The following is a 109047-nucleotide window of genomic DNA, read 5'->3' as shown; positions in this document are numbered from 1 at the left end:
GTACCTGATTGTGACCCTGCGTGATGTCGCCAACCGCGTAGACGCCGTCGGCGGTCGTCGCCCCGTGGTCGTCGACGATGACCGTCCCGTCGTCGTTGAGCTCACAGCCGAGATCGGTCGCCAATCCGGTGTTGTAATCCGACCCATACATGGCGAATCCGCCGCGGTACTCTCGGGTGGTGCCATCCTCGAAGGTGAAGCTTTCGAGCCAACCGTCGTCGCCGCGCGTCAGGCTCTCAATGTCCTCGTGGATCACATCAACCGGGTGGCCATCGACGAGCTGCTGGGTTTCCTCGCTCCATTCGATCTCGTCGCCCCGCGTCAAGATATCAACCTCGTCGGTGAAGTTGAGCATGATCATCGCCACGTGGGCCGTCGCCTCGCCGGTGCCCATCACGTACACCGATTCGTCGATAAACATGTAGGCGTCACAGTGCAGACAGTAATGCAGCCCCTTGCCGGTTCGCGGCAGCGGCGGCTCAGGTCGCTCATCTGAAAAGCCCATCCCGAGCACGACGCGGTCAGCCACAACATCGGTACTGTTGCCACTGAGATGGAACCGGCCGTTATCGTCGCGTTCGATCTCGGTCACTAGATCGCGAACGACGTCGCCACCGTAGTTTTGTACCTGTTCGGTGGCGGTCTGCAGAAACTCGTTGCCCGAGATCTCCTCGGGAACCCCGATGACGTTGTGCGTATCTAGCATCATCGCCGCCCGGCCGCCGCCGCGGTCGATGACAACCGTGTCGTGGCTCAATCGCGTCGTGTACAGCGCGGCCGAGAGCCCGGCTGGCCCGCCCCCGATCACCGCAACCTCATACTCGTCGGCCTCGGCTTCAGGATCGACACCGTCCGTTGTACTCATGTATACCCATCTTGTACCCCCAGTCATATAACTCCGCACCAGTCGTGCGACCAGCCTACAATACCGATTCAACAGGCCAGTCCGGTGTCGCGTCGCCGTCGGTGGTTGTCACGATCGCATAACAGTTCCCACTAGAGACGGTCACTGTGAGGGGCTCGATCGCGTCGACGGCGTTCAGCGCCGCCCGAAACGCGTCGGGACCGTAGATATGATAGTAGCGATCGACTGTCTCGCCGCCGGGCAGCGTCCACTCGACCGTCGTGTCAAAACTCCTCTCGGCGTCAAAGCGGTCATGGGCAGTGCTCCATGCTGAGACGAGCGCGAGGCCCCCGGACGCAACAGGCGACCGAGTTCAGCGAGGCTCTGTCGGCGGGTCGCCTCCGGTCGGAGGTGATGCAGCGTGGCAACATAGACAATCTGGTCGAACGTCGCGTCGGCAAAGGGCAGCGTGGCCGCGTCACCTTGCACGAGCCCGGCAGCAAATCCGTGATCACGTTGGCGTGTCGCCGCCGTCGACAGCAGCCCGCGGCTCACATCGACACCGATGGCATCGGCACCGTGCTCGGCCAGGAGTTCGGTGTGGCGACCGTTGCCACAGCCGAGATCAAGTGCGCGACCAAGCCCCTCGTTGTCGGCGATCGTCGTCACGAACGACTCAACCTCGGGCCATGCGTAGGCTCGCGTCGATGCGAAGTGGTCGGCGATGCGGTCGTAGACAGCCTGAACGCTCCCGGCCGCGCGATCGGGGGTGTCGGCTGGTGGCGACGATTCCGGCTCCTCGCTCATACGTGTGATTCTGCGACCGCGAATAAAACCATCTTGCATCCGCGGATGATGTCGACTGTCGAGAGCGACAGCTATTCGTCGGGAAAGAACCGGCCGTGAAAGCCGAATGGTTCGACGTGCGGCAGAGCGACCCGCGCCTGCAGCGTGAGCGTCTCACCGTCAAAGACGAGCAGACTGGTCTGTTCTCGCGGCACATCGAGTGCGGTCGCCACCACGACACCGTCGTCGACCCCGTCGCCGCTGGGGCGTTGTATCGGGATCGGCTCTTCAAGATACACCGACTCCTCCCACCACTCTTGTGCCGTGCCATCGTCGCAGTCGACTTTCACCAGCCCGGTGGCCCCATCGCGGTCGGTGGCTTGGCCGTAGGCGTAGCGGTGGCGACGACCGACTGTGCCCCGCGGGACACGCGGCAGTTCCATCCCGCCAGTATACAGCCGTGTCCGATCGATGTCGTCGGTCGCTGGATCGATCCGGTATCGCAGAAGCCGGCCATCCGGCACGTCGGGGAACCCCTCGCCGTCGAGTTCGGCCATCGAGAGCGCGCCGACGATGTCGCTGTCGGGAAACTCAATGAGATCAAGGACGATCTCGTCGCCGTCCCGGAAGGCGTTGACGTGATGGAAACAGAACGTCGCCTCGAAGGTTGGCTCGGCCGCCACCTCGCCACTCTCGCGGTCGACAACGAGCAGCCGGGTCGGCTGCTCAGGTTCCCACCCCAACATGTCGATCGCGCCCTCCGAAAACGGATTCAATGCTCGCCACACCGATAGCGTGAGCGGTGATTCGACCAGCAGGACGTGGCGGTCGGTCACACTGCAGTCGTGGATGTACGCTGGGCCGCGAGCGTCGATCGAGGTGATCAGCTCCCGCCGCCGGCTGTCGCGTGGAATCCGGTAGAGATGATACTGCGGTTGGATGCCAAACTGGGTCGCAAAGCCGATCAGCTCCTCGTGGTGGGGGTCGTCAACGAGATGGGCCGCGGTGATGTGCTCCGTGAGGTCGTCGTCAAAAGTGAACTCGCCGCGGGTGGCAAGGGTTTCGGGATCGAACGCAACCCGGCGCGGGGCCTCGGTGAGCGCGACATACTCGTCGTCGATCTGGGCGACATGAACGTTGGCGTTGTCGGTTGGCTCCGGCAGGCCAAACGATCGGAGTGTATCGAGCACGCGTCGCCAGCCGCGGGTGTCGGTGCCGAACTGGCCGGTCAGTCGGCCGGCCTCGGCGTCGGCATATGCGTCGCTGCGGAGGAACCGATTCGAGTATCGTACCCCGCCATCGTCGAAGGCATAGCGACGCAGCATCGCAGGCCGTCAAACCAGTGGTTGACGCGCTCCTCGCCGACACGGAAGCGACCGGGCCCGTTGCGGATGAGCGTTCCCGAGAGCCACGCCGGGATCGTCCCCTCAACGGGCGGACGGTAGTCGTCGTACTCGGTCGTGGCTGACTGAAAGCCGAGTGGGGTCGATTCGGCCACACCGCCTGTTCGGCGGGCCAGCGATATCAACCCTTGGCGAGTCCGCTGCTCCACGCAGCGACGACGCGCTCACCACGGCTTACACCACAGCAAGGACGACGATCGACAGATACAGTTGGCCGATCCCGGCAGCGATCATCACCACAGCCGCCCCGCGTTTGAGCCAGCCGGTGTAGCGGCCGGCTGCCCGCCACGACTCGATGCCCGCGCTGGTGAGCAGTGTCACACCGACAAGCGGGGCAGCGAGCCCGACAGCATACCCACCGAGGACGACCCCCGCCTGGAAGTCTGGCAGTATGAGTGCCTGGGAGATGACGCCGAAAAACACCGGCACGACACAGCCGGCGGCCGCAACCGCATAGACGGCCCCAAATCCTGCAAACCCGAGCAGCGAGTCAGGACGAGCGGGTAACTCGATCGGTTGGCTCGGTGTCACACCGAACAGGATCACAACACCGAACACGACTAACGCGACCCCAGCCAGCGGTTCGAACAGCGGCAACACAGTCGTCACCTGTTGGCCGACACGCAAGGCGAGCCCGCCGATCACGCCGACCGCAAGCAGCGCGCCAGCGGCCGCCGCGATCGCCGACACGATCGCCGGTGTCGACTCGTCGCTGTTGTGGACGTAGTAGCCCACGTAACCCGGCAGCAGCGGAAACGCACACGGCGAAAAGAAGGTCGTCACACCAGCCCCGCCGGCGAAGGCCAGCGTGCCGAGAAACGCCGACTGTGTCATGTCGACTCCGAAATCGCGGCAAGCTGTGTCCGCAGCGATGCCACATCGAACTGCCCGCTGTCCGTCCACTGAATCGCCCCGGTTGCGTCGACGACAGCGAGCGACGGGATGCTGCTGGCACCGATCGCCTCCAATATCGCACCGTCTCGATCGATCCCGACCGGCCACGCCCCGCCGTGGGTGTTCCACCACCGTCGCAGTTCATCCGTCGGCGTGCCGCGCCCGATGAGTTCGTTCGTCACAGAAACAAAGGCGACAGCCTCGTCAAATTCGGCGTGGAGCTCCGCCAGCTTCGGGAACTGCTCCTTGCAGGGATCACACCAGGTCGCAAAACAGTCGATCAGGGTCGGTGCGTCGGCGACCGGCAGCGTGGTTTCGCCGGCTGTCGACCCCGTGGCGTCGATTGTCTCGACGGTGATCGGAAACTCGTCTCCACGGCTGGTGTCGTTGCCGCGAACGACCCAGAGGCTCCCACCGGTGAGTCCGATGCCAGCAAGCCCAGTCAACACCTGTCGTCGATTCATGGATGCTCTGGTGTGGGAGACGAATCAGCGACGCGCTCGCCTTACCGTACAATCGCCTCCTACGGGCAGCGACTCAAAGAGTGATCTGGTGGGGTTCTCGAAGCAGTCAGTGGCAACACAGCCACAGCGGCGTTGGCGACAGCGCGCGAATAGTCATCATGGAGCTTCAGGAACAACACAGTCCCGCCGCTGACAACTTATTCGAAGTCCCAGAGCCCAATCCGTTCTTGCTGTGCGGTGGCTTCGGTCGTCGCAAACGAATCTCGAAGCCGGAACTCACTCTCGTAGAGCCGTGCGTAGCCGCCTGACAGCAGCAGCGAATTAAAATTCTCGCCGTCAACATAGATGTAGGCCAGTAGGCGACCGTAGCCGCCACGCCGATCCGACTCAGGGTCGACGACGAGCCGGACTTCCGTGCCGGCCAGCTTTCGCTCAGCGAACTCGGTTGCGTTCCCACCCCACGAAACGAGGTGGTCTCGGCCGGCTTCGGTGTCAGGAATCCCCTCGAACTCCGTCGGCGAAACCGTGTTTGGTGGCGTTTCCGGCGTGTCGACGCCAAGGAGCCGAACCGTCTCGGTCGTGCCATTTGCGTAGCGAATCTCAACGGTGTCGCCGTCGATGACGCGGGTAACCGTGACGTTCCATGAGGGCCCCTCGGCGGTCGCAACAGGCTCGGTCGTCGGCTCGGCATCCGGCGTCGGCAGCGGGGCGATCCCGCTACAGCCGGCGAGAGCGACCACGGCGATGATGGCAAGGATAGAGACAACGCGGCGATGCTGCATATCGGACGCTCGGCCGGCAGCGACAAGAAACGAGTGGTAGCCGATGGTCAGTTCCGACCGAGCAGGAGGTACAACACGAGCCCCAACAGCGGGGCAAGAAAGACAACAACCGCCCACAGGAACGCCGGCTGTTCGCTGTTGTCGTTCGCGTCGGAGTACGTCCAGATGATCATTGCAACGTGGACTGCGAGAAACAGCAGCGACATCAACAGTCCGAGGATAGCGATGGAGGGCATGACAGCCATATCTGCGATGTGTCGAATCAAATGTGTTGTGATTTTTCTCCCAGCAAGACCGCCGGTGGCGGTTCGTCACCCGTTTCGTGCTGGGTGGCCTCGGTTCCGTCAATGTAGCTTGGTCGCGGTGTCGGGGGCGAAACGTCCATGGGTCGCCGTCGACTACGGGAGAAGCACCACCCGAGATGAGCGACATTACCGCCTGTGACGCCCATGGCTACTTCGACGCCGAGACGTGTCCCGCCTGCGGAGCGACCGGAACCCACGTCCTCGATGGATCGACTCGACAACGGGTATCGAAATTCCTCAGTGGCGCGTTGCGGCATTTCCCTGACGATGCCGGTCTCGATCTCGACGACGCTGGCTGGACTTCGCTCAACACTATCGTCGACCGCGCCAGCGAGAAGTACGGCATCGACCGCGAGGCGGTCATCGGGATCATTCAAACCGACCCAAAGGGTCGCTTCGAGGTCGACGACGACCGGGTGCGGGCAGCCTACGGCCACTCGATCACCGTCGACCTGGATGCTGGCGGTACACCGGTTCCAGACACACTGTACCACGGCACCTCACCAGACGCGCTGGCATCGATCCGCGAATCGGGCCTCAAACCGATGAATCGACAGTACGTCCACCTCAGCGACTCGGTCGGCGACGCGCACGACGTCGGGAGCCGGCATGCGGCCGATCCTGTGATCCTCCGAATCGACGCCGCGGCGATGCAAGCTGATGCCCACACGATCACGAAACGCGGGCGGGCCGTCTATACGACAGCCCACGTCCCGCCGGCGTATCTCTCACAGATCGAATAGGCACAATCGCTCGCTGTCGACTGACGGCAGCGTCGATTACGATGACGCTGTGGTGTCGTCGGTTGCGTCGGTGTCGTCGTCAGCATCGCCGTCTGTGTCAGTGTCTGCGTCACCGTCATCAGTCTCAACCGGCGTGAGTCGCACCTGTTTGATGCGAGCGCCGTCGATCTCCGTCACCTCGATCCGGTAGCCACCCGCCGTGACCGTCTCGCCAACGCTGGGCGAACCGCCGAGCCGACCGAGGGTGAGGCCGCCCATCGTCCCGTAGCTCGTCTCGAAGTCCGCATCAAGCGCGTCGCTTGCCTGCTGGACTGAACACGCGCCGTCAACGAGATAACCGCCGTCATCCTCGCGAATCGTGGGTTCCGGCGTCCGGGCGTCGAAGGCGTCTTGAAGGTCGCCAACAACAATCTCGATCATATCCTCGACGGTGACGATCCCCTCCAGCGTCCCCCACTCATCGATGACGACCGCGAGTTGGTGGTGTTCGTCCTGCAGCAGCGACAGGAGATCGGCAATCGGCATCGTTTCCGGCACCAGCGGGAGGTCGCGGGCCATCTCGCCGGCCGTGAGCTCGTTGGTGTCCTCGGCTGTCGCCTCCAAGAGATCCTTCGTGTCGATGTAGCCGACGACCGTCTCCTCGTCGTCGGTGTCGTCGATGACCGGATAGCGGGTGTGGCCGTGGTCGATCACCAGCGAGCGCGCGTCCGCAAATGACAGCTCGGCTGGGACGGTGACGACGTTCGGACGTGGTACCATCACATCGCGGGCGGTGATATCGTCGAGTTCGAACACGCGTTCGATCATTTCGACCTCCTCGCCGCCGACGGTTCCGGCACTACCGGCGCGGGCGAGTACCATCCGAATCTCCTCCTCGGAGAGTGTTTCCTCAGTTTCGGAGGCCGGCGGGACACCCAACAGCCCGGTGAACCAGTTGGCCGCACCGTTGAAGACGACCAGTCCGGGGTAGAACACGTAGTAGAAGAGCTTCATCGGCGGCGCGATCAGGAGCGCGATCTTTTCGGCTTCGGCGATCGCGAACGTCTTCGGAGCCAACTCACCGAAGACGACGTGGAGGAACGTGACGACGCTGAACCCGATCCCGACGGAAACGAGATGCAGCGTGCCCGCCGGCAACACCGGTGCCAAAACGGGTTCGAGCAGCGCGGCGACCGCAGGCTCACCGATCCACCCCAGGCTGAGGGACGCGACGGTGATTCCCAACTGCGTTGCCGCGAGGTAGTCATCGAGGTTGCCGACCGCTTCTTGAAGCGTTCCTGCGCCTGGCCGTCCTTCGTCGACCATTTGGTCGACTGACGTCGAGCGAATACGGACGAGTGCGAACTCAGAGGCAACGAAAAAGCCGTTGAGCCCGACCAAGAACAGTGCCGCAACAAGTCGGCCCACCGACAACGCGAGGGTGGTCATTCTGTGCCTCCGGCTGCGCCGCGACGGGCTACATTCAGTCGGTGTCGAAAACGGACGGATCGTGACCGCCGTCGGAACACTCGATGAGGGCCAATAGACATGGCTCCGAGTTTTCGACGTGCCTACAAAGTGCTGGTGCTTGGCAGACCGATGTCAGTTGTGGCGGTGATCGGCCGAACTCACACCATCGGTTCGCTAATTTCCGCAACTCCGTCGCTTCGCTCAATCGTGTCGGAAATCGCCTGAACTCGTTTCACTTGTTCACTGACGTTCGGTGCTCCATCACTTCGTTCAGTCATGTCTGAAATCGCGCGAACTCACTGCGTTCGCTCGCTGACTTTAGACACTCCTTCGTTCCACTCAGTCGTGTCTAAAGCACCGCATCCCGGTGAAGACCATCGCCATCCCGTGTTCGTCGGCGGCCTCGATTACGTCCTCGTCGTTGACAGAGCCACCCGGCTGGATCACGGCGTCAATGCCGGCCTCGGCGGCGGCATCGATCCCGTCCGGGAACGGGAAGAACGCGTCGGAGGCCATGACAGCTCCCTCAGCCGTTTTCCCTTCGGCGTCGCGCTCAGACTTCTTCGCAGCGAGTTCGACGGCGTCGACACGGGAGACCTGCCCGACGCCGAGACCGACTGTTTCGGTGCCGGTGGCGAAGGCGATCCCGTTGGATTTGACGTGTTTGAGCGTCTGCCACGCAAATGACATCGTTTCGAGCTCCTCATCTGTCGGCTCACGCTCGGTGACGACCTCAAACTCTTCGGGGTCAGGCGAGGCGAGATCACGCTCTTGGACGAGTCGCCCACCGACAATCGGTTTCTCGGTCATCGTCTCCGTGATCTCGCCGAGCTCGCCCACGTCGAGAATTCGGAGGTTATCTTTCTCGGTCAGCACGTCGAGGGCAGCCTCGGTGTACCCCGGCGCGATGACGACTTCCTTGAACGAGTCGACGACCTGCTCGGCGGTTTCGGCGTCACACTCGCGGTTGAGCGCGACGACGCCGCCGAAGGCGCTTTTCGGGTCGGTGCGGAGCGCCTTGTCGTAGGCGTCGGCCAGCGAGTCCGCGACCGCACAACCTGCGGGGTTGGTGTGTTTGATCACGGCGGCGGCGGGCTCGTCGAACTCCTTGATGAGGTTGAGCGCGCCGTCGGCGTCGTTGTAGTTGTTGTACGAGAGGTCTTTCGCGCCCTCGTTGAGTTGCGGCGCGGAGACGACATTGGCCTCCTCACAGGTGCCGTCGGCGTACACCGCCCCGTCCTGATGGGGATTTTCGCCGTAGCGTAGGGTGTCAGCGAGATCATCGGCGACGAGGCGTCGCTGTGGGAAGTCGCCGCCAGTGTCGCCGTCGATTGCGACGGTTTCTGCCTCATGGTCGACGGTGACGCGATCCTCAGCGAACCAACGGACGGCCCGCGGGTAGGCGGTGAACTCGCCGTCGTAGAGCACGCGCTCTTTGAGGTCGTCGGTGTCGTCGCCCTCATAGACCGGGACGGCCTCTTGGGTGACGATTGGGCCCGCGTCGACTTCCTCGGTGACGACGTGGACGGTACAGCCGGTCATCCGCACGCCGGCGTCAAGCACCTGCTCGTGGGCGTCCATGCCGGGGAACGCCGGCAGCAACGAGGGATGGACGTTGAGTGTCGTCGGCACGTTGTCGATGAACTCGTCGGTCAGAATCCGCATATAGCCGTCGAGACAGACGAGGTCGAAATCGTAGCTCGCTAACGTTTCGACGATCCGGGCCTCGTGTGCTTCGCGGGATTCGCCGTCCTCGCGGGCGACGACTTCGGTCGGAATCCCACGCTCGGCGGCCCCCTCAACGACAGGCGCGCCGTCCTCGTTTGTCACGACGATAGCCAGCTCCGCGCCGCCCGGCGCGCGGTCGGCGATATGCAGCAGATTTCGGCCGCGATTGCTCGCTAAGCCGGCGATTTTCACCATACCGGTGGGTGCCCGGGCGACCGAAAAACAGTTGCGGTCGGCCGCCGGGGCCGTTCGCCAGCGGCTCACAGGCGGGCCTACAGCCATCGACATGCTTTTGCAACTGCCACGGGCACCGTCGGCTATGACCGATCTCTCGCGTAGTGACCCGCTGGCGGCGGTCTCGCCGCTCGATGGGCGGTACAGTCGCCGGACGGCACCCCTCTCGCCGTACGCCAGTGAATCCGGGCTCATGCGGGCTCGCGTCCGTGTCGAAGCCGAGTACCTGATCGCACTGGCCGACGTTGACGCCGTCGACCTTGATCTCTCAGCAGACGAGCAGGCAGCGATCCGCGCGACCTACGAGGATTTCGATAGCGACGACGCCGAGTTGATCAAACAGCTCGAAGTCGACGGCGCGGCGGGCTACAGCGCGACCAACCACGACGTGAAAGCCGTCGAGTACTTCCTCCGCGTTCGGCTGGACGAATCCGCTGCTGTCAGCGACGCCGAACGGCTCTATCCATGGCTGCACTTCGGACTAACCAGCGAGGACGTGAACAACCTCGCCCAGCGGCTGTTGGTAAAACCCGCTGTCGAGGATGTCTTGCTACCCGAACTCCGCGAGATCCGGGACGCGCTGACTGAGCTTGCTCACGAGCACCGCGACCTCTCGATGTTGGCGCGGACGCACGGCCAGCCGGCGACGCCGACGACGTTCGGCAAGGAGATGGCCGTCTACGCCGCCCGACTCGGGAAGACGATGGCTCGGCTCACACACGCCAGCGACGATCTCGCGGGCAAACTCGCCGGAGCCTCGGGAACCTACGCCGCCCACCACGCAGCGTTCCCAGGGGTCGATTGGCAGGCGTTTTCCGAATCCTTTGTTACCGACCTCGGACTCGATCACACTGCGTTGACAACGCAGGTCAACCCCTGTGACGACTTGGCCGCGCTGTTCGACGCGGCCCGCGGCGTCAACAACGTCCTCATCGATCTCGATCAGGACATGTGGCTCTACATCTCGGATCGCTACCTCGGCCAGCGGACGGTCGACGGGGAAACCGGGTCGTCGACGATGCCACACAAGGTGAACCCGATCGACTTCGAGAACAGCGAGGGCAACCTCTCGAAGGCGAACTCGGATCTCACCTTCCTCGCCGACTACGTCACCACCTCGCGGCTCCAGCGTGACCTCTCGGATTCGACCGTTAAGCGCAACATCGGCGCGGCCTTCGGCCACTGCCTGATCGCCTACGGCAAGACGCAGGCCGGCCTCGGCAAGGTCGTCCCCAACGAACAGGTGATGACTGATGACCTCGAATCGACGCCCGAGATCATCGGCGAGGCCGTCCAGACGATCCTCCGCCGGGAGGGCGACACCGACGCCTACGAGCGCGTCAAGGAACTCACGCGCGGCAAGCAGGTCACGATGGATGATTTCTACGATCTCTTCGAATCACTCGATGTCGACGAGTCGGTTCGGGAGGAATTGCTTGCGTTGACGCCGACCGGCTACACTGGCGTCGCTGGGGATCTTGCCGACAGCACGGAGTAAGAAGCGAGCGCGCTGCAGTCAGGGACTATGCGCGTGGGCGACGACGACAGAGGAGTCCGCATCCTGTTGGACATCTGTCGAGGTCGAGCCGAAGACAAACCGCTCTGGGGCCGACCGTCGGCGCGCCCATCACTGTCAGATCATAGTACTCCGACTGCTCGATGATCGCATCGGCCGCCGACTCAGCTTCATAGAGCCAGGTGTCGACGTTCTCAAACTCGCCCAGCGCGGTTGCCGCCGTGGCAAGGATCTGTTCGCCGCGCTCGCGGCTCGCCGCGCCCTCAGTTTCGACCACGTGGAAGAGATCGATCGCCGCGTCGGTGGCGGCGGCGATCGCGCGAGCGGTTTCGACCGCCAACTGGCTGTGACGGCCACCGGCGATCGGCACGAGGATCGACGCCAGCGTTTCGACATCGCCGCGGTCGTCGACGGTGAGCACATCTGTCCGGTCAGCCAGTCGCTCGGCGGCAGTACCGCGGAGGCCCGACAGCAGCGACGGCCCCGGGTCACGTTCCACCACCAGCGCCGAAGGATCACGTCGATCAACCGCGGGTTCAACGTCGTTCGGCGCGGCGATAGCGGTGGCCGACTGGCTGTATGCGTCGCGGTGATCCGGCGGCAGTTGGATCTCGCCAGCCGGTGTTGCGGTGGTCGACTCCGCGAGAAGCAACTCTGTATCCCGCACGGTCGCCATGGCGTGGCCTACCATCGCGCCACGCCGTGCGGCTGTCTCGTCGCTGATGTGGCCGACGAGACACGGCCCGTGGCCCTCTCTCGGTGTCGACACGGCATCGTTGACCGCGATCATACCCTGCAGTGACGCCTACTCAGATATAAATTCCAGTGACCCTTTACGAGAAATGATGGTTTACTAATAGAATTCAGGGGTTGCATACAGCCCAACAAAGTCACGTATTTGTGTAAAATAACGCATTATAAATAGCCATTCACGCAATGAGTTGTCTGTTACAGCCACGTACTCACGTAGGGGCCATCCTGTGTGTAGCCCAGCTTCTCGCGGTAGTACTGCCGAACGCCGATCCCGGAGATCACACTGAGTTTGCTGAAGCCAGCATCAGCCGCAAGCTCCTCGGCTGTTTCGAGCAGCCGGCGACCGTAGCCGCGGTGTTGCCAGTCAGCCTCCCCAGCGGCCTCGCCGATGCCAGCCTCGCTGCCGTAGACGTGGAGTTCGCGGACGATTGCCGCGTCCTGTAGCTCACGTCGCACCGGATCGTTCGGGAACCGCAGGCGACAGAAGCCGATCAGGAGGTCTTGTTCGGTATCCTCGTAGCTGATGAAGTGCTCGGTGCCGCCGCAGGCCTCGTAGGTCAGTACGTCGCGCTCGATAGCCTCGGCGTTGGGTTCGGCGTCGTTCATGCCGACCTCGCGCGCGCGGATATCTCGGCACTCGATGCCATTGTCGTCGGCGTACCGTTGGGCCAACTGTCGGAGGTTCGACTTCCAGACGCCGGCATCGATGAAGTCCGCGGGGATGTCCCGCTGGACGCGCTGGAGGCGGGTGTACTTCGGGATCATCCCCATGATCTCGCCGATGAGTTCGGCGGCCTCCTCGTTTTGCAGCGGTTCGTACTCGCCGCGTCGCCACATGTCGTAGGTGAGTGTATCGCGGACGACAATGGTGGGATAGATCTTGAGATAATCCGGCTTGTAATCCGGATTCGAGAACAACTGTCGGAAATCCTCCAGACACATCTCCTTGGTCATGCCGGGCTGGCCCGGCATCATGTGGAAGCCGACTTTGAACCCTGAATCCCGCAGCCGGCGGTTGGCGTCGATAGAGGCCTGATTGCCGTGACCGCGGTGCATCTCACGATTGATTCGCTCGTAGGTCGTCTGGACGCCGACCTCAACTTTCGTCCCGCCGAGGTCGAGCATCCGGTCGATCTGCTCGGGATCACACCAGTCGGGTTTGGTCTCGAAGGTGGTGCCGATGTTGCGGATCTCGTTGGTCTCGTTTTCGGCGATCACGTCTTCGAGGTATTCAAACTCGTACTCCTCGGGGGCTTGGGCGAAGCTTTCGCCTTCGGCCGCGGCGGGTTCGCTATCGAGGTCGTAGTCGTTCAGGGCCTGCAAGGCGCGCTTGACGAACCACTCTTGGTAGTCGTGACTCCGAGCAGTCATCGTCCCGCCCATCAGGATGAGTTCGACTTTGTCGACCGGGTGGCCGATTGTCCGCAGTTGGTGGAGCCGCAGCGTGACCTGTCCGTAGGGGTCGTAGTCGTTCTGTTCCCCGCGAGCAGCGGCGGGCTCATGGCCGGTGTAGCTCTGTGAGGAATCGAACTCGCTGGCCGGGCCGCCGGGACAGTAGAGACACTTCCCGTGGGGGCACATATGCGGGGAGGTCATGATCGCCACCGGCGAGACGCCGGAGGCCGTCCGCACCGGCTTGCGCTTGACGACGGCCTTGACTGTATCGCGGTGTTCCTGCGGCGCGTACGCCAGTAGCTCGGTGTTTTTCGGGACTTTCGGCGCGGAATACTCCGAGCAAACATCGAGTTTCGCGGATTCGAGGTCGTCGCGCTCGATCTCGCCGTCGATGATCCGAGCGACGAGTTCCTCGCAGGCCCGCTGGAACGCGGCGGACTCACCGGCAGCCTCGCCGTCGGCGGATTCAGAACTCACGGTGACACCTCCGGTCGAGCGGGTTGCATTACCTCTTGGTGGTTGCGTTCCGCGGTTAAGCGTGTCGCTCGGTGATCTCGTCGTTCCTCTCGGTACCGCACGGCTATTCGGCAGTCTCCTCAGCCGCCTGCTTAATCACGAACACCGGGACTTCGGCTTTGTCGACGACGCGCTCGGAAACACTCCCGAGCGAGCGGAGTTTTTCGCGTGGTGTCTTGCCATCAGTACCGATAACGATCACGTCGATGTTCTCTTCGTTGGATTCTTTGACGATTTCCTTGTCTGGCGTGCCGCGCCGGACGGTCGTCTCGACATCAAGCCCCTCCTCGGCGGCTGCGTCGGCGACCTCCTCGACAGCGGCTTCGGCGTCGGCGGTAAGTTCGGCGTCGACGCCGTCGCGGTCGTCGTCGCCAGCGGCCTGTACCGAGCGGATATCGACGACCGAGAGGGCGCGCACGGTTGCGTCGTTGTCGGCGGCCAGCGTCAGGGCGTGCGGGAGCGTTCGCTGAATCGTCTCGCTGCCGTCGGTCGGCACCAGAATAGTCTCGTACATGCCTACTGCTACGGTGGGTGGCCGCTTAATTTCACCCCTTCAGTGGGGTGTCGTCGACCGAGAGTTAGGAGCAATTCAGCTGAATTTGCTGCGGCCGGCACTCCCCGAGACCTCGGCGAGGTCGGCGTACACGTCGGCGATGCGGTCGCGGATCTGTCGGCCGGCAACACGCGGGTCGAAACGATCCTTATTCGGGGCCCACTCCACATCGTTGAAGAATGTATTGCGGTGATCTTCGACGCCCTCAGGCGGAACGATCTCGTCGGTCTCCTCCCGATAGAGATCGAAGGCGGTGCGGGTGTACTCGTATTGATAGCGGGTGTCCTTGTTGACCTTACAGATGCCGTGAGTCAGCATCTCCTGCAGTTGGTCTGGCTGGACGCCCGACGAGCCATGCAGGACGAGCGGCGTATCGAGGCCGTGATCGCGCAGGGCAGTGCGGATCTCCTCGGTCAGGTCAGGTTTGAGTTCGAGGTCTTTCCCCTTCGCGACGCCGTGTTGGGTGCCGACTGAGATCGCCAGCAGGTCACAGCCTGTGCGGTCGACAAACTCGACGGCCTGCTCGGGATCGGTATAGAAGGCGTTCTCGGAGACGATCTCGTCTTCGACACCTTTGATCTTCCCGAGTTCGGCCTCGACGAGGATGTCGGCGTCGGCATCGTCGATCATCTCGACGACCTGTTTGCTCCGGGCGACGTTCTCCTCAAACTCCTCGTGGGAGGCGTCGATCATGATCGAGGAGGGGATCTCTAGTTCGACCTGTCGTTGAATTGTATCGAGGTCGGTTTGGTGATCCATGTTGAGGAAGACGCCGATATCGTACTGGGCGGCGATGCGTTCGATGTAGTTGCCCATGACGCGCAGGCCCGCGATCGGATCGCCGTTGCCGGCGAAGGTACAAGCGCCGTTGCTCATCTGCAGTAGGAGATCGGAGTCGACGCTGGCCGCGCCCTGAATCAGCCCGATCATCGTGTTTGGCTCGGCGATGTTGCTTGCGATTAGTCCAAACCCAGAGTCAAGTGCATCATCGTAGACCGATGCCAGTTCAGTGCCACCATAGAAGGTCATGTCTACGCTGTTCTGCAGGGAGTGAAATAAATCCCGCCGTCATTTGTCGCTCAGCCGGTGGGGATGGCCTACAAAAATATAAATGAATCACTGGCTTACAGTACAGCATGACAATCACTCGTGACGACGACGTACTCGGTGGTGAGCCCCGGATACAGGGGACGCGGATCGGAGTGCGCCACATTGCGACACGAGTGATCGAAGGCGGCAGCTCACCGGCTCTTGTGGCCGATCAGTTTGATCTCTCACTGGCAGCGGTTTATGCGGCGCTCTCCTATTACTACGAACATATAACGGAGATGCGTGCGTTCGAAGCCAGCAACGATGCGGCTTTCGACCGCGTTCGTGACACATCGCTGAAACCGAAGGAACCGATTCAGTGACTGAGGCTCAGCTCTTGCTTGACGAGCACGTCGGTCGCGTGCTTGAACGATTACTTCGGGAGCGTGGACACGAGGTGAGACAGGCCAAAGACGAGTTCGGCGAGTACACCGACGATGCCGCACTTTTTGAGTGGTGTGCAACCAACGGCGTTGTCCTGATAACGAACAACGCGAAGGATTTCGAACCACTTGCCAGCGAGCAGCCACATGCTGGGATCCTACTCTACTACGATCAGAGCCTTCCGGCAACCGATCCTGAGGGACTTGCACAAACGATTGACGAAGTGTTCACACAGTACGGAATGGCTGGCGTCGAGAACGAACTCATCGATCTCGGCGAGTGGTACGACTGGCTCAGCAAGTGAAATATCGCCCGGAACACTAACGCCCAACCTCATCCTATGGCGGCGTGCCTCGTTGGTCGGGAAACCCTCGTGCCGGGCGGCTGTCGTTACGGCCGACAGCGGGCCGTCTGTCCCGTGCCTGGGTTCGCCGGACTGTCATCGCTCCCGAAATAGGATAGCTCGGCCGGGGACTTGTGGCACGTGTCAGAACGTCGGTGCGCGCGTGGCTTACACCTTCCGCTGCCGTCGGACGCGGACATGACGGATTTTCGAAAGCCGAAACACAGTTACGACTCCCTCCCACAGCACCTGCTGTGCCGCGTTCGCCCTCCACACCGACGCAGTGGCTCGGTCTCCTTGCGATCGTCGTCGGCAACCTCCTTCCGTTGGTCGGCGTCGCCGTCTGGGAGTGGAGCCTCGCGTCACTACTCGTCGTCTACTGGCTCGAAGCCCTCACAACCGCGCTGTTGGCTGCGGTCAAGGCCCTCTTTGCGAAACAGGGCTCTCCAGAGCTCCCCGGGGTGCAACGACTGCCTGATCTGCGCGCCAAGCGCGGCGGGCTGCAGCCACGGGCTGGCTGGCCGCCGATCTATCCCCGAAACGTCCCGTTTGCGGTCTCAATACTGAGCGTCTGGGCTATGACGGTGCTGCCGGTGAGTCTGCTTGCCTGGTTTTCACTTGATCTCGATCCGACGCTGTCGGGTGGACTCCTCGTCGCCCTTGCCGCCCTCGTCGCCTCGCATCTCGCGGATTTTCGGGTCGACTACATCGGTGCCGAGCGGTACACCGATGTCTCAGCGCGGGAGCTGACCCGCACGCCGGCCCAGCAGGTGTTGGTGCTGCTCTGCGTGCTCCCATTTACGATGGGCGAGGCGGCAAGTGGGGTCGGCCTGTTGGGCGGCATTGTCCTTGCGAAGACGACCGCTGAGGCCTATCGCTTCTACGTCGACCACATGGGTCAGCCGCTGGTCGGTATCACTGACTGGCTGAAAGAGAGCGCGCTGATCGAGACTGAGCCGCTCCAAGAGCCGCCGCCGGAACTTCCGTTGCCGGAGGCCCCGGTCGACGGCCGTGTCGAGACTGACACCACAGCGGTCGTCCTCGGCAGTGTTACGAACGTCATGCTGGGACTGGTTAGCCGCGGCGGCGTGCTGTTGGCAGCGCTGCTCGCGTTTGGCATCACCATCGGTTCCCCGCTGATCGTCGGGCTCGGCGCCGCCGCCCTGCTTGCGATTGTCGCGGTCGCCGTGCTGAGTCGATGGCTGCGGTTCGGCACCGTCGAGTATCAGCGACGCGCCCATGAGATCGTTGCCTACGATCGCCTACTGGCCGAGCCGCAGTGGATCGCTCCCGTCTATGGTGGCGACATCGAGGTGCAGAACGCGATCCCCGACCGGCTGCTCGGAACGGGAACGCTGTCGCTGTCGACGACCGACGACGACCGTGAGACAGTCACGCTCGGGCCGGTTTCGGATCTCGATGCCGCCGTCGACGAGCTTGGACTCCCGGTCTCACAACCGCGTCGCCCCGAGACGGAGTACAGCGTCGTCGCTGCCGCCGGTGGCTTGCTGGTCATCTTCGCTGTGCTCCCGGTTGGCTTGCTCACTATGGGCGATCTCGACAGCGGAACTGCCGTTGCGGTGCTCGTGATCGCCGGGCCAGTGTTCCTGCCACTGCTCGGGATACTGCTGTGGGCAACGTTGGCACGGATTTGAGCACACCCGAGATGTGGTACTGAAAACGCGCGTTTGAGCCTTCACCGTGTATATATGCTGCCTCAATCAAGAAGTCGGTGACATGAAGCTTGAGGAGTTTACCGCATCGAACGCACCGAAACCTGGCGGCGACGGCTTCCAACTGGAGAACCCGAAGCTGCTCGATATCGCCGTTGAGGACACCGTAATGGTCAAAGCTGGCTCGATGGTCGCCTACACCGGCGAGTTCACCTTCACCGGCAAATCCTCCGCGGAGGGTGGGATCACCGGCTTCGTCAAGGAGGCAGTCTCCAATGAAGGGACGCCGATTATGGAAGCCGAAGGGTCGGGACATCTCTACGTCGCCGAACAGGAAAAGAAGATACAGGTGCTGAAGCTGGACGCCGATGACTCGATCTCGGTCAACGGCAACGATATTCTCGCCTTCGAATCCCACGTCGATTACGAGATCAACACGGTCGGGGGCTCTCAGAGGCCATCGCCGGCGGGCTGACAAACGTCTACCTCAGCGGCCCGGGCACGGTCGCGCTGACGACCCACGGCGAGCCGCTGGTCGCGACCCCGCCGATCACGACCGATCCCGATGCGACCGTCGCATGGAGTACGAATCTCTCGCCGTCGATCAGCACAAACAAAACCATCGAGATCGGTCAACAGTCCGGCGAGTCATTCCAGATGGCGTTTACCGGCAACGAGGGCTTTGTCGTCGTCCAACCGTACGAGGAAGGCGGCCAGCGAGCACAGCAGTAACGAGAGCCAGCTATCGACGCCGGCTTTTGGGTTGCGCTGCGACAACACCCCGAGCGTCGGGGAATCCGACCGACTTATGTAGGTGAACCCGTTTCCCACGGCAATGACAGTCTCTGTCGGTATCCTCGGTGCAACGGGCGCGGTCGGACAGCGATTCATTCAACTGCTCGATGGCCATCCAACCTTTGAGATCGACGCGCTGACCGCCAGCGAGTCGAGTGCGGGCAAACCGTATCGGGAAGCCGCCAAATGGCGCGCAAACACCCCGATCCCCCGGGATGTCGCCGAGATCGAGGTCGGCAAAACGCATCCGGACGCTGTTGGCGACGATATCGACCTTCTGTTTTCCTCGTTGCCCTCTGGCGTCGCCAGCGAGGTCGAACCCAAATTCCTCGAAGCAGGCTACGTGGTCTCCTCGAACTCCTCGAACGATCGTATGGCGGAGGACGTGCCACTGACCATCCCTGAGATCAACCCTGATCACCTCGACCTCATCGAGGTACAGCGCGATAACCGCGGCTGGGATGGCGCGCTCATCAAGAACCCCAACTGCTCGACGATCACGATGGTGCCGACGCTGGCCGCCCTCGATGAAGGGTTCGGAATCGAACGCGCCGATGTGACGACGCTACAGGCCGTCTCCGGCGCGGGCTACTCCGGGGTCACGTCGATGGAGATCATCGACAACGCCATCCCGCATATCGGCGGCGAAGAGAACAAGATGGAGACCGAATCCCGCAAGCTGCTCGGGGAGTTCGACGGCGCGGAACTCTCCATGCACGACGCCGAGGTCAACGCCTCCTGTAATCGGATTCCAACGCTTGACGGCCACCTCGAAAGCGTCTTTGTCGATCTCGCCGACGATCCGTCGCCGGCTGCGGCGCGGGAAGCACTGGAATCGTTCCCTGGGATCGATCTCCCGAGTGCGCCCGATCAGCTCATCCACGTCTTTGGCGACGACCAGCCTGACCGACCGCAGCCACGGCTGGATCGGAACCGTGACAACGGGATGGCCATCTCCGCCGGCGGCGTCAGCGAAACCCCCAGCGGGCTCAAATACAACTGTCTCGCTCACAATACCCTCCGCGGGGCAGCCGGCGCGAGCCTGCTGAACGGCGAACTGCTCGTCGAAGAAGGCTGGATCTAAGACCGAAAATCGGCTCTCGGCCGACACCCGCGGTCGGTGTCAGGTAACTCGTCTACTTCTCGTCGTCCGTATCGTCGCCGTCATCATCGTCATCGGCGCTACCATCGTCGGCTTCCGCATCAAGTTGCGCCTCGATCGCCTCAGTTTTTGCTTCCAACTTCTCAGTTGCCGCTGACATCTCCTCGCTGACCGTCTCTTCGACGGCCGCTTCGACCGTCTCCTCGACGCGTTTAGCAACTTCCTCACCAACGGTCTCTTCGACCGTTTTCTCAACCTCATCGCCAACCGTGGCTTCGACGGTTTTGGCGACCTCATCGCCGACCGTCTCCTCGACGGTTTCTTCGACGGTTTCGGTGACGCCGTCGTCGACAGTTTTGCCGACCGTTTCTTCGACCGTCTCCTCGACAGTTGCCTCAACCGTCTCCTCGACGGTATCGCCGACCTCTTTTTCAACCGTATCGCCCACGGTCTGTTCGACGGTTTCAGCGACCTCCTTGTCGACTGTCTCCTCGACAGTTTTCTCGACGGTGTCGCCGACTTCCTGCTCGACCGTTTCGCCGACGGTCTTTTCGACGGCCTCGCCGACCTCCTTGTCGACGGTCTCCTCAACGGTTTTCTCGACGGCTTCGGCGACCTCCTGGGTCATCCAGTTGGGATCGAACCGCGACATCTTCCAGACGACGTGGACGGTGTAGGACAAGAGCACCCCGAGGCCGAAGGCGACCCCCGTTTGGGTGCCGACGACGACAAGCAAGACGACGGCCAGCGAGATCAACAGCCCGAACGTCATATCGACGATGAAATCGACGCGATTCGGCTTCATTGCTTAACTCCGGCATGACGAACGTAACGCGACATACCATCGCTACTCGACCAGCGGGTTTAGTCTTCCCGTCGTGGCCCCACGGTTTACATCGGTGCGGGTGATACGACCGCGTATGTATGTCCGCGATGGCAAAAGCCGGGATGAGACATGGCTTCGTGACGGGATCGAGGCGATGGGCCTCGGCGAGGCGGTCGGCGAGCCACAGGAGTACGTGATCGCGGTCGAAGAGGACTCCGACGAACGGGCAGGGTTTGGCCGGCTGTGCGTCCATGCGGACGAGCCGGCGGTCGGCGAGTTGACACACATCGGGGTTCGCGAATCATGGCACGAGCAAGGTGTCGGAGCCCACATTATCGAACGGCTGCTCACCAAAGCCAGCGACGCCGGCGTCGAGACAGTGTACCTACTGACTGATGAGCCGGGCTATCCAGCCCAGTTTGGCTTTGAGCGAGTCGACGACCTGCCAACGGTACTGGCTGACCGGCGAACACAAGCCAAAGCGGTGGGGGACGACGACGGTGGTGCCCTCGCTATCAACCCCGAGGCATTCGAGATGCCCTCGCGGCTGCGAGAAGCGTTCAAAACTGCCAGCGGGGCTGGCGAGGAGCCATCCGTTGACGCCGATGAGTTCGGGATCGACGCCGACGGAGCGACCTACAAGTACGATACCGGCGGTTAAACGAGCGGTCGCCGCGTTCGCTGGATGTCGAGGCGACTGACCGTCGAGGCTACCGGTCGTCGAGGAAATCCGTGCTGAACACGATATAGGTCAGCACGGTGGTAAACAGGATCGGCGGGAGTTGGGCAAACGCCCACAGCGGCTCCAGGCCGAAGTTGAGAATCAAGATTGCGTTGCCGACGCCAAGTGCGAGAAACGGCAGCGCATAGAGGGCTGCCCGTCGCCGGTTGCGATCGGTATCGCTGACCGACTCCGTCGGTGACTCCGAACCCGCCACCGGATCCTCGGGGGCCTCAGTCTCGCTGGTCGGCTGTGCCATACCTAACCGTCGGCCCCAACGAGTAAAAATCAGCCGGCTTCCCGGTGCAGGTCAGTCGTATCGTGAGGCCACCGAGACCAAGGCGTAGAGTGTCCCGATCGCCACGGCGATAACACCCATCCCGTAGAGCGTCATCGCGCCCGGCGAGATCGGCACCGTCACCAGCCCAAACGGTTCGATAGCGTCGATGCCGCCACCGCCGTTGGCACCGACAACAAAGCCGAGAACGCCGCCAAGCGCGATCATGCCGAGACCCAAAAGCGAAAGGATGCGCCGGCCGGCACCGCGGTCGTCTGATTCAATCGTCACACTGCTGGTAGGAGCCGCGCTGAATAGAAGCTTTCCGTCGAGCGTCCGTCGGTGTTATGGCGACCGAGATGAGGATCATCACAACAGCGACCCCCGAGCCGATCCCAACGCCCGCGAGTAGCGGGATCGCCAGCCACCAGCCCGCGGCCGTGCCGCCAGCGACCGAGACAGGCATCGCGGCCAACAGCCCGTCGTAGCGCGTCAGCGACGGCGGTCGATGCATATCAGTGCGTCACATCGCCTGCTAATTAAATATTATTATTCAGTACACCGCCAAGCTATTTGCCGGTCGGCCGACCCTCCACAGTATGGATACACTGATCGAACGCGCCCGCGAGGCGCTCGGGGCGGCTCACGTCCCCTACTCCGAGTACCGCGTCGGGGCCGCACTCCGGACGGCCGATGGCGAGATTTTCACCGGCTGCAACGTCGAAAACGCCAACTACTCCAATAGCCTCCACGCCGAGGAGGTAGCGATCGGAACGGCGGTCACAGCAGGCCACCACGAGTTCGATCGACTGGCGGTCAGTTCTGGCGTGCGAGATGGGGTCACACCCTGTGGCATGTGCCGGCAGACGCTCGCGGAGTTCTGTGGAGACGACCTCACGATCGTCTGCGATTGCGGCGACGGCGAAGTCGCCACCTACACGCTTGGAGAGTTGCTCCCCGAAACGATCTCAGCGTCAACGCTGACCGACGCCGCCGACAACGATTCGCCACACGATATGAGTGACTCAGATAGTGGGGAGTCATCATGACTGACAGCGACGCCCCACCTGACACGAGAAACAGCGAGAACCCTAACACCGATCGCCAGTACCATCTCGACGTCACCGCCGACGACGTTGCCGACAGCGTCCTGCTGCCGGGAAACCCTGATCGACTGGCGAAGATCACTGACGTCTGGGAGTCAGCAACGGAGGTCGCCAGCCACCGGGAGTACCGCACCGCGACCGGCCGATATCGGGAGACGCCGATCTCGGTCACCTCAACGGGGATCGGAGGCCCCTCAACGGGAATTGCTGTCGAAGAACTCGCCCGTGTCGACGCGGAGACGCTCATCCGCGTCGGCTCCTGTGGCACCGTCCGCTCGGATATCGCCCTCGGCGACCTTGTCATTACCTCGGGGGCGATGCGAGGCGAGGGCACCAGCAGCGAGTATATCGACGAAACGTATCCGGCGAGTGCCGACTACGAGGTCGTTAGCGCACTCGTTGCCGCCGCCGAGCGATTGGGTCACGACTACCATGTCGGTGTCACACTTAGCACCGACAGCTTCTACGCTGGGCAAGCCAGGCCCGGATTTGAGGGCTATGAGGCTCCCGGCAGCGACGATCTCATAGAGACACTGAAAAATGCCAACGTTGCGAACATCGAGATGGAGGCCGCAACGCTGCTGACGCTATCGAATCTCTATGACCTGCGAGCGGGGGCGGTGTGTGCCGTCTACGCCAACCGCGAAACCGGGGAATTCGCCACAGTCGGCGAACGAAAGGCGGCCGAAACGGCAAGCCGTGCGGTCGCGCTGTTGGCAGAGATGGATGCCGCAAAGACGGCAGCCGGTGTCGACCGGTGGCACCCAGGGCTCTCAATCGAGTAACTCGACCGAAACACAGCGCGGCACCGTTCCAAAGCCGCTTTATCCGAGGGCCCCAGAAGCAGGGGTATGTCAGCCAACGTCGTCGTTGTCGGTGCCGGCTATGCCGGTGCTGGCACCGTCAAATCGTTTGAAGACGAGATCGATGAAGGGGAAGCCGAACTGACCTGGATCTCCGAACACGACTACCATCTTGTCCTCCACGAGACCCATCGCGTGATCCGGAATCCCGAGGTCGAATCGAAGGTGGCGATCCCGGTCGATGAGATCAAATCGCCGTCGACGAACTTCATCCGCGACCGCGTCACCGATATCGACACCGGTGAGCAGACGCTCGAACTGCAGGACGGCGACCCTGTCGACTACGATTATCTCCTCCTCGCAGTCGGAAGCTCAACCGCATTCTTCGGCATCGATGGCCTCGAAGAACACGCTCTCACGCTGAAAAGCCTCGATGACGCCCGCGAGATTCATGAGGCGGTACGAACGGCCGGCGAGGACGCAACCCAATCCGAGCCAGCACAGGTGTTGGTCGGCGGTGCGGGGCTGTCGGGCATCCAGATCGCCGGCGAGATCGCCGGCTACCGGGATGATACCCACGCGCCGATCGACATCAAACTGATCGAAGGACTCGATGAGATCTTCCCGGGCAACGATCCCGAGGTACAGGGCGCGCTCCGAAAACGCCTGCTCAACCGCGATATCGAGATCCTCACAGGCGATTTCATCTCCGAGGTCGATGATGAGTTAGTTCACCTCGGCGACGACGAGTCGATGCCCTACGACGTACTTGTGTGGGCCGGTGGCATCAGCGGCCGAGAGACGGTTGCCAACAGCGACCTTGACAAGGATGAGCGGTCGAAGCGCGTCCACGCCGAATCCAACTTCCAGACCAGCGACGACCGCGTCTTTGCGATCGGCGACACCGCACTGATCGACCAGGGCAACGACGAGCAGGCCCCGCCGACCGCGGAGGCCGCATGGACGGCGGCGGAGGTTGCCGGCGAGAACCTGGTTCGCGCTCTGCGTGGCGCACCGCTGAAATCGTGGCAACACAAGGATAAGGGGACAGCCATCTCGGTCGGCGAGGATGCCGTCGCCCACGACGTCATGGGGATTCCGATCAACACCTTCGGTGGGGTCGCGGCCCGGACACTCAAAAAGGCGATCGCCGCCCGCTGGATCGCTGAGGTAAGCTCGACGAAGCGAGCGATCAGCGCCTGGAGCGACATGTAACGCTGGTACCCAGATACATCGTCATCCCACCCGCCGCAAGCGTGTCACCCGTTGCGTGAAGATAGCGACCAAAGTAGACGTCGCTGAGTTGGGTACGAGCGACTGCATAATTGAAACAGCGCGCAAAGAAGAATATCACTTCTGCCGAGAAGGCACGCGCTCTCAGGACAGATCGAAGTGCTCGGCGGCTGTCTGCATGTCCTTGTCCCCGCGCCCACAGAGATTCACAAGCAGCGTGTCGTGTTTGTCTTCTTGGGCCAATTTTTTCGCCAGTGCGATAGCGTGGCTCGGCTCCAGGGCTGGGATGATGCCTTCGGCCTGGCTCAACTCCTTGAACGCCGCGAGGGCTTCCTCATCACTGATTGCGTGGTATTCTGCACGACCGAGCGACTGTAAGGCGGCGTGTTCCGGCCCCACAGCCGGATAATCAAGCCCAGCCGACACTGAGTGGTTCTCTGTGTTTTCGTCAATCACCTTCGTCAACATTCCTTGGAATATCTGCGGTTCCTCTTGTTTTGATTTCGACAGCGGAGCGGAGTGGCTGTCACCCGTGCCGCCAGGCTCAGCTCCATAGAGCATGACGTCATCGTCTTTGAACGCATGGAAGAGCCCGATCGCATTCGAGCCACCGCCTACACAGGCGACACAAGCATCAGGCAACTCGCCGTGGAGTTCTTGAATCTGCTCGCGGGCCTCCCGACCGATAACCGACTGAAACTCCCGTACCATCCGCGGGAATGGATCCGGCCCGACAGCACTCCCGACGAGGTAGTGGGTATCCTCCATGTTCTGCGCAAAATCCTCAAGGGCGGCATCGACGGCTTCTGCGAGTTTTGCATTCCCACGGGTGACAGGTTCGACCTCCGCGCCCATCAGCCGCATCCGGAAGACGTTCATCTCCTGGCGTTTGATATCTTCCTCGCCCATGTACACTTTCACCGGGAGGTCGAGCAACGCACCAACCATGGCTGTCGCCGTGCCGTGTTGGCCCGCGCCGGTCTCAGCGATCAGTCGGTCTTTCCCAGCCCGTTTGGCAAGGAGAGCCTGTCCAAGGGTATTGTTGAGTTTGTGCGCACCGCCGTGCAGCAGATCTTCGTGTTTGAAATAGATGTCTGCACCGTAGCTCTCTGACAGCGTCTCGGCGTAAAACACCGGTGTTGGTCGGCCACCGAAATGGTTGAGATAGTATTGAAACTCAGTTTGGAACTCGTCGGTCGGAACAATCTCATCGAAGGCGTCAGCCAACTGTGCAAGTGGTTCTTCGAGTGCTTCAGGGACGTGTCGGCCACCGTACTCCTCAAATTCACCTGGCATACAGCGGAGATGGTGTAGGCTATTGCTTAGGCGTTGTGCCGCGGTAACCCTGAGAGCGTCACGCGTAGTGTCACGGCAGCAACCGAGCTATTGTGGATGTGACGACCGGTCGTTGTCGTCCCATACGACAGTCGCAGACGCGTGTTAGTTGTCGACCGGGGCGACCATCTCGTCGATCTCAAGGATCAGAATACTGTCAGTGTCGTCTTTGGCATCAAGCGTGCCCGTGATTTTGAGCTTCGACAGCGGGGTGGGGCCGACGGTCACCGAGTCGCCCTCATGGAAGTCACGAATCGAGCCTTGGAGGTGGATCTCCGCCCGGCAGAGTTCCGGATGATGAACGCTGGAGAGGTCGATACTTTCGACGGTGGCATTCTCGACGACCTCGCTGTTGTGTTGGAGGGGTACCGAGGCTGGCTCGTCCATCTGGTCAACGTCGAGAGCCTCGTAGGCGTCGGCAGTCGGCTTATAGCCGCCCTTCGGGCCGGGAACCCCCTCGACAAGTTGGAGGGCCTTGAGGCTCTGCATCTGGTTGCGGATCGTCCCGGGATTGCGGTCGACTTCGTCGGCGATGTCCTCGCCTTTGATCGCATCTTCGGCTTCGCGGTGGAGGTTGGTCAGCGCGGTCAGAATGGTTTTCTGACTTGGCGTAAGTTCGATTGATGACATGCGTTTTCGTTCGATGGGACTACTCATAAATCCGATGGAAGAATAATTACAATTCAGGTGATAAATTTCAGTTCGGTGTCGGCGCAAAATTCTTTCGGCGTGACAAACAAATCCTGTCGGCAGCCGTGTGCGCCCACAGCCACAGCCACAGCGACTCACCGATGGAGGTGTCGTTGCACCTGTTCGGCGATCACCGAGCGGAACGCGGGCTGATCGAGGCCGTCGGCACCCAAAAACGCGTCAGGATGCCGTCGGCCGACAACCCCACACAGCCGATCGGTAACGGTGTCGACGGCGACTGATCGCTCATCCGACCGCATCGACGTAGCGATGGACTCGATGGACGCCGGTGTTGCGTACGTATCGACCAGCTCATCGATCGATTGGGCTGGCTTCGATTGTGTCGAGTCTCCTACCGGTGTCGAGGCGGCTACGGCTGGGTTTGATAGTATGCCGCGCTGGCCCTGTTTGTTCCGGATCACAACACCCGCGGCCGGGCCGTCATACCACGCCGATGTTGGCAGCTCGTATGTATCCGGGGAGAAATCCCGTGTGTTGACTTCTCGTTCGAAGGTATTGACGGGCGCAAGCCCGAGTCGTCGGAAGATGCCATCGGCAGCGTCCGGCGGGCGAAACGTCTCGCGGTCGGCCGCCCACACGTCGGTGCCGAGAAACGGCGGCATCGACTCGAAATCGTATGGTACCGACTCGTGGGTAGTTGCTACACCGAAGAAAGTGACCGCTTCGACGTTATCAACGGCGGCTCTGAGTGCGTCGCGGTCGAGGGAGTCACGAATGTGGGCAACCGCCTGACGGAACGGCAGCGGAATCGTCTCGGGGTCGTCATAGACCGTCTCTTCGTCGCCAACCCGGAGCAGTCCTGAGTCCTGGAGTTGAAACCGCAGCGGTCGGCCGTCGATCAACTCCAGCAGCCAGAGATGTCCCGACAGCAACCCGTCCGGGGCGTCTGCAACCGGTTGCGTCGGTGGAAACGATTTCACTGGTGGCCCATTACTCGTTAGTCGTCGCTCGGGGCGGCTTCGGGATCGGTCGCGAGATCAACGTCGGCCTCCGATTCGTCGGTAACCATCTCACGGGGGATCACATCGAGACAGGCGACGCGGTCGGCCTCGACGAGATCCATCACGATTACACCCATCGTGTTGCGGCCGACCGTTGAGATGTCCTCGACAGGCGTGCGCATGATCTGGCCCGACTTGCTCATCACGACCAGGTGGTCGCCGGGGCCGACAGTCTCCATCGCACAGACCGGGCCGTTGCGACCCGCAGTTTTGATGTCGATTAGACCCTTCCCGTTGCGGGATTGGACGCGGTACTCGTCGATATCGGATCGCTTGCCGTAGCCGTTTTCGGTGACCGTCAGCACCCAGCTGTGACGGTCGACATCGACGGCGGCGACACCAGCGACCGTATCGTCGTCCTGGAGGTCGATCCCACGGACGCCGCGGGCACTCCGGCCCATCGCGCGGACATCGTCCTCATCGAAACGGATCGACATCCCGCCGGTCGTCGTCACCACAAGCGTCCGGTCGCCGTCGGTAACCTCGACATCGACGAGTTCGTCGCCGTCCTCCAGGCGGATCGCGCGGATCCCCGAGGTGTGGATGTTCTGAAAGTCATCGACGCCGGTGCGTTTGATGTAGCCGTCGCGGGTCACCATCGTCAGATACCGCTGGCCATCGAAGGACTCGTCGGCGATGTCGTCGGTGTTGACGACCGCCGTAAGCTCCTCGCCGTCGTCGAGATCGAGGATGTTGACCGCAGATTTCCCGCGGGCGGTACGGCTCATCTCGGGGATCTGGAATCCTCGGAGCTTGTAGATCTGCCCATAGTTGGTGAAACAGAGCAGATAGTCGTGGGTGTTGGCGACAAACACCGATGAGACCGCATCGTCCTCCTTGAGATCGGTGCCGATGATCCCCTTGCCGCCGCGGTTCTGTGCGGAGAACGTCGACAGCGGCATCCGCTTGATGTAGTCGTCTTCGGACATGGCGACGACGATATCCTCCTCGGGGATGAGATCCTCGTGGGCGACGGTGTCGGTGTCCTCGATGAACGAGGTGCGTCGCTCGTCGTCGTATTCGTCCTTGATGTCGAGCAGTTCCTCCTCGATGACACCGAGCAGTTCGCTCTCGTTGGTGAGGATCTCTTCGAGCCGCTCGATACGCGCTTGAACCTCCTCGTACTCATCTTTGATCGCCTGGGCCTCCATCGATGTCAGCGAGCCGAGCTGCATCGAAACGATGTGGGCAACCTGATCCTCGGAGAAGTCGAACTCCTCCCGCAGGGCGGCCTTCGCGGCGTCGCGGTCGTCGGCATCTTGGATCGTCTCGACGACGTCATCGACGTTGTTGAGCGCGGTCAGCCGGCCCTCAAGAATGTGGGCGCGATCCTCGGCCTCGTCGAGTTCGTACTGGGAGCGCCGACGGACGACCTCCCGTCGGTGATCAAGGTAGTGCTGAATCGTCTCCCGCAGATCGAGCACCTGCGGCGCACCATCGACCAAGGCGAGGTTGATGACGCCGAAGGTTGATTCGAGATGGCTTTCGAGCAGTTGGTTTTTGACGACATCGACCATCGCGTCGCGCTTGAGATCGATGACGACGCGGATCCCGTCGCGGTCGGATTCGTCGCGGAGATCCCGAATCCCCTCCAGTTTGCCCTCGTTTACGTCATCTGCAATGCGCTCGACGAGGCGGGCTTTGTTCTCTTGGAAGGGCAGTTCAGTGATGACAATCCGGCCTTCCTCCTCGTCGACCTCGAACTCAGCGCGAACACGGACGCGACCGCGGCCGGTCTTGTACGCCGAGTGGACGCCACCCCGGCCGACGATGTTGGCACCAGTTGGGAAATCCGGCCCCTTGACGTGATCCATCAGATCCTCAACGGTCGCCTCAGGGTTGTTAATCAGATGGACGGTCGCATCGATGACCTCGCCGAGGTTGTGCGGCGGGATGTTCGTCGACATCCCGACGGCGATCCCGGAGGAGCCGTTGACGAGGAGGTTCGGGAACGCCGACGGCAACACATCAGGTTCCTGCAGGCGGTCATCGTAGTTTGCGCTGAAATCGACGGTGTCCTTGTCGATGTCGGCCAGCAACTCCTCGGCGATTGGGGCCATGCGGGCCTCCGTATAGCGCATCGCCGCTGGCGGGTCGCCGTCGACAGAGCCGAAGTTGCCTTGCCCGTCGACGAGTGGGTACCGCATCGAGAAATCTTGGGCCATCCGGGCGAGGGTGTCGTAGATCGCGCTGTCGCCGTGGGGATGGAAATCACCCATCGTCTCGCCGACGATGGAGGAGCTCTTGCGGTGGGCCGAGCCCGCCGACACGCCGGCCTCATGCATCGCATACAGGATGCGGCGGTGGACGGGTTTGAGACCGTCACGAACGTCCGGCAGTGCACGCCCAGCGATGACCGACATCGCATAATCGATGTAGGATTGCTCCATCTCATCTTCGATCCGGGCGGTCTCGATTCTGGCGGCGTCGACATCAGGATCGTCAGGCAGATCGGTGCTCATCAGATATCAACCCATTCAGCGTCAGTCGCATGCTCTTTGATAAACTGTTTCCGTGGTTCGACGGCGTCGCCCATCAGGATCGAAAACATCCGATCGGCTGCCGCCGCATCCTCGATGGTGATCCGCTTGAGGATGCGGTTTTCGGGATCCATTGTCGTCTCCCACAGTTGATCTGGGTTCATCTCTCCAAGACCTTTGAACCGTTGAACCTGTGTGGGATTCCCGTTGCACTTCTCTTCGATGATCCGGTCGCGGTCGGCTTCGGTCATCGCATCGTAGGTGTTGCCACGGTACCGAACCCGATACAGCGGCGGTTGCGCGGCGTACACGTAGCCAGCCTCGATCAGCGGCCGCATATGGCGGTACAACAGCGTCAGGAGGAGTGTTCGGATGTGGGCCCCGTCAACGTCGGCGTCGGTATTGTGAGCACAGAGGCCGCCCATGCCGGCGATGAAGTTCTCGTCACTCTCGACAGAGAAGTCGTAGACATACTCGCTGGACGGCTCGACTTCCGATACCTCTCTCACCGAAAGCGCGACGAGATCATCGGAGATCTCACGATATCGTCTCGCGCCCGGATTATCGTGGCCGTCGTCAACTTTTGGTACGAGTGCGTCGCCGTTACGGTGTGGCTCCCACACATCACGAATTCGGTCAAGATCAGCGCGCGCTGCGACCGTGACGGTGTGTCGCTCCGCACTCGTCTCGTAACCGGCATCGAGAGCCGACGCCGGTGTGGTGGAGTGAGAGCCCATAACGCCCTGTGCGGAGAGGAGATACATGAGGCCACTGGCGAGATCGCGTGAGCAAGTCGTCCACGCGATTCGATTCTCGTTGACGGTGCCATCGCCGTGCAGATATCCGCGGAGGAACGCCTGCTGGGACGACGACGACACGTCGAAAACGAGATCCGGAATCGATTTTTCGACTGCGGTTTCGCTGTCGAAGCCGAAGACGTGTTTCCAGACGAGGGCCGCAGCGCGGTTGACGAGTTTGACCTCGTCAACGCGGTCTTCGTACTCGCTGTGTTTGGCCGGTATCCCAAAGACATCCTCGAACGCATCGATATAGTGATCTCGCAACGACTCATTGGTGTCTCCGATCGCGAGCCGAATCCCGTTGCGGGGCGAACTCGATCCGTCGGCTGCGTAGATGCCGAACAGCTCACAGAGCGCTTCATCGATCTTGATATAGCGATCGATCCCGTGATCGGCGTAATGTTCCGGCGTCAACTCGACATGAGCGTCGTCCGGGATATCATCGAGATCTGACTCCTCAAGTTCGCTGATCCTGACATAATCCCGAACACGGTTCGCAGGCGCGCTCTCGTATTGGTTGTTCCACCGCTGGTCGAGCAGCGAGTCGCCCACAGTTACCTCGTCCATCACCGCCGCAGGCGACGCGCCGACCGCCTCACAGTAGGCTTCGAAGTTCGACACCGTCGGCCGCGAGTTGCCCCGTTCCCACTGCGAGACCGTGATCGGCTGGGAGACGCCAACGGCATCACACACGTCCTGCTGTGTCAGTCCTGCATCGGTTCGTTCGGAGCGGAGCTGTGAGCGAACCGATTCCGGGATCTCGACGCGCGGCTCCGCGCGGGCGACGGCCCCGCCGTCGGTGGCGTACTCTGCGCGAACCTGCTGTTTGAACATCTCCTCGATACCCTCGCCGCGGGCATAGAGCTCCGAATCGATGTCGTCCTGTCTATCGACGAGTTCGGCCAATAGATCGACGCGGTCGCCGTCGCGGTCACCGGAGACAGGAACCGACCGCGGTGCGACGACCTCGTCGCCGGGTTCAATCTCGTCGCCGGTCGCCAACTGGATCTCCCCGTCGCGGTGAACGAACACGCTGTGGGAGGCAGTGACTTTCAGATTTCGCCCATAGCGCGTTTCGATCTCGTGGAGCGGTTCGTCGATCTCATGGCGGATGACCTGATCAATCGGCCGGAACTTAGTTCGGTTGTCGTCGCGGCCAAAACAGAGCACCTCGTAGTCGTCGTAACCGTCGCCGTCGGCGTCGATCACGTCGTCGATGAACGAACCGATCTCGACGAACTGGGTGTTGCCGTCGGTGTCGCGGACAAAGCCGTGTTCCTCGCCATCGACGCTCATCAGGATGATCTTATGGTACCGTGTCTCCTCGATATCGAACTCCTCACCGACGCCCGCGCCGATCGCGGTGATCAGCGCGCGGATCTCGTTGTTTTCGAGAATCCGATCAAGCCGGTGTTTCTCGACGTTGAGGATCTTGCCTTTGATCGGAAGGATCGCCTGATTGTGGCGGTCACGACCCTGTTTGGCCGAGCCGCCGGCGGAGTCGCCCTCGACGACGAACAGTTCGCTTTCGGTTGGATCGCGCGTTTGGCAGTCGGCGAGTTTGCCGGGGAGGGCGGTCGACTCCAACGCCGATTTTCGGCGCGTTAGTTCCTCAGCTTGTTTGGCCGCCTTTCGCGCACGGGCGGCCTCGGCGGCCTTCGCCACGACGGCCTCGCCGGTGTCGGGATTCTCTTCGAGATACGTTCGAAGGTGTTCGTGGGTCGCACTTTCGACGATCCCGCGTACCTCGCTGTTGCCGAGTTTGGTCTTCGTCTGGCCCTCGAACTGCGGGTCAGGGTGTTTGACCGAGACAACCGCGGTGAGCCCCTCTCTGACATCCTCGCCTTTGAGGTTCTCATCAAGATCGGTCGTCAGATTGTGGTCGTTCGCGTAGTCGTTGATAACCCGGGTGAGCGCGGTCTTGAAGCCGGTAAGATGGGTGCCACCCTCGCGGGTATTGATGTTGTTGGCGAAGGCATGAATCGAGCCCTGAAGCTCGTCGGTGGCCTGTATGGCGATCTCGACGGCGATGTTGTCTTCCTCGTCCTCAAAGTAAATAACCTCCTCGTGGAGCGGGGTTTTTGTCTCGTTGAGATAGTGAACGAACTCCTTGATGCCGCCATCATACAGAAACACGTCTTCCTCGTCGGTGCGTTCGTCGGTGAGTGTGATCTTGACGCCAGAGTTGAGGAAGGCGAGTTCGCGGAGGCGATTGGCCAGCGTCGAATAGGTGAACTCAGTTGTCTCGAAGATATCGTCGTCGGGCCAAAAGCGGATCTGGGTGCCGGTCTCTTCGTCGGGTTCCAGCGACCGAACCTGCTGGAAGGCGTCGGGCTCGGGCTCGCCGTGATCGAAGCTGTGCGTCCAGAGGTAGCCATCGCGGCGGATCTCGACGGCGAGCGATTTGGCGAGGGCGTTGACAACGCTGACGCCAACGCCGTGCAGGCCGCCGGAGACCTGATAGGATTTGTTGTCGAACTTGCCGCCGGCGTGAAGCACCGTCATGATGACCTCGACGGCGGGCCGGTCGTACTCCTCGTGGGTGTCGACCGGGATGCCGCGGCCGTCGTCGGCGACCGAGACGGAGCCGTCGTCGTGGATGGTCACCTCGATGTGGTCACAGTAGCCCGCCAACGCCTCGTCGATCGAGTTGTCGACGACCTCATAAACAAGATGGTGGAGCCCGCGGCCGTCGGTCGAGCCGATATACATCGCCGGCCGTTTGCGGACAGCCTGCAAGCCCTCCAAGACTTGGATCTGTCCGGCTCCGTAGTCGCTTTCGTCTGCCATAGAACTATTCACCGTTAGTAGACCACGGGGGATAAAGCTCCCGCACGCGCGGGCGCGAACGCCGATCAGTCCCGCCGGCAACGAGATCGCGGAGGGATAGAGGTTATACTCTCCCCCGAAAAAGCCTTCATAGCATGACCTCATTTCAGGCGGAACTCGGTGCCGACGAGGGGATCGCCGAGGAGTTGGCGAAGGGCCAACGCGAGATCTCCATCGCCGAGTTCTTCGAGAAGAACAAGCACATGCTCGGCTTCGATTCCGGTGCCCGCGGGCTTGTTACCGCAGTCAAGGAAGCCGTCGACAACGCCCTCGACGCCACCGAGGAAGCCGGGATCAAACCCGACATCTACGTCGAGATCACCGAGGTCGGCGACTACTACCGCGTCGTCGTCGAGGACAACGGCCCCGGGATCACGAAAGACCAAGTCCCGAAGATCTTCGGCAAACTACTGTACGGCTCGCGATTCCACGCCCGTGAGCAAAATCGCGGGCAGCAGGGGATCGGGATCTCGGCGGCTGTCCTCTACTCCCAACTGACCAGCGGCAAACCCGCCAAGATCACCAGCCGAACACAGGAGTCTAACCAAGCCGAGTATTTCGAGCTCATCATCGACACCGACACCAACGAGCCCGAAATCAGAGACTCGGAGGCAACAACGTGGGATCGCACTCACGGCACCCGCATCGAGTTGGAGATGGAGGCCAACATGCGGGCCCGCCAGCAGCTCCACCAGTACATCAAGAACACCGCCGTTGTCAACCCTCACGCTCGGATTGAACTGCGGGAGCCCGGCCTTGAGGAACCCCTCAAATTCGAACGCGGCACCGATCAACTGCCTGCCGAAACGAGCGAGATTCGTCCCCATCCGCACGGCGTCGAACTTGGGACGCTGATCAAGATGGTCGCCGCGACCGAATCCTACTCCGTCTCCGGATTTTTACAGGAGGAGTTCACCCGCGTCGGCAAGAAGACCGCCGACAAGGTACTCGATAGCTTCCGCGACCGCCACTTCGGCCGCGAACTCGCGTGGCCGACACCCGCGACCGGGATCGACATCGCGGGCGCGGTCACCAAGGCCGTCTCGAACAAGGGAGCCGAGGCAACTGAGACGTTCGCCACTGAGATCGAGTCTGCGTTGATCGGACGAGACCGCACCGCCTACTCGGAAGTAGCGGCTCTCGTCGACGAGATCGCCGACGATGTCGAAGCCGACACCGGCCGCACCTTCGGGGCGACGGTGAGAGAAAACGCCGTCGCCGCCGCATGGGGTGAACTCACCGCCTTCGATGACGACGAGGCAACAAACGGCGAAGAACCTGGCCGCGATCACCTCACACCCGGGCTGTACGGCCTCGTTGACGACGCCACGAGCAGCCGAAAGGACGACGAAACCGTCCAAGCCCTCGCCGAACGCTTGGCCCGCCGCGCCGACGGACTCGGCGACGATGGGGACAGGCGGTTCCGGGTGACCCACGACGAGCTATCTGCGATGGTCACCGCCGCCGCGGATGCGACCGTCGAGTACGATGATGTGACCCTCGGCGAGACCGCCCGCGAGAAGATCACCGACGCGCTGTGGACAGCCGCTCAGACGGTTCCTGACGAAGTGCCAAAGATCAACGAGATCGAGGGCGACCGCGATACCGCCAGCGAACTGTTGGAGGCGATGCGGGCGACCGACATCCTCGCGCCGCCGACCGACTGCCTCTCGCCGATCACCGCCGACCTCGTTGAGGCCGGGCTCCGCAAGGAGTACAACGCCGACTTTTACGCTGCGGCAACGCGGGACGCCGAAGTCCACGGCGGTGACCCCTTCATCGTCGAAGCCGGCATCGCCTACGGCGGTGACCTCCAATCGGAAGGCAAGATCGATCTCCTGCGATTTGCCAACCGCGTCCCGCTGGTCTACCAACAGGGTGCCTGTAGCTCAACAGATGTGGTGAAAGGGATCGGCTGGCGGAACTACGGGCTTGATCAGCCCGGCGGGAGTGGCCTGCCGAGCGGGCCGGCCGTGTTGATGATCCACGTCGCCTCGACGAACGTCCCTTTCACCAGCGAATCGAAGGACGCCATCGCCAATATTCCGGAGATCGAAGATGAGATCGAGTTGGCGATCCGGGAGGCCGCCCGGGAACTCAAATCCTATCTCAACAAGCGACGCTCCCTTGAGAAACGCCAACAGAAACAGAGTGTCCTCAGCCAGATTCTCCCAGAGATGGCCGACAAGGTCGCCGAGGTGACTGGCCAGGAGCGACCAAACATCGACGCCGCGATGGGGCGGATTATGAACAACCTCTGTATCGACCGCGAGATCGACGACGACACCGTGACACTCCACGTCGAGAACTACTCTGATCGCGCGGAAACACCCGAAATCACGGAGATCGTCTCGGTGGAACCGAGCGATGTCGACGGCGATGGAGCCACCGTCGTCGACCTCGACGGCGAGTGGTTCATCCAGTGGTCGCCGTCGCTATCGGCCGGCGAGGAGACCAAACTCACCTACACCGTCGGTGACGACGCCGAGTTCGACATCACCGTCGAGGGTGTCGAAACTGAGAAACTAACGCTGAACGCCTGAGACAGAATACACTCCATCTCTCACACAACTATGAGCACGAAACTCAACGAAGAACGCGCCCGCGAACAGCTCATCGACCTCGCCGCGGAGTTTTACGACCAGTTTGCCGACGGCGAAATCCCGCATATGACGCTGCCAACCCGAACGAAGAGCAACATTGAGTACGATCCCGATTCGGGGGTCTGGGTCTACGGCGATCGCACGTCGACCCGCAGTGCGAACTCCGTCCGTGGGGCCCGCAAGCTCCTGAAAGCCGTCTACACCATCGAATTCCTCGCCGACCAACTCGACCAGGGTCGCTCCTCGACGCTGCGTGAACTCTACTACCTCTCGGAGTCGTGGGACAACGAGGAAGCCCATTTCTCCGATCAGGATGAATCAAATCAGATGATCGAGGATCTCGAGATCGTCTCGGAGGTCACCCGCGAGGACTTCCACATGCGCCCCGAGGAGTCCGGAGCGACGCTGATGGGCCCGCTCTTGTTGCGCGAGCAGACCCGCCGCGGCGAACGCGAGATCCACTGTCAGAAGGATGTCGGCGAGGGCGGCTATCAGATCCCGAATAATCCTGACACCATCGAGTTTCTCGATGCCGATATCGACTTTGTCCTCTGTGTCGAGACCGGCGGCATGCGGGATCGACTCATCGAGAATGGGTTTGACGAGCAGTACAACTGTCTCGTCGTCCATCTCAAAGGCCAGCCCGCCCGGGCGACCCGACGGATCACCAAACGGCTCCACGACGAACTCGATCTGCCGGTCGTAGTCTTCTGTGACGGCGACCCGTGGTCGTACCGGATCTACGGCTCAGTCGCCTACGGCTCGATCAAATCCGCACACCTCTCGGAACATCTCGCCACGCCGGAAGCGCGCTACGTCGGCATTCAACCGAGCGATATCGTTGAGTACGACCTGCCGACCGATCCGCTGGCTGACTCCGATATCAACGCCTTGGAATCCGAGCTCACCGATCCACGCTTCCAGACTGACTACTGGGAGGAACAGATCGAACTCCAACTTGATATCGGCAAGAAGGCCGAACAGCAGTCGCTGGCGGCCAACGGGCTGGATTTCGTGACCGAAACCTACCTGCCGGAACGACTCGACCAAATGGGCGTTCTCTGCCCGACTAGCGAACACATATTATATAAATACAATATTGGGTTAGGAAACAGACAGCAATCGGTGCTATTTTGTGTGTACCACACACAGCAAGTGTAATGCCTGCATCGATCCGCGTCCTCTATATCGGGGATGCGACGCCCGGATCGAAGTCGCCGCCGCTGGCTGACCGCGAGGACTTCTCCGTGAGGACGGCCGACAGCGTGGCAGAGGGGCGTGCCCAGTTGTCGACAACACCGACTGATTGTATCGTCGTCGGCCCCACAGCGATCAGTGGAAGCGACGACACCGAACTCCGTGGGCTTTGGAATGACGCTCCTGAGTGTCCGTGTTTGCTTGTACCGCCGCCACGTGATCCACCGGTCGTCGGCGAGGGAACAGCCGGTGGAGCCCCCACCAGCGACGTGAACCACGATCACACGACAACACTGGCAAACCGAATTCGCACGGCCGTCGACACCCCACCGACGACCGACACCACCGACGCGACGATATCGAGCCACCAAACCACAAGGGCCTGTGACCAACACCGCGAGACAACCGATATCGACACAGCGAGCGACAACGAACCAGCCTACCGATCGCTCATCGAAGACGGGCTGGCGATCTCCTCGGTCGGCACCTTCGTCCTTGATAGCGATTTCTCGGTCGTCTGGCTGAACGACGGCATCGAGGACTACTTTGGCATCGACCGTGCCGATGTCCTCGGCAGAGACAAACGGCGCCTCATCAACGACCGTCTCAAACACATCTTTGCTGAGCCCGAGCGGTTCGCCGAGACCGTGTGTGCCACCTACGACGACAACACCTACGTCGAGCAGTTCACCTGCCATGTCGTCGGCGACGACAGCCGCGACGATCGGTGGCTCGAACACTCCAGTTACCCGATTCCGGATGGCCCATACGCCGGCGGCCGGATCGAACACTACGTCGATATCACCGACTACCGAGAGACCCAACAGCAACTCGAAGCCCAAAACGAACGGCTCGCAGAGTTCGCCAGCATCGCCAGCCACGACCTCCGGAACCCACTACACGTGATGGGGAGCTCACTGGAGTTGGCCGCAGAGACGGGCGAGTCCGAACACTTCGATCGGGCTGAGCGAGCCGTCGATCGGATGGCACAGTTGATCGACGATCTGCTGGTCTTAGCCACACAGGGCGAGGGGATCGACGATGTTGAAGTGGTTACACTTGAGACGGTCGCCCGTGAGTGTTGGACGACGCTGTCGACTGCGACGGCAACCCTCCACGTCGAGACAGCACGCACACTCACAGCTGACCGGAGTCGACTCCGCCAACTGCTCGACAACCTCTTTCGCAACAGTGTCGACCACGCCGATGGCGAGGTGACGATCACGGTCGGCGACTGCGCTGGCGGCTTTTTTGTTGCCGACAACGGCCCGGGGGTGCCGGCCGACGACCGCGAGACGATTTTCGAGCGGGGCTACACGACAAGCCGTGAGGGAACCGGCTTGGGGCTCTATATTGTCAGTGAAATCGCGGCTGCACACGGGTGGGATGTGGCAGTTGCCGCCAGCAAGACTGGTGGTGTTCGTATCGAGATTACTGGCGTCGAATAACAGAGAAGTCAGCGAACACTGCGGTGGGTTACTACTCGTAGCGCCACTCGTCGGTTACCTGCTCGTAGTCCAAGAGCTCCGCGTCGTCGAAGAAGACCTCGATCTCTTGTTCATTCGCGCCCTCGTCCTCGTGGTCTGAGGCGTGGATCACGTTGCGACCAAGATCAAGGCCGTAGTCGCCGCGGATCGTCCCTGGCGCAGCCTCGGCGGGATCGGTTGCACCGACCATTCGGCGCACCTGTCGGGTCGCATCTTTCCCCTCCCAGACCATCGCAAACACCGGGCCGGAGGTGATGAACTCGATGAGGCCCTCAAAGAAGGGCTTGCCTTCGTGTTCGCTGTAATGCGTTTTCGCAAGCTCCTCGTCGAGTTGGAGGGCTTTGGCTCCGACGAGCTTCAGCCCTCGATGCTCGAACCGTGAGATAATCTCGCCGATCAAGCCACGCTGGACACCGTCCGGTTTCACCATCACAAAGGTTCGCTCGTCGTAGGACATAGGAAGGGTATACTCCGTGGGGTCTTATTGTTGGCCGCCGTCGTTGCGGCCAGCCTCGGTGCATTCGAGGTCGCGGGCTTCGCGGCCGAGACGGTAGTTCTTCTCAGCTTTCGAGTCCTTGAAATGGAGGATCGTGCCGTCTTTCTTGACGAACATCGTCCCCGTGCCGGGCTCGATCTCTTCGCCTGAGTAGTCACACGTTCGTGTTTCAACCATTGTTATTGGCCTCCGATTGAGTCCGCATCGCGCTGGGTCTCCCGCAGTTGGAGCACGTCGCCCTCGCGGATCGGGCCCAGCACGTTGCGCGTGATGATGCGGCCCTTGTTCGAGCCTTCGCGGATGCGGCATTTGACCTGCATGGCCTCGCCGTGCATCCCGGTTTTGCCGACGACCTCGATGACCTCAGCGGCCGTCGAGTCGCCAGTTGTCTCCTCTTCTGCGCTCATGGGTGGTTAGTTGAGTTCCTCGACCTTCTCGGCGATATCTTCGATGTCGTCGCTGGCGTCGCCCGCGCTGGTGACGGCGGCCGCGGCACTGCCGACTTCGAGGCCGGCGGCGTGGCCAACGTCGTCTTGGGTCTCGACGAAGATGACCGGGATGCCCTTCTCCTCGGCGAGTTCGGGGAGGTGCATCACGATCTCTTCCGGCGAGACATCCTCGGCGACGAAGATGAGTTGGGCGTTGCCGCGCTCGACGGCTTTCGTGGTCTCGTTTGTTCCTTTCTTTACGCTGCCTGTGTCTCGGGCGACCTCAAGGGCGTCAAGTGCGCGCTCTTCGAGGTCGGCTGGGGTTTCGTAGTTGACGTAAACTGCCATAGTTTTCCTCTCCCTATCCTCGGGCTCACACAACCTCGCCAACCGGTAGATCCCTAACGGCGAGGCGTATCATCAACCCGGATAGGCTGTACCCCGTCGTTTGCGACACCTGCATAAAAGCGCTTTCAAACCCTGTCGACCGTGTGATGGCGAACCACGGTCATTGACAGCCGTTTCGGCAGGCGATTTTAGTCCTCATCACGCCGGGCGAACATTACCAGCGCGATCATCGAAAAGGCGACCTCGCCGTCCTGGTTCGAAGTCTCAATCCGAATGTCAGCCAACCCACGGCTGTCGGTTTCTACCTCCAACTCAAGAATGTCGGCGCGGATCGAGAGTCGATCACCGGGTCGCACCGGCTCATGCCACCGGAGCTTGTCGATCCCCTTCCCGCCGAGCGTCGCTGTATCCGACAGAAAACAGTCGACGAACAGCCGCGTCGAGATCGCCGCCGTGTGGAACCCCGCGGCGATCAGGCTCCCGTAGATCGACTCCTCGGCAGCACGCTCAGGATCGGTGTGGAACCACTGCGGATCATACTGCTCGGCAAATTCGACAATCTCGTCTTGGGTGATCTCGTAGGCGTCGCTCGTCCACTCGTCGCCGACTGCCAGCTCCTCGAAATAAATCGTCATTATCGACCAGTCGACAGCGAAAGGGAAGTTAGCTCCGTTTGCCGATCTCCTCGCGCAGCACGTCGCTGACCGTGTCGCCGTCGGCTTTCCCGCGGAGTTCGGCCATACATTCGCCCATCAATCCTGAGAAGGCTCCCATCCCCTCCTCGGCGACTTGGTCGGCGTTACGTTCGACGACGCCGGCGATGATCTCGCGAACCTCCTCGTCGTCGACACCACCGAGACCGGCTTCCTCGATGGCGTCCTCGGCCGTCAAGTCGGGCTGTTCGGCAAGCACGGTTAGCACGTCGTTGACGCCCTCCTTTGCTAATTCGTCGTCAGCAACGAGATCGAAGACCGAAAGGAAGTGCGCGTCGGCGATGTTCTCGACGGCCACGTCGTCGCGGCGGAGTTCGGTGACTGTGCTTTCCAGTACCGACGCCGCAAACGTCGGGTCGATACCGCGATCAACGGCTTCCTCGAACAACGGCATCCGGCGGCCGTAGGCGACCTGTTCGGCCAGCCCGCTGTCGAGGCCGAATTCGTCTTGGTAGCGGTCGACCTTCTCGGTCAGGAGTTCAGGCTCATCAATCTCGCTGGGGTCAGGTTCGACCGGCGGTACGTCGGTCTCGGGGTACATCCGCGCCGCACCGGGCAGCGGACGGAGATAGCGCGTGGTACCCTCGTCGGTCGCGTCTCGGGTCTCCTCGGGAACACCCTCGATAGCGGTTTCGGCGCGCTCGGCAGCGGCCTCGATAGCGAGATCAGCCGTTTCAGGGTCGGCAGCGACGATGGCGACCGCGTCGTCGTCGCCCGCATCAACAGCGTCACGGAGGGCAGCGACCTCCTCGTCGGTGACGCCGTAGGCTGGCAGTTCGTCGGTGTGGAAGATGCCGCCTGCGCCGTTGCGCTTGGCGTGATCCGAGAGTTCGGTGCCGAGGCGTCGATCGGGCTGGATCTCGCGACCGACGAGGCCGTCGAAGCCGTACAGTGGGACAGCCGTCACCGCGCCGCCATCGCCGATCGCGCCGCCGATGACACCGGAGTCAGTGTCCTCAAAGACAGCCGTTACGTCTTGGGTGTCACCGACGCTGGCGTCTCGAGCTTGGAGTTCTTCGGCGATATCGACGAGTTCCGACTGGCGACCGACTTCCAGCCGAACGATCTCGTCGATCTGATCGAGGGCTTGGACGCCTTTGATCTCGACACGCGCGCCCTCCTCAATGGAGACGTTGACATCTTGACGAATCGTACCGAGGCCGCGTTTGACCGTGCCGGTCGAGCGCAGCAGCATCCCGATGCGTTTGGCGGCCTCCTTGGCCTGTTCGGGGGTGCGGATGTCCGGGCCGGTGCCGATCTCGACCAGCGGGATGCCGAGCCGGTCGAGGCTGTAGCGGACGCCGCCGTCATATTCCTCGACGCGCTGGGCAGACTCCTCTTCGAGCAGGAGATCGACGATCGAGACCGGCCCCTCGCTGGTCTGGATCTCGCCTTCCTGGCCGAGGAGCATCGACCGCTGAAAGCCCGACGTATTCGAGCCGTCGATAACGAGCTTGCGCATGACGTGGAGCTGATCGACGATCTCCATATCGAGCAAGGAGGCGATCTGCATGGCGACATCGAGGGCTTCGCCGTCGACCTCGGTTGGGGGTTCGTCGTCCTCCTCGACAAGACAGGTCGAATCGTAGGCGAGATATTCGAACTCGCGGTCGACGCGGCTCTCTTCGAGGGCAGCGTCATCGAGTTCGCCCAACTCGCTTTTGGTGGGGTGAAGGAAGCGCGTAATCGTTCGGTCGGATTCCTCGGGTTCACGGAGGTCGGTCGGCGACTCACAGAACAGTTTGGTCTCAGTATCGAGCTGTTGGTGGATTTCGAGGCCGGCGATCAAGCCGAGAGCCTCGTAGTCGTAGGCGTCGGAACTCATTGGTGTGGTGTGTGCGACGGGAGCCTAAAAAGGTGCAGATGCGACGACCGCCCGGTCGACAGCAGGTGTCGATCGCTGTCGCCGACAGCCGTGATCGGCGATCACTGGATCGATTCGACGAACCCGAGCCACCGCTTGTAGTCATCGATGGTCATGTTGTGGGCTTCCTCGCCGTAGTCAGGTCGGTACACTCCATCGAGCGCGTTGCGTGCGCGATCGAGCCCGATGATCTCCTCGGCTAGTGTCTCTGCGGCCGCTTCGCTGAGTGACTCTTCGGTTTTGAGTCGCTCAACGCGCTCGGTGCGTTCGGTTTTGAGCCGGCGTTTCGCCGTCGACACCAGATCCCTGGTGCCTGGCGGGATCTCCGGGAGGTTCCGGGTTTCGATCAGAAATTCGTGGAGATCGATCTCGGTGCCCTCGATGGTGATCGTCTCTGGGGTTTTCGCCCCAATTGTCGCGCTCTGACGGTTGACACGTTCGAGCAACGACTCTCGGGTGGCGTCGTCGATCGGCTCACCGTCCGGGGACTCGTCCATGTGTGATTGGTTTTGAAAACACTCTCCGAACGGTTACTGGTGGCGATCTGTCACTGTCGACGACGACGCAGGGGCGACGACGCGGTGGCGACGGCCCGTGGTCGTGTGAGACTCCCGCGTGGTGGCTCCGAAAAAACAACCCTTAAAAACAGCAACCGACTGCACATGGATATGGCTGGAACTATCGAAGTACTCGTCCCTGGCGGGCAGGCCAACCCCGGCCCGCCGCTCGGGCCAGAACTCGGCCCGACGCCGGTTGACGTGCAGGCTGTCGTACAGCAGATCAACGACGAAACCGACGCCTTCGACGGGATGGAAGTCCCGATCACCGTCGACTACGACGACGACGGCTCCTTCGAGATCGATGTCGGTGTGCCGCCAACATCGGAACTCATCAAGGATGAGGCCGGCTTCGACAGCGGCAGCGGCGAACCCCACGAGGACTTCGTCGCCGACATGTCCGTCGAACAGGTCAAGAAGGTCGCCGAGCAGAAGTCGACGGATCTGCTCTCCTACGACGTGAAAAACGCCGCCAAAGAAGTCAGCGGCACCTGCATGACCCTCGGTGTCACCATCGACGGCGAGGACGCACGCACGTTCAAGGAACGCGTCGACGACGGCGAGTACGACGATATCCTCGTCGACGACGCGGAAGCAGCGGCCTGATTTTCGGCACCTTACTTGTGCGGTTTTCCGACTAAGTTCCGGAGAGCGACAGTGATCGGTCGCGGCGTAACTGCTTTTGGGACACAATTTCAACACACATCTATGGCCGACGCCGAACGCTCACCCACGAAAACGACCGTCAACATCCGGATGACTGAGACGTTCCTCGCTGATGTCGACGGGACGTGGCAGGAACTCGGCTACAACAGCCGAAGCGAGTACGTCAGAGACGTGCTTCGAGACGCGGTCAAACACCCCGAGTGTAACCGCGCCGATCTCAAAGCTATCGCGGCAAGCGAGGTCGACATTCAACAGGGCAACGTCCACACGAGCGAGGAAATCAAAGCCGAGTATGGTCTTGACGGTGCTGACGAGGAATGACAACTGACTGGGAGTGGCGACTGACCGCGACGGGGAAATCCCATTTCGATGGGCTCGACGAGTATGGCAGGGAACGGATCGCCTCGAAACTCGACGAGATCGTCACCGATCAGTGGCGAGAGCCTGCCGACTACCTCGAACCGTTGGCCGGCGCGCCCCATGAAAAGCTTCGTGTCGGCCCGTTTCGACTCGCATGTCGGCTTGATCAGGCGACAAACGTGTTGTACGTACTCAGCATTCGAAAACGCGGCGGCGACGCCTATCGCGGTGACGACTGAAAGGGGAACAAGACGGGGGATCAGCCATGTGACCGACCCACAGACGCTGCGAATGGCTTCGACGGGCTTTTAGGCGTCATCCGACACTCTCCGATGAGACAGGCCTCGCCTGTGTCACTGACCCGTAGGAGCATTCCTGCGTACTACGGAGGTGAATAATGGCAGACGATACGATAGTACAAGCAGTTTCTCGCGCGCTCGACGAGTCCCCACCACGGAACTTCAGTGAGACCGTCGATCTCGCGGTGAATCTGCGTGATCTAGACCTGACGACCCATCGAATCGCGTCGACGAGAGCATCGTGCTCCCGTCCGGCACCGGCCAAGAAACACAGATCGTTGTGTTTGCGGAGGGTGAAACCGCCCTTCGGGCCGAGGATGTTGCCGACGAGGTGCTTTCGGGGACGACCTCGAAGACCTCGGTGACGATGACGACGCCGCCAAAGACCTCGCCGACGACACCGACTTCTTCGTCGCCGAGGCCAGTCTGATGCAGGACATCGGTCGCTACCTCGGAACCGTGCTCGGTGCACGAGGAAGATGCCGACGCCACTGCAGCCAGACGACGACGTCGTCGAGACAGTCAACCGAATGAAAAACACGGTGCAGCTTCGCTCCGGCGACCGACGCACGTTCCATACGCGCGTGGGAGCCGACGACATGGACGCCGAAGAGATCGCCGACAACATCGACGTGATCATCCGGCGACTCGAAGCTGACCTCGAAAAGGGGCCGCTGAACCTCGATACCATCTACGTGAAAACGACGATGGGCCCCGCTGTTGAGGTGGACGCATGAGCAGCAGCGAAGCCGTCCGCAAAACCGAGACCATCCCACAGTGGAAACAAGACGAAGTCGACGAGCTGACCGACTTTATCGAGCGGTACGCCTCGGTCGGCATCGTCGGCGTCGAGGGCATTCCGAGCCGACAGCTCCAGTCCATGCGGCGGGAGCTCCATGGCAGCGCGGAAGTTCGGATGAGCCGCAACACGCTCGTCGTGCGCGCCCTTGAGGCCGTCAACGACGGCGTCGAGCAGCTCACCGAGCACGTCGGCGGGCAGATCGCCCTGATCGGCACGAACGACAACCCATTCGCGCTGTTCCAGCAGCTCGAAGCCTCGAAGACCCCAGCCCCGATCAGCGCGGGCGAGGTCGCGCCCAACGATATCGTCATCCCCGAGGGTGACACGGGCGTCGACCCCGGCCCGTTCGTCGGCGAACTCCAGCAGATCGGTGCCGACGCCCGGATCGAGGAAGGCTCGATTCAGGTGTTGTCGGACAGCACCGTCCTCTCGGCTGGCGAGACCGTCGACGCCGACCTCGAAAACGTGCTGAGCGAACTCGGCATCGAGCCGAAAGAGGTCGGCCTCGATCTCAAGAGCGTGTACTCCGAAGGCGTGCTGTTCGCGCCCGAGGAACTCGAGATCGATGTCGACGACTACCGCGCGGATATCCAGTCGGCCGCCGCGGCCGCCCGGAACCTCTCGGTCAACGCCGAGTATCCGACGACGCAGACCGCGCCGACGCTCATCGCCAAGGCGACCGGCGAGGCCAAATCCGTGGCCCTCGCTGCTGCCGTCGAGAGCCCGGATGTGGTCGACGACCTCATCGGCAAGGCCGACGCGCAGGTGCGCGCGCTTGCCAGCGAGATCGACGATCCGGAGGCGCTCCCCGAGGAGTTCCAGGATCTCGGTGACGACACCGCCGAGGAAGCCGACGAGGCTGACGACGGCGAGGCCGAGGAGGCCGACGCAGACGACGCACAGACTGACGACGAAGATGAAGCCGAGGCCGACAACGGCGACGACAGCGACGCCGGTGCCGGGCTCGATATGCTCTAACAACAGGAGATTACACCAATGGAATACGTTTACGCAGCACTCACCCTGAACGAAGCAGACGCAGAGATCACCGAAGACAACATCACCGCCGTCCTCGAAGCCGCAGGCGTCGATGTCGAGGAGTCACGAGTCAAGGCCCTCGTCGCCGCGCTCGAAGACGTCGACATCGAGGAAGCCGTCGAGACCGCAGCCGCAGCCCCCGCAGCCGGTGGGGCCGCTGGCGGCGCGTCGGCTGACGCCGGCAGTGCCGACGACGGCGGCGACGACGCTGAAGAAGAAGCCGACGCTGACGACGGCGACGATGCCGACGTGCCGGACGACGCCGGTGACGACGACGAGGAAGCCGACGGCGAGGGCCTCGGCAACCTCTTCGGCTGAATCGCGGTTAGCCAGCAGTTCCGTTTTTTATTGCGACGCAACCGAGACAGCGACAGCTATCGAATAGCAGTTGCGCAGCCACTCGTACGGAGATTTAACCCTGAAGCCGCGACCAGCCAGCCCGATGGGACTGGGAGTCGGCATCGACCCGGGACTGACGGCGGGCGTCGTCGCCTTCGCACTTGGCGGCGTCGCCCTCGGCACCTGTAGCGGGCTGGTTCCCGGGCTGCACGCCAACAACTTCGCGGTGTTGCTGGCGGCGGCAGCGCCGTCGATTCCAGCCGATCCGCTGTTGCTCGGCGTTGCCATGCTCGCGGCGGGTGTCGTCCACACGTTTCTCGATATCGTCCCCGCGCTCACGCTCGGGGTGCCCGACGCATCGATGGCGATCGCCGCGCTGCCGGGGCACCGACTCGTGTTGGCGGGTCGTGGCCGGGAAGCCCTCCGGCTGTCGGCGGTCGGGAGCGCGCTGGCCGTCGCGGTCGCGTTACCGCTTGCGCTGCCGATTACGTGGCTCATGGTGTCGTGGTATCCAACGATCAACGCCAATCTCACGCTCGTGTTGGTTGCGGTCGTCGGCTTTCTCCTCCTGACCGAGTCGTCGCTTCGGGCGGCGCTCGGTGGGCTGTTTGCGTTCGGGTTGGCGGCCGCGTTGGGATGGGCAACGCTCGACGTGCAGCCGGCCGCGCCACTGGATGCCGGGAGTATGTTGACACCGCTGCTCACCGGGTTGTTCGGCGCGCCGATCCTGCTGGATGCCATGGGTGGCGGCGGGGTGCCGCCGCAGGCCGACGCAAAGTTGGCGATGCCGGGCCGTGAGGTGGGGCTGACGGCGGGGGCAGGCTCGCTGGCTGGCGCGCTTGTCGGCTATCTGCCGGGGGTGTCGGCAGCGATCGCCTCGGTAATCGCGCTGCCGGCGGTGCCGAACGCTGATCCTGATCGGGGGTTCATCGTCGCCACCAGCGGGGCCAGCACAGCAAACACCGTCTTTGCGTTGTGTGCGTTGCTCGCGCTCGGTACCCCACGAACCGGTGTGATGGTGGCGATGGATACCACCGGCGTGCCGCTGACGCTTCCGGCGTTGCTGACGGCCGTCATCATCGGCGCGGCGTGTGGCTTCCTGCTCGTGGTGGGAGTCGGCGATCGGTACCTTCGGACGGTTGGGAATCTGAACTACACAGTCGTTTCCGGGAGTGTGTTTGCGCTGCTGATCGGGCTGTCGTTTGTGTTCACCGGTTGGGTCGGCGTTGGCGTCTTCCTAGTCGCTACGCTCGTCGGGTTGCTGCCGCCGCGGTTCGGGGCCCGCCGGGTCATCTGATGGGGGTGTTGATCGGCCCACTGCTGCTGTGAGAGGGTGTGGGAATCGCCGACACAGCACGTTCCCCACCGACGGCGGGGCGATCATGACGAGCCGAAAGACAATGGTTAAAACCCGCGCGGTGATCCCTATGGGTATGAGCGAGACCGAACAGCAGTCCGAGAGCCAATGTGTCTCCTGCGGCATCAAGGTCGCAGCGATGAACGCTGCGGCCTTTGACTGTCCGGAGTGTGGCACCGAGATCCACCGCTGTCCGACCTGCCGCAAGCAGAGCAACCTCTATGAGTGTCCCGACTGCGGCTTCCGGGGGCCATAACGATGGGCAAGGTCGCCGCCAACATGAAGATCATGCCGCAGAGCCCAGAGATCGATCTCGACGAGCTCCAGGAGCGACTCGAAGCGTCCCTCCCCGAGGGAGCCCAGATCAACGGCTTCGAGCGCGACGATGTCGCCTTCGGCCTCGTCGCGCTGCTGCCGACGGTGATCGTCGCCGACGACGCTGGTGGTACGGAGGTCGTCGAGGATGCCTTCGCCGAGGTTGAGGGCGTCGAAAGCGTCGCCGTCGAAGACGTCGGCCGAATCTAAGCCGACGGGAGCCGATCGTTTTGATCACTGGTCGTCGCACCGAGCCGAGACCGGCCGGTTTGGAGTGTGTTGTACGTATCCTGCAAACTTATATGTCGGCGGTGACAATAACAGGTGAACCAAAATGACCAATTCCCTCGCGGAAATGCTCCGATCCGATATGGAATGCGAAGGCTTGCTTGAGTGTTTTCACGGACTCAAGGAACTCGATAAGCGATGTTTTCGGGAACTCGTCGACGCCGAGACCGCGGTGACGATCGATGACCTCTCTGACCATGTCGACCGCGAACGCTCGACGGTCTATCGCTCGGTACAGCGGCTGCTCAACGCCGGCCTGATTCAAAAAGAGCAGATCAACTACGACCAAGGCGGCTACTACCACGTCTACAAGCCGGCTGACCCCGGTGCGATCCGGGAAGATATGCAGCGACTCCTCAACGACTGGTATGCTGAGATGGGCCAACTGATTCAGGAGTTCGAGGAAAAATACAGCGATGCTGCCGACGTAAGCGTCCCGGCGGAATCCTAAGCGTTCCAGCAGCGTTTCAGTTCGCGGTCGACAGCGATTACCACGTATCGAGGATCTCGACCTCGAACTCCAGCGTCCGGCCCGCGAGTTCGTGGTTGAAGTCGATTTCGACGGCGTCATCAGTCACCGCAGTCACGTCGCCGTGGAGCCCGTTTTCCGCATGAACGTGGAGACCAACCTCGGGTGGTTGGCCGACCATTCCCTCAAAGACCTCCGGATCGTACTCGCGCACCTTTTCCTCGTCGAACGCGCCGTATCCTTCTTCGGGTGAGATCGTCAGCGTCTCGGTGTCGCCGGTTTCGAGGCCGATCACGCCCTGTTCTAACCCTTCGATGACCTCCTCGTCGCCGACTTTGAACGACAGCGAGGAGTAGTCGTCGGGATCAGCGTCCTGGGCCTCGACCAACCCGTGTTCCTCGGCGACCTCATAGCGAGAGGTGTCGAAGACGCTCCCGTCGGGGAAGCGGCCGATGTACTCGATGACGACCGTATCGCCAGCCTCGATTGCCATACCGGTCGTCGGCGACGAAGGCGCATAAATCCGTCAGTCGTCGGCCGACAGCGGGGCCGGAATGTCGAGCAGGGCGGCACTGCGCTCGAACAACTGGCGTGCGGCCGCCCGGTCGCGAGCGGCAGCCGAGGGTTGGGTTGGTTCACAGTCAGCAAAGTAGCGACCCGACACCGACGCAACGCGTGGACTGACTGCGAGATAGACCGCGGTGGCCGCGCCGTCGGCCGGGGTCGGCACGAACGGGAGCCCGCCAGCGAGGCTCGCAAGGTCGGACAGCGGCCCTGGCAGAAACCGGGTGAAGCCGCTGCCGGGGATCGCACCCGGATGGAACGAATTCGACGTGATTGCGTGCTCGGACTGGTCTAATCGACGCGCGAGCTCGAGGGCAAACTGAATGTTGGCGAGCTTTGACCGCTGGTAGGCGCTGAACGAGGAGTAGTCCGCGACGGAGTCGACGGCATCGAGATCCAGCGACGCCCCGCGGTGGGCAGCTGAGGCCGTGGTGACAATCCGGGTATCGTCAGCCAGCGTCGGCAACAGCTCGGCGGTCAGCAGGTACGGTGCGAGATGGTTGACGTGGAAGGTGTATTCAACGCCGATATCGGTGAGTCGACCGTCACGGAACAGCCCGCCGGCGTTGTTGACGAGGATATCGAGATCGTCGACCCAGTCGTCGACTGCGGTCGCCAGCGAGCTGACCGCGGAGACAGCAGCAAAATCGGCTGTCTCGAAGGTCGCCTCCACACCCATCGCGGTAAGGTCGTCGACGACCGCACGGCCGGCTTCGGCATCGCGGCCGTGTACCATCACGTCGGCACCGAGCCGCCCCAACGCGAGGGCGGTCTCGCGGCCGATCCCACTGGTCGAACCGGTGACCAACGCAGTCTGTCCCGCACAGTCAATGTCGGCGACGCCAGCCTGTTCGGCGGGCTGTGTCATTCCGCGCCCTCAACGAGTCGGCGAAGTTGGGCCGGCGGTACTGCCCCGCGTGCGGCGTGGCCGTCGGCGACGAACGTCGGGACGCCGGTGATGCCGGCCTGCTGGGCAGCGGTAAACGCGTCGGTGACCGTCTCCCGGTGGGCCTCGTCGTTGAGCGCGGCGGTGATTTCATCGCCGTCGATGCCAACGCTTGTTGCAAGGTCGACGAGCACGTCCTCGCTCCCGATATCGCGGCCATCCTGCCAGAGGGCGGCGAAGATTGCCTCATCGAAGGCCAGCCACGTCTCATAGGGATGCTCGTTGCTGACGTAGGCGGAGGCAACCTGAGCGTCAAGCGAGTCAACCTCGGTTGCCAACTCCAGTGTCATCTCAACATCGTACTCCTGTTGGAGGCGACGCACGGACTCCTTGGCTTGCTCAAAGTAGTCATCGTCTTTGCCGTCGTCGACCGAGTGATCGATCTCACCGTCGGCGGTTCGCTTGCCGGCTCGCAGGTCGAACGGCCGCCAATCGATCCGTAACGGCTCTTTCCGGTCGGCCTGATATCGGGAGAGTGATTCACGACCAAGATAGCAGAACGGACAGACGTAATCCGAGTACACCGTAATCGACGCCGTGGTGGCTTCGCTCATTACAATGTGTTGGGTCTCAGGTCACAAAAACAGGCCGGTGGGGCAGCCCAACGAATAACGCTCTTGTAGGTGGCTGTGAAAGCCGCCGTCGTGCTTCGAACACTGCGCGAGTCCGGCCCAGGACTGCTCGTCCCCGCAGCGTGGCTCGTCGTCGCCGCGGCCCACCGTGGGGTGGTCAGCACCCGATCGATCTTCATCGCGCATCTCGTGATGGTGGCGTTTATCGTGTTTTTCCTTGTGACGGGGTGGGACGAGATGAACGATCGCGCCCTCCAGGGCTGGCGTGTTGTCATGGTTGTTGGCGTCGGCATCACGCTCAGCGGGATCGCCGGCTTCCTCATCGACTCGGTGGCGACACCGCTGTTGGCGATCAGCCTCATCGGGTGGATGGTCATCCCCGCGATCGGGCTGTTTTACACCGGCGCGGTACTACCGGAGGCGGCGATCATCTATGTCGCCAGCGGGACGCTCTCGATCGTCGGACCGATCATCTACTTCCTCTCGTTTCTCGTCGGGGTCGACCTCATCGCCATCGCTGGGATCGGGGTGACCGCCGTCGGCCAAACGCTCGGCATCGGCGACGCCGTGCTGCGATATTAGGTGCCTGAGAATATCCCCGGAAACAACGACAGATAGCCGATGCTCACCGTGTTGATCGCGCAAAAACGCGGTGGGACTGGGATTCGAACTCACTCACAGCGAAGCTGTTCGCTGCTCGAATCCCAGTCATCGATACAGCCGCTCGCGGACGGTGCTCGCGGCAGAAGTCGGTGGGACTGGGATTCGAACCCAGGAGGCCAAAGGCCACCTGCTTTCAAGGCAGGCGCAATAGTCCACTCTGCCATCCCACCGCATTCGCAAGACGGCGATGGCGGGTAAAAACGGTTCTGGTTATGTCGACTGTCGGTGGCGACACACGCCCAGTGGGCCGGAGTATGTAATCGATTTGTGTTCCACCAGTACGACGCCGTAACCCGGATCGTCGGCCTTTTGCTCGCCGGGGCGCAACAGGTGATAACTGGATGGCCTCCTACCACATCGAGACGTACGGCTGTACGTCAAACCGCGGCGAGAGCCGGCAGATCGAGCAGGCCCTCCGCGAGGGTGGCCACTACCCAGCCGACGGGCCGGCGGAGGCGGACGTGGCGATTCTCAACAGCTGCACGGTCGTCGAGAAGACCGAGCGCAACATGCTCCGCCGGGCTGAGGAGCTCCAAGAACAGACGGCTGACCTCATCGTCACCGGCTGTATGGCCCTCGCACAGGGTGAGGAGTTCGACGAGGCCGGCATCGACGCCCAGATCCTCCATTGGGATGAGGTGCCGGAGGCCGTACTCAACGGTGAATGCCCCACTGTCGCCCCCGACACCCAACCGATCTTGGAGGGGTCGGTCGGCATCCTCCCGATCGCCCGCGGCTGTATGAGCAACTGTTCGTACTGTATCACCAAGTTCGCTACCGGCCGGGTTGACTCCCCGCCGGTCGAGGAAAACGTCGAAAAGGCCCGCGCACTCGTCCACGCCGGGGCCAAAGAGATCCGCATCACCGGCCAAGACACCGCCGTCTACGGCTGGGATGACGGCGACCGGAAGCTGCCGGAACTGCTGGATCGAATCTGTACCGAGATCGACGGCGAGTTCCGGGTCAGGGTTGGGATGGCCAACCCCGGCGGGATCCACGGCATTCACGAGGAACTCGCCGACGTGTTCGCCCGCCACGAGACGCTGTATAACTTCATCCACGCCCCCGTCCAATCCGGCAGCGACGACGTGCTGGAAGACATGCGCCGCCAGCACAGAGTCGAGAAGTTCCGCGAGGTCGTCGCCGCCTTCGACGAGCGGCTGGACTACTGGACGCTGTCGACGGATTTCATCGTTGGCTTCCCGACCGAGACCGACGCCGACCACGAAGCCTCGATGGAGCTGCTGCGGGAGATCCGCCCCGAGAAGGTCAACGTGACCCGCTTTTCGAAGCGACCTGGCACCGACGCCGACGACATGAAGGGCCTCGGCGGGACGCTCAAGAAGGAACGCTCAAAGGAGATGTCGGCGGTCAAACGCGAGATCGTCGGCGACGTACACGAAACCATGGTCGGCACAACACAGGATGTGTTGGTCGTCGAGGAGGGCACCGGCGACTCGGTGAAATGTCGGGACGGTGCGTACCGACAGATCATCGTCCAACACGCCGACGAATATGACCTCTCGCCCGGCGACTTTGCGACCGTCGAGGTCACCGATCATCAGACGATGTACGCCTTCGGGCAGCCGGTCTAACTCAGCGGCGAGGGGCGCGCCCGAAGTCGATCAGCCGCACGCGACTTCCTCGGTCAACGATGATTCCGAAAGCTCGCCGTCGCTTTGCAGCCGAATGATCTGGTATGAGTCATTACAGTCAATGAAATCATCAGAGACGGCGACATCCCCGCCGCCAGTATCGGATGACACTGTGACCGTGTACGCCCCAGGAGTCATGAACCTGAATCCGGCGTACGTGTCGGCACTGATCGCAACCGTCTCGGTGTAAAACGGCTCTCGATCCGCACGGCTGATGGTGATCGTCGCATCGATGGGCTGCGCTGTATCGGCGAACACAAGAACCCAATGCGAGTCAGCGGACGAGCCGATCTGAACGAGTGTCGTTGCGCCGGTTGCTTCCTCGACTGCGTCGGCAAACAGCCAATCGTCGAACGCCGTCACCGTCGATTCCTCCAATCGGTTGACCGGTGGCTCGCGGGCACCTGACAGCGGCGGAGTTGCACAGCCAGCCATGCTGAGACCCAGCCCACCGCTGAGTCCCTGGAGGAGGCGTCGTCGATCCATACCGAAGGCGGAGACGGACGCACCATTAAAATAACCGGCTATGTGAGCAGATTCGGGCGGCTATTCCGATTCGCCCTCGTCAAGTGTGAGACTCTCCGTGGCAGCGTTCCGTAGGGCATCCGACCGCCCGTGACTGGCCGGCGCGATCGCCAGCGTCGACAGCCCGTAGCTGTTGGCAACCTCCAACACCGGCTTGAAGTCCGTATCTCGCGAGGCGATCGCCAGCGTCTCCGCCCGCCCTTCGGTCGCAAACCGGGTGGCATCAACTGAGAGCTTCACGTCGACGTCGCCACTGGTAACGATCACCTCAAAGCCCCGCGCTTCCGCGGCCTGAATCAGCCCCGGGGTCGCGTGTTCATCGACGTAGAGCCGGGCGGTCGCCAACCGATCTTTTGCTGCCGTCGCCTCTCGAATGTCGTCGAGATCGACATCGAACTCATCGCGCAACATGTTCGGCCCGTCGACAAACAGCGCGATGCCGTCGGCCGGCTCGTCGCGCCCGAACAGATCCATACCGATCGTCGTGTGGCGGCGAGTATAGGAATACCGTTTGTCGACGACCCCCGATAGCACCGCCCCTACGAGCCCTCGGTCGGGTGATCGTCGGGATCAGTGCCGTCAGCAGGCATGCGCTCAGTATCTGACGCCCCGGTTTCGGCCGCCCAGCCGGCGTCAACCCCCGGATCAGTGGCTGTGGACGCACCCTCGGTGTCACGCAGCGGGACGCGAACGCTGATCGTCGTCCCGCTGTCGCCCGTCGTCGCGCTGATCGAGCCGCCGCAGGCGATCGCCAGCCAGTTGACCATCCACAGCCCGAGGCCGCTGCCGTGTCGGAGCGGATCTTCGGCACCCTCCTCGACGACGACTAACTCCTGCTCGGAGAGTCCCGGCCCGTCGTCGGCAACAGTCAGCAGGAGGTCATCGCCGGCGACCGACAGCGTTACCCGCACCTCGACGGCCGAGGGCTGGTCGTCGTGATGGCGGATCGCGTTTTCCACCAACTCCTCGATGATCCGGGTCGCCTCGCCGTCGACCCGGCGGTCGTCAATCTCGCCGTCGATATCGCAGACACAACTCGCCCCCAAGGCGGCCGCGGTCTCGGTGGCAGTCTCACAGAGCGTGTCGACAGATTCCCAGGTTTGCTCGGCGGGATCATCTCCCAACACGGCCTCGATCTCGCGGGCGGTTTCGGCCTGGGAGTGGACGTGTTCGACCCGATCGCGGATCGTCTGGAGGAGTCCTCGATGGCTGCCGGCAGCGCGTCCTCACCGATCGCTTCCTGAATGCGGTCTTCCAGCAGGCCGGTTTGGCCGGTGATGACGTTGACGCTGGCCCGGAGGTTGTGTCTGAGGACGCGGTTCAGCACCTCAAGTCGCTGTTCGCGCAGCAGCTTGTCGGTGATATCGAACTGAACGGCGACGTAGGCCTCGGGCTCGCCGTCGTCGTTCGTGACCGGCGAGACGGTCTCTTGGAGGATATACCGGTCGCCATCCTTCGTTCGGTTGATCACCTGTTTTTCGAAGATGTCGCCGCCGGTGATCGTCTCCCACAGCTGTTCGTAGTGCGTTTCGCTCATCTCGCCGGATTTGAGGATGCTGTGGGTCGAGCCGACGGCCTCAGCCGCGCTGTAGCCGGTTAACTCCTCGAAGGCGGGGTTGACATACTGAATCACGCCGTCGCTGTCGGTGATACTGATGGCGACGCCGGCGTGTTTCATCGCCTCCTCGTATTGGAGGGCTTCCTCGTGGGTTTCGATCGTCGAGACGACCTGCGGGATGCTCTCGCCGATCTCTTCGATGACCTCGCGCTCGACGGCATCAAAGCCGGTCGGAGCGGTCGTGTAAACCCCAAGGACGAACGCCTGCTGGTTATCGAAGTCGACAGGCACCGCCAGCGAATCGGTGATATCGTGGTCGGCTGCCCGCCCGCTCCAGGGGGCGTCCGCCTCGTCGACAGCAACGTGGCTCGCCGCGGCGGTCGTTGCGGCGTCGATCACCGGCTCCGCTTCGGGGATGTCGTCGGCGACCCACTCGGCGTAGTCGGTTGCATCGCCGGCAACAACGCCAGCAACCGGGTCGGCGTCGGTACGGAACTGCCGACCGCCGGGATGGTCGGCTGGGCCGCCATCAGCGGACAGTGAGCTATCGGCCGCCGTCGAGTCGGCGGCAGCGACGGGCACCAGCCACACGAGATCGTAGGCGCCCACCTCGGCCATGCGCTCGGGGACGCGTTGGATCAACTCCCACGGCGCAGGCGATTCAAGCAGCGCGTCGGTCAGATCCCGGTTAAGTCGGACGAGCCGCTCGATCCGGGTGACACGGGTCACGTCTTTCAGCGTGAGGATCTCCTCGGCGATCGCTTCGTCATCGATCGGCGAGCGGGTGACCTCGTAGGTTCGCTCTCGGCCGGCGACCGTGTATGTTCGGTGGCCCGTTTCGCCGGAAGGGATCGACGCCAACCCATCGTCGATGGCCGCCAGGGGTCGCCGCGGGATCGTCTCCCTGTCGAGAATCGTCGTCGCCTCGTCGTTGTAGGCGATGACCGTCGCCGAGCTATCGAGGACAAGTCCGCCGACGGCGACGCTGTCGGCCAGTGTCGACAATCCCGGCGAACTGTGGTTGGCAAATTCCGTCCGAGCATATCGGAGGATGCCGACGGCGAAGACAGCAACACCAAGCGGCTCGTAGTTGATCCCCAACAGCGGGTCGACTGATGGCGAAACCAGATACGGGATCAGCGGTACCCCTGTCACAGCGACAAGAATGTAGAGCACCGTCGGGCGGCTGTCGCTTCGCTCAAAGGACTCAAACAGCCAGCCGAAGCCGACGAAGGCGATCGTGTAGACGATGCCGGTGACAAACCAGTGGATCGCCCCGTAGCTGAACTGGAGATACGAAAACGGCGTTGTTGCCGCTGTCGTGGTGTAATAGAGGCCATGAATCGGATTTGTGAGCTTGATCCCGATAACGATGGCAAGCAGCAGCGCGCTGCCGATCTGAAAGGAGCGTTGCCGGTGGTAGGATCGACCGGTGTAGGCAGCGGCGAACACAACCCACGCGACGATCGTCGAGAGGCCGGCGATCAGCCCGCCAAGGTGAAAGATCCGCTGAGCGAGCGGTGAGGGCGTTGCCAACTGTGCGGCGGTAAACAGCGACCACAGCCCGCTCAATCCGAGCAATCCCCCAAGCCCCCGTCGGATATCAGGATGCGAAAGGCTCCGAACACCGACGGTGCCGGCAAGGCAGATCACCGCCGCCAGTCCGAAGGCGAAAACGTAGACGCCCCGAAGCGAGAGGAGATCGCTCACGACCATGCCATACCGGCTAAGAGAGACAGTAGCAAAATAAGCTGTTGGTATTCCCAGTCGGTCGGAATTCCTGCTCGGCGGCGACGTGTCAGGTTGTCAGTCGTCGCCGACAGCGGTCGGCTCATCACCCGGTTCGGCCTCACTGTCGGCCTCGGTCGGCGATCGCTCTGTCAGGTCGCCGCCGCGCCAGCCGCCGCGTTCGAACCAGCCTGCGGCGACGACCGCCGCGATCACCCCGGAGACAGCAAACGCAAACCAGATGCCGGTGGGGTTGGGTTCAGCGAAAAACCACCCGTCGATCGGGACAAGCCCCTGGGAGGCGACGTAGGCGATCGGCAGGCGGATGAACCCAAACAACAGCACCGCGATGGCAGCGGCGGTCAGCGTCTTGCCCGCCCCACGGAAGCCGCCGCTGTAGGCACGCAGGATCCCGACGAAGCCGAACGTCGGCGCGATCCACCGGAGGAACGTTGCCCCCTCGGCGACGACCGCCGGCGAGTCATCGAAGACGCCGATGATCTCCGGCGCAAAGAGGAAGGTGATAACGCCGAGCCCCGAAAGGATCAAAAACGACGTTTTCGCCGCAAACCGGTTGGTGGCGACGACGCGATCCTGCCGGCCCGCGCCGATATTTTGGCCGGTCATCGCCTCAACGCCGCGGTCGATGGCGATCGCGGGCATGAAGATCATCGAAAAGACGCGGATGCCGACGCCGAAGGCGGCGACGACCGGCGTCGAAAACAGCGTTACGATGACCAACACGGCGTTGACCGAGATCGCCCGGCCGGTGTTTTCGACCGACGCGGGCACGCCGATCCGGAGCAGCTTCTTGCTGTAGGCGAGATCCGGGATCATCTGTCGGAGGTGGATCTGAATCCCGTGGGCCCCACGGAACATGAGCCACAGCCCCACAACCATCGCCGACCCGCGGGCGAAGACGGTGGCGATCGCCGCCCCCTCAACGCCGAGTTCCGGCAGCGGCCCAACGCCGAAGATCAACAGCGGGTCGAGGGCGACGTTGAGGACGACAGTGCCGAACATAACGAGCATCGGCGTGACGGTGTCGCCGGCTCCACGCATCAGCGCGATGAAGACGGTAAAGCCAAACAGGAACGGCAGTCCGAGGCTGATGACCTCCATGTAGTCGGTCGCCAGCGTCAACACGGCCGGTTCCGCGCCAAAAACGCCCAACAGCTCGGCGACAAACTGGAAGCCAAGCGTCCCAAGCACAAGCCCCGCTAGCAGGGTGAAAACAACCGTCTGTGAGGCGGCGTACTCAGCTTGCTCGGGCTGATCGGCCCCGGTGTGTTGGGCGACGAGCACGCTGCCGGCAACGGTGAGGCCGAGCCCCAGCGAGATGAACAGATACACCAACGGAAACCCAAGGCTGATCGCCGCCAACGCCTCCGTGCTGTACTGACCCAGCCAGAAGGTGTCGGCAAGGTTGTAGCCGACCTGGAGGAGATTGGTGATAACGATCGGAAACGAGAGGAAAAACAGCGACCGTGGGATTGAGCCGTCGGTGAGATCAAGTTCCGATTGACTCTTAAAGAGGCTCCCGAGGCGACGCCGAAGGCTCATCGGCGACCTCCAACGTGAGCGTCGTCGACACCGACACGGCGAGCAACGACAGGGGACACGGATGTAGAGTAGGGTGCTGAGGCAAATAAATCGTGTTGTTGCGGCGCACTACTCGTCGGGTTTGTGGGCCGCAAGCCGCTGAAGCGCGTCGGCGATCGCTTCGACGGCAACGACGAACCGCCAAGCGAGATAGACGACAACGACTGCGGCAGCCGGGAAGATGACAAGCAGCAACTGTTGGGCGATGACCAGCGAGTAGGCAGCGACCGCAAGCAGTCCAACGATGAGCCCAGCGAGTTGGCCTCGTGAAAGGGTGGGTGGCGACCAATCTGACATGTGTGATAGCTTAATCGAGACCCCGATGAACCTTGTGGCTGCTCAGTAGGCCTCGTCGACAACGCTGACGATCCCGTTGCCGGCTTCGACGAACGCGAGTGCGGTCGGCGCGTCGCCAAGGTCGCAGGTCGCCGCGGCGGCGCTGTCGGCGGTCGTTGCCGTCACGCGGTACTCGCCGGGCGCGACCGGAAGGTCAACGGTTTCGATCGTCAGTGGGTCGAGGGTGACCGTCGTCTCACAGACGGGCTGGCCGTCATCGCTGACGGTGACGTCAACCGTCACCGGGTTCGCGCCCTCGTAGTTGCGGAGGAGCAAAGCATCTGTACAGGTCGCTTCGGGGGTCGTCGACTGCTGGGTCGGGGTTGCGAGTGGCATATATCATGTATCGATCCCATGTCCCCTAAACCGACATCACGAGTTTCTGTCGCTGAAACACGCCATGGGTCGTTTTTATGTGGGAACGCATGGGTGCAGATGGAATCACCACCACACGCTGTGACCGCCACATCGTCCCCGACAACAACACCCTCTCCGCTGGTGATTCCATCCCCGTTGACGGTTCCGCCCCCGTTGTCGGCAACATCCCCGCTGACAGGATCGCCCCCACCGACACGCCGATCATCGTGCTGTCGTCCCGCCTTGCTGCTGTTCGTTCTTGCCGCCACCCTATCTTGCGGCCGCTCCATCGGGGGTGTATCGCGTCAGGTGGTGGCCGTATTTCAGTGCGTGTATCTCACCGAGATCGGGAGGCATCGACCCGGCACCGCTCGATTGCCGCGGCCAGTGTGAGGGGAACCCATACACTCATTACCGGGCCGTTGGAATGGGGAATAGACCACCCGATATATGAGCGACGCAGACCCGATTGCCCTCTCCGGCGGCGGCGTAACGGTACATAAGTCCTACCACGACGCCGCCTACCCGGAGCCAGCGATTGTGATCATCATCGAACAGTTTGAGCCTGACGCTACACAGATAACCGTCACCGAGTCGATCCCGGCGGATGTTGATGGAGCTCTCATTGAGTTCGACGCCGAGACGGCCGACCACTGGACAGCGCGAGACGACGAACTTGAACTGACGGTCTCGCTTGCTGACGGCGAGAGCATCGAAACCGCCTACGCCTACGCCGGCGGCATCGCCGACGCGCTGGAGGCGTGGCTCACACCGCCGACAGTCGTCATCGAGTTTGCGGACGGCAAAACGACCACACTGGAACCCGGCGACGCCAAGCCACCGGAGACTGTTGTTCACCTCCCGGAGGAGGTGACCGCAGCCGATACCGACAGCGCGGCTCCCGGCTACGGCGACGGGGTGGCCTACGAACCGCCGGAACCCGAAGCCGTCGAGGCCGGTGACGTCTACGGCCAAGATGAGGCCACACCCTTCGAGGATCATGCCGAGACAGCACCGGAATCGCTGTACGGCGAGATCGAAACCCGATGGTCGGAGGAGGCCTCAGTCATCGCTGCACGATCATCCTACGGTGAGGATGACGCCTACGAACCGGACGAACCGGAAGCGGTCGACGACGGCGGTCGCTACGGCGACGACGACGCGGTTGAAGACGACGAGAACTGAGGAACACAAGACGATCTGCAGCGTGGTGTTCACGGGTGATACCCGCTCGTTTTGCCGTGCTCAGCGACGAAGTGAGAGTGATCGATCACGGGTACAGACAGTGTATCCTTGGGCGGTGAGCGCAGCGTCATAATATCGCTGGGCGACCAGCCACGAGGGGAGTCCCCGAAGACCGAACCGCCGATCGCTCCGGACATCGATCTCGATGAGCGTCTCGTCGGCCTCGTCGGTCAGTGTGACGCCGTAGGTGCCCCACGGCTTGTCGCCGGCGGTTACCCGAAGTTCAAAATCGGTTTCGGCAGCCGGTGTCTCCGCAACCGTTGTCGACATTGTGATCGACCGCAACCTGAGGAGATAGCTGAGTTCGAATGTGGCACCGTCCGCAGTGGTGGTATGCTCCTCAGCGACCGCCCACTGCATGACGAGCACCGGTGGGTGGGCGCCACTGAACGCGTCTCGAACAGCGGTCGGCGTCGCCGTCGTCCGGAGGCGCGCGGTACCGCCGGTGGTGAACAACGGCACCCGAAAGACGGCAAGGACGGCCACGGCTCCAAGAAGTCCCTGCCACAACGGCAGAGAAAATATCAGTTCGGCAGCAACGAGGCCGACGAAGAGGGCTGTTGCCCAACTCGCCGCGCGTTCAACCCGGCGGTAGCGTGTGACAACGGTATCGAATTTCTCGGTGGCAGCATCACTGTCGCTCATGGAGGGCATGATCGTGGGGTCTGTGGGGAGTCACAAATCGATTCTGTTCTCGGCCACACAGTCAAAGAGTCAGGGCGAGTCTGATAGCACTGAGAGCGTGATCGGCGATGCCGGCGATGCTGTGTCGGTGGTTGCGGTAGCCGGTTGGGCTGCTGTGTCGCCGAGACTCAGTTCAAGCCCATCGATCACGACCTCGAAGGCCTGTCGGTGGTGGCCGTCAGGATCGACTGTCATCGTTGGTTCGACAACCCCGGCGGTCTCCAAGCGATCGAGGCGGCGGTAGACGGTCGGCCGGGAGATATCGGTGCGAGAAGCGATCTCCCGGGCTGGCAGCGACTCGGTGCCGAGAGCGTCGATGATCGCACGGGTGTACTCATCGCCAAGCAGCGTGAGCAACTGCTCGGGGTCGACCGAGCGGTCGTCGGGTGGAGACTCCTGGGACGGCGACAGCGTCGGTGGCGAGGTCACCATTGTAGGAATATCATCGAACGCCCGGGGCATCTATACTGGGGCTTCTATCTCTCAGGCCACAGCAGGTGAGCCTCTAGCTATACAGAAAGTCGGGCGTTGCAGGCAGAAACGATGCCAACAAGCAAGCAGACGACATCGACGGACAAAGCGTCCCGTTGATATCACACAGCGAGATCAGTCGATGCGATCGATCTCGATGCCGTCAGTCCCAAACCGGACCTGGAGGTCGTCAACAACGAGATGGTAGCGTTTGCGGTGGTGGCCATCAGGGTCGACAGCGACAGCGGCCTCGACGATCCCGGCAGCTTCAAGATCGTTGAGCCGGCGGTAGATCGTCGCCCGTGAGGCCGCCATCGACTCTACGAGCGCGGATGCTGTCGCGGGCCGATCACACAGCGATTCGAGTACCCGACGGGCGTACTCGTCGCTCAGTAGCTCAAGTACGGCATCGGGCTCAACCTCGGCGGCTGTTCGTCGCGTTTCCTCGGTGGCGGCCGCAGCGGATTGAACGACGCCCCGCTGGGAGTGCTGGGTCGTTGACATCGATAGCTACCTGTTGTGTCGGCAGCCAGCTATAGAGACCGGCTACCAGTAACAACCGCCCGGCGCACATCCCTCAGCTATCGTCACTCGACTGGCGGGAACGGCAGGATATCCTGACGTCGCCGTCCACCGGCTATTAGTACGGTGCCGTCTCACCATCAGACAATGGGTGAGGGCCTCCACGTCGACGAACCCCGGGTGCTCATGGTCGACGACGAAAAGCAGGTTGCCGACGCCTACGCGTTGCGCCTGCAGGATGTCGCCGACGTGACCGTCGCCTACGGCGGCGAGGAGGCGTTGGCGATCGTTGCTGAAGGCCGCCCACCGGATGTCGTCCTCTTGGATCGCCACATGCCGGGGTTGTCCGGCGATGAGGTGCTCGACGAACTCCGCGAGCGCGACCTGACGACGCGGGTGATCATGGTGACCGCAATCGATCCCGACCTCGGCATCGTCGAGATGCCGTTCGACGACTATCTCTCGAAGCCGGTCGACCGCGCCGATCTGTATGCGGCTGTCGACCAACAGTGTCAGGTGTTGGCCTACGAACTCCTGGGCGAGTATTTCCGGCGTGAGTCAACCCGGGCCGTCCTCGCGGCCGACGCCACCACAGCCACCGACGCCGACGAGCGACTCGCCGCGATCGAAGCCGATCTTGAAACGGCTGAAGCACGTGTTCGTGACCTACTGCCCGAGGCTGAATCATTGCTGTCGACGTTCGACGGGATCGACAGAGAGGGCTACTGATCGGCGTCGCCCGCAGGGGTCGTCGGATCGGTCGCCAGAAACGCCGCCACCAGCTTTCGCTCGGCCCGCCGAAGATGGTACAACAGCGTCGGCCCCGCGATATCGAGGCTGTCGGCAACCTCAGCGGCGGTGCTGCCTCGCGGTGATTCGAAGTAGTCAGCAAGGTAGGCCGCCCGGAGAACAGCCTGTTGGCGGTCGGTCAGCCGATCAGCCAGCTCGTTTTGGAACGCCGCGACCGACTCCGCGCTGGGTGTTGTTGCCTCCTTGGCACGGAGGTCAGTCTCGGCGACCGTCTCATCAACGGTTTCGATCAGCTGTCGGACACTTTCGGCCGGCGGCGCCTCGGCGACGATCCGCGTCGAGCCGCCGCGGTAGGTTGCCGACCGGATCGACGCCCCCCACGACGTGAGCGCGGTCACCGGTGTCTCGCCGTCGACAGTGACCTGTACCAGCGGGTCGTTGCCGGTTCGGATCCATGACACATCAGCGACCTGCTCGTAGTCGTGGAGTGTCTGTTCGATCGTCGTCGGCGTGAGCGTCCCATCGCCAGCGACGGTTTCGTCGTCGGCAGCCGCGTCGTCGGCAGCTGTGACATCGTCGTCGGGAGCAGCCTCGGCGACGCTGTCGTCCGGCGTAACGTAGCATACAACTGGGCCGTCGCCGCGGGGGACAGCCCCCACCAGCGAGAACGTCGTGTCGGTTGCGGCAGCGGCCTGATCGAGGGGGATCGAGTCACCGGAGACCGAGAGCGTCACCTCGGTGACGGTGTCGGCGACGAGCAGATCCTCCTGTCGGATCGCCCGGATCGCAAAGCCGGCGACGCGGCCGAGCGTTTCGAGGCCGGCGCGCTCCTGTTCGCTGAATCCCTCGGCCTGGCTGGCATACACCGAGACGACGCCGTAGACCGTCTCTTGATACTGTAGTGGCACCGCCAGACAGGACTGCAAGCCGCTGGCGAACGCCGCCTGCCGAACCGCTCGCGGAACCGACGCGTCGTCGGCGAAGGCATCGATCACCTGCGTCTCGCCGGTGTCGACAGCGCGTTGCCCCGGGAGGCTGTCGGGTTCGCCGAGGGCAGTATCGATCCGGTCGCGAAGCTCCGGGGCGGTTCCCGCGTCGGCAACAACCTGAAGACTATCTGTCTGGAACGCCCGGTCGCCAACCCAGACGAAATCGTATCGGTCGGCCCCACCAAGGCGGTCACAGACCGAGGTTGCAATCTCCTCGCGGTCAGCCGCGCCAAGCACCTGCTGGAGCACGCGGACGATCAGCGCGTCAATTCGCTGGACGCGATCGAGCCGCCGGTCGAGACGGTCGACGCGTTGCTGGAGTTCGTGGGTCTCGGTTGTCTCACGCACGAACAGCCGAAGGCCATCGTCGACCTGCACGTCGACAGCAAGCCAGCGATCGATGCGGGGGTAATACTCCTCGAAGTCGGTCGGCGATGGCTCGTCGTCGAGGGCCTCGCTGAGATGGTCGGTGGCGGCGGTCGGAAACCCGGCCGACAGCGACTCGCCGATGACGGCGTCGGGCTCGGACTCGATTAGCGTTGCTGCCCGCTCGTTGATCGCGGTGATCTCGCCGTCGCGTGTCGCCTCGATCACACCGATCGGGGCGGTCGCCAATGCCTCATTCATACGGACGGGGGCTGTCGGCTGTACAACGTGTAGGCTCATGTGGTTGACGGCTCACGTGGATGGAACTCGAAGCGCGCACCGCCGGCGTCGCTCTCGGTCAGGGATATCTCCCACTCGTGGGCGTCGGCGATCTCCTCGACGATCGTCAGCCCCAGCCCGGTGGTGCGGCCGCTATCGTCGCGGACATAGCCGGAGTCAAAGACCTGCTGGCGGTCGGCGACCGGAATCCCAACCCCATCGTCGGCGACAAAGAACCCGTCACCATCGCGGCCGACTGTGACGGTAAGGGCGTCGTTGGTATCATCGCTGGACTGCGATCGGGTGGTCGTTGACCCGTGTTCCACACTGTTGCGAAACAGATTTTCAAACAGTCGTTGGAGGCGGTCGCGGTCGGCCGCAAGCGTCGGCAGGTCATCGACGACCGACAGCGACGCGGTCTCGGTATCAACGGTCGCCCATGCGTCGACGGCGACAGCCCCGAGATCGACGCCAGCGACCGGGGCGAGGGCGTCTTCGCCGCGGGCGAGCGTGAGCACGTCCTGAATGATGCGTTCCATGCGGTCGTGCGCCGCGGCCAACTGCTCGAAATGTTCGGGGGTGCCCGTCTCACGAGCGGCCTGGAGATGGGCGTCGGCGACATCCAGCGGGTTTCGGAGGTCGTGGCTGATGACGCTGGCCAGCCGGTCAACCTTGACCGTACACGACGAGTCAGCGGGGGTCAACAGCGTGTACACCGGTCGGTCGGCCGACACCTCGATCGGCTGGAGTCGGTAGCAGGTCGGCTCAGAGTCACCCGGCGGTGTGAGCCGAAGGGTGGTATCGGTGTCGCGATCACCCCGAAGGACAGCCACGGCCGCCTCAGTGTCAGCCGCTGTCGACGCGGCGTGGTTGGCAACCCACGCGGTAGTTGGCGTGCCGACGGCGTCACCAAAGGTTGCTTCGAAGGCGTCGTTACCGGTCGTGATGGTGGCCTCGGCGGCCTGGTGGTCGACGCCGACGACAGGAACCGGGAGCGCGTCCGGGGGATCGATGTCGACTCGGGGACATCAGTGGACTCGTCCATACCAACCAGCGACGCTGACGGTCAACTGGCGGGTGGTGTGGCTGCACGCCGACGTGCATGGTACTGGACAGTGGGTCGTACAACTGCATACCCCGTCGTGATCGTTCCCTGCTGTAAGCCTCACCCTCTAGTAATCGTCACTACAGACCCAAAGGTCGATGAGAGAGCCACAATCGCGAGCGACCCCGCGGGTCAGCTGAAGAACGCAATGCGTCGCTATACAGCGAGGGTGACGCCGCAGTCGGTGCTCAGCGACGCTGGCAACGATCGCTGACGGGCGGGAAAATCTGTGGTGTTAGTCGATGTGGCCTTCGCGGCGGAGTTGGTCGGCGTCTTGGCTGTCGTAGCGCCACTCCACGTCGGCCTTCTCGTCTTGCCAATCCCACGGTTCGATGAGGACGATGTCGTCCTCGTTGATCCACGTGCGGAACCGCATCCGGCCGGGGATGCGGCCCATCCGCTCTTTACCGTCGTTGCAGCGCAGCCGAACGCGGCCCCCACCGAGCATATCGGTGACGACCGCGAACATCTCGTTTTCGTCGGGCATCCGGAGGTCGTTCCGCCCTGATTCTTCTGACACACCATTCTGGGGCTCCGAAGCCAGTTAAATCGTGGCATCTTCCCGCCGCAGGCATGCACGTTGGTGACAGCCTCACACCGTGTCGCTGTCCAGTCGCTGAAACAGCCATCGCAACACGAGATAACCGATAAGCCCACCACCAAAGAGCACAACGGGGATCACAAACGGCCCAACAAGATTGATCAGCGTTGTCAGTGGGCCAAGTGCCATACTACACCCTCAGGGGCCGTGCCCGTAAATCTCTCGACACGGGGTCACAAACAGGGTATACTTTTCCACCTTCGCGTCGAACAGCCGCTATGACAGACTCGTGGCACGTATTGTTGCCGCCGGCGATCGATCCAGCAGGCCCGGCTGCAATCAGCGATTTTGCTGAGTGTACCGGGATGGACGAGTACGAGAGCGTCGACGACGCCATGGCTGATATCGATCGCTATGATGCGGTGATCGTCCGTGTTGCACCCATCGACGCTGACGTGCTTGACCGCGCCGACCGACTGAAAGTGATCGCCAAACACGGCACCGGCCTCGATAACGTCGATATCGACGCCGCCAGCGACCGCGACATCGTCGTCTGCAACACCCCCGGCGTCAACGCCCGCTCGGTTGCCGAACACGCCATCGCGCTGCTGTTCGGCGTCCAGCGAAACCTCCATACAGCCGACAAACACGTCCGCGCTGGCGGCTGGGAGCGCAACACCTACCGCGGCCACGAACTCGACGGCGACACCCTCGGGCTGATGGGCTTTGGATCGATCGCCAGAGAGACCGCCCGATTGGCCGAAGGGATCGGGCTCGATATCATCACCTACGACCCACATCACGACGAGTCGATCCGCGACGGCGTCGTCCGCGTCACAACGCTGACCGAACTGTTCGAGCGCTCTGACGCTGTCAGCCTCCACGTCCCGCTGACCGACGGCACCCGCAACGCGGTCTCAACCGAGCAACTCGACGCCCTCGGCGAAACCGGCGTCGTCATCAACACAGCCCGTGGCGGCGTCATCGACGAGGACGCACTGGTTGAGGCGCTTGACCGCAACGCCATCGGCGGGGCTGGCCTCGATACGTTCCAGAGCGAACCGCCGGGGGCTGACCACCCCCTGTGTGCACACGACAGCGTCCTGTTGACCCCACATATCGGTGGGGTCACCGTCGAAGCCCTCCGACGGATGAGCGAGGGCGCGGCCGCCAATGTCCGAACGGTCTATGAGGGTGGTATTCCCGAATCAACGGTTAACCGTGAGGCGATCGAGGGGGCAATCCAATGACACACAACGCGATCCGTCGCGCCGTCGAGAACGACGAGGCCGTCTTCGGGGCGAGCGCGGCGACCTTTTCGCCGACGATGATCGAGATCTTCGGCGATCTTGGCCTCGATTTCGTCTGGCTGGATCTCGAACACGGCGGGCCGAGCCCGTACGACAGCACCGCGCTCGAAGAACTCACGCGGGCCGCCGACGTGGTCGACATCGAACTGCTCGTGCGGATTCCGATGCCCGAGCCCTCCATCGTCCGCAAGGTCGTCGACGCCGGCGTTCGAACCGTGTTGATCCCGCGGATCGAAACAGCCGATGAACTTCGGCCAGCCGTCGAGGCTGCCTACTTCTCCTACGATGGCGAAGTCGGCGACCGCGGCGTCGGCATCGGCCGCGGCAGCCGGTGGGCCGGCTACGCCGACAGCCACGTTGGCGACGCTGATGAGGACGTCCTCGTCGGCACGATGATCGAAAACGAACGCGCCCTCGACAATCTTGAGTCGATTCTCTCAGTCCCGCAGCTCGGCTTCGCGTTCCTCGGCCCGGCGGATATGGAGATGTCGATGTCCGGCGGCGACCCGCTCGCGAAGCATCCCGACGCGATTGCGGAGGGCATCGATGACACGCTGGACGCCTGTCTCGATGCCGGCGTCCCTGCAGGGCGAATCCTCAACGATCCGGCGGCTGCGGCCAACGCCGTCGACGACGGGTTTCAGATCGTCCGCATCGGCGACGATATCGGTGCGGTGCGGCAGGTGCTGGGTGAGCGACTGGCGACGGTCACGGCAGGCGACGACTGAGCGGCGCGCAGAGGTTCCGAGCCCGTCGGCAACGCCGGGTGTGTGAGAGCGGCTGCGCAGATGCACTCAGAGTCTAACGGCTCTGTCGTTGGGATCAGCCGGCGGAACCGTGTGCTGGACGTGGGTTGTGGCACCGCTCGGGGTTGTCAGCGTGACGGCGACCTCCTCGCCTCGCCGAAGCGGTTCTAACGCTGTCGTATCGCCATCAAGCGGGATGATGAGCTTTGATCGGTCGCCCGGATCGCTGAGGACATTGTCGTCGGTGTCCCCTTGGAGCGGTTCAACGCGGAACGTTGGCCCGGTGCCGGTAGCACCGTCGCTGACGAGGGTTGTCGCTCGATCAGGGCTCTGGAACTGCACCGTCGTGTTGTCGAGATCGATCGCTGTTGCATCGGGGGCTGGCCCGACGATGAGCTCCAGCTGTTGGAGCTCAGTCTCAGCGCTGTCGCTGTCGACGACGCCGATCGAGTATGCGACCTCAAGCCGGTCGCTGACTTCCGCTGTACTGCTCTCACTCGTCTCCTCGGATTGGAACTGCAGAAACCCCGCTGTGTTGGTGACGACCCCGGCGGCTGCCCCCGCGACGAGCACCACCGAGATGAAGACGATGAGTGTACCTGTCCCTACTTGTCCGCGCGAGCCAGTGCTGAACATGGTAGCCGCTATTTCAACATTGTGATTGCAGTAATATAAGTGTACGTGTGCCACGAGCGCACCTGGCGCTGTGGGGCCGCTCCGCCGATCTTGCAACCGGTGTCACCAGTGTGCGATCCGGTTTTTAAGTAGTCTGATGGTCTAGATGTGGTATGAGTAGTGCAAGCCTCGGGCTGGTTGATATCCTCGCCGTCATCGCCGTTGGTGGCGGCGTGGTGCTCACCGGGATCGGCCTGCGGCGATACCGGCAGTTGCGGGCGATCAATCGGCGAGCCGTCGAGACAACCGGGACGATACACCAGTCGGAAATACAGGTGGTCAGGGGATCCGCTGGCTCACACGACTATGTACCTGTCGTCGACTACGAGTACCGGACACCGACAGAACGGCGCGACGGCAGCACCGTCTATCCCGGGAAGAGCCGTTTTGCCAAACTGTTCGGGACAGAAGCCGCCGCCGAGACAGCGATCGCCGACTACGAGCCAGGCACGCAAACAACCGTCTACTACGATCCGGATGATCCGACACATTCGTTTCTCATCGCCGATCCGCAGACAGCCACAGCCATCACCAAGGTTGTACTCGGGATCACCATCCTGCTGGGTGGAGTGTTGCTCACCACGCTGTAGCGCGTCAGGCCAGCAGCACCCGGATCAGACACCCAACTCAGATGAACCACCAAGCGACCTGCGAGATCGCCAACAGCACCGCGACATGTTTGATGCCGGCTCGCAGCGCGCCTTCACCGAGCCGACCAGCGACCAGCCCGGAACAGATCGCTTGAATCATCGTGACCTGCATGAGGAGCGTCTCATACGCACCGACGGCAGGCGTGACACCGCCAACACGAGCCATGCCGGTTCCGGGAACGCCAGTGGTCGACAGCCCGCCGATCGGCCCGGTGGCAGCGGCCTCGACTGCGGGGAAAAACGACGCCGACAGAGCGGCGATGATCCCGAGAAAGACGAGAAAGGCGACGTAGATCACGACAAGATACGTTGCCATCGCCCGTCGGCGACGAGCGGCGAGTCGCTGGCTGGCCCGGAGTTCCGCGGCGGCGATGGCGGCGACCGGGCCGATCCGGTTGCTGGCGCGTAGGGCGTTAGTGACCAACGCGACAGCACCGGTGACTGGCGGTGATCGAACACGGGAGGCCAGCCGCCGGAACGCGTTTGTCACGTCGGCTCCCCACCGAACATCACGTCGAACCCGAGCAAGCGGCGCCGAGAGCGCGCCGAGGTCACCGTCGGCCACCCGGTCGAGGCCATCGACGACCGAAAGGCCAGCCTCGTTGACGCTGGCGAGCCGGTCGAGAAACACCGGGACTGCGGCCGCGAGTCGGCGACGGCGGGCGGCACCAACCTCGTAGGCGACCGCGTAGCTGCTACAGATGCCGACCAGTGCAATCGAAAGCGGGCGGGTGGCTGGTGAGAGCGTCGCCATCGAGAGCCGCGATGGCTCGATGGCGAGGCAAATCCACCCCACCCCGAGTGGTACAGTCACCAGCAGCGTCAACCACGGGTTAGCAGCGAGCATTGCGGTAGGCTGTCGCAGCCAGCGACGGCACCACGACAGTCGATCCGCGATCCGAAGCATCGATCGCTGGGGGCTCCAGTCCCGGCAGGAGGCCGTCGGCTGGATCGTGGCGTGATCACCAGGAGGGGCGACAGATCGGTAGGAAGGCTGCCCGTCGCTGTGTGTCGCGACGGGGAGCCGATGGCTTGCAAGCAGCCGATCAAGCCCAAGAAGAACGCCACCTGTCCCGATCGGAAGAAGGCCGAAGATGACCACGCGCAACACCGGGAGTGTGTCTGTGACAACCAAACCAACGACTGTCAGCGTCGTCACCACGAACAGCGGCCCGACGACCAACCCTGTCACATAGCCCTCGGCGGCGGTCGAAAGCCGATCGAGAAAGCCCTGCTGGCTGTCGACGGCAGCCTCACGGTATCGCTCATGCTGTTGTTGGAGGTAGTCGTCGATCGGTTGCCCGCTGTCGACAGCCGCGGCGAGATCCGAGGCGAACTCCGCGAACTCAGTCGAGGGTGTGCGGTCGCTCGTCGTCTCAAGGGCGGTGATCACGTCTGCCCCAAACTGATCGATCTCACGGACGGTCACACCGATGGCGACGGCAGTCTCGCCGTAGACGTTCCGGTGGGCAGCCACCGTCCGCAACACCGCCGGCAATGGCATCCCACTTCGGGCGAGTGCGTACATGCACGCGACAGCCCGCGGCAGCGTCCGGTCGATCCGTCGCTCGCGGGCGGCCACGCGCCGATCGATCAGCACCCACCGAAATCGGTAGGTCGCTGCTGTGACTGCGACGGCGACGAGAGTGCTACAGCCAGCCGCGAAAGCGGCCGCCGGTGCCGGTGAAAGCGTGAGCGTATCGATGCCGATTCGGCAGTGAGCTGTGTCACCACTGCGGGCTCGGCTCGGAGATGGAAGATCGTCACGAGTGTGAGCACTCCGGCAGCGACGCCGGCAATGATAGCGGACAGTACGGTTCGGGCGGCGATAAGCTCAGGTGGGTCGGCAGCATGGATTGCAGCCAGCTGTGTGTTGCGCTCACGCCGGCCAGACGCTGGAACCAGCGGGCGACACCACGCGAGTGCGATTGCATCAACGCCACAGCGCAGTCGAGCCCCGATCGATCGGATGGTCGCAATACGGCTGAGCCAGCGATGATAGTCGATCAATCGGGTAGGAAACATCATCGATATGATAAAATCTCCGTGATCGTCGAGACAGCATCGGTGCGCTGGTCGACGGTGTCATCGTCCGATACCGATCCATGAGCAGCAGTTCCGGTCGACGACGAGCCATCATCAGCGAACCCACCCGGCGGCACCACGGTTGCGGATTGGCTGTCGGTCGTCATCGCGGACGCTGTCTGGTCAGCCTGGTGATCGGCGTCAGCAGCGTCGGCGTCGTAGGCGCGGAGGTGTGCGGTGAACTCGCGGTAGTCGGTCACCCCGCGCTCCAACAGCGTGTTGAGGAACTGTTCGCGGGCGGCAAGCTCCGCTTGCAGATCGCCGGGATCCCAGCCGCGTTCGGCCCGAATTGATTCCAACACCTCGCTGTGTGATCGGCTGAAACTGTCGCTTTGGGGCTGCCACGAGACGGGTTCGGCGTAATCAAGATCGCCCGTCCGGTCGTCGATGCCGCGAATCTCGCCGATCCCGTCAACCCGCCGGACACGCTGGCCTCCAAGTCGTCGCTGGGTTTGGACGGCACACAGATCCAGTGACTCGACCATCGTCCGCGGGAGGCCGATCGGCTCGTTTTCCAGCCGAGTGACGGCTGTCTCGATGGAGTCGGCGTGAATCGTCGACAGCGTCGTGTGGCCGGTGTTCATCGCCTGGAACAGCGTTTCGGCCTCCTCGCCGCGTACCTCGCCGACCAAGAGGTACTCCGGGCGATGCCGGAGGGCCGACCGCAGGAGATCGTACATATCGATGGCGGCACCCTCGGTTAGTTGCTCTCGGGTGACCGCCGCCAGCCAGTTGTCGTGGGCGAGGGTGAGCTCGCGGGTGTCCTCGATGGTGACGACCTTCGCGCCCGGCGGCACGAACATCGATAGCGCGTTCAGCGTGGTGGTTTTGCCCGCGGCGGTGCCACCAGCCACCAGCAGACTCTTGTTGTGCTCGATACAGAGCCAGCAGTAGGCCAACCCCGCAGCGTCGAACGTTCCACGCTCAATGAGATCGATCGGTGTGAGCGGGTCGGCGGCGTACTGCCGGATGGTAAACGCCGACCCGTGTGGCGTGACCTCCTCGCCGAGGCTGAGTTCCGCCCGCGAGCCGTCCGGCAGCGTCGCCTCGATGAGTGGGTCGCCAACGCTGATATGGCGGCCGGCTTGTTGGGCCAGTCGGACGACAAAATCGTCGAGTGCGGCCGACTCAAAGGCGACGTTGGTTTCGAGGTCGGTGTAGGTCTCGTGGTAGATGAACACAGGATGATCGGGGCCATCACAGGAGATATCCTCGATGTGGTCGTCCTGTAACAACGGATCAAGTCGGCCATAGCCGCGAAAATCGCGGTGCAGATAATACCACAACGCGTGAAATGTCCGGGCGTCGACAGTGATCCCATATCGCTCGATCAGCCCAGCAAGTTCGGTACGCAGTCGCTCGGCGGCGGGGTCGGCATCGTCGTCGCCCCCGTCAGCAACGCGATCAACAGCGCTCTCAGCGACTGCATCGTCACTGTCGCCATCCGTGTCGGCAGCCTCCTCAATGAAGGCTGCATCGATATCGTTGTCGTCGTTCGATTTCTCAGTAGGGGTGGCCGTCGATCCGATGTCGTGATCGGCCCTCGTCTCATCACTGCCGTCGGTCGCGACGTTGGCTGGTGGTTCGTTTTTAGCGTCGTCGTCGACATCGTAGATCAGCGGCGCGCGGATGTCACGGCGGACGCGATCAAGCAGGTCGACCTCAAAGGCATCGAGATCCGGCTCAACTGCGTAGTACGATCGGTCGCCATCGGCGTCGTGTTCGGTGATGACAACGAAGGCGAACGGTCGGTTCACCCAGTAGCGGTCAAGTTCCTGCTCGCCGTCGGGAACGGTAAACGTCGCCAGCGGGTCGTCGACCGCGGGATCGTAGGGGCAGCGGTCGAATGTTGAGCCACGAAGTGCGCGGATGACCTGACGCAGGCGAGCCAGCAGATCAGCAGCGATCGACTCGTCGTGGGCTGCCGTGTCAGCATCGATCGGTTCGGGGCGGTCGGGGGCGACATGGAGCACTGTGCCGCTGTGGCCGCCGCTTCCGATTTAAATTCTCGCCGGCTACAGTTCGATCCGCTCGACCAGCCCGTCGTCGCCTTTCGTGTTGACTGCGATGATGCGAACCTGCTCTTCAAGACGGGAGTTTGCAAGCTTTGCTTTCAGGAGATTATCGACCTGATAGACGCCGGCAGCGTTGTTCATCTCGATTTCGACCAGAACAGGGGTGTCGTCGCCGGCTTTGAGTCGCACATCCTCGATGGCCTGACTGGAGAGGGTGTTGATTCCGCGGCCGCCGTGTTCGTAGGGGATCCGTGAGCGACCCCGTTCCATATCGAGGCCGTCAGCGATCCGGATGATCCCCGCCTCGGTAGTCAGTGGCGTCTCCTCGGTGTGATGACAGAGAATCGCATGCAGCACCTCGCTTTTGAGCCGAACCGCGGTTTCGGTGTCGTAGCGGTCGCCGAGCAGTCGATCAAGGAGGTCGGCCGCGAGCGGAATCGAGTAGTAAGAGTGCTCCTCGCGGTGGACAACGTGGCCGATGTCGTGGAGCGTGGCGGCCAAGACGAGGATCACGGGCTCGAATCGCTCGTCGAGGCCCTGTTGGCTCGCGCCGTTGAACGTCACATCGGCCTGTTTCAACAGCGTATACAGCCCAAGAGCGCGGTTGCGGACGATCTCGATGTGTTTCGGGCCGTGATCGCTGTAGCCCATCCGGTCGACGGCGGTGACGTTTTGGGCGTCAAGATAGGTTGTGATCTCGGGATCGCTGGTGAGTACCGGCAAGATATCATTGAGTGCTGCGTCAGGAAACGGGTGGTCGGCGTCGGGATCGTACGCCGAGATCCCATCGGATGATCGCATGTAGGTGGCGTAGCCGCCCGGCAGTGAAAAACCCACACCACTGCTTTACTGTCGGGTGCTGTATAGCGACATATGCCGACCACGGATCTCACCGCCTTTGTCGACGGCATCGTCCATGAACCAACACAGACCGAGGGCCAAGGGCTCGATCTCACCGTCAACGAGATATACGAGATCACAGTACCGGGCCGTGTCGATTTCGGCGGCGGCGAGTTAGAATCGGCTGACGTCGAGCCCCACGCCTCTGGCAAACGCAATCCCGATGACGATTACGAGTGGTGGACACTCGACGCTGGCCAGTATCTCATCGAGTACAACGAGACGCTGTCACCGCCCGAAGACGTGTTCCTCGTTGTCCAGACGCGCGACGAGCTCCTGACGCGCGGTGCGTTCCACCCGACGCGTCACACACAGGCACTCCGGCGGGTTCCCCTCAGCGTCGGCGGTGCCGGACTCAAACTCAAGGAAAACGCTCGGGTGTCGACGATCCGCCGCGCCGAGCGGCCGTGAGCGGTCGTCGTGCCGCGGCGGCTTCGGCTCAGGCCAGCGATTCGACAGCCTCTGCGACGGCATCGTAGTCGGGTTCTTCACCGGGATTGTCCGCGCGCCATGCGTAGCGGACAGTTCCATCTGCGTCGATGACGAAAACGGCTCGTTGGGCGACCGTGGTGAGATTGATGTGTTCCCACTCGTCGACGACATCGTAGGCGTCGATGATCGCCCCGTCGTTGTCGCTGACGAGATCAAAACCAAGGTCGTGTTCAGCCCGGAATCGGCTGAGCGCGTATGGAAGGTCGGTGCTGATACCGAAGACGCGGGCGTTGAGGTCGCTAAACGCGCTTAATTCGTCGCGGAACGTACACAGCTCCTCGGTACAGGTCGTCGAAAACGCCGCCGGGAAGAAGGCGAGGACGACCGGGCCGGTGCCGCGGCGGTTCGACAGCCGGAACGGTTCGGTCTCCGCGCCGACCAGTGGGGCCGCAAAATCGGGTGCATCGTCGCCAACGGTGAGCATACCGTCTCAACACGGCGGTTTGCGTTGAAGATTACGGTTGGCGGCGCGGTAGACGGAGCAAAAGGCCTATATTCGACACCGGAGTAGCCGAACCCATGAGTGGTCTGCTTCCGCTGTTTGGTCCGGTCGGCCCAGAGATGCTCATCATCCTGCTCGTGCTCGTGTTGCTGTTCGGCGCGAACAAGATCCCAAAGCTTGCCCGCTCGACGGGTGAAGCGATGGGCGAATTCAAAAAGGGTCGTGAGGAAATCGAGAAGGAACTGAACGAGGCCGCTGATACAGAGGCCGATCCGGTTGAGGACGTCTCGGAACTCGACGACGAAGAGCTCGAAACGGAACGCGAACCAACGAACTGAGCCGCTTCGAGTTGCCGACCGCGAACCTGATTTTTCTGGGGCATGTGGCCTAGTGGACAAGGCGAGTGGTTCCTAACCGCTCGATCGTGGGTTCGAATCCCACCGTGCCCGTCATCTGTGAGCGTACGCGAGCAGTAGCAGCATAGCGAAACGAGCCAGCGCAACACAGCAGCGATCCCAATCCAAATATCACGACCGTCGCCCATGAAAATAGCACGTGAGTAGCTATCACGGTGTTGAATTCGACCGGTATATTTATAAGCTTCGGTCACCTGTATACTATACGGACTCGGCCCTGCCCTTACATGTTCTTTCTCCGGGCAGCGGCCATCCAAACTCACCCAATCAATGAGCAACAGCACACCACGACCCTCACCAACCGTCCGACAGCACGAAACCGAATCCGAAACCGAGTCGGCCGATGAGACGACCCGCTGCCCCGAGTGTAGCGGCCAGCTCATCACCGATGACGAGCACGGCGAGACTGTCTGCCGAGAGTGCGGCCTCGTCGTCGAGAGCGACGAGATCGACCGCGGCCCGGAGTGGCGCGCCTTCGATAGCGCGGAACGCGACTCAAAATCTCGCGTCGGCGCGCCGACGACGAACATGATGCACGACAAAGGGCTGTCAACCAACATCGGCTGGCAGGACAAAGACGCCTACGGGAAGTCATTGTCCTCGAATCAACGCCAGAAGATGCAGCGGCTCCGCACCTGGAACGAGCGGTTCCGCACCCGGGATAGCAAGGAGCGCAACCTCAAGCAGGCCCTCGGCGAGATCGACCGCATGGCCTCGGCGTTGGGCCTCCCGAAGGCCGTCCGCGAAACCGCCTCGGTGATCTATCGGCGTGCACTCGACGAGGATCTCCTCCCGGGCCGCTCGATCGAAGGCGTTGCGACCGCCGCGCTGTATGCGGCGGCCCGGCAGCTGAACAACCCACGCAGCCTCGATGAGTTTGCCGCGGTCTCCCGGGTCGAGAAGATGGAGATGACCCGCACCTACCGCTACATCGTCCGGCAACTCGGCCTCGAAGTCAAGCCGGCCGACCCCGAACAGTACGTTCCGCGGTTTGTCTCCCGGCTCGACCTCAACGAGGAGGTCGAACGTGAGGCCCGGGCGTTGCTGCGAGCCGCAAAGGACGCCGCCGTTACCAGCGGGAAATCGCCGGTCGGCCTCGCTGCCGCCGCGGTGTATGCGGCCGCGCTGCTGACAAACCAGAAGGTCACACAGAGCCAGGTCGGGGAGGTCGCCGACATCTCCGAGGTCACGATCCGAAACCGCTACAAAGAGCTGCTCGAACTCGATCACGGCGAATTAGTACAGTAGTCGAAGCGATGAGCCGGACAGTGGGCGGCGTGGAATTCGGTGCTGATCGGTGTTTTTTGGCCGTTTGAACCGGTAGTAGCGACAAAATCAACAAGTGATATTGTGGGCGACCTATGGTAACCTATCTCAGGATACTACTATAACCCTCCAGTCGTTACGACTTGTTGCTCATGAAAAAGCAGGAGCTCATCCACCTACACGGCCTGCTTGCCGAGGTACGTACGCAGTGTGAAGCGTGGGAAGACAACGTTGATCTTACTGAGTACGAATCGCTTGGCATCAAGCCGACATCGATCCACAAATCGAAGACCGACCACAAAGCAGCTGTTTTCGAACTCGCGAAAGGAATTACCTCCTCGATGGAGGACGTCGACGCCGAGACCGCCGAGCCGCTGGCACCGAGCGCGGACTAACACAGTTTCTCGCTGTGTGTTGCACTACACCATTGAGCTGCAGCACACGCTAGCTACCTAGGCAACACCCGGGAGCAGCCCAAACGCTATCACCGATGGTCGACTCCGAGCAGCTATGACACAGGTGACCGTCTGGAACGAGTTTCGGCACGAACGCCACAACGACACCGTCGCTGAGGTCTACCCGGAGGGGATTCACACCGTCATCGCCGACGCTCTCAGCGAGGCCGGCTTCGAGACCCAAACCGCCACCCTCGACGAGCCCGACCACGGCCTGACAGAGTCTGTCCTCGATGAGACCGACGTACTCACCTGGTGGGGCCATGCGGCCCATGATGAAGTGCGCGATGAGATCGTCGATCGAGTCTGTGAGCGCGTCCGCGAGGGGATGGGGCTGCTCGTGTTGCACTCCGGGCATTATTCGAAGCCTTTCACCCGGCTGATGGGCACCTCCTGCTCACTGAAATGGCGAGAGGCCGCCGAAACCGAGCGGCTCTGGGTTGTCGAGCCCGGGCATCCGATCGCCGACGGGTTCGACGAATACATCGAACTCGACGCCGCCGAGATGTACGGCGAACGGTTCGATATCCCCGCCCCCGACACGCTCGTCTTTACCTCGTGGTTTGAGGGTGGAGAGGTGTTCCGGTCGGGGTGTTGTTACCGACGCGGCAACGGGCGAATATTCTACTTTCGGCCGGGCCATGAGACGTATCCGATCTACCACGACGAGTCGATCCAGCAGGTGCTCGCCAATGCGGTCGCGTGGGCAGCCCCGGCGATGGGCCGACCCCCAAGTTCGGGAACAGTGAGCCGATCGAGGCCATCGACGAAAGCGACGACCGAACCGTCCACTGACCGGCGACCAACGTATCAGCTAAACGGCTGGCGGTCGTACGGCCAGTAATGAGTGCTGACGAGGCTGCGGCCGAAACCGACGATGGGCTGACGTTGATGGTCGCGCTTGGTGGGGTCGCACTGCTCGTGTTCATCCTGGGTATCGGCGTGATCTACTATCTCAGCTATCTCCAGTAGCCGACTGATGGTAGAAAGGGTGATTTAAGCCATCGGCGGTGGTTGCTGGGAGCACGATGACACGCGATCAGTCCGGCGGGGTTGTGGCGTGGCTCGCGGCGTATCCGAATCTCAAGAGCACGCGGATCGGCGGCTTTGGACTCCTCTTTGTCCTCTTTGGGGCCATGTACCTGTGGGTTAGCGGCGGGCTCACTATTCTGTATCTGGCGATACTCAGCTTCTCGGCTGTGATGTGTCTCTGGATCGCGTGGGCAGACTACTACACAAACTGAGTCCGCATATTGGCGGGACTTACTCCGGCGTATAGGTCTCGCCGTCCTGTTGGTCTGCGTCTTTGCGCCGAATCGCCGCCGACGCCTGAGCGGCATCGTAGCCGAAAAACACGTTTGTTGCGTAGGTGCCAGCCACCTCGGCCGCCTGAATCAGGTTGTCGACGTCGACATCGACCGCGTAGAGTTCGATCGAAAACGGGGGCTCGGGATCGGCGTCGTCGGGGTTGTAGTCGCCGCCCAACGCGGTGCGGAACCCGCGGGCGAGCGACTCCAGCCAGTAAGTGGTGCCGTAGTCCAGATCATACAGCGGGACGACGTACTCATCGACATACGGGGCGAGTGCGTCGAGATCAAGTCCGGCTCGTTGGGAGAGATGGCCTGGATAGGGATCAGGGTAGAGGGTGAGATACAGTCGCCCCGGGACGCGTTCGCGTGCGGCGGCAACAAAGTCGGTGATCACAGACGCCCGCCACGCGTGCCAGTCGTCGAACTCACTGTCGGCAAACCGTTGCTCACAGCGGTCACACCGGCAGTAGTCATCGCGGGGGAAGCCAACATCATCGAGCCGAACATCGTCGTGTTCGGCCCCACAGTCGGCGATCATCTCAAGCAGCCCCTCGCGGTAGGCGTCGTGGGTCGGACAGATGTAGGCCCAATCGAAGTAGTCTCGTTCGCGGGTTGCCGGGCGGCCCTCGCTGTCGACGGGGACAAGATCCGGATTCTCGGCGGCGGCAGCGTTATCGCCAAAACAAGAGACCATGTTGATCGCGCCCGCGATCGGTTCGTTGGGACGGCCGGTCACGTCTTTGACCTCGTAGAACGCCTGCTCGAACTCGTCCCACTCGGTCTCTGGTTCGTTCCGCGTGACGATCCCGTCCATACACCGGATTGGTCACAGCCGTGGGTAAGTGGTTCGCTCTCCGGCGTTGTGACTACCGAAAGATGCGCGAAGAAGGGGAGCGGAGGATTACTCGTCGACGTTGACTTCGACGGGTTCGGTATCGCCCGAGAAGAGGACGTATGCCAGTACGATAACCACGAGGACGCCAAGCAGTTTTGCTTTCTTGGACATACTAGCTCTCAGTGTCGGGTGGGTAATAGGCTTTGCGTGGCCGGGGCGGCAACGACCTACTCGGGATCGATGTGGGTAGCGAGCTCCTCGCGGATGATCGTCCCACAGTAGGTGCAGCGAACGCCCTCGTCGACGACATCAAACTTCGTTTCGACGGGCTCGTTGGCGTTGGTGATACAGTTGCGGTTCGGACACGACAGGAGGCCGATAACGGTTTCCGGGCGGTCGACGCGGTTCTTTTCGACGACATCGAACTCACGGATGATGTTGATCGTCGCCTCAGGGGCGATTAGCGAGATCACGTCGACCTCGGATTGGCTCAGTTCGCGGTCTTCGACCTTGACCACGTCTTTCAGCCCCAACCGATCGCTGGGGACGTTCAGTACGACAGAGACGCCTAACCCCTCCGAGCCGTCGATGCCGAGAATCGACAGGACGTTGAGGGCTTGGCCGCCGGTGACGTGGTCGATAACGGTGCCGTTGCGGATCTTTGACACGCGGAGTTCACGGTCGCTCATAGCTCACCCTCCGATAGTAAGAAATCAAGCAGTGCCATTCTGACCGGGACGCCGTTGTGGGCCTGTTCGAAGTAGGTTGCCTGCGACAACGCATCGACGGCGGGATCGATCTCGTCGACGCGGGGCAGTGGATGCATCACCGCGAGATCATCGTCGGCCAGCTCCAAGGTGTCGTCGTCAATCTGGTACTCGCCGGCGATCTGTTCGTACTCGGTTTCGTCAGGGAACCGTTCGCGTTGAATGCGAGTGACATACAGTACGTCGAGTTCAGGCAACACCTCCTCAAGATCGGTGTGTTCCCGGAGTTGGGCGCCGGAGTTATGGAGATCGAACCGAACGCTACGCGGGAGTTTGAGGCTCTCGGGGCTGATGAAGTGTTGGCGCACGTCGAAGTTGGTGAGCGCCTCAGCCAGAGAGTGCACCGTGCGGCCATATTTCAGGTCGCCCATGATGCCGATCGAGAGATCATCGAGGCCGACGTTCTCGCGGATAGTGTAGAGATCAAGCAGCGTTTGACTCGGATGTTGGCCCGCGCCATCGCCGGCGTTGATCACGGGCACGTCGACGAACTCGGCGGCCATCTTCGCCGCGCCCTCGCTGGGGTGTCGGAGCACGAGCGCGTCGGCATAGCCCTCAACGACGCGGACGGTGTCGGCGAGGCTCTCGCCCTTTTTGACCGAGGAGGATTCGACCGTCCCCATGTCGGTCGTTGCCCCGCCGAGTCGTTTGATCGCAGTCTCGAAGCTCATCTTCGTGCGCGTGCTCGGCTCGAAAAAGCAGAGGGCGAGGACGGCCTCCCGATACCGGTCGGCGACCGCCCCGGGATCGGCGTCGATCTCCGCCGCTCGGTCGAGCACCGCCTCGATGTCGGCCCGCGAGAGTTGGGTCGCGGTGATGAGGTGGTCCTGACGCATTGTTGCAGGTGGGTCGCCCGACGCTCTTGAATCCCGCGGGTTGGGGTCGACCCGCGCTGTCGTTCACAGCCGGGTTTTTGCTGTTAGACGCTCAATCACGACCATGGCACAGATCGATGCCGACACGCTGTTGCCGAACGGACACGTCAAGGAACTGGTCGCCGACGGCGAGATGACGCAGCTGACTCGCGGGCAAGCCTACGCCGACGAGGGCGATCACTTCGAGATCGATGGCGACACCTACGCGGTCACGAGCGTTGAGGAACTTACACTTGGGGAGTTGACCGATGAGGATGCCCAGCGCGAGGGATCAGCAGATTTAGACGCGTACAAAAAGCGGCTTGTCAGAGCTCATGGTGGCGATTTTGAATGGGATGACAACGCGGACGTGGTGCGGCACCGATTTGAACCGCAGTAGCGGCGTCGACACCGGAGCTAGTCGTCGTCAGCCGGTGCGGCGTCGGCTGCGCCGCTTGTGGCGTCGTTCTCGATGCTCGGCGGGTAGACGCCGCGTTCAATTTTGAGATCAGATTGCGGGCGCGCCATACAGGTCAGCGCGTAGTTCTCGCGTTCCTCCTCAGTGAAGCCGCGGGCCGCCGGCTGGGCCACGTCGCCCTCAATGATCTCGGCTGAACAGGCCAGACACATCCCAACGCGACAGGAGTACTCCTGTGCGATGCCTTCCTCCAGACAGGCACTGAGGATGGTTTCCTTGTCGGAGACCGTGATCGTCTCGTCGGTTCCGACGAACTCGACGGTGTACTCAGTCATTTGCCGAGCGTTCGGCGACTCCGCCCAAAACTCTTGTTATCGGTTTTGTCCTTGGCTCCCGGTCGGATTGGCCGCGGTCGATGATCCGGAACGCCTAACCCGCAACCGGCCGCCATACCGATCTATGAGCATGAAGGCGACCGCGCGAGCCCATCCGATTCAAGGGCTCGTCAAATACCACGGGATGCGCGATCCGGAACTCCGCCTGCCGTACCACGATTCGATCAGTGTCTGCACCGCGCCGACGAACACGACGACGACCGTCGAGTGGCTCACCGATGTCGACGCCGAAGGCGGCGCGCAGGACACCTACATCATCGACGGCGAGGACGTCGATGGCCGCGCGGCCGAACGGATCAACATGGTCGTCGATTACGTCCGCGAACTGGCGGAGTTCGACCACGCCGTCCGCTTCGAAAGCGAGAACTCCTTCCCATCGAACATCGGCTTCGGCTCGTCGTCCTCAGGCTTTGCCGCAGCCGCAATGGCCCTCGTCGAAGCCGCCGGCCTCGATATGAGCCTCCCGGAAATCTCGACAGTCGCGCGTCGCGGCTCGTCGTCGGCCGCCCGGGCCGTGACAGGGGCGTTCTCACATCTCTACGCCGGCCTCAACGACGAAGACTGCCGCTCATACCGACTTGAATCCGACCTCGAAGACGACCTCAAGATTGTTGCCGCCCACGTGCCCTCGTACAAGGAGACCGAGGAGGCACACAAGGAGGCCGCCGAGAGCCACATGTTCCAAGCGCGTGTCGCCCACATCCCCGATCAGATCGTCGAGATGCGGGACGCCCTGCGGAAGGCTTCCTTTGAACGAGTGTTCAAACTCGCCGAACACGACTCGCTGTCACTGACGGCGGCGACGATGACCGGCCCCTCCGGCTGGGTCTACTGGCAGCCAGAAACGATTGCCGTCTTCAACGCCGTCCGCGAACTCCGCGAGGAAGGCGTCGAGGTCTACTTCTCGACCGACACGGGTGCGAGCGTCTACGTCAACACGACCGAGGAGTACGTCGATGAGGTCAAAGCGCGTATCAGCGATATCGGTATCGAGACCGACGTGTGGGAAGTCGGTGGGCCGGCACACGTGCTGCCCGAGAGCGACGCGCTGTTCTGAGTCACCCCGTCAGCCCCGCGCCGTGGATCGGCTGAACCACAACCTTTACAATCTTATTTTCAAAAGGCAAAGTAGACTTTCATGACCTCGCAATCCGACACGGTCGCCGACCGGATCGAAACCGCTCGCGCCGAGATCGCGCCGACGACAGCCCTTGCGATCTTCGGCTTCGGCGCGGCGATCACGTTCACGCTGCTCCTCTTCCAGGAGCCGCTGGCCCACGAGTCGCTCCACAACTTCCGGCACGCCGCCGGCATCGTCTGCCACTGAGCGATGTTGTTCGCCTATTTGAAGCGCGGACTGCTGGCCGGCGGCGTCGCCGGTATCGCCTACGGGCTGTTCATGGCGACCGTCGCCAACCCGCTGGTCGGCTATCTCGAACACGCCCAGCATGGCCACAGCCACGCGCCCGACGGCGGCAGCGTCGTCGCCGAATCGACGACCGCCCTCGTCAGCGTCGGCGGCGGCCTGCTGTGGGCCCTCTTTCTCGGTGGTTGCTTCGGGATCGCGCTATACTTCCTCGAACCCGCCCTCCCCGGTCGCGGCGCGGCGAAGGGCTTCGTCCTCGCCGCCAGCGGGTTTCTGACGATCTCGGTGACGCCGTGGCTCGTCCTCCCGCCGTTCGCGCCGGGAGCCGAACAGGTGTTGGGTACTGACACCCGATTCGCCCTCTACGCCGGCTTCGTCGCACTCGGCGGACTCATCGCCGCGAGTAGCGTCCTTGTCTACAACCGCAGCAGGTCGCTGGGTCGCGGGCTCGCCGCCGTCGCCGGCGCGACACCCGTCGTCGCCGCCGTCGTTGTGCTGCCGCTGGTGTCGCCGACGCTGGTCAGCCATCCGGAGCTGTCGGCTGACCTCGTCGCGGCCTACCGCGCGATGGTCGTTCTGAGTCAGGGCTCGATCTGGCTGCTCATCGCCGCGACGTTCGGCTGGCTCCAGCGACGGACGCCGTTCGAATCGACGACGACCGAGCCGACCCAGCCAACGCCATGAAGGATCGAACCGCCGACCACCGCGAGCGACTCGACGCCCACGTGCTCGTCTGTACGAACAGCCGCGAGGAGTACGACTATTGTGCCGACGCCGGCGGCAAGGAAACGCTGGCAGCAGTCAAAGACTGGCTCCGCGAGCGAGATGCGTTCTGGTCGTCAGTGTCGGTGGTCGAAACGGGCTGTCTCGGCCTCTGCAGCGAGGGCGGCGCGGCAATTGCGATCCAGCCGCGCGACGAGTGGTACTCCGACGTGCAGCCCGAGGACGTGCCCGCGTTGCTCGAATCTATCTTCGGCCCAGACGCCGACCGCGTTGGCAACGCCACCAGCCAGCCGGCTGACGACTAACGATAACCAGCCAACCGACATCCTGGTGGACTGAAAGGGCGAGACGCGCTGGGCGAACCCGGACGTTCACGAGAGTTCGCTCTCGTGAGCCAACCAGAAATCAGAGATTTCTGGTGACGACGTAAGCACCGCAGTGAGCGAAGCGAACGAGGAGCGCAGCGAGTCCTGGGAGCCCAGCGCGTCGAGGGCTTTCTATCGCTACTACTTGTACGAACACAGGATACGTTCAACGCCATGTTCATTCGGCTGGCTCCCCAACCACAGGTATGCACGTCGTTGTTCTCGGTGCCGGCTACGCAGGCGTCACCCTCACCCGCAAACTCGAAAATGCCCTCCCGCCAGAAGCAGACCTCACCATCGTCGACGAAGCCGACGACCACCTCGTCCAGCACGAAGTCCACCGCGTCATCAGACGGCCCTCGATCACCGACGCCATCGAAGTCCCGCTGGAGTCACTGTTCGACCGCGCCGAAGTCGTCACCGCCCGCGTCGAGAGCGTCGATACCGACGCCAACGAAGTCGACCTCGACACCGGCGAAACCCTCGCCTACGACTACGGCGCGCTCTGTCTCGGCGCGGAAACCGCGTTCTACGATCTGCCTGGCGTCGAAGAGCACGGCCTCCCACTGAAATCCGTCTCCGACGCCGAAGCGATCCGCGAGCGCGCACTCGATCTGTTTGACGTGGACGAACCGGCCTCAGTCGTCGTTGGCGGCGCGGGCCTCTCGGGCGTCCAGGTCGCCGGCGAACTCGCCGCGCTCGCCGACGAAGAGGGAGCCAGCGACCGGGTTGACATCACACTGCTCGAACAACTCGATTCCGTCGCGCCCGCGTTCCCCGAAGCCTTCCAAGACGCCGTCGCCAACGAACTGACCGAGCGCGATATCGAAATCCGCACAGAGACGGCCGTCACCGAAGCGACCGACTCAACGGTCGCCACGCGACACGAGGCCGCTGGGGAAACCGACGAACTCGACGCCGACCTGTTCGTCTGGACTGGCGGCATCGCCGGCCCCGATGCGATGGCCGGCAACCGGCCGATCGTCCGGCGCGACCTCCGACTGACGAAATCGATGTTCGCGCTCGGCGATACTGCCCGCGTCGTCGACGCCGACGGCGAGGCCGTCCCCGCCAGCGCGTCCGCGGCGATCCGCGCCGCCAACCCCGCCGCAGAGAACATCGCCAAACTCGTCGAATGGGAGTTGGTCGGCCGCGAAGGCTTTGAGCCCGAACTCACACCGTTCCGGTTCAACGTGCCCGGCTGGATCGTCTCGGTCGGCGACGGCGCGGTCGCACAGGTCGGCCCCGAAGTCGTGACTGGGAGCGCGGCCAAGGCCCTGAAAGCCAGCGTCGGCGCGGGGTATCTGAGTTCGATCCAGGCTGTTCAGAAGGCGACCGAATTGGTCGGCGAAGAGCTTGAGGCCTGAACTGGCAACCGATGTGCAAGCTGTGTGCAACCACCGATACCGTTAGGTATCTGTGTGCAAAACAGACACATCATGAGCGCGAGCGACGATCCGCGGCGCGTCCATTTTCAGTCGCCGGAGTACCTCGTTGACCGGCTCGACGCGATTGCCGACCTCTTCGATACGGATCGCACCGACCTGCTCGTCGAAGCAATCCGCGAGTACATCAAGGAAACCGCAAACAGCGACACCGTCCAAGAACTGGTGGCGACCAAGTACTACAACGAGCAGCTGGACTTCGAGACCGTTGAACAGCTCGTCGGTACCGAAGCCGCCCAGCGGCTGCGTCTGCTCAAGCGTGATCTCGACGACGAACCGCTGGATCTCGGCGAGCCGACAGACGAGGAAATCTACGACGGCGACGCTGTGGCGATCGTCCCAGACAAAGACGACGAGACAGGCGACGCTGACGCCGACGAGGCCGAGGAAGCAAGCGACGCTGACGAGGTCACCGAGGAATGACGGCAGGGCCACGACTGCGGACAGTCGTCGCCGACACCAGCGCGCTCGTCAGTCTCGCGGTGCCGCGAGCGGACGCCACCGTCGACGACGCGTTGCCCGATCCACTGCAGTACGTTCTGACATCGTGTACGGTGTCGCTGCCGCCGACCGTACAGTCGGAACTGAGCACCATGGCCGACTACGACGACATCCACGGCGCGGCAGCCAGCAACGTGCTCGCCGCCGACAACCACTACACAGTCGTCGATCCCTACGACAGCGAGGAAACGCCCGCCTCGCGGCCTGCCTTCGGACTCGACGACGGTGAAACCGACGGGATCGTTCTCGCAAACAGCCTCGGCGTTGACGGCTTTCTGACCGACGAGTTCGGCGGGACAAACTTCGCGCTGGTGCATGCCGCACTACGCGGCCCGCGGATCGTTCCGACGCCTCGGCTCATCCGCGATTATGCCCGCAACGGCCACATGTCGACTAACGAGGCACGACAACTGCTCGATTGCATCGGCGCACATCGAAGCTGGGGAGCCAGCCCCTACGTCAGGCTGCTCCGCGACCAGCTTGAGAGCTAATCGACCACCGGAGCGATTTTACTTTCCGCCCTCACACTCCCAGCCGTGACGATCAAGCTCGGCTTCGAGGACGGCACGCTCCGGGTTGAGAGTGACCGCGAGAGCGACCCGAACCTCGATAGCCTGCCGGGCGTCGAACGCGACCCGCGGAGCGATACGGCCCGCGCGCCGGCCCACCACTACGCGGCGATCCGCGACGTGCTCCGGGCGGTCGATGCCGATGTCGACGATACCGTCCTTGACACCGCGCCCGTCTCGCTGGCGACGAGCTACGAACTCCGAGAGTACCAGCAGGACGCCCTCGATGCGTGGCTCGACAGCAACCGCCGGGGCGTGCTCGAACTGCCGACCGGCGCGGGGAAAACGGTCATCGCACTCGCGGCGATGGCTGCCTGCGATGAGTCGACCCTCGTTGTCGTCCCGACTATCGACCTGCTGGAGCAGTGGCAGCGCGAACTCGAAACCGAGTTCGAGGTTCCTATCGGCCGACTCGGCGGCGGCGAGCAACGCGTCGAAACGGTGACGGTGGCCACCTACGACTCGGCGTACCTGCGGGCTGACGAACTCGGCGACAAATTCGGCCTCGTCGTCTTCGACGAAGTTCACCACCTCGGCGCGGAAGGCTATCAAGACATCGCCCGCCTGCTGGCCGCGCCGGATCGCCTCGGGCTGACAGCGACATTCGAACGACCCGATGGAGCCCACGAAACCATAGCAGAGCTCGTCGGCTCGCGCGTCTACACCATTGACACCGACGAACTGCTGGCGATCATCTCGCACCCTACGAGATCCGACGGATCGAAGTCGAACTCACGCCCGAGGAGCGCGCCGAGTACGACGAGGTTCAGGGGACGTTCGTCGACTACGTCCGCAACTCGAATATCACGTTCACCAGCGGCAGCGACTACCTCCAGTTAGTCAAACGCTCCGGCAACGATCCGCAGGCCCGGGAGGCCTTGCTCGCCAAACAGCGGGCCCGCGAGATCATGATGAACGCGGAAAACAAACGCCTCCAACTGGGGCGGATTCTCGATCGCCACCGCGAGGATCGACTCATCGTTTTCACCGCCCACACCGAGTTGGTCTACGATCTCTCGGAGCGATTTCTGCTGCCGGCGATCACGAACGAAACCGGCGCGAGCGAGCGACGCGAAATCTTAGAGCGATTCCGCGAGGGCGAGTACAGCCGGATCATCACCGCCAACGTCCTCGACGAGGGCGTCGACGTGCCCGACGCCAACGTTGGTGTCGTCCTCTCGGGGAGCGGCAGCGAGCGCGAGTTCACCCAGCGACTCGGTCGGATCCTCCGCCCGAAGGACGGCGGCGGCCGGGCGGTCCTCTACGAACTCGTGAGCAGCGAAACCGCCGAGGAACGTGTCGCCCAGCGTCGACGGTAACGCGTCGCCCAACGTCGGCGGTGACGACGTGGCAGGGCTGTCGCCGTGTCGGCGGCGAGTCGTCGGCGGTGAGAGTTTTATCGCTGGCGACCCCGGGATCCGTATGGACGAGCGAATTCACGAACACGCCGCCGTCTTGGTCGACTGGAGTGCTCAGATCGAGGCCGGCGACAATGTCGTAATCAGCGTCGCCGAGGGAGCCCACGAGCTCGGGGTCGCCGTCGCCGAAGCTGTCGGCGAACGCGGCGGCACCCTCTTAGCCGTCAACGACTCCGCAGAACTCTCGCGGGCGTACCTGCAGGGCCGAGCCGCGGACAACACGGACTTTGACGACGCGCCAGCCCACGAACTGGCGATGCTGGAAGCGACCGATGTCTATCTCCGCCTTGGTGGCGGGCGAAACACCGCCGCAACCGCGGACGTGCCATCCGAAACCCGGCAGGTCGCCCGGCGCTCCCGAACCGAGGTGCGGGAGGCGCGGCTGGCGACCGACTGGGTCTCAACCGTCCACCCGACCCGGTCGCTCGCCCAGCAGGCCGGGATGTCGTTTGAGGCCTACCAGGATTTCGTCTACAATGCCGTACTCCGCGACTGGGAGTCGCTGGCCGAAGAGATGGCACAGCTCAAAACGATCCTTGACAAGGGAGAGACCGTCCACATTGAGACCCCGACGACCGACCTCCGGCTGTCGATCGAGAACCGAACCGCGGTCAACAGCACGGCCTCGGTCGCCGACGACTCCCACAACCTTCCCTCCGGCGAGGTGTTTACCGCCCCGGCCGACGCCAACGGAACGATCACCTTCGATCTGCCCCGAACCGTCGACGGAACCCGACTGGAGAATGTGAAGTTCACCATCGAGGACAACGAGGTTGTCGACTACGCCGCCGACCAGGGCGAGGAAACGCTGCGGGAGCTGCTGGAAACCGACGAGGGGGCCAGCCGCATCGGCGAGCTCGGGATCGGGATGAACCGCGGCATCGATCGGATTACCGATCGGATTCTTTTTGACGAGAAGATGGCCGAAACGGTTCATCTGGCGATCGGTCGGGCCTACGACGCCTGCTTGCCGGACGGCGAGACCGGCAATGAGTCAGCGATCCATGTTGACCTCTTGGCCGACATGAGCACCGACAGCCGCCTCTCAGTGGACGGCGAGGTCATCCAGCGAAACGGCAGCTTCCGGTGGGAGGATGGATTCACGGCGGAACCAACAGACTGAGCGGTGCGGCTCGCCGCCGGATTCATTACCCGCTCGGCCGACCGGTGGAGTGTGACAGGAACCGTAACGACGACAGCGTCGGCAACGCGAGCAGCGGCCCCCGATAGCGCGACGGTCGCGGTCACCGCCTTCGGTGAGGGTTCCTCGGCAGCCCGCGCCCGCGAGCGGGCCCGCAACCGCGCGGCGACAGTACGGACGGCGATTGAGGCGACCGCCGAGGTGACGATCGAGACAGTCGACCACCGGGTGACCAACAGCGCGGCCGCTTTCGAGCCCGAGACGGATGCTGCGTTCCGTGCGGTCGAGGAGTTTCACGTCCGCTGTGAGCCGGCGGCGGTCGCCACGGTCGTCGTCGAGGCGACCGATGGGGGCGGCGGCATCGACCACGTTCAGTTCGTGCTCACGGACGCAACACGGGCAGACCTCCAAGAAGAGGCCATGACAGCAGCCGTCGATCGCGCCCGCCAGAAGGCCGATCGACTGGCGGCCGCCGAAGGGCTCGCGGTTGGGTCGGCCCAGACGATCACGACACAACCTGCCCGCCCCGGCAGCGAGCCCGTCGACGACGCCTGGGAGTCAGATCCGGCCGTCCACCCGGCACCGATCAGCGTTACCGAGCGGGTCGAAGTCGAATACAAACTCGTTGCGGCCGAGGCCGCCGAGACGACCGACATGGCCGAAGCCGACGGAGTGGCGACAGCAAGCGACGACAGCGGCAAAGATTGATACAGCTCTCGCACCACGGTTCGGTATGGCTGTAGCCGGTATCTGTGAGCACTGCGACCAACGACCTGGAGCATTCAGTTGCCGTCGCTGTGGTGCGACCGTCTGTCGCCTCCATTACGACGGCGAGTTGGAACTGTGTGCTGACTGTGCCCGAAAGCGAACAGCCGACGGTCGACGTGGAGATACCTTTCGGCTGTAGGTGACGCGAAAAAATCGGTGGCGACGCGGGAGCGAGCGCCGGTGTTGACGTTATTCGGGGATATCGAGTTCGAACTGCTCGTTGTCCTTGACAGCGTTGAGCACGACACTGGTGTTGGACTCGCGGATGTCGACATCCTCTAGGAGTGACTTGATCTGGTCGTTCATGTCGTCGGTGTCGTCGAACTTTCCGATAGCGATGATGTCGTAGTCACCGGTCGTCTCATACACCGAGATCATCTGCTTTTCGGCTTCGAGCTTGTTGGTGATCTCCGGAAGAGCACTCCCCTCGACTTTGAGATGCATGATCGCGGTCACATCGTAGCCAAGGCTCTCGTAGTCGACGATCGGCGAGTAGCCCTCGATGACGCCTTCGGCTTCGAGATCCTTCAGGTGATTCGAGACCGTCGTCACCGACACATCAAGCTCCTCGGCGAGGCTCCGCAGGCTGGAGCGGCCGTCACCGAGCAGCGAATTAATCAGCTTCTCATCAAGATGTTCATGTGCCATACCCACCACGAGATAGTTTGCATTATTAAGTTTACTGGTATTAATCTCCACATCCGCATAGCGGTTTCCGATGGGATCGGTGAATGCGACAGAAGATTGCGCTGTGGAGGGCCAGTGTCGACGTTCACCCAAACCGACACGTGTTCGATCCGAAAGATTACCATGGGTCGGTCGCGGGCAACGAAGCGATCGAGGCTTGTCGCAGCGTGACAACCGAACACCGTCGAGAAGACTTGATTGATCCACAGAGGGGCTGCTCGGTGGCAACGCCGGACAAAACTCATCGCCACAGCCCCGGTCACAAGTTTAAATATCCTATCCGGCGTTGGGTTGGTAATGTCACGATCTTCCGACGGCGAGACGGTCGAAATTGACAAAGCGTCATTTACGCAGTTACAGGATCTGATCGCGGAACTTGAGCAGAGCGGTCAACAGCTCGGTGATATGGTGACCGCCAACAACGAGGTCATCCAGGGGTATGCGCCGACGCTCAACGAGATCAACGACGAGGTCTCAAATCTCACCGCGACCATCGAGGAGATCGCCGCGACCGTCAACGACGTTGACGAGCAGGCCGACGAGGCAGCGACCCTCGCCGCCCAAGGCGAGGAATCAACCTACGACGCCGTCGAGGCGATGCATGACGTGACCGATGCCTCCGAGACAGTGTCGTCGGAGATCGAAGACCTCCAAGAGAAGGCCCACGAGATCGACGCGATCGTTGAGGTGATCAACGGGATCGCCGACCAGACAAACCTGTTGGCACTCAACGCCTCGATCGAGGCCGCCCGCGCCGGCGAATCCGGCGACGGGTTCGCGGTCGTCGCCGACGAGGTCAAAAATCTCGCCGGGGAGTCCCAGGAGAACGCCGAGACGATTGAGGAGATGATCAACGCGATTCAGGCCTCAACGGAGGAAACAGTCGACAGCTTAGAGACGATGCACGACCGCATCGACACCGGGATCGACGAGATCGAGACCGCGGCGGACAACCTCGCGGAGATCAACGAGAGCATCGACGAGGTCTCAGCGAGCCTGCTGCAGGTCTCGGATGCAACCGACGAGCAGGCCGAAAGCACCCAAGAGGTCGCCTCGCTGATCGACGAGACCGTCGACGGGCTTGACGATGCTGTCAGTGCGATCGAAAACACGGAAGCTGTCGCCGAGACCCATCAACAGGATATCGTCGAGATCAGACAGCTCGTCGACGAGCAGATCGAGTGACGCCACCAACAAGGAAACGAAGCCTCGCTGTGAGTTAGTCGGCGGCCGTGGAGGTCGACAGATATGCGTCGTTGACGACCCACTCGTCGTTGTCGTCGCGCACCATGTACTCGCCGTAGAACGGCACCCGATTGGCGACCGTCTCCCGGAACGTCTCCCGGATTTCATCGCGGGTCATCTCGCCCATCGACCGGAGGTCGTCGTTACGGTTGAGACAGCCCTTGAGATAGCCCTCGTGGGTGACGCGTACGCGATGGCAGTTTGCACAAAGGTCGGATTTTCGACGGGGTCGACGATCTCGACCATCCCGCCGTTGGATTCGTCGATTTCCTCATCCGCGTCGGCGTCGTCGCCAGCGATCCAATAGCGGGTGCGGTCGTGCATCTCGCGGTGTTCGACGCGTGCTGAAATATCGGCCAACCAGTCGTGGACGCGCTGAATGTCGATGTTCCACTCTGGATGGCCGGTCAACTCGGGCATGTACTCGATCAACTGGAGCCGGAGACCGTCGTTGTTGGCGGCGTGCTCAACCATCCCCTCGACGTAGCCGGCGGTGTGTTTGAACACGACCATGTTGAGCTTCACTGGGGAGAGTCCAGCGTCGACAGCGGCCTCAACACCCGCTAACACCTGCTCGTACGCGCCGGATTTCGTGATCTCCGCGAAGGCATCAGGGTCGATCGCGTCCTGTGAGACATTAACGCGTTCGAGGCCAGCGTTTTTGAGATCCTCGGCGCGCCCCGGCAGGAACGTCCCGTTGGTCGTCATCGACGTCTCCATCGAGTCGGGGGTGCGGCGGATGATTTCCTCCAGATCCTGACGCAACATGGGCTCGCCGCCGGTGAATTTGACCTTTTCCACTCCAAAATCCTCGACGACATCCAGGAACCGCACCACGTCGTCGGCAGTCATCTCGTTGTCGTCGGGTTCCATCGGACCGCGGGTGTCGCCGAGTCCCTCGTTGTGGCAGTAGACACAGTCGAAGTTACACCGGTCGGTCAGCGACACCCGAACACCGGTGACCTCCCGGCCGAACTCGTCGGCCAGCGGCCCGTTCATACCTGAGACTGCTCTGTTCCGATAATTAAATCCGTGGGTGTAGTCGGTCGCCGCGTAAGAGAATCAGGTTTCATTTCGATCGACTGTTTGCGTCTGTCATTGCAAACAGGTAGCAGAATCGATCCGGCAGTGCTTGGCAGTAGACCAGATCGATACTCCACACGACGATCCGGGGGTGCCGGCCACATCATTTATTCACGACTCGGTCGTGGAACGGGTATGTACACGGTCTCGGTGACCCGACGCTTTGTCGCACAGCATTATCTGACCGTGCCGAACCCCGACCCGAAGGCGAGCTTCATTCTCATCAGTTCACCGCCGAGGTAACGTTCCGCGGCCCGGAACTCGGCGAGTACGGCTATCTCGTCGACATCGACGCGGTCATCGAGGCCGTCGAGGCCGTCGTCGAGACGTTTCGGGATGCGACGCTCAACGAGTTACCGGCTTTCGAGGGGCGCAATCCGAGTGCCGAACACTTTGCGCGGATCTTCGCCGACAGACTCACCGACCGACTCACCCCGGAGCCGGCAACGGAGCTCACGGTCGCCCTCCAGGAAGACGATGTCGCAACCGTCAGCTACACCAAGTCGCTCGCTTAGCCTATGAGCCACACTCGCAACCGACTCGTCGTCGGGGTGCTCATTGCCGTGTTGTTGTGTACCAGCGGCCTCCTCCCGGCCCCGATCGCCGCCTCGCCGTATGAGACGACCGCGCCAGCCCCGTATCTCCATCAGGCGGTTCCCGAGACCAGCGATCGGTTTGATCGACTGACCGCCGAATACGGCTTTGATCCTGACGACGCTGTCGATGTCTCGACGTTGCCGCCGACAAGTCAACAGGTTGTCGAACGCACGGTCGCGGGCTCGCCGGATGCCGACGGCTGGTACCGGTATGAGCTGCCGTTGTGTGTCGACAGCGTCCTCGTCTGTGATTCGGTGCGAGAGCCGCCGACGGTGTTCACCTATGGCACGGCTCAGCCATCGGAGATATTCACCATCGTCGACGTTGGGGAGGAGCGGTATCTCCTCCAGACCGGCGTCCAACCGGGGGCTGATACGACAGGTGATCTCCGCGGGCAGTCGGTCGGCATCTACACGTGGCTGGCCGGCTTGCTCCCGTTGGGTGTCCTTGTCGGCGCGGCTACCGTCATCGGCCATCACAGCAATCGACGGCGGGTGGCTGATCTCGTGGTCGCACTCGGTGGCGTCGTTCTTGCGGCCGGTCTCGCGGTACCGTATCTCGTTGTGGGCGATGTGGTCGCCTACGACGCCATCGCCTGGCCGCTGTTCGGCGGTGTGCTCGCCGCGGTCGGCGTCGCGCTCGTTGGGGTCGCGTGGCTCGCGGTGGGGTATGCGGGAGCAACAGGCACAACACCCTCATAGCGGCCGTCTGTATCGTAGCCCAACGCGGTATTGTTCTGGTAGCAACGGCGACTGCAGGTGCTCGCGGTCGTGAAAATGTAAGAAAACCGAGTATTTGTCTGTGGCTGTAAGCGGTGAAACCGACTTACAGGCGGGTCAGGTTCGAGGCCCGCGGGCCTTTCGGGGACTGCTCGATGTCGAACTCAACGTCCTGACCCTCTTCGAGGTCGGGCCGCCGACGTCTTCCATGTGGAAGAACACGTCGTCGTCAGCATCGTCAGTATCGATAAAGCCGTAACCGCCAGTGTCGTTGAAGAAGTCAACCGTACCGTTTGCCATTGCAACTGCAGGGAGCAGCGACACGGATATAAGGATTATGAAGCACGAATTTGGTGCTTCCTCGTCGATGCAGCCGTTTACACGTGGGGTGACACCATACGAGCGCTATTCGTCGGTGTCATCGCTCGCCGTATCAGCGGCGACATGCTCCATCACGTAGCCGGCGATGCCGGCGGCTGCCAGCCCGATGCCGAACGCACGCGTTTGGCGGCGGTAGACCGGCTTCGCTTTCAGGGCGTCAGCGTTCTCGAAGTTCTTGCCGACCAGCTTTTTCGTCAGTTTCGCCGACAACCCCGGCGCGAGGGCGGTCACGATCCCCTGCGCGATTGCCATGAGCGATCCAACCTTGCGACAGCGGTCTGTGTTCATCACACCCATAGTTGGGTGTCGACGCGGATGAGTACTGTGGCTGTTCTACACTGGTGAGAATACGCACGGTGTGGCTGCTACTAGCACTGATCGCAGCTGGGCGCGACAGATGCACGGTCACCGACTACGTGCTGCAGACGCGGTGGAGATCCTCAAGGGAGTCGATATCCCATGTCGGCCAGACGTTGAGCTCCCAGTCGGTGCGGTGGGGCCGACGGATGAACGCCGAGTCGATGCCGGCGTTTTCGGCGGCTTTGATGTCGGATTCATTGTCGCCGACGAACAGCGCGGAGTCGGCGTCAAGATCCGCCAGCGCGCGCTCAAGATAGTGGGGGTTTGGCTTCCGGAGATCAAGGCTTTCGACGGTTGCCTCACGGCCGTAGGCCGTCTCGAAGAGCCCACCGATCTCAAAGTGATCAAGGAGGAAATCGACTGTCTCCTGTTGATTGGAGCTAACGATGCCGCAGGTGGCATCGAGGTCATCTAAGACGCCAAGATCGCCGTAGGGCGTCTTGCGGCCAGCGCGGGCCTCGGCCTGTTGGGCGCCGGACATCGTCTTATCGCGGACGCGCCAGAAGGTCTCTGGCTGGAGGTCGTAGGCATCACACACGTTGGCAACGCTCCGTGGGGTTGCACCGATCGTCATATCCTCGATGTGATCGGGGTCGGGGTCGCTCACGCCAAACTGTTCAAACGTCTCCTCGGTCGCCGAACGCAGCACATCAAACCGGGTACGGCCAACAAGGACACCGTCGTTGTCAAACACGACAGTATCGTAACTCATAGCTCTTGTAGCGTGGCTGTCGGGATAAGGGTTTCAATGCGACGGGCGTCAGCCGGTACGCGCGGCCGCCCGAGTCGGAAGAAACGCGTACAACACCGCCGCGAGACCAGTAAGAGCGGCCAACAGGTACAATGCCTCATCGAAGAGACCACGATCCGCCAGCGCGCCGACAAGCGTCGACCCCCAGCCCCAAGCAGGAAGAAGACGGTGCGAAGCGTTCCCCACGTCACCCCCTGTACCTGCTCGGGCAGAACAGCGATCACGTAGGCGTTGGTGATCGGTGCGACGGCGAGCCGCGAGCCCAACAGTACCGACAGCAACGCGACCGGCCACAAACCGCCAACGGACGGCACCGCCGCCAGCAACGGCACACCGGCCGCGGAGACACCAGCCAGGAGCCATCGCTCGCCAACGCGGTCGGCTAAGGCGCCGCCACCCAGTTGGGCGATCGCCCCACCCACAAACACCAGCGCGAACATGCCGGCGGCGACTGTCTGGCTGAACGGCTTCGTCGTGACGAGATACGTGACATAGAACGCTGAAACGCCCTGGAAGACGAAGATCATCAGCGTAACCGCCGCGCCGGCAACGGCGACACCTTTCGTGCGGACGGCATTGAGCATGTCGCCAGCGAGGTCACTCGGGGCGGCCGCTGGGGGTGTCGTCGATTCCGGTCGGGATGGCACCGACCGCCACGCAAAAACGGCCACCACCAGCAACGGCGGCGCCAGCCCTGCAACGACCAGCCGCCAGCCAGCCGTCTCGACGAGTGCGCCCGCGAGAAACGGAAGGACAGCTGAGCCGATGCTGCCGGCGGCCAACGTCGCGCCGATCGCCGCGCCATCGTGTTCCGGGAAGGTTCGTGAGAGGGCCGTCCCGCGAGCCGGGCCATACAGGCCGGTCGCGAGCCCGAAACCCCCACACCCGACGAGAAACGCCACAAAGACCGGCGCGAGCCCGATCACGAGCACGCTGCCCGCGGTCAACAGCAGGCTTCCGGCCAGCAGTAGCCGTTCGCCAAGCCGGTCGACCAGCAGGCCAGCCGGCGACTGCATGACCGCGTACCCACCCCAGATGATGGTGACGGCGACGCCGGCCCCGAGATCGCCGACCGCAAAGGCGGTTTTGACCTGTGGCAACACCGACGGGACAAGAAAGCGGCCACCCAGCACAAACACCCAGCCGAATGCGATCGCCAACAGCGTGCGACCACGGCCGTCGCCACGAAGGTTCCCAACGGCGGTTCCGATCGCCATACACCGATTTCAACGGGGCGATATGAGGGCGTTCCGATCCCGTTACGAGCGGACGTTCTCGATAGCGGTCACAACGTCGTCATTGGTCACCGCGTCCTCGCGTTGCATCGCCGATCTGGCGGCCTCGGTAGCGACCTGCTCCATATCAGCCGCCGACAGCCCGCCGGAGGCCTCAGCGATCCGTTTGGCATCGAGATCGGACGCTCGTGGGGCCTCAAGATGGGTATCAAAGATCGCCACGCGGGTTTTCGGGCCAGGGTTGCCGACCTCGATCTGTACTGAGAGTCGTCCGGAGCGCAACATCGCGGGATCGATCTGATCGCGGCGGTTTGTCGCTGCCACGATGACAATGCGCTCGTCGCCCTCGTTGATGTCGCTGACCTCCTCAAGGAACTGATTGACCGTCTGCGTCTGATCCTGATGTTGGTTTGCGCCGCCGCGTTCCGGCGTCAACGCGTCGATCTCGTCGATAAAGATGAGACAGGGCTGGTGGTGGCGGGCTTCGTCGAAGAGCGCGGCGACGTTTTGGGTGCCCTCGCCAAGCCATTTGGAGATGATATCGGCCCCCTTGATGCCGACATAGTTGATCCCCAACTCGCCGGCCAGTGCCTTCGAGAGATAGGTCTTACCGGTGCCTGGTGGCCCATACAACAGAAACCCGTTTTCGACCGAGAGGCCGTATTTGGCGTATTTTTCAGGTTCTTGCAGCGGCTCGATCACGCGTTCTTGGAGTTCCGTTTTGACCGATTCCATGCCGGCCACATCATCGAAGTCGATACCGGGCGGTTCAGAGACGTACTGGGTGCTGCTACCGGATTCCGCTGTATCGCCTTGGGAGGCGTCGCTCTGGCCGGATTCCGGCTCCTCGTTGCCCGCCGCGTTCTCCTCGCCCGACGACTGCTCGTCGGCCGTGGGTTGCTCGTTGGCAGTGGGTTCCTCGGTGCCGTCGGTGGCGTCGTCAGTGTGAGTTGCCGATTGGTCGGTCGCCGACTGACCGTCGCTGGCGGCGTCGGCGGCTGCTGCCGGTGGATCAGCGAGTGAATCCGGTGACAGCCCCGGGACGCTGGCGACGATGTGAGCGCGGTAATCCCGGCGGGCGGTGTCATCAAGTGCCAGCGAGCCAGCTGTTGAGGCGAGAATGAGCCCACCAGCGGCGACACCGCCGAGCCCGACCGCTGGCAGCGGCGGATACTCAAACAGGATGGCGGCGCCGGCGACACCGCCGCCAACCCCAACGACAACGACGGTAGTATAGATGATGCCAACAGCCAGTCGGCGGCTAAAGGCATCACGAACGCCGTACCCGAGTGTGCTCCAGAGGCCGACAGTCACGAGCCACCCCTCAATGAGGCTCCGGATGAGCAGCCGGTGGCGTGGCACGTCCTGAGTGTCGGTGGTCGCCTCGCCGTCGGACTCCTGGTGGCTCATTGGTGGGTGCGGTGCAACGGCCAACAGTGGCCGTCGCTGTGTCGCTATCGGATCGTTGTCGGCCGCCGACTAAAATCTCTCCCTCGGAATCGACGGCGGCGGTCAGCAACCTACCAGCACCCACAACAGGCGTTGGTCGATGAAATAATATTGTTTCTGATATAATCGCACGTTTCGAGACAGCAGATAGTATCATAGAAGAAAATTTGTAGTCCGAACTTCTTCAAATAGTGTATTAGGTACTAAAATTGGGTTTGGTTTGATCTGAGAGCATACATCAATTATTGCTTTTGATAATTTTAGGCCTATGTTTAATGCCTTCCTGACTACAGTTACAGATATCGCTGCCCTTGTTCCGGGTGAGCGACGTCACACTATGTCCGAGGCAGCTCGCGGTCAGGTTGGGATCGGGACGCTCATCGTGTTCATAGCGATGGTGCTGGTCGCGGCGATCGCCGCCGGCGTCCTGATCAACACCGCGGGGTTGCTACAGGCTCAAGCCCAAGCTACCGGCGAGGAGACGACCGCAGAGGTCAGCAACGTCATCCAGATCAAACACGCCATCGGCGAGGAGACCACGAACAACGGCGACATCGACGTGCTGAATATTAGTATGCGCCTGACGCCGGGCTCAGACCCGATTAATCTCAGCGACGCCTCCTACACCGTGGAGGTCAACGGCAACGCGACCGTCGTCAACGGCAACGAGGATGTGAGCGACGGTGTGTCGTACCACTCGATACAGGGACTAGCTGACAATGGCACCAGCACCTTATCGGATCAATCTGATCTCATAACCGCGCGGTTTGATCTAACCGCGATTCAGGGGTAACCCAACTTGATGAGCGAACCAAGGTTCGTTTCATTGCGATCGCGCCTGATGGTGGAACGACATACAAGGAGTTCAGGGCCCCGAACATGATCGTCAATGGTGAATCGTACATCCTCTGAAGTACTCAACAAACGCATTTGCCGAGGCAGCACGTAGCTTCGGCAGATGAACCACGTTCCTGATTCAGTGGTGACAGCGATCGACACGTTCGGCGAACAGCTGTTACTCGGGAACGCCAGCGCCGTGAGCGGGACGCTCAGAAACGACCTGCAGATTGATATCAGTCCGCCTGACGGATCGACTGCTGTCTGTCGATACAAGACAGTCCATACGCAATCACCGCCAACGCTCAGGGATCGAGGGTCGTTTGTGACGACCATCGTCGATGGGGTCGATAGCCGACTCCAGCAGTGGGGTATCGACCCACCAGCTGCATACCGCTACGTCGATACCGTCAACGACACACACCATTACGAGGGCACTCTACAACTGCCGTGAGACAGCCATCTCCCAACTGAGTGGGCCACTATTGTCGACGGTAGAATCACAATAACCCGGTGACGGGAGACCACTATCATCGATATGGGGTTCATGAGGCATAGATTTGAACCCCGAATATGGTGCCCTGAAACGGTTTTCAGATGCTAAAACGGCGTCTGCGGGGCTATAAGGTCGGTATTACGAAGCGAAGTAGGACAAAGTGGGGACGGAGGGATTTGAACCCCCGATCGACTGATATCTCCGGTACGCGCCTCGGAACTCCAGAGGGTCGTCATTGCGAACCGATGATCAGTCGGTCGCTCGGTATATCAGTCTGGAGTGTCGTCCCGGGCGCGTGGCCTCTGGAGTCAGTCGCCATGCCTGGCTTGGCCACGTCCCCTCGCCAGCATCTTACCCGAACCACAGTAAAGGGGTTTCGGTCGCCACCGGCGACCCGCAGCCGGGACTGGCTACTCAGCCTCGCTGTCGTTCCAGTCGCAATCCTGACACTTGTAGCCGGTAACAAACGACGTGACGCTCGGCATATACCCGACGGTCAACACGTTGCCGCCGCAGTCCGGACACTCACGGTCGGCATCCTCGATCTCGGTCGCTTCCATCGGCGACTCCCCTTCGATCAACTCGGCCAGCGATTCGGCGGTGACCATGCGGCCCTCAACGACGCGGTTGCTCATACCGACTCGCTAACGGAGGCGACACCAAAGACCTGTCGTGCCGGGTGTGGCAAGCGAACCGGCTCACTGATCGGCAACGAGTTCGAGCCCATCGTCGCCCTCGACGACCGCGAGCCCATGATCGTGGATGAACGTCGCTGTGCGCTCGGGGACGATCCGTTCGGCCGAGATCCGGGCGCGCAGCTCTGGTACCAGCGTCCGAAGATCCGCGCCGGTTTCGACGACCGGCGAAGTACCCAAGAATGCCGTCGACAACTCGGCGTCGGCCGCCCGATCAGCAAGCCGTTGGAGCTCTATCGCGCCGAAGACATCGGCAAAGTCGATCGCTTCGGTAAAGCCAGCGTAGTAGACCCGTCCCTCACTCGCCGGGCCGACAACCACATCGTTGGTGCGGAGCTTCATCGCCGCCCCATCGATCATCGTCCGCGACAACAGCGGTGCCGTCCCGCGGATGACGGCCGCCGACGCCGCTCCTCCTCGCGGAGGAGATGCGTCACCGTGTTGCCCGCCCGCGCCGAAAACGTCGAGCCGACCTGCGGCTCAAACCGCACATCCGAGGGATCATCAAGCGCGTCGGCAACGATAGCGCGGAGCTCAGCGACCGGCTCGGTGTCAGTCTGGTGGGCTTCCGGCAACTGCTCAGAGTCCGGGTAGTTAACGAGCAGTTCCGCCCCCGAGCGGTCGATCGCGTGGAACGTATCGGCCAACATCGCCTCGTAGAGATCGGTTGCCGCGGTGGTCGACAGCGGGCTTGTCTCCGAAAGCGCGGGCAACACAAGCCCCTCACGGGGTGGCGACGCCAGCACGGCGATTACGGTCATACCCACGGCTCAGGGCGGCGGCGTCTTGAACACGGTGATCCCAGACGGGCTGACTGCCCACCGGCGAGCCGCGATCGTCAGCGACTCTGGCGGCCCTTCGTCTGGCGATAATCCCGCGAAAACACGTTCTCGGTTATATGCTCGATAAAGGCCTCGCTGTCGGCGTCAGTCTGCCGGCCGAGTTCCAGCATCGGGACAAGCTCGAAGCCACGGCCGCGAACGGTTGTCGCGTGAACCTCCTCGATATCGAAGGCGTCCGGCGACCGGGTTGTGTACTCCATCGCCAGCGATTCGATCACCCGTTGACCGATGGGGACGATGATCTGGGGGTTCATCATCCGGATCTCGGCGTTGAGATACGGCTCGCAGGTGTTGATCTCGGGTTCGCTCGGCTCACGATCTGGGTGTCGACAGCGGGTCAGATAAGTACAAAAGGCGTTCTGCATGTCCGGTTCCGCGGCGTCAGGGTCGGATCGCACAAAGCCGAGTTCGCCGAGGATCCACTGGAGGCGGCGACCGGCGTCGTCGCCGGTAAACGGGATTCCTGTCGTGTCGGCACCCTCGTGGGGGCGTTCAGCGATGAAGATGAACTCGCCGCCGACATCGCCGTAGCCGTGAACGACGTTGCTGCGTGCCTCACAGAGCCCCGGACAGTTGGTACACTCCTCGTCCATGCCGAAGGGGTTCTCTAACTGGGGCTGGTGGGCGTCCACACCGGAGCGTGGGGATCGGTAAATAAAATACTGCGGGTGCGGCTACAGCCGGGGATAGGCAAGGCCTCCGTCACCGCAGCCGCGATGAGCAAACCACCGACCGCACCGAGTAGCCTAATCAGAGACCGAGAAGTACCGTTGCCTGATTCGCCAGCTCTGCCAGCTCATCGCTGGTCGTAATAACGTAGATAACGAGAAGCTGCACCGAGTTCGTGAGCCCGTGGGCCAGCGCGACGACCGTTAGATTCTCCGTCCACTCATAGAGGGCCCCGTAGATGACCGAGCCGGCGAACAACGCCGCGAACGCCGCAAGCACCTGAACCAGGCTGGCCCCACCAGCGCTGTAGGCCGTCAGGTGGATCGGCACGAAGATGAAACTCGCCAGCACGATCGCTGTCGGGCGGCTGAAGGAGTGTGTCAGCCGCGTTTGGATGATCCCTCGGTAGAGCAGTTCCTCAAACGGGCCAACGATGAGGATCATAAACGGAATCAACACCAGATAAAATGTCGGCTCGATCCCCTCGAAGTTCAACAGGCTGTGGGAGGCTGCCTGGACGCCGAGTGAAAAGGAGATGAGATTGACGATCCCGATACTAAACAGGACGACAAACGGCGCGACCGCGATCACCAACACCTGGCCCAGCGTCGGCTTGCGGATGCGCACAAAGGAGAGCTCCTTCCCAGTGGCCCACAGATACGCGGCAGCAATCCCGCCCATCGCCAGGATCTGGCCAAACACAAAATTGATCGCAAGCTCCGCCAACGGCGACAACGGCTGCTCAATCGGGAACACCAGCGTCGCCGCGAGCAGTGGCAGTACCAACACGGCTGGCAGTAAGATCGCACCGAAGCCAAGTCCAGCGGCGAGGACGATCGCCCACAGCTTTCCCAGCAGCCGCCAGCGCGAGCCGCCGGAGTTGCCGCCGGCATCGCTGGTGACGATATGGCCGTCAGCGGTCACCGAGCCGACCGGCTGTTGATCTGTCGAATCAGTATTCGGCTCAGCCATCACCACCACCCACAGCGACCGTCATCGGCAACTGACTGCCACGGTGCTGACTGCCGTGTCGAGTGAGCGACCGCGGGCAGGCATGGCGTCGATTCATGACGGCAACACCGCGGCCGCGGCCGACAACGAACGCGAGGGGCGGAGGCTGACATTACTGGCCAGTCGGTGCCGGACAGCGAAAAACGCTGTCGTTCAGGCAGCCGACGTGGGTGGCGGACAGCCGGCCGGCCACGTCGATGGCAACGCCCGAACGCTTTACTGCCGCCGGCTAACCGGGGAGTATGGCGGATTTCGATCTCGACCTCCGTGAGGCGGAGGCGCAACTCGATGATATGCCGAGCGACGAGGTGGTGTTGGGCGTGCTCAACGGCGAGACCGAGGATACCGAATGGGTACAGTCGATCACCCAGGGCAACGTGCTCGTCCTCGCTGTCGAGGGCGACCTCAACGAGTTGGCCGCCGGCTTTGCCCGCGAGATCAAAGATATGGGCGGCGAGCTCATGCATTTTCGAGATTTCCTCATTATTACGCCACCAGAAACCGCGATCAATACTGATCGGCTGTAGGCGGGCCAGTAAGCTGAACGGTCGAGGGGCCTGTAGCGGTGTCGACGACGGCGGCACACCACCATCCAACGTCGCGACAGCGATGTTATGCGTCAGTGTTGCGAGCCGCATCGCCGAGGGCCGCAAGATCGTCGTTGATGTCGGCTCCGGAACTCTCACCGGGCAGGATGTCACCCAGCGACGCGCCGAAGGAGGCGACCGTCCAGACGACGCTGATCCGAGCGAGGGCAACGACCGGATCGGCCCAGCCGTTGACTCGACCCCACAGCGTCATCAACGCCGCCGCCGTCAGAAACGAGACGATAGCGATCCCGATCAGGCGGCGGGGGATGACGCCAAAGAGCGGCCGACGGATCCGCACATCCTGTGGCCCGGCCCAGTAGACTAAGGCGAGAATCATCACCAAGACAAAGGCCGCGTTGAGCAGGAACGCCACAGGGAGGCCAGCGAATCGAACAGAGAGAAAGTAGTCGGCGATCTCGAAGACGCCATCCTCGACAAGAAACGGGATCGCAAAGAAGATGCTACCGACGAAGGCCTCGGCGATATCCCGGGTGGTGTATTTCTGAATCCGGTCGCCAAAGCCATCGTCAAGGGCGGCCTGTACCGTCTCCGCGCGGATGCGGGTGACCGCCTCGCGGTGGGGAGCGCCAACAGCCGATTCGAGGTCGTCGAACTCCGCCTGAAGCGCGTCGACGAGCGCGCTGTCGGTCAACGCTGCCGCTGCCGTGCGATCGGCTGTCGCCGCCGCGTCGGCCTCGCTGGCGTCGTTGCTTTCGGGTGTCGCCGACGGCGGTGCCGAGACGGCCGGTGGGCTGTCGTTGTCTGAGAGGATATCACCCAATGCGGCTCCGATCGAGCCGACCGTCCAGATCACGGTGATACGCGCGATCGCCGCAATCGGTGAGGCCCAGCCGTTGACCCGCCCCCAGACCGTCATCAACACCGTCGCGACAACAAAGGAGACGACAAGGATCATCACCACCCTGACGGGCAAGCTCCTGAGAAACACCGTTGTCTCCTGCTGATTTCGCCCTGTCCACTCCAACAGCGCGTAGGTCAACACGACGACAAACAGCGTGTTGGCGAGCAGATAGATCGGGACGCCGGCGACCGTCGATCCAAAGAGATGCGCCCCAATGTCGAAGACGCCGTCCTCGACGAGTAACGGCGAGGCGAAGATAACGCTGCCAACAAACGCTTCGGCGGCATCTCGGGGCTGAAGCTCCCGAACGCCGGAATCGAGGAGCCCGCGCTCGTAGGCCTCGACGAGGAGCTGTTTGATATCGTGCACCGCGGCATCGGCACGCGGCGCTGTCGTCTCGACCGTCACCGTGTTGAGATCCGCAAAGAGGCTCTCGATGGTGGTCTCGGCGGGATCGATCGCATCATGGCTGCCGTGCTCCGTCGACGATCGGGACATGGCGACTGGCAGGCGGTTTGCGCCCCGCGATCATATAGCTACGCCAGCGAGACAGCCGCCACCGCAATACCACCATCCACACGGCGACGTGCCTGTGTTTATGCCGCCACAGCCCCAACCGCAGGTATGCCGATGAAAGGAGACGGCCCGGCCGACTTGCAGGTAATCGATCGCTTCGACGGCGGCGTCGGCTGGCTGGCCTATCCCGACGAAACGATGCAACGGGCGAGCCACGCGCTCGCAACACCGGACGGCGTCTGGGTGATCGACCCCGTCGATGCCGCCGGCGTCGACGACCTGCTCGCCGAGGTCGGTGAATCCGGGCCGGGAGCCAGCGAGGTTGCCGGCGTCGCCGTCTGTCTCGACCGCCACAAGCGTGATGCCGCCGCAATCGCTCGCCGTCACGATGTCGACGTATACGTTCCGACGTGGATGTCCGGCGTTGCCAACGAGATCGACGCCCCGGTCAGCCGGTTTGGGAGCGACCTCGGCGACTCCGGCTTCGAGTCCTTTGTGATCCGGGATTCGTCGCTGCCGCCATGGCAGGAGGCCGGCCTCTACAATCCCGGAACCGGGACGATGGTTGTCCCCGAATCGGTCGGGACAGCCGCCTACTTTCTTGCGGGCGAGGAGCGACTCGGCGTTCACCCGATGCTCCGGCTGACACCACCCGAAGGGCTCCGATCCCACGGGCGACCGGAGCGGATTCTTGTCGGCCACGGTGCGGGAATTCACGAGGACGCCGGCGGAGCACTTGAGGGCGCACTCAGGTCGTCGCGAGCGAACACCCCCTCGCTGTACGCAAAGACGCTGAAAGGGTTTCTCACCGGGTAATCCGTGGTGCTCTATGCGACAGCCGGGCTGCTCGATGTGCTCGTCGAGTTCGCGACCGACCGAGAGCCACAAGAGGCGAACGTCCCGCTGGCAGCGACGCCGGCCGGTGAGTTGACCGGTACCGATAATCGGCTCGCCGATATCGGCCCGGACACATCGGTGTTGACACACTTCTATCTGCCAGATGCCGGTGGTGCGGTGAGTTCAGTTTTCGGGGTCGATCTTGGCACCCCTCCGGCGGCGCGCAAGCCCGTTTTGTCTCACATCCAACCGGCCCGCTTGCGGTGACAAAGGAGGACGATCTGGCTGGGGCCGTCCTCGTGGCGGTTCCGCCGTGGGACGCCGAGAAAATCCGTGCCTTCGACCGTCGCGGCACGGGCGTCGAGTTGGTCGGCCTTGATGCCGAACCGCCGGTCGAATCGATCGAGTAGCTAGTCCAGATAGCCGAGATCCCGAAGCTGATCGGTGACCTCGGCGAAATCCTCCTCGGTTACTGTGCCGTCAGGCTCCTGTTGGATGACGATACTTCGCAGCAGGAATCGGACGAGATCGCTCGTCGAGGTGAAGCTTGTTCCTTCGATCGTCTCCTCAACACGGTTCCCGGCTCTTTCGGGATCGACACCGTTGTGTAATCAGCCATACTGACTGGTGTGGGAGCGACCTGAATAAGTCCTCTGTCGCGGGAGCGGATAGCGCGCTGTCGGGTGTGAGGCGATGGAGCTACCCCGGAGAGCCACACGCCTAAGCCCATCGCGGACGGTACCCTGGGTATGAGCCGAGAGCAAGCGACGACGGCCGACGGCGATACCGTCTATATCGACCGCGAGGAAGCAGAACGCGGCTCCGTTGATGTCTTTCATCCAGTGTACTGTGGGGTCGAGGGAACGGAGCGGTGGGGCTACTACTGCAACGCCTGCGGTGGCTTCGACAATGCGATGGATACGATGGGGCGAATCGTCTGCAACGGCTGTTCGAACATTCGCAAACCCGATGAGTGGGACGCAGCCCACGAGTAAGCCGGAGGCAACCTATCAGACAGGCCGTGGGAAGCTTTATCATGGATTACGCCTAACTCCGATGTGGATGGCCACTGTTACCATACCACCGGCTGAAGAGGCCCGAGACGTCTTCAAACGGCTCGGCTACGCGATCGAGGAGCGCGGTAGCGAGTTCGTCGCCGAGCGGAAATGGCGGCGCGTCCAGGTGACGCCGCTGCGTGCCGAGGACGCCAAATCGCCCGGTGAGATCCTTGAATATGGCTCCGAGGGCGGCCCGCGGCTTCGGTGTTTCGTCACCTGGATGGACTGTACCGAACCACTGCAGTCGTCACTTCAGTCGGCGAAGCCACCCTATGATTGGGCGATCATCGGCATCGAGCCTGACGGCGAGTTTCAGGTTGTCCACCCTGATCCGGGCAGTGCCCCGATCTGAGCCATGGCCCACGGCTCTCTCGGCCAGCGAACAGGAGCGATATCTTCTTCATCGCCCGGCGGCGAACGGTGGCAATGACGCTGATCGTCGTCCCGGTTCGGTACCCGCTCAGCGAGCACTCCGCAGCGACGCTTCGGGAGGCGATCGAGATCAGCACCGACCGCGACGCCGAGCTCTCGGTGCTCCATGTCGACCTCTATCAGAACAGCAAGAACGTCACCCGAACCGATCTCAAGCGGGCGATCGAACGGGAGTTCGGCGAACTCGACAACGTCCGGTATGTCGTTCGCCGCGGCTTTTTGCTCGAAGAGACGATCTTAGAGGAGATCGTCGGCGAGAACGCCGATCTCGTCGTCATCGGCTCCCGACAGGCCGGCCGGTGGCAACGCATGCTCCGAAAGCTGCGGGCCGACCCTGATATCGGCGAGTTTCTCAAAGGCGAACTTGACTGTACGGTGATCACAGTCAACGCCGACGGCGTGACAAGCCAC

The 109047-nt window shown here is 62.4% G+C and carries 118 protein-coding genes, 3 tRNA genes and 16 pseudogenes (2 of these 137 only partly in view); 64 read left to right on the top strand and 73 right to left on the bottom strand.

What is annotated here, in order from left to right:
- The 7 genes and pseudogenes from ACFQJB_RS04445 to ACFQJB_RS04415 all read right to left on the bottom strand — a co-directional run.
- On the bottom strand, positions 1 to 865 hold the 5' portion of the coding sequence (locus ACFQJB_RS04445; RefSeq protein WP_379724403.1) for an NAD(P)/FAD-dependent oxidoreductase. Its footprint begins 194 nt before the window's first position; 865 of the gene's 1059 nt are visible here — the first part of the coding sequence; its start codon is at positions 863 to 865; its stop codon lies beyond the left edge, outside the window.
- A 55-nt stretch (positions 866 to 920) separates the two neighbouring features.
- A pseudogene (locus tag ACFQJB_RS04440) lies at positions 921 to 1651 on the bottom strand (class I SAM-dependent methyltransferase).
- Between the two features lie 71 nt (positions 1652 to 1722).
- Positions 1723 to 3128 (bottom strand): annotated as a pseudogene (locus tag ACFQJB_RS04435) (carotenoid oxygenase family protein).
- Positions 3129 to 3207: 79 nt separating this feature from the next.
- On the bottom strand, positions 3208 to 3867 hold the full coding sequence (locus tag ACFQJB_RS04430) for a cytochrome c biogenesis CcdA family protein (RefSeq protein WP_379724400.1): 660 nt from the start codon (positions 3865 to 3867) through the stop codon (positions 3208 to 3210).
- The gene (locus ACFQJB_RS04425) at positions 3864 to 4391 is read right to left on the bottom strand and encodes a TlpA family protein disulfide reductase (protein ID WP_379724397.1); all 528 of its coding nucleotides are present in this window, start codon (positions 4389 to 4391) and stop codon (positions 3864 to 3866) included. Before ACFQJB_RS04425 ends, ACFQJB_RS04430 begins: the two co-directional genes overlap by 4 nt.
- Before the next feature lie 197 nt (positions 4392 to 4588).
- A complete protein-coding gene (locus tag ACFQJB_RS04420; RefSeq protein WP_379724394.1) occupies positions 4589 to 5173 on the bottom strand; it encodes a thermonuclease family protein in 585 nt (194 codons plus the stop codon).
- Between the two features lie 47 nt (positions 5174 to 5220).
- A complete protein-coding gene (locus ACFQJB_RS04415) occupies positions 5221 to 5409 on the bottom strand; it encodes a PLDc N-terminal domain-containing protein (RefSeq protein ID WP_120103106.1) in 189 nt (62 codons plus the stop codon).
- A 185-nt stretch (positions 5410 to 5594) separates the two neighbouring features.
- On the opposite strand from ACFQJB_RS04415, the gene ACFQJB_RS04410 reads away from it, so the two are divergent.
- The gene (locus ACFQJB_RS04410) at positions 5595 to 6221 is read left to right on the top strand and encodes an RNA 2'-phosphotransferase (protein ID WP_379724391.1); all 627 of its coding nucleotides are present in this window, start codon (positions 5595 to 5597) and stop codon (positions 6219 to 6221) included.
- Between the two features lie 36 nt (positions 6222 to 6257).
- Here ACFQJB_RS04410 and ACFQJB_RS04405 read toward each other — a convergent pair whose 3' ends face one another.
- Both ACFQJB_RS04405 and purH read right to left on the bottom strand, forming a co-directional pair.
- Positions 6258 to 7649, bottom strand: coding sequence for a hemolysin family protein (locus ACFQJB_RS04405; RefSeq protein WP_379724388.1), 1392 nt, complete (start codon positions 7647 to 7649; stop codon positions 6258 to 6260).
- A gap of 360 nt (positions 7650 to 8009) precedes the next feature.
- Entirely contained in the window at positions 8010 to 9593 is a 1584-nt protein-coding gene (gene purH, locus ACFQJB_RS04400) for a bifunctional phosphoribosylaminoimidazolecarboxamide formyltransferase/IMP cyclohydrolase (protein ID WP_379724385.1), read from the bottom strand.
- A gap of 124 nt (positions 9594 to 9717) precedes the next feature.
- Here purH and purB point away from each other — a divergent pair, with 124 nt between their 5' ends.
- A complete protein-coding gene (gene purB / locus ACFQJB_RS04395; protein WP_379724383.1) occupies positions 9718 to 11130 on the top strand; it encodes an adenylosuccinate lyase in 1413 nt (470 codons plus the stop codon).
- 25 nt (positions 11131 to 11155) lie between these two features.
- On the opposite strand, the gene ACFQJB_RS04390 is transcribed toward purB, so the two are convergent.
- The 4 genes from ACFQJB_RS04390 to fba all read right to left on the bottom strand — a co-directional run bounded on the left by ACFQJB_RS04390 (position 11156) and on the right by fba (position 15394).
- Positions 11156 to 11938, bottom strand: coding sequence for a universal stress protein (locus ACFQJB_RS04390; protein WP_379724380.1), 783 nt, complete (start codon positions 11936 to 11938; stop codon positions 11156 to 11158).
- Between the two features lie 158 nt (positions 11939 to 12096).
- A complete protein-coding gene (locus ACFQJB_RS04385) occupies positions 12097 to 13773 on the bottom strand; it encodes a tRNA uridine(34) 5-carboxymethylaminomethyl modification radical SAM/GNAT enzyme Elp3 (RefSeq protein ID WP_379724377.1) in 1677 nt (558 codons plus the stop codon).
- 103 nt (positions 13774 to 13876) lie between these two features.
- Positions 13877 to 14326, bottom strand: a complete 450-nt coding sequence (locus ACFQJB_RS04380) for a universal stress protein (protein WP_379724375.1) — start codon at positions 14324 to 14326, stop codon at positions 13877 to 13879.
- A 75-nt stretch (positions 14327 to 14401) separates the two neighbouring features.
- On the bottom strand, positions 14402 to 15394 hold the full coding sequence (gene fba, locus ACFQJB_RS04375) for a class II fructose-bisphosphate aldolase (protein WP_379724372.1): 993 nt from the start codon (positions 15392 to 15394) through the stop codon (positions 14402 to 14404).
- 107 nt (positions 15395 to 15501) lie between these two features.
- Here fba and ACFQJB_RS04370 point away from each other — a divergent pair, with 107 nt between their 5' ends.
- From ACFQJB_RS04370 to ACFQJB_RS04355, 4 genes and pseudogenes are all read left to right on the top strand, one after another.
- Positions 15502 to 15777 (top strand): DUF433 domain-containing protein, encoded by a 276-nt coding sequence (locus ACFQJB_RS04370; RefSeq protein ID WP_379724369.1) that lies wholly within the window; start codon positions 15502 to 15504, stop codon positions 15775 to 15777.
- Positions 15774 to 16142 (top strand): DUF5615 family PIN-like protein, encoded by a 369-nt coding sequence (locus tag ACFQJB_RS04365; protein WP_379724366.1) that lies wholly within the window; start codon positions 15774 to 15776, stop codon positions 16140 to 16142. The genes ACFQJB_RS04370 and ACFQJB_RS04365 overlap by 4 nt, the downstream gene beginning before the upstream one ends.
- Positions 16143 to 16435: 293 nt before the next feature.
- Complete coding sequence (locus ACFQJB_RS04360; protein ID WP_379724363.1) at positions 16436 to 17836, top strand: DUF6498-containing protein; 1401 nt, start codon at positions 16436 to 16438, stop codon at positions 17834 to 17836.
- A gap of 82 nt (positions 17837 to 17918) precedes the next feature.
- Positions 17919 to 18586: pseudogene (locus tag ACFQJB_RS04355) on the top strand (AIM24 family protein).
- Here ACFQJB_RS04355 and ACFQJB_RS04350 read toward each other — a convergent pair.
- Positions 18503 to 18685 carry a hypothetical protein gene (locus ACFQJB_RS04350; protein WP_379728059.1) on the bottom strand — a complete coding sequence of 61 codons (183 nt, stop codon included), beginning with the start codon at positions 18683 to 18685 and terminating at the stop codon, positions 18503 to 18505. The pseudogene ACFQJB_RS04355 and the gene ACFQJB_RS04350 overlap by 84 nt on opposite strands.
- A 4-nt stretch (positions 18686 to 18689) precedes the next feature.
- Here ACFQJB_RS04350 and asd point away from each other — a divergent pair, with 4 nt between their 5' ends.
- Positions 18690 to 19733 carry an aspartate-semialdehyde dehydrogenase gene (asd, locus tag ACFQJB_RS04345; protein WP_120102989.1) on the top strand — a complete coding sequence of 348 codons (1044 nt, stop codon included), beginning with the start codon at positions 18690 to 18692 and terminating at the stop codon, positions 19731 to 19733.
- A gap of 52 nt (positions 19734 to 19785) precedes the next feature.
- Here the strand turns inward: asd and ACFQJB_RS04340 are convergent, their stop codons facing one another.
- The gene (locus tag ACFQJB_RS04340) at positions 19786 to 20556 is read right to left on the bottom strand and encodes a hypothetical protein (protein WP_379724360.1); all 771 of its coding nucleotides are present in this window, start codon (positions 20554 to 20556) and stop codon (positions 19786 to 19788) included.
- A gap of 115 nt (positions 20557 to 20671) precedes the next feature.
- Between ACFQJB_RS04340 and ACFQJB_RS04335 the strand changes: the two genes are divergently transcribed.
- Complete coding sequence (locus tag ACFQJB_RS04335) at positions 20672 to 21238, top strand: GNAT family N-acetyltransferase (protein ID WP_379724357.1); 567 nt, start codon at positions 20672 to 20674, stop codon at positions 21236 to 21238.
- Positions 21239 to 21287: 49 nt separating this feature from the next.
- Here ACFQJB_RS04335 and ACFQJB_RS04330 read toward each other — a convergent pair whose 3' ends face one another.
- The 3 genes from ACFQJB_RS04330 to ACFQJB_RS04320 are packed head-to-tail and all read right to left on the bottom strand — an operon-like array spanning position 21288 to position 22089.
- Positions 21288 to 21557 carry a hypothetical protein gene (locus ACFQJB_RS04330; protein WP_379724354.1) on the bottom strand — a complete coding sequence of 90 codons (270 nt, stop codon included), beginning with the start codon at positions 21555 to 21557 and terminating at the stop codon, positions 21288 to 21290.
- A 51-nt stretch (positions 21558 to 21608) separates the two neighbouring features.
- Positions 21609 to 21866: a DUF7520 family protein gene (locus ACFQJB_RS04325; RefSeq protein WP_120102985.1), complete on the bottom strand. Its 258-nt coding sequence runs from the start codon at positions 21864 to 21866 to the stop codon at positions 21609 to 21611.
- Complete coding sequence (locus tag ACFQJB_RS04320) at positions 21856 to 22089, bottom strand: hypothetical protein (protein ID WP_379724351.1); 234 nt, start codon at positions 22087 to 22089, stop codon at positions 21856 to 21858. The genes ACFQJB_RS04325 and ACFQJB_RS04320 overlap by 11 nt, the downstream gene beginning before the upstream one ends.
- Before the next feature lie 85 nt (positions 22090 to 22174).
- Between ACFQJB_RS04320 and cdd the strand changes: the two genes are divergently transcribed.
- From cdd to ACFQJB_RS04305, 3 genes are all read left to right on the top strand, one after another.
- Positions 22175 to 22624 carry a cytidine deaminase gene (gene cdd, locus ACFQJB_RS04315; RefSeq protein ID WP_379724348.1) on the top strand — a complete coding sequence of 150 codons (450 nt, stop codon included), beginning with the start codon at positions 22175 to 22177 and terminating at the stop codon, positions 22622 to 22624.
- On the top strand, positions 22621 to 23466 hold the full coding sequence (locus ACFQJB_RS04310; RefSeq protein ID WP_379724345.1) for a nucleoside phosphorylase: 846 nt from the start codon (positions 22621 to 22623) through the stop codon (positions 23464 to 23466). The genes cdd and ACFQJB_RS04310 overlap by 4 nt, the downstream gene beginning before the upstream one ends.
- A gap of 66 nt (positions 23467 to 23532) precedes the next feature.
- On the top strand, positions 23533 to 24699 hold the full coding sequence (locus ACFQJB_RS04305) for an NAD(P)/FAD-dependent oxidoreductase (RefSeq protein WP_379724342.1): 1167 nt from the start codon (positions 23533 to 23535) through the stop codon (positions 24697 to 24699).
- A gap of 162 nt (positions 24700 to 24861) precedes the next feature.
- On the opposite strand, the gene trpB is transcribed toward ACFQJB_RS04305, so the two are convergent.
- The 7 genes and pseudogenes from trpB to ACFQJB_RS04270 all read right to left on the bottom strand — a co-directional run.
- Positions 24862 to 26013, bottom strand: coding sequence for a tryptophan synthase subunit beta (gene trpB, locus ACFQJB_RS04300; protein ID WP_379724340.1), 1152 nt, complete (start codon positions 26011 to 26013; stop codon positions 24862 to 24864).
- 144 nt (positions 26014 to 26157) lie between these two features.
- On the bottom strand, positions 26158 to 26682 hold the full coding sequence (locus tag ACFQJB_RS04295; protein ID WP_379724337.1) for an Rrf2 family transcriptional regulator: 525 nt from the start codon (positions 26680 to 26682) through the stop codon (positions 26158 to 26160).
- A 155-nt stretch (positions 26683 to 26837) separates the two neighbouring features.
- Positions 26838 to 27683 carry a hypothetical protein gene (locus tag ACFQJB_RS04290; RefSeq protein ID WP_379724334.1) on the bottom strand — a complete coding sequence of 282 codons (846 nt, stop codon included), beginning with the start codon at positions 27681 to 27683 and terminating at the stop codon, positions 26838 to 26840.
- 17 nt (positions 27684 to 27700) lie between these two features.
- Positions 27701 to 30226: a DNA gyrase subunit A gene (gene gyrA / locus ACFQJB_RS04285; protein ID WP_379724331.1), complete on the bottom strand. Its 2526-nt coding sequence runs from the start codon at positions 30224 to 30226 to the stop codon at positions 27701 to 27703.
- A pseudogene (locus ACFQJB_RS04280) lies at positions 30226 to 30645 on the bottom strand (DNA topoisomerase IV subunit B); the annotation flags it as partial. The pseudogene ACFQJB_RS04280 and the gene gyrA, both read right to left, overlap by 1 nt.
- A 6-nt stretch (positions 30646 to 30651) precedes the next feature.
- A pseudogene (locus ACFQJB_RS04275) lies at positions 30652 to 32340 on the bottom strand (LAGLIDADG family homing endonuclease); the annotation flags it as partial.
- Positions 32326 to 33834 (bottom strand): annotated as a pseudogene (locus ACFQJB_RS04270) (DNA gyrase subunit B); the annotation flags it as partial. The pseudogenes ACFQJB_RS04270 and ACFQJB_RS04275, both read right to left, overlap by 15 nt.
- A 134-nt stretch (positions 33835 to 33968) precedes the next feature.
- Here ACFQJB_RS04270 and ACFQJB_RS04265 point away from each other — a divergent pair.
- The 3 genes and pseudogenes from ACFQJB_RS04265 (at position 33969) to ACFQJB_RS04255 (ending at position 39121) form a co-directional block, all read left to right on the top strand.
- Positions 33969 to 36416, top strand: a complete 2448-nt coding sequence (locus tag ACFQJB_RS04265) for a DNA topoisomerase VI subunit B (RefSeq protein ID WP_379724328.1) — start codon at positions 33969 to 33971, stop codon at positions 36414 to 36416.
- Positions 36417 to 36446: 30 nt separating this feature from the next.
- Positions 36447 to 37538: pseudogene (locus ACFQJB_RS04260) on the top strand (DNA topoisomerase IV subunit A); the annotation flags it as partial.
- 98 nt (positions 37539 to 37636) lie between these two features.
- The gene (locus ACFQJB_RS04255) at positions 37637 to 39121 is read left to right on the top strand and encodes a PAS domain-containing sensor histidine kinase (protein WP_379724325.1); all 1485 of its coding nucleotides are present in this window, start codon (positions 37637 to 37639) and stop codon (positions 39119 to 39121) included.
- A gap of 31 nt (positions 39122 to 39152) precedes the next feature.
- Here ACFQJB_RS04255 and ndk read toward each other — a convergent pair whose 3' ends face one another.
- The 7 genes from ndk to ACFQJB_RS04220 form a co-directional block, all read right to left on the bottom strand.
- Positions 39153 to 39617: a nucleoside-diphosphate kinase gene (ndk, locus tag ACFQJB_RS04250; protein WP_379724323.1), complete on the bottom strand. Its 465-nt coding sequence runs from the start codon at positions 39615 to 39617 to the stop codon at positions 39153 to 39155.
- 24 nt (positions 39618 to 39641) lie between these two features.
- Entirely contained in the window at positions 39642 to 39833 is a 192-nt protein-coding gene (locus tag ACFQJB_RS04245) for a 50S ribosomal protein L24e (RefSeq protein ID WP_379724320.1), read from the bottom strand.
- Between the two features lie 2 nt (positions 39834 to 39835).
- A complete protein-coding gene (locus tag ACFQJB_RS04240; protein WP_021061981.1) occupies positions 39836 to 40063 on the bottom strand; it encodes a 30S ribosomal protein S28e in 228 nt (75 codons plus the stop codon).
- Between the two features lie 6 nt (positions 40064 to 40069).
- Positions 40070 to 40432 carry a 50S ribosomal protein L7Ae gene (gene rpl7ae / locus ACFQJB_RS04235; RefSeq protein WP_120102971.1) on the bottom strand — a complete coding sequence of 121 codons (363 nt, stop codon included), beginning with the start codon at positions 40430 to 40432 and terminating at the stop codon, positions 40070 to 40072.
- A 188-nt stretch (positions 40433 to 40620) separates the two neighbouring features.
- Positions 40621 to 41067, bottom strand: coding sequence for a MaoC family dehydratase (locus ACFQJB_RS04230; protein ID WP_379724315.1), 447 nt, complete (start codon positions 41065 to 41067; stop codon positions 40621 to 40623).
- Positions 41068 to 41095: 28 nt separating this feature from the next.
- A complete protein-coding gene (gatE, locus tag ACFQJB_RS04225) occupies positions 41096 to 42970 on the bottom strand; it encodes a Glu-tRNA(Gln) amidotransferase subunit GatE (RefSeq protein WP_379724313.1) in 1875 nt (624 codons plus the stop codon).
- A gap of 101 nt (positions 42971 to 43071) precedes the next feature.
- Entirely contained in the window at positions 43072 to 43506 is a 435-nt protein-coding gene (locus tag ACFQJB_RS04220; protein ID WP_379724310.1) for a DUF5788 family protein, read from the bottom strand.
- 171 nt (positions 43507 to 43677) lie between these two features.
- Between ACFQJB_RS04220 and ACFQJB_RS04215 the strand changes: the two genes are divergently transcribed.
- The 10 genes and pseudogenes from ACFQJB_RS04215 (at position 43678) to ACFQJB_RS04170 (ending at position 49481) form a co-directional block, all read left to right on the top strand.
- Positions 43678 to 44172, top strand: a complete 495-nt coding sequence (locus ACFQJB_RS04215; protein WP_379724307.1) for a 50S ribosomal protein L11 — start codon at positions 43678 to 43680, stop codon at positions 44170 to 44172.
- Between the two features lie 102 nt (positions 44173 to 44274).
- Positions 44275 to 44553 (top strand): ribbon-helix-helix domain-containing protein, encoded by a 279-nt coding sequence (locus ACFQJB_RS04210; RefSeq protein WP_379724304.1) that lies wholly within the window; start codon positions 44275 to 44277, stop codon positions 44551 to 44553.
- Positions 44550 to 44831, top strand: a complete 282-nt coding sequence (locus tag ACFQJB_RS04205; protein WP_379724301.1) for a type II toxin-antitoxin system RelE family toxin — start codon at positions 44550 to 44552, stop codon at positions 44829 to 44831. The genes ACFQJB_RS04210 and ACFQJB_RS04205 overlap by 4 nt, the downstream gene beginning before the upstream one ends.
- 158 nt (positions 44832 to 44989) lie before the next feature.
- Positions 44990 to 45628: pseudogene (locus ACFQJB_RS04200) on the top strand (50S ribosomal protein L1).
- Positions 45625 to 46671, top strand: coding sequence for a 50S ribosomal protein L10 (locus ACFQJB_RS04195; protein WP_379724298.1), 1047 nt, complete (start codon positions 45625 to 45627; stop codon positions 46669 to 46671). Before ACFQJB_RS04200 ends, ACFQJB_RS04195 begins: the two are co-directional and overlap by 4 nt.
- A gap of 18 nt (positions 46672 to 46689) precedes the next feature.
- Positions 46690 to 47049 carry a 50S ribosomal protein P1 gene (gene rpl12p, locus ACFQJB_RS04190; RefSeq protein ID WP_120102965.1) on the top strand — a complete coding sequence of 120 codons (360 nt, stop codon included), beginning with the start codon at positions 46690 to 46692 and terminating at the stop codon, positions 47047 to 47049.
- Positions 47050 to 47173: 124 nt separating this feature from the next.
- Positions 47174 to 48399: pseudogene (locus ACFQJB_RS04185) on the top strand (tripartite tricarboxylate transporter permease).
- A 104-nt stretch (positions 48400 to 48503) separates the two neighbouring features.
- Positions 48504 to 48683, top strand: coding sequence for an HVO_2753 family zinc finger protein (locus ACFQJB_RS04180; protein WP_120102963.1), 180 nt, complete (start codon positions 48504 to 48506; stop codon positions 48681 to 48683).
- A 2-nt stretch (positions 48684 to 48685) separates the two neighbouring features.
- Positions 48686 to 48952 (top strand): elongation factor 1-beta, encoded by a 267-nt coding sequence (locus ACFQJB_RS04175; protein WP_379724294.1) that lies wholly within the window; start codon positions 48686 to 48688, stop codon positions 48950 to 48952.
- Positions 48953 to 49076: 124 nt separating this feature from the next.
- On the top strand, positions 49077 to 49481 hold the full coding sequence (locus ACFQJB_RS04170) for a helix-turn-helix domain-containing protein (RefSeq protein ID WP_120102961.1): 405 nt from the start codon (positions 49077 to 49079) through the stop codon (positions 49479 to 49481).
- 37 nt (positions 49482 to 49518) lie between these two features.
- Here the strand turns inward: ACFQJB_RS04170 and ACFQJB_RS04165 are convergent, their stop codons facing one another.
- From ACFQJB_RS04165 to ACFQJB_RS04155, 3 genes are read right to left on the bottom strand one after another with little or no spacing between them, the layout of a single operon-like run.
- A complete protein-coding gene (locus ACFQJB_RS04165; protein ID WP_379724290.1) occupies positions 49519 to 49992 on the bottom strand; it encodes an FKBP-type peptidyl-prolyl cis-trans isomerase in 474 nt (157 codons plus the stop codon).
- A gap of 33 nt (positions 49993 to 50025) precedes the next feature.
- On the bottom strand, positions 50026 to 50931 hold the full coding sequence (locus ACFQJB_RS04160; RefSeq protein WP_379724287.1) for an SDR family NAD(P)-dependent oxidoreductase: 906 nt from the start codon (positions 50929 to 50931) through the stop codon (positions 50026 to 50028).
- A complete protein-coding gene (locus tag ACFQJB_RS04155) occupies positions 50928 to 51563 on the bottom strand; it encodes a DsbA family oxidoreductase (protein ID WP_379724285.1) in 636 nt (211 codons plus the stop codon). Before ACFQJB_RS04155 ends, ACFQJB_RS04160 begins: the two co-directional genes overlap by 4 nt.
- A gap of 90 nt (positions 51564 to 51653) precedes the next feature.
- Between ACFQJB_RS04155 and ACFQJB_RS04150 the strand changes: the two genes are divergently transcribed.
- Complete coding sequence (locus ACFQJB_RS04150) at positions 51654 to 52163, top strand: hypothetical protein (protein ID WP_379724282.1); 510 nt, start codon at positions 51654 to 51656, stop codon at positions 52161 to 52163.
- Positions 52164 to 52331: 168 nt separating this feature from the next.
- Here ACFQJB_RS04150 and ACFQJB_RS04145 read toward each other — a convergent pair.
- Positions 52332 to 52414, bottom strand: a tRNA-Ser gene (locus ACFQJB_RS04145).
- Between the two features lie 171 nt (positions 52415 to 52585).
- Between ACFQJB_RS04145 and ACFQJB_RS04140 the strand changes: the two genes are divergently transcribed.
- Positions 52586 to 53839: a tRNA (N(6)-L-threonylcarbamoyladenosine(37)-C(2))-methylthiotransferase gene (locus tag ACFQJB_RS04140; RefSeq protein WP_379724279.1), complete on the top strand. Its 1254-nt coding sequence runs from the start codon at positions 52586 to 52588 to the stop codon at positions 53837 to 53839.
- Positions 53840 to 53869: 30 nt separating this feature from the next.
- On the opposite strand, the gene ACFQJB_RS04135 is transcribed toward ACFQJB_RS04140, so the two are convergent.
- The 7 genes from ACFQJB_RS04135 to ACFQJB_RS04105 form a co-directional block, all read right to left on the bottom strand.
- Positions 53870 to 54385 carry a hypothetical protein gene (locus ACFQJB_RS04135; protein ID WP_379724276.1) on the bottom strand — a complete coding sequence of 172 codons (516 nt, stop codon included), beginning with the start codon at positions 54383 to 54385 and terminating at the stop codon, positions 53870 to 53872.
- A 60-nt stretch (positions 54386 to 54445) separates the two neighbouring features.
- Entirely contained in the window at positions 54446 to 54898 is a 453-nt protein-coding gene (locus tag ACFQJB_RS04130; RefSeq protein WP_379724273.1) for an NYN domain-containing protein, read from the bottom strand.
- A 65-nt stretch (positions 54899 to 54963) separates the two neighbouring features.
- Positions 54964 to 55383 (bottom strand): ATP-binding protein, encoded by a 420-nt coding sequence (locus tag ACFQJB_RS04125; protein WP_379724270.1) that lies wholly within the window; start codon positions 55381 to 55383, stop codon positions 54964 to 54966.
- Positions 55326 to 57692, bottom strand: a complete 2367-nt coding sequence (locus tag ACFQJB_RS04120; protein ID WP_379724267.1) for a PAS domain S-box protein — start codon at positions 57690 to 57692, stop codon at positions 55326 to 55328. The genes ACFQJB_RS04125 and ACFQJB_RS04120 overlap by 58 nt, the downstream gene beginning before the upstream one ends.
- 96 nt (positions 57693 to 57788) lie before the next feature.
- Positions 57789 to 59273 (bottom strand): MATE family efflux transporter, encoded by a 1485-nt coding sequence (locus ACFQJB_RS04115; protein WP_379724264.1) that lies wholly within the window; start codon positions 59271 to 59273, stop codon positions 57789 to 57791.
- Between the two features lie 108 nt (positions 59274 to 59381).
- A complete protein-coding gene (locus ACFQJB_RS04110) occupies positions 59382 to 59609 on the bottom strand; it encodes a hypothetical protein (RefSeq protein WP_120102952.1) in 228 nt (75 codons plus the stop codon).
- Positions 59610 to 59651: 42 nt separating this feature from the next.
- Positions 59652 to 59984 (bottom strand): hypothetical protein, encoded by a 333-nt coding sequence (locus ACFQJB_RS04105; RefSeq protein ID WP_379724261.1) that lies wholly within the window; start codon positions 59982 to 59984, stop codon positions 59652 to 59654.
- A gap of 471 nt (positions 59985 to 60455) precedes the next feature.
- Between ACFQJB_RS04105 and ACFQJB_RS04100 the strand changes: the two genes are divergently transcribed.
- A complete protein-coding gene (locus ACFQJB_RS04100; protein ID WP_379724258.1) occupies positions 60456 to 61190 on the top strand; it encodes a hypothetical protein in 735 nt (244 codons plus the stop codon).
- A gap of 60 nt (positions 61191 to 61250) precedes the next feature.
- Here the strand turns inward: ACFQJB_RS04100 and ACFQJB_RS04095 are convergent, their stop codons facing one another.
- From ACFQJB_RS04095 to ACFQJB_RS04085, 3 genes are all read right to left on the bottom strand, one after another.
- Positions 61251 to 61904, bottom strand: coding sequence for a hypothetical protein (locus ACFQJB_RS04095; RefSeq protein WP_379724255.1), 654 nt, complete (start codon positions 61902 to 61904; stop codon positions 61251 to 61253).
- A 60-nt stretch (positions 61905 to 61964) separates the two neighbouring features.
- Entirely contained in the window at positions 61965 to 62366 is a 402-nt protein-coding gene (locus ACFQJB_RS04090) for an ArsR/SmtB family transcription factor (RefSeq protein WP_379724253.1), read from the bottom strand.
- A gap of 174 nt (positions 62367 to 62540) precedes the next feature.
- Entirely contained in the window at positions 62541 to 62909 is a 369-nt protein-coding gene (locus ACFQJB_RS04085) for a winged helix-turn-helix domain-containing protein (protein WP_379724250.1), read from the bottom strand.
- Between the two features lie 165 nt (positions 62910 to 63074).
- On the opposite strand from ACFQJB_RS04085, the gene ACFQJB_RS04080 reads away from it, so the two are divergent.
- The gene (locus ACFQJB_RS04080) at positions 63075 to 63656 is read left to right on the top strand and encodes a response regulator transcription factor (protein ID WP_379724247.1); all 582 of its coding nucleotides are present in this window, start codon (positions 63075 to 63077) and stop codon (positions 63654 to 63656) included.
- Here the strand turns inward: ACFQJB_RS04080 and ACFQJB_RS04075 are convergent.
- Entirely contained in the window at positions 63650 to 65293 is a 1644-nt protein-coding gene (locus ACFQJB_RS04075; RefSeq protein WP_379724244.1) for a bacterio-opsin activator domain-containing protein, read from the bottom strand. The genes ACFQJB_RS04080 and ACFQJB_RS04075 overlap by 7 nt on opposite strands.
- Positions 65294 to 65328: 35 nt before the next feature.
- Positions 65329 to 66144 carry a sensor histidine kinase gene (locus tag ACFQJB_RS04070; RefSeq protein ID WP_379724241.1) on the bottom strand — a complete coding sequence of 272 codons (816 nt, stop codon included), beginning with the start codon at positions 66142 to 66144 and terminating at the stop codon, positions 65329 to 65331.
- Between the two features lie 132 nt (positions 66145 to 66276).
- Here ACFQJB_RS04070 and ACFQJB_RS04065 point away from each other — a divergent pair, with 132 nt between their 5' ends.
- Positions 66277 to 66630 (top strand): hypothetical protein, encoded by a 354-nt coding sequence (locus ACFQJB_RS04065; protein ID WP_379724238.1) that lies wholly within the window; start codon positions 66277 to 66279, stop codon positions 66628 to 66630.
- A gap of 21 nt (positions 66631 to 66651) precedes the next feature.
- Here the strand turns inward: ACFQJB_RS04065 and eif1A are convergent, their stop codons facing one another.
- Positions 66652 to 66936: a translation initiation factor eIF-1A gene (eif1A, locus tag ACFQJB_RS04060; protein WP_120084228.1), complete on the bottom strand. Its 285-nt coding sequence runs from the start codon at positions 66934 to 66936 to the stop codon at positions 66652 to 66654.
- Between the two features lie 72 nt (positions 66937 to 67008).
- Entirely contained in the window at positions 67009 to 67146 is a 138-nt protein-coding gene (locus ACFQJB_RS04055; protein ID WP_165853284.1) for a hypothetical protein, read from the bottom strand.
- An 89-nt stretch (positions 67147 to 67235) separates the two neighbouring features.
- Here ACFQJB_RS04055 and ACFQJB_RS04050 point away from each other — a divergent pair, with 89 nt between their 5' ends.
- Both ACFQJB_RS04050 and ACFQJB_RS04045 read left to right on the top strand, forming a co-directional pair.
- Positions 67236 to 68207: a hydroxyacid dehydrogenase gene (locus tag ACFQJB_RS04050; protein ID WP_379724235.1), complete on the top strand. Its 972-nt coding sequence runs from the start codon at positions 67236 to 67238 to the stop codon at positions 68205 to 68207.
- Entirely contained in the window at positions 68204 to 68995 is a 792-nt protein-coding gene (locus tag ACFQJB_RS04045) for an HpcH/HpaI aldolase family protein (RefSeq protein ID WP_379724232.1), read from the top strand. Before ACFQJB_RS04050 ends, ACFQJB_RS04045 begins: the two co-directional genes overlap by 4 nt.
- A 66-nt stretch (positions 68996 to 69061) precedes the next feature.
- Here ACFQJB_RS04045 and ACFQJB_RS04040 read toward each other — a convergent pair whose 3' ends face one another.
- Positions 69062 to 69649 (bottom strand): archaellin/type IV pilin N-terminal domain-containing protein, encoded by a 588-nt coding sequence (locus tag ACFQJB_RS04040; RefSeq protein WP_379724229.1) that lies wholly within the window; start codon positions 69647 to 69649, stop codon positions 69062 to 69064.
- 152 nt (positions 69650 to 69801) lie between these two features.
- Between ACFQJB_RS04040 and ACFQJB_RS04035 the strand changes: the two genes are divergently transcribed.
- Complete coding sequence (locus ACFQJB_RS04035) at positions 69802 to 70278, top strand: DUF3592 domain-containing protein (protein ID WP_379724227.1); 477 nt, start codon at positions 69802 to 69804, stop codon at positions 70276 to 70278.
- 37 nt (positions 70279 to 70315) lie between these two features.
- Here the strand turns inward: ACFQJB_RS04035 and ACFQJB_RS04030 are convergent, their stop codons facing one another.
- The 3 genes from ACFQJB_RS04030 to ACFQJB_RS04020 all read right to left on the bottom strand — a co-directional run bounded on the left by ACFQJB_RS04030 (position 70316) and on the right by ACFQJB_RS04020 (position 75239).
- Complete coding sequence (locus ACFQJB_RS04030; RefSeq protein ID WP_379724224.1) at positions 70316 to 71938, bottom strand: type II secretion system F family protein; 1623 nt, start codon at positions 71936 to 71938, stop codon at positions 70316 to 70318.
- Positions 71939 to 72362: 424 nt separating this feature from the next.
- The gene (locus tag ACFQJB_RS04025; protein WP_379727954.1) at positions 72363 to 74231 is read right to left on the bottom strand and encodes a type II/IV secretion system ATPase subunit; all 1869 of its coding nucleotides are present in this window, start codon (positions 74229 to 74231) and stop codon (positions 72363 to 72365) included.
- A 207-nt stretch (positions 74232 to 74438) separates the two neighbouring features.
- Positions 74439 to 75239, bottom strand: a complete 801-nt coding sequence (locus ACFQJB_RS04020; protein ID WP_379727952.1) for an HD domain-containing protein — start codon at positions 75237 to 75239, stop codon at positions 74439 to 74441.
- Positions 75240 to 75311: 72 nt separating this feature from the next.
- Between ACFQJB_RS04020 and ACFQJB_RS04015 the strand changes: the two genes are divergently transcribed.
- Entirely contained in the window at positions 75312 to 75749 is a 438-nt protein-coding gene (locus ACFQJB_RS04015; RefSeq protein WP_379724221.1) for a dCTP deaminase, read from the top strand.
- A gap of 28 nt (positions 75750 to 75777) precedes the next feature.
- On the opposite strand, the gene ACFQJB_RS04010 is transcribed toward ACFQJB_RS04015, so the two are convergent.
- Entirely contained in the window at positions 75778 to 76254 is a 477-nt protein-coding gene (locus ACFQJB_RS04010; RefSeq protein WP_379724219.1) for a redoxin domain-containing protein, read from the bottom strand.
- Positions 76255 to 76349: 95 nt separating this feature from the next.
- Between ACFQJB_RS04010 and ACFQJB_RS04005 the strand changes: the two genes are divergently transcribed.
- The 7 genes and pseudogenes from ACFQJB_RS04005 (at position 76350) to ACFQJB_RS03975 (ending at position 79653) form a co-directional block, all read left to right on the top strand.
- Positions 76350 to 76610 carry a Sec-independent protein translocase subunit TatA/TatB gene (locus ACFQJB_RS04005; RefSeq protein WP_379724216.1) on the top strand — a complete coding sequence of 87 codons (261 nt, stop codon included), beginning with the start codon at positions 76350 to 76352 and terminating at the stop codon, positions 76608 to 76610.
- A gap of 38 nt (positions 76611 to 76648) precedes the next feature.
- Positions 76649 to 76721, top strand: a tRNA-Arg gene (locus ACFQJB_RS04000).
- A 237-nt stretch (positions 76722 to 76958) separates the two neighbouring features.
- Positions 76959 to 77936, top strand: coding sequence for a transcription initiation factor IIB (locus ACFQJB_RS03995; RefSeq protein ID WP_120102934.1), 978 nt, complete (start codon positions 76959 to 76961; stop codon positions 77934 to 77936).
- Positions 77937 to 78106: 170 nt separating this feature from the next.
- Positions 78107 to 78349, top strand: a complete 243-nt coding sequence (locus ACFQJB_RS03990) for a UPF0058 family protein (protein WP_120102933.1) — start codon at positions 78107 to 78109, stop codon at positions 78347 to 78349.
- A 115-nt stretch (positions 78350 to 78464) separates the two neighbouring features.
- Positions 78465 to 79204: pseudogene (locus ACFQJB_RS03985) on the top strand (ThuA domain-containing protein).
- Between the two features lie 48 nt (positions 79205 to 79252).
- Positions 79253 to 79381 carry a hypothetical protein gene (locus ACFQJB_RS03980; protein WP_379724212.1) on the top strand — a complete coding sequence of 43 codons (129 nt, stop codon included), beginning with the start codon at positions 79253 to 79255 and terminating at the stop codon, positions 79379 to 79381.
- A 56-nt stretch (positions 79382 to 79437) separates the two neighbouring features.
- The gene (locus ACFQJB_RS03975; RefSeq protein WP_379724209.1) at positions 79438 to 79653 is read left to right on the top strand and encodes a hypothetical protein; all 216 of its coding nucleotides are present in this window, start codon (positions 79438 to 79440) and stop codon (positions 79651 to 79653) included.
- A gap of 19 nt (positions 79654 to 79672) precedes the next feature.
- On the opposite strand, the gene ACFQJB_RS03970 is transcribed toward ACFQJB_RS03975, so the two are convergent.
- From ACFQJB_RS03970 to pyrB, 3 genes are all read right to left on the bottom strand, one after another.
- A complete protein-coding gene (locus tag ACFQJB_RS03970; RefSeq protein ID WP_379724206.1) occupies positions 79673 to 80533 on the bottom strand; it encodes a hypothetical protein in 861 nt (286 codons plus the stop codon).
- 248 nt (positions 80534 to 80781) lie between these two features.
- Positions 80782 to 81243 (bottom strand): aspartate carbamoyltransferase regulatory subunit, encoded by a 462-nt coding sequence (gene pyrI / locus ACFQJB_RS03965; RefSeq protein ID WP_120102929.1) that lies wholly within the window; start codon positions 81241 to 81243, stop codon positions 80782 to 80784.
- Complete coding sequence (gene pyrB, locus ACFQJB_RS03960) at positions 81240 to 82157, bottom strand: aspartate carbamoyltransferase (RefSeq protein ID WP_379724203.1); 918 nt, start codon at positions 82155 to 82157, stop codon at positions 81240 to 81242. Before pyrB ends, pyrI begins: the two co-directional genes overlap by 4 nt.
- A 103-nt stretch (positions 82158 to 82260) precedes the next feature.
- On the opposite strand from pyrB, the gene ACFQJB_RS03955 reads away from it, so the two are divergent.
- The gene (locus ACFQJB_RS03955; RefSeq protein ID WP_379724200.1) at positions 82261 to 82575 is read left to right on the top strand and encodes an ASCH domain-containing protein; all 315 of its coding nucleotides are present in this window, start codon (positions 82261 to 82263) and stop codon (positions 82573 to 82575) included.
- Positions 82576 to 82592: 17 nt separating this feature from the next.
- On the opposite strand, the gene ACFQJB_RS03950 is transcribed toward ACFQJB_RS03955, so the two are convergent.
- Entirely contained in the window at positions 82593 to 82928 is a 336-nt protein-coding gene (locus ACFQJB_RS03950; RefSeq protein WP_379724197.1) for a 2Fe-2S iron-sulfur cluster-binding protein, read from the bottom strand.
- Between the two features lie 130 nt (positions 82929 to 83058).
- On the opposite strand from ACFQJB_RS03950, the gene mvaD reads away from it, so the two are divergent.
- The 10 genes and pseudogenes from mvaD to ACFQJB_RS03900 all read left to right on the top strand — a co-directional run bounded on the left by mvaD (position 83059) and on the right by ACFQJB_RS03900 (position 91224).
- The gene (gene mvaD / locus ACFQJB_RS03945; RefSeq protein ID WP_379727950.1) at positions 83059 to 84045 is read left to right on the top strand and encodes a phosphomevalonate decarboxylase MvaD; all 987 of its coding nucleotides are present in this window, start codon (positions 83059 to 83061) and stop codon (positions 84043 to 84045) included.
- Between the two features lie 81 nt (positions 84046 to 84126).
- Positions 84127 to 84315: a CbtB domain-containing protein gene (locus tag ACFQJB_RS03940; protein ID WP_379724194.1), complete on the top strand. Its 189-nt coding sequence runs from the start codon at positions 84127 to 84129 to the stop codon at positions 84313 to 84315.
- 3 nt (positions 84316 to 84318) lie between these two features.
- Positions 84319 to 85038: a CbtA family protein gene (locus ACFQJB_RS03935; protein WP_379724191.1), complete on the top strand. Its 720-nt coding sequence runs from the start codon at positions 84319 to 84321 to the stop codon at positions 85036 to 85038.
- Positions 85035 to 85382, top strand: a complete 348-nt coding sequence (locus ACFQJB_RS03930) for a (2Fe-2S) ferredoxin domain-containing protein (RefSeq protein ID WP_379724188.1) — start codon at positions 85035 to 85037, stop codon at positions 85380 to 85382. Before ACFQJB_RS03935 ends, ACFQJB_RS03930 begins: the two co-directional genes overlap by 4 nt.
- Before the next feature lie 266 nt (positions 85383 to 85648).
- Positions 85649 to 86809, top strand: a complete 1161-nt coding sequence (locus ACFQJB_RS03925) for an NAD(P)/FAD-dependent oxidoreductase (protein ID WP_379724185.1) — start codon at positions 85649 to 85651, stop codon at positions 86807 to 86809.
- Positions 86810 to 86881: 72 nt separating this feature from the next.
- On the top strand, positions 86882 to 87310 hold the full coding sequence (locus tag ACFQJB_RS03920) for a hypothetical protein (RefSeq protein ID WP_379724183.1): 429 nt from the start codon (positions 86882 to 86884) through the stop codon (positions 87308 to 87310).
- Entirely contained in the window at positions 87307 to 87879 is a 573-nt protein-coding gene (locus ACFQJB_RS03915; protein ID WP_379724180.1) for a hypothetical protein, read from the top strand. Before ACFQJB_RS03920 ends, ACFQJB_RS03915 begins: the two co-directional genes overlap by 4 nt.
- Positions 87880 to 87924: 45 nt before the next feature.
- A pseudogene (locus tag ACFQJB_RS03910) lies at positions 87925 to 89276 on the top strand (DEAD/DEAH box helicase).
- Between the two features lie 103 nt (positions 89277 to 89379).
- Entirely contained in the window at positions 89380 to 90498 is a 1119-nt protein-coding gene (locus ACFQJB_RS03905) for an aminopeptidase (protein ID WP_379727948.1), read from the top strand.
- A 51-nt stretch (positions 90499 to 90549) separates the two neighbouring features.
- Positions 90550 to 91224 carry an SIMPL domain-containing protein gene (locus tag ACFQJB_RS03900; protein WP_379724177.1) on the top strand — a complete coding sequence of 225 codons (675 nt, stop codon included), beginning with the start codon at positions 90550 to 90552 and terminating at the stop codon, positions 91222 to 91224.
- Positions 91225 to 91473: 249 nt separating this feature from the next.
- Here ACFQJB_RS03900 and lrp read toward each other — a convergent pair whose 3' ends face one another.
- Positions 91474 to 91932 carry an HTH-type transcriptional regulator Lrp gene (gene lrp, locus ACFQJB_RS03895; RefSeq protein WP_120102916.1) on the bottom strand — a complete coding sequence of 153 codons (459 nt, stop codon included), beginning with the start codon at positions 91930 to 91932 and terminating at the stop codon, positions 91474 to 91476.
- 336 nt (positions 91933 to 92268) lie between these two features.
- Here lrp and ACFQJB_RS03890 point away from each other — a divergent pair, with 336 nt between their 5' ends.
- Positions 92269 to 93156 (top strand): methyl-accepting chemotaxis protein, encoded by an 888-nt coding sequence (locus tag ACFQJB_RS03890; protein ID WP_379724172.1) that lies wholly within the window; start codon positions 92269 to 92271, stop codon positions 93154 to 93156.
- Positions 93157 to 93190: 34 nt separating this feature from the next.
- Here ACFQJB_RS03890 and moaA read toward each other — a convergent pair.
- Positions 93191 to 94215, bottom strand: a pseudogene (moaA, locus tag ACFQJB_RS03885) (GTP 3',8-cyclase MoaA).
- 219 nt (positions 94216 to 94434) lie between these two features.
- Between moaA and ACFQJB_RS03880 the strand changes: the two are divergent.
- A pseudogene (locus ACFQJB_RS03880) lies at positions 94435 to 94814 on the top strand (6-pyruvoyl trahydropterin synthase family protein).
- A gap of 3 nt (positions 94815 to 94817) precedes the next feature.
- Positions 94818 to 95597 (top strand): hypothetical protein, encoded by a 780-nt coding sequence (locus ACFQJB_RS03875; protein WP_379724169.1) that lies wholly within the window; start codon positions 94818 to 94820, stop codon positions 95595 to 95597.
- A 124-nt stretch (positions 95598 to 95721) separates the two neighbouring features.
- Here the strand turns inward: ACFQJB_RS03875 and ACFQJB_RS03870 are convergent.
- The 5 genes and pseudogenes from ACFQJB_RS03870 to ACFQJB_RS03850 form a co-directional block, all read right to left on the bottom strand.
- Positions 95722 to 95915: pseudogene (locus tag ACFQJB_RS03870) on the bottom strand (cold-shock protein).
- A 105-nt stretch (positions 95916 to 96020) separates the two neighbouring features.
- A complete protein-coding gene (locus ACFQJB_RS03865) occupies positions 96021 to 96248 on the bottom strand; it encodes a hypothetical protein (RefSeq protein WP_379724166.1) in 228 nt (75 codons plus the stop codon).
- A gap of 160 nt (positions 96249 to 96408) precedes the next feature.
- The gene (locus ACFQJB_RS03860) at positions 96409 to 97068 is read right to left on the bottom strand and encodes an HAD family hydrolase (protein ID WP_120102910.1); all 660 of its coding nucleotides are present in this window, start codon (positions 97066 to 97068) and stop codon (positions 96409 to 96411) included.
- The gene (locus ACFQJB_RS03855; protein ID WP_379724163.1) at positions 97065 to 98324 is read right to left on the bottom strand and encodes an MFS transporter; all 1260 of its coding nucleotides are present in this window, start codon (positions 98322 to 98324) and stop codon (positions 97065 to 97067) included. Before ACFQJB_RS03855 ends, ACFQJB_RS03860 begins: the two co-directional genes overlap by 4 nt.
- 42 nt (positions 98325 to 98366) lie before the next feature.
- The gene (locus tag ACFQJB_RS03850) at positions 98367 to 99752 is read right to left on the bottom strand and encodes an ATP-binding protein (RefSeq protein ID WP_379724160.1); all 1386 of its coding nucleotides are present in this window, start codon (positions 99750 to 99752) and stop codon (positions 98367 to 98369) included.
- A gap of 376 nt (positions 99753 to 100128) precedes the next feature.
- On the opposite strand from ACFQJB_RS03850, the gene ACFQJB_RS03845 reads away from it, so the two are divergent.
- Together ACFQJB_RS03845 and ACFQJB_RS03840 are read left to right on the top strand one after the other, a co-directional pair.
- Positions 100129 to 100584 carry an archaellin/type IV pilin N-terminal domain-containing protein gene (locus tag ACFQJB_RS03845; RefSeq protein ID WP_379724157.1) on the top strand — a complete coding sequence of 152 codons (456 nt, stop codon included), beginning with the start codon at positions 100129 to 100131 and terminating at the stop codon, positions 100582 to 100584.
- Positions 100585 to 100749: 165 nt separating this feature from the next.
- Positions 100750 to 101082 (top strand): hypothetical protein, encoded by a 333-nt coding sequence (locus ACFQJB_RS03840; protein WP_379724154.1) that lies wholly within the window; start codon positions 100750 to 100752, stop codon positions 101080 to 101082.
- Positions 101083 to 101285: 203 nt separating this feature from the next.
- On the opposite strand, the gene ACFQJB_RS03835 is transcribed toward ACFQJB_RS03840, so the two are convergent.
- The 5 genes and pseudogenes from ACFQJB_RS03835 to ACFQJB_RS03815 all read right to left on the bottom strand — a co-directional run bounded on the left by ACFQJB_RS03835 (position 101286) and on the right by ACFQJB_RS03815 (position 104302).
- Positions 101286 to 101464, bottom strand: a tRNA-Trp gene (locus ACFQJB_RS03835).
- Positions 101465 to 101534: 70 nt separating this feature from the next.
- Positions 101535 to 101759, bottom strand: a complete 225-nt coding sequence (locus ACFQJB_RS03830) for a DUF5795 family protein (RefSeq protein ID WP_379724151.1) — start codon at positions 101757 to 101759, stop codon at positions 101535 to 101537.
- 63 nt (positions 101760 to 101822) lie between these two features.
- A pseudogene (locus ACFQJB_RS03825) lies at positions 101823 to 102580 on the bottom strand (TIGR04282 family arsenosugar biosynthesis glycosyltransferase).
- Positions 102581 to 102657: 77 nt separating this feature from the next.
- Entirely contained in the window at positions 102658 to 103293 is a 636-nt protein-coding gene (locus tag ACFQJB_RS03820; RefSeq protein ID WP_379724148.1) for a uracil-DNA glycosylase, read from the bottom strand.
- Positions 103294 to 103411: 118 nt separating this feature from the next.
- Positions 103412 to 104302, bottom strand: coding sequence for a CPBP family intramembrane glutamic endopeptidase (locus ACFQJB_RS03815; RefSeq protein WP_379724145.1), 891 nt, complete (start codon positions 104300 to 104302; stop codon positions 103412 to 103414).
- A gap of 55 nt (positions 104303 to 104357) precedes the next feature.
- Between ACFQJB_RS03815 and ACFQJB_RS03810 the strand changes: the two genes are divergently transcribed.
- Together ACFQJB_RS03810 and ACFQJB_RS03805 are read left to right on the top strand one after the other, a co-directional pair.
- Positions 104358 to 104612 carry a hypothetical protein gene (locus ACFQJB_RS03810; protein WP_379724142.1) on the top strand — a complete coding sequence of 85 codons (255 nt, stop codon included), beginning with the start codon at positions 104358 to 104360 and terminating at the stop codon, positions 104610 to 104612.
- Positions 104584 to 104868, top strand: a complete 285-nt coding sequence (locus ACFQJB_RS03805; protein WP_120100349.1) for a DUF5779 family protein — start codon at positions 104584 to 104586, stop codon at positions 104866 to 104868. The genes ACFQJB_RS03810 and ACFQJB_RS03805 overlap by 29 nt, the downstream gene beginning before the upstream one ends.
- 85 nt (positions 104869 to 104953) lie before the next feature.
- Here the strand turns inward: ACFQJB_RS03805 and ACFQJB_RS03800 are convergent, their stop codons facing one another.
- A complete protein-coding gene (locus ACFQJB_RS03800) occupies positions 104954 to 106291 on the bottom strand; it encodes a DUF2391 family protein (protein ID WP_379724138.1) in 1338 nt (445 codons plus the stop codon).
- A 126-nt stretch (positions 106292 to 106417) separates the two neighbouring features.
- On the opposite strand from ACFQJB_RS03800, the gene ACFQJB_RS03795 reads away from it, so the two are divergent.
- The 3 genes from ACFQJB_RS03795 to ACFQJB_RS03785 are packed head-to-tail and all read left to right on the top strand — an operon-like array spanning position 106418 to position 107556.
- Positions 106418 to 107125 (top strand): hypothetical protein, encoded by a 708-nt coding sequence (locus tag ACFQJB_RS03795; protein WP_379724136.1) that lies wholly within the window; start codon positions 106418 to 106420, stop codon positions 107123 to 107125.
- Between the two features lie 6 nt (positions 107126 to 107131).
- Positions 107132 to 107413 (top strand): hypothetical protein, encoded by a 282-nt coding sequence (locus ACFQJB_RS03790; protein WP_379724133.1) that lies wholly within the window; start codon positions 107132 to 107134, stop codon positions 107411 to 107413.
- A complete protein-coding gene (locus tag ACFQJB_RS03785) occupies positions 107410 to 107556 on the top strand; it encodes a hypothetical protein (RefSeq protein WP_379724130.1) in 147 nt (48 codons plus the stop codon). Before ACFQJB_RS03790 ends, ACFQJB_RS03785 begins: the two co-directional genes overlap by 4 nt.
- Here ACFQJB_RS03785 and ACFQJB_RS03780 read toward each other — a convergent pair.
- Positions 107557 to 107765, bottom strand: a pseudogene (locus ACFQJB_RS03780) (CopG family transcriptional regulator).
- 130 nt (positions 107766 to 107895) lie between these two features.
- On the opposite strand from ACFQJB_RS03780, the gene ACFQJB_RS03775 reads away from it, so the two are divergent.
- The 3 genes from ACFQJB_RS03775 to ACFQJB_RS03765 form a co-directional block, all read left to right on the top strand.
- Positions 107896 to 108141 (top strand): DUF5816 domain-containing protein, encoded by a 246-nt coding sequence (locus ACFQJB_RS03775; RefSeq protein WP_379724127.1) that lies wholly within the window; start codon positions 107896 to 107898, stop codon positions 108139 to 108141.
- Positions 108142 to 108208: 67 nt separating this feature from the next.
- Complete coding sequence (locus ACFQJB_RS03770; RefSeq protein ID WP_120100871.1) at positions 108209 to 108556, top strand: DUF7116 family protein; 348 nt, start codon at positions 108209 to 108211, stop codon at positions 108554 to 108556.
- Positions 108557 to 108630: 74 nt separating this feature from the next.
- Positions 108631 to 109047 carry the 5' portion of a universal stress protein gene (locus tag ACFQJB_RS03765; protein ID WP_379727946.1) on the top strand. Its footprint extends 3 nt past the window's final position, so only the first 417 of its 420 coding nucleotides appear in the window; it begins with the start codon at positions 108631 to 108633; the stop codon falls past the right edge of the window.

It is taken from the genome of Halonotius sp. GCM10025705 (assembly GCF_042662885.1).
Classification (GTDB): domain Archaea; phylum Halobacteriota; class Halobacteria; order Halobacteriales; family Haloferacaceae; genus Halonotius; species Halonotius aquaticus.
Note: the sequence above shows the minus strand (reverse complement) of the source record. Positions and strands in the feature narration are given on the sequence as shown.

What these genes read in the sequence shown, in the direction of transcription:
- ACFQJB_RS04040 (WP_379724229.1), bottom strand. Translation starts at nt 69,649, where the DNA reads ATGTTCAGCACTGGCTCGCGCGGACAAGTAGGGACAGGTACACTCATC.
- ACFQJB_RS04135 (WP_379724276.1), bottom strand. Translation starts at nt 54,385, where the DNA reads ATGGATCGACGACGCCTCCTCCAGGGACTCAGCGGTGGGCTGGGTCTC.
- ACFQJB_RS03795 (WP_379724136.1), top strand. Translation starts at nt 106,418, where the DNA reads ATGCCGATGAAAGGAGACGGCCCGGCCGACTTGCAGGTAATCGATCGC.
- ACFQJB_RS04110 (WP_120102952.1), bottom strand. Translation starts at nt 59,609, where the DNA reads ATGTCAGATTGGTCGCCACCCACCCTTTCACGAGGCCAACTCGCTGGG.
- ACFQJB_RS04370 (WP_379724369.1), top strand. Translation starts at nt 15,502, where the DNA reads ATGACAATCACTCGTGACGACGACGTACTCGGTGGTGAGCCCCGGATA.
- ACFQJB_RS04380 (WP_379724375.1), bottom strand. Translation starts at nt 14,326, where the DNA reads ATGTACGAGACTATTCTGGTGCCGACCGACGGCAGCGAGACGATTCAG.
- ACFQJB_RS04420 (WP_379724394.1), bottom strand. Translation starts at nt 5,173, where the DNA reads ATGCAGCATCGCCGCGTTGTCTCTATCCTTGCCATCATCGCCGTGGTC.
- ACFQJB_RS04090 (WP_379724253.1), bottom strand. Translation starts at nt 62,366, where the DNA reads ATGGTGACCTCGCCACCGACGCTGTCGCCGTCCCAGGAGTCTCCACCC.
- ACFQJB_RS03955 (WP_379724200.1), top strand. Translation starts at nt 82,261, where the DNA reads ATGGCACAGATCGATGCCGACACGCTGTTGCCGAACGGACACGTCAAG.
- ACFQJB_RS03995 (WP_120102934.1), top strand. Translation starts at nt 76,959, where the DNA reads ATGAGCAACAGCACACCACGACCCTCACCAACCGTCCGACAGCACGAA.
- ACFQJB_RS03890 (WP_379724172.1), top strand. Translation starts at nt 92,269, where the DNA reads ATGTCACGATCTTCCGACGGCGAGACGGTCGAAATTGACAAAGCGTCA.
- ACFQJB_RS04245 (WP_379724320.1), bottom strand. Translation starts at nt 39,833, where the DNA reads ATGGTTGAAACACGAACGTGTGACTACTCAGGCGAAGAGATCGAGCCC.
- ACFQJB_RS04155 (WP_379724285.1), bottom strand. Translation starts at nt 51,563, where the DNA reads ATGAGCGAAGCCACCACGGCGTCGATTACGGTGTACTCGGATTACGTC.
- ACFQJB_RS04220 (WP_379724310.1), bottom strand. Translation starts at nt 43,506, where the DNA reads ATGGACGAGTCCCCGGACGGTGAGCCGATCGACGACGCCACCCGAGAG.
- ACFQJB_RS04050 (WP_379724235.1), top strand. Translation starts at nt 67,236, where the DNA reads ATGACAGACTCGTGGCACGTATTGTTGCCGCCGGCGATCGATCCAGCA.
- ACFQJB_RS04140 (WP_379724279.1), top strand. Translation starts at nt 52,586, where the DNA reads ATGGCCTCCTACCACATCGAGACGTACGGCTGTACGTCAAACCGCGGC.
- ACFQJB_RS04415 (WP_120103106.1), bottom strand. Translation starts at nt 5,409, where the DNA reads ATGCCCTCCATCGCTATCCTCGGACTGTTGATGTCGCTGCTGTTTCTC.
- ACFQJB_RS03830 (WP_379724151.1), bottom strand. Translation starts at nt 101,759, where the DNA reads ATGAGCAACCGCGTCGTTGAGGGCCGCATGGTCACCGCCGAATCGCTG.
- ACFQJB_RS04310 (WP_379724345.1), top strand. Translation starts at nt 22,621, where the DNA reads ATGACTGACAGCGACGCCCCACCTGACACGAGAAACAGCGAGAACCCT.
- ACFQJB_RS03855 (WP_379724163.1), bottom strand. Translation starts at nt 98,324, where the DNA reads ATGGCGATCGGAACCGCCGTTGGGAACCTTCGTGGCGACGGCCGTGGT.
- ACFQJB_RS03850 (WP_379724160.1), bottom strand. Translation starts at nt 99,752, where the DNA reads ATGAGCCACCAGGAGTCCGACGGCGAGGCGACCACCGACACTCAGGAC.
- ACFQJB_RS04085 (WP_379724250.1), bottom strand. Translation starts at nt 62,909, where the DNA reads ATGTCAACGACCCAGCACTCCCAGCGGGGCGTCGTTCAATCCGCTGCG.
- ACFQJB_RS04215 (WP_379724307.1), top strand. Translation starts at nt 43,678, where the DNA reads ATGGCTGGAACTATCGAAGTACTCGTCCCTGGCGGGCAGGCCAACCCC.
- ACFQJB_RS04430 (WP_379724400.1), bottom strand. Translation starts at nt 3,867, where the DNA reads ATGACACAGTCGGCGTTTCTCGGCACGCTGGCCTTCGCCGGCGGGGCT.
- ACFQJB_RS04165 (WP_379724290.1), bottom strand. Translation starts at nt 49,992, where the DNA reads ATGGCAATCGAGGCTGGCGATACGGTCGTCATCGAGTACATCGGCCGC.
- ACFQJB_RS03860 (WP_120102910.1), bottom strand. Translation starts at nt 97,068, where the DNA reads ATGAGTTACGATACTGTCGTGTTTGACAACGACGGTGTCCTTGTTGGC.
- ACFQJB_RS04405 (WP_379724388.1), bottom strand. Translation starts at nt 7,649, where the DNA reads ATGACCACCCTCGCGTTGTCGGTGGGCCGACTTGTTGCGGCACTGTTC.
- ACFQJB_RS03920 (WP_379724183.1), top strand. Translation starts at nt 86,882, where the DNA reads ATGAGCGCGAGCGACGATCCGCGGCGCGTCCATTTTCAGTCGCCGGAG.
- ACFQJB_RS04255 (WP_379724325.1), top strand. Translation starts at nt 37,637, where the DNA reads ATGCCTGCATCGATCCGCGTCCTCTATATCGGGGATGCGACGCCCGGA.
- ACFQJB_RS04335 (WP_379724357.1), top strand. Translation starts at nt 20,672, where the DNA reads ATGTATGTCCGCGATGGCAAAAGCCGGGATGAGACATGGCTTCGTGAC.
- ACFQJB_RS03930 (WP_379724188.1), top strand. Translation starts at nt 85,035, where the DNA reads ATGAAGGATCGAACCGCCGACCACCGCGAGCGACTCGACGCCCACGTG.
- ACFQJB_RS04240 (WP_021061981.1), bottom strand. Translation starts at nt 40,063, where the DNA reads ATGAGCGCAGAAGAGGAGACAACTGGCGACTCGACGGCCGCTGAGGTC.
- ACFQJB_RS03980 (WP_379724212.1), top strand. Translation starts at nt 79,253, where the DNA reads ATGAGTGCTGACGAGGCTGCGGCCGAAACCGACGATGGGCTGACGTTG.
- ACFQJB_RS04305 (WP_379724342.1), top strand. Translation starts at nt 23,533, where the DNA reads ATGTCAGCCAACGTCGTCGTTGTCGGTGCCGGCTATGCCGGTGCTGGC.
- ACFQJB_RS03840 (WP_379724154.1), top strand. Translation starts at nt 100,750, where the DNA reads ATGAACCACGTTCCTGATTCAGTGGTGACAGCGATCGACACGTTCGGC.
- ACFQJB_RS03845 (WP_379724157.1), top strand. Translation starts at nt 100,129, where the DNA reads ATGTCCGAGGCAGCTCGCGGTCAGGTTGGGATCGGGACGCTCATCGTG.
- rpl12p (WP_120102965.1), top strand. Translation starts at nt 46,690, where the DNA reads ATGGAATACGTTTACGCAGCACTCACCCTGAACGAAGCAGACGCAGAG.
- ACFQJB_RS04095 (WP_379724255.1), bottom strand. Translation starts at nt 61,904, where the DNA reads ATGCCCTCCATGAGCGACAGTGATGCTGCCACCGAGAAATTCGATACC.
- ACFQJB_RS04010 (WP_379724219.1), bottom strand. Translation starts at nt 76,254, where the DNA reads ATGCTCACCGTTGGCGACGATGCACCCGATTTTGCGGCCCCACTGGTC.
- ACFQJB_RS03970 (WP_379724206.1), bottom strand. Translation starts at nt 80,533, where the DNA reads ATGGACGGGATCGTCACGCGGAACGAACCAGAGACCGAGTGGGACGAG.
- ACFQJB_RS04115 (WP_379724264.1), bottom strand. Translation starts at nt 59,273, where the DNA reads ATGAGCCTTCGGCGTCGCCTCGGGAGCCTCTTTAAGAGTCAATCGGAA.
- mvaD (WP_379727950.1), top strand. Translation starts at nt 83,059, where the DNA reads ATGAAGGCGACCGCGCGAGCCCATCCGATTCAAGGGCTCGTCAAATAC.
- ACFQJB_RS04180 (WP_120102963.1), top strand. Translation starts at nt 48,504, where the DNA reads ATGAGCGAGACCGAACAGCAGTCCGAGAGCCAATGTGTCTCCTGCGGC.
- ACFQJB_RS03990 (WP_120102933.1), top strand. Translation starts at nt 78,107, where the DNA reads ATGAAAAAGCAGGAGCTCATCCACCTACACGGCCTGCTTGCCGAGGTA.
- ACFQJB_RS03775 (WP_379724127.1), top strand. Translation starts at nt 107,896, where the DNA reads ATGAGCCGAGAGCAAGCGACGACGGCCGACGGCGATACCGTCTATATC.
- ACFQJB_RS04230 (WP_379724315.1), bottom strand. Translation starts at nt 41,067, where the DNA reads ATGACGATTTATTTCGAGGAGCTGGCAGTCGGCGACGAGTGGACGAGC.
- ACFQJB_RS03925 (WP_379724185.1), top strand. Translation starts at nt 85,649, where the DNA reads ATGCACGTCGTTGTTCTCGGTGCCGGCTACGCAGGCGTCACCCTCACC.
- ACFQJB_RS04170 (WP_120102961.1), top strand. Translation starts at nt 49,077, where the DNA reads ATGACCAATTCCCTCGCGGAAATGCTCCGATCCGATATGGAATGCGAA.
- ACFQJB_RS04340 (WP_379724360.1), bottom strand. Translation starts at nt 20,556, where the DNA reads ATGAAGCCGAATCGCGTCGATTTCATCGTCGATATGACGTTCGGGCTG.
- pyrI (WP_120102929.1), bottom strand. Translation starts at nt 81,243, where the DNA reads ATGAGCGACCGTGAACTCCGCGTGTCAAAGATCCGCAACGGCACCGTT.
- ACFQJB_RS04175 (WP_379724294.1), top strand. Translation starts at nt 48,686, where the DNA reads ATGGGCAAGGTCGCCGCCAACATGAAGATCATGCCGCAGAGCCCAGAG.
- ACFQJB_RS04320 (WP_379724351.1), bottom strand. Translation starts at nt 22,089, where the DNA reads ATGCATCGACCGCCGTCGCTGACGCGCTACGACGGGCTGTTGGCCGCG.
- ACFQJB_RS03770 (WP_120100871.1), top strand. Translation starts at nt 108,209, where the DNA reads ATGGCCACTGTTACCATACCACCGGCTGAAGAGGCCCGAGACGTCTTC.
- ACFQJB_RS04390 (WP_379724380.1), bottom strand. Translation starts at nt 11,938, where the DNA reads ATGATCGCGGTCAACGATGCCGTGTCGACACCGAGAGAGGGCCACGGG.
- ACFQJB_RS03950 (WP_379724197.1), bottom strand. Translation starts at nt 82,928, where the DNA reads ATGACTGAGTACACCGTCGAGTTCGTCGGAACCGACGAGACGATCACG.
- ACFQJB_RS04005 (WP_379724216.1), top strand. Translation starts at nt 76,350, where the DNA reads ATGAGTGGTCTGCTTCCGCTGTTTGGTCCGGTCGGCCCAGAGATGCTC.
- ACFQJB_RS04075 (WP_379724244.1), bottom strand. Translation starts at nt 65,293, where the DNA reads ATGAATGAGGCATTGGCGACCGCCCCGATCGGTGTGATCGAGGCGACA.
- ACFQJB_RS04045 (WP_379724232.1), top strand. Translation starts at nt 68,204, where the DNA reads ATGACACACAACGCGATCCGTCGCGCCGTCGAGAACGACGAGGCCGTC.
- ACFQJB_RS04160 (WP_379724287.1), bottom strand. Translation starts at nt 50,931, where the DNA reads ATGACACAGCCCGCCGAACAGGCTGGCGTCGCCGACATTGACTGTGCG.
- ACFQJB_RS03940 (WP_379724194.1), top strand. Translation starts at nt 84,127, where the DNA reads ATGACCTCGCAATCCGACACGGTCGCCGACCGGATCGAAACCGCTCGC.
- lrp (WP_120102916.1), bottom strand. Translation starts at nt 91,932, where the DNA reads ATGGCACATGAACATCTTGATGAGAAGCTGATTAATTCGCTGCTCGGT.
- ACFQJB_RS04100 (WP_379724258.1), top strand. Translation starts at nt 60,456, where the DNA reads ATGAGCGACGCAGACCCGATTGCCCTCTCCGGCGGCGGCGTAACGGTA.
- ACFQJB_RS04410 (WP_379724391.1), top strand. Translation starts at nt 5,595, where the DNA reads ATGAGCGACATTACCGCCTGTGACGCCCATGGCTACTTCGACGCCGAG.
- ACFQJB_RS04105 (WP_379724261.1), bottom strand. Translation starts at nt 59,984, where the DNA reads ATGCCACTCGCAACCCCGACCCAGCAGTCGACGACCCCCGAAGCGACC.
- cdd (WP_379724348.1), top strand. Translation starts at nt 22,175, where the DNA reads ATGGATACACTGATCGAACGCGCCCGCGAGGCGCTCGGGGCGGCTCAC.
- ACFQJB_RS04020 (WP_379727952.1), bottom strand. Translation starts at nt 75,239, where the DNA reads ATGCGATCATCCGATGGGATCTCGGCGTACGATCCCGACGCCGACCAC.
- gyrA (WP_379724331.1), bottom strand. Translation starts at nt 30,226, where the DNA reads ATGAGCACCGATCTGCCTGACGATCCTGATGTCGACGCCGCCAGAATC.
- fba (WP_379724372.1), bottom strand. Translation starts at nt 15,394, where the DNA reads ATGACCTTCTATGGTGGCACTGAACTGGCATCGGTCTACGATGATGCA.
- rpl7ae (WP_120102971.1), bottom strand. Translation starts at nt 40,432, where the DNA reads ATGGCAGTTTACGTCAACTACGAAACCCCAGCCGACCTCGAAGAGCGC.
- ACFQJB_RS04015 (WP_379724221.1), top strand. Translation starts at nt 75,312, where the DNA reads ATGCCGACCACGGATCTCACCGCCTTTGTCGACGGCATCGTCCATGAA.
- ACFQJB_RS04425 (WP_379724397.1), bottom strand. Translation starts at nt 4,391, where the DNA reads ATGAATCGACGACAGGTGTTGACTGGGCTTGCTGGCATCGGACTCACC.
- ACFQJB_RS04130 (WP_379724273.1), bottom strand. Translation starts at nt 54,898, where the DNA reads ATGGATCTGTTCGGGCGCGACGAGCCGGCCGACGGCATCGCGCTGTTT.
- ndk (WP_379724323.1), bottom strand. Translation starts at nt 39,617, where the DNA reads ATGTCCTACGACGAGCGAACCTTTGTGATGGTGAAACCGGACGGTGTC.
- ACFQJB_RS04265 (WP_379724328.1), top strand. Translation starts at nt 33,969, where the DNA reads ATGACCTCATTTCAGGCGGAACTCGGTGCCGACGAGGGGATCGCCGAG.
- ACFQJB_RS04055 (WP_165853284.1), bottom strand. Translation starts at nt 67,146, where the DNA reads ATGGCACTTGGCCCACTGACAACGCTGATCAATCTTGTTGGGCCGTTT.
- ACFQJB_RS03975 (WP_379724209.1), top strand. Translation starts at nt 79,438, where the DNA reads ATGACACGCGATCAGTCCGGCGGGGTTGTGGCGTGGCTCGCGGCGTAT.
- ACFQJB_RS03815 (WP_379724145.1), bottom strand. Translation starts at nt 104,302, where the DNA reads ATGGCTGAGCCGAATACTGATTCGACAGATCAACAGCCGGTCGGCTCG.
- ACFQJB_RS03800 (WP_379724138.1), bottom strand. Translation starts at nt 106,291, where the DNA reads ATGTCCCGATCGTCGACGGAGCACGGCAGCCATGATGCGATCGATCCC.
- asd (WP_120102989.1), top strand. Translation starts at nt 18,690, where the DNA reads ATGACAGTCTCTGTCGGTATCCTCGGTGCAACGGGCGCGGTCGGACAG.
- ACFQJB_RS04205 (WP_379724301.1), top strand. Translation starts at nt 44,550, where the DNA reads ATGACAACTGACTGGGAGTGGCGACTGACCGCGACGGGGAAATCCCAT.
- purB (WP_379724383.1), top strand. Translation starts at nt 9,718, where the DNA reads ATGACCGATCTCTCGCGTAGTGACCCGCTGGCGGCGGTCTCGCCGCTC.
- purH (WP_379724385.1), bottom strand. Translation starts at nt 9,593, where the DNA reads ATGGTGAAAATCGCCGGCTTAGCGAGCAATCGCGGCCGAAATCTGCTG.
- trpB (WP_379724340.1), bottom strand. Translation starts at nt 26,013, where the DNA reads ATGCCAGGTGAATTTGAGGAGTACGGTGGCCGACACGTCCCTGAAGCA.
- pyrB (WP_379724203.1), bottom strand. Translation starts at nt 82,157, where the DNA reads ATGCGTCAGGACCACCTCATCACCGCGACCCAACTCTCGCGGGCCGAC.
- ACFQJB_RS04330 (WP_379724354.1), bottom strand. Translation starts at nt 21,557, where the DNA reads ATGGCACAGCCGACCAGCGAGACTGAGGCCCCCGAGGATCCGGTGGCG.
- ACFQJB_RS04195 (WP_379724298.1), top strand. Translation starts at nt 45,625, where the DNA reads ATGAGCAGCAGCGAAGCCGTCCGCAAAACCGAGACCATCCCACAGTGG.
- ACFQJB_RS04035 (WP_379724227.1), top strand. Translation starts at nt 69,802, where the DNA reads ATGAGTAGTGCAAGCCTCGGGCTGGTTGATATCCTCGCCGTCATCGCC.
- ACFQJB_RS04295 (WP_379724337.1), bottom strand. Translation starts at nt 26,682, where the DNA reads ATGTCATCAATCGAACTTACGCCAAGTCAGAAAACCATTCTGACCGCG.
- ACFQJB_RS03875 (WP_379724169.1), top strand. Translation starts at nt 94,818, where the DNA reads ATGAGCCACACTCGCAACCGACTCGTCGTCGGGGTGCTCATTGCCGTG.
- ACFQJB_RS04210 (WP_379724304.1), top strand. Translation starts at nt 44,275, where the DNA reads ATGGCCGACGCCGAACGCTCACCCACGAAAACGACCGTCAACATCCGG.
- ACFQJB_RS03915 (WP_379724180.1), top strand. Translation starts at nt 87,307, where the DNA reads ATGACGGCAGGGCCACGACTGCGGACAGTCGTCGCCGACACCAGCGCG.
- ACFQJB_RS04080 (WP_379724247.1), top strand. Translation starts at nt 63,075, where the DNA reads ATGGGTGAGGGCCTCCACGTCGACGAACCCCGGGTGCTCATGGTCGAC.
- gatE (WP_379724313.1), bottom strand. Translation starts at nt 42,970, where the DNA reads ATGAGTTCCGACGCCTACGACTACGAGGCTCTCGGCTTGATCGCCGGC.
- ACFQJB_RS03935 (WP_379724191.1), top strand. Translation starts at nt 84,319, where the DNA reads ATGTTGTTCGCCTATTTGAAGCGCGGACTGCTGGCCGGCGGCGTCGCC.
- ACFQJB_RS03805 (WP_120100349.1), top strand. Translation starts at nt 104,584, where the DNA reads ATGGCGGATTTCGATCTCGACCTCCGTGAGGCGGAGGCGCAACTCGAT.
- ACFQJB_RS03865 (WP_379724166.1), bottom strand. Translation starts at nt 96,248, where the DNA reads ATGGCAATCGCGCAGGGGATCGTGACCGCCCTCGCGCCGGGGTTGTCG.
- ACFQJB_RS03905 (WP_379727948.1), top strand. Translation starts at nt 89,380, where the DNA reads ATGGACGAGCGAATTCACGAACACGCCGCCGTCTTGGTCGACTGGAGT.